The following is a 114,329-nucleotide window of genomic DNA, read 5'->3' on the forward strand; positions in this document are numbered from 1 at the left end:
AAGGCAATTTCGTCGAGTGAAATATAGTGCCTTCGGTTAGAGTAACCTGTTTACGGCAGATACGACATTGGAACACTTTGACTTTGCCACGCCTGTAGTTGCAATGGCATCGCCCCTTGCAGTTGGGACATACAAAACCTTCTGGCCAACGTGCAGATTCAATGGCAGCCTCACATTGATGCTCTTGGCCATACTTGGTGAGGAAAGCATTCAGACTTAAGCCCTGTTGAAACTGGAACCGGTTTTTCACGGCAGACTCCTTTAGTAAAGTTGCCGTGATTATGCCGACTGCATGTGACGGACAATGTCGCGCCACCGCACCAGCGGAAGATTGGCGCTAATCAGGTTAATTTATATCACAGCAGATGCGGGCTGTGCAACGGAGGAAACCCCTCTCGTAGCGGTGAACGCGGCGAGGCCGCCAATCCCATTAGATGTTGACGGGAAAGAACGCTCTGATTAAATATATTTAACTTGTTGCAGTAAAATTTGGCGCTGGGTATAATGTGAATAGATAACAGAGTTGCGGAGGATCATAGGATCCTCCTTCCCCTAGCCGACTTGCCCTCCTAGTCGCTAGGGTTTTTTTTGCCTGAATTTCCCCTCCATTTGTGCCAGTTGTTGCACACTTTTGCCGATTCCTATACAATCTCCGATGTACTCATTAAACAAGCTCCGCGCAAAAAAGAGGCCGAATGTATCCCATCGTCACCATCACCGACCATTGCCGCAAATGCTACTCCTGCGTCCGAAGCTGCCCGGTAAAGGCGATCAAGGTGGAGAAGAGCTACACCGAGATCATCGCCGAGCGCTGCATCGGCTGCGGCAACTGCATGAGCCACTGCCCCCAGCATGCCAAGGTGATCGCCGATAACGTTGCGGTAACCAACGCGCACCTTTCTTCGGGAGAGCCGGTTGTCGCGGTGCTGGGCTGCTCGTTCCCTTCCTTTTTCCACCACTGCTCCCCGGGCCAACTGTCGGCCGGACTCAGGCGGCTTGGATTCGTCGAGGTGCACGAGGGGGCGAGCGGTGTGGAACTCATCGCGGGCGAATACCGCGACGCCATCGACAATGCGAAGCTGCCGCTCATCTCCTCCCACTGCCCGGCCGTCGTCGACCTGGTCGAGCGGCATTACCCGCAGTTGATCGAGAACCTGGTGGGGGTGGTGACGCACATGGTGGCCATGGGGCGCTTCCTGAAACAGGTCTGGGAGGGGAAGGCCAAGGTCATCTACATCAGCTCGTGCATCGCCGGCAAGTTCGAGGTGCAGGCGGAGCAGACCAAGGGGGCAGTGGACGTCCTCCTCACCTACCGCGAGCTGGAGTCCATCTTCAAGGAGCGGGGGATCGATCTTGCCACGCTGGAGGAGGAGCCTTTAGACGGCAAGGAGCCGCACATGGGAAGGATTTTCCCCCTGTCGCAGGGTTCCTTCCAGGCCTTCGGCATAGAGGTGGACCCGCTCGACACCGAGGTGGTCACCGCCGAGGGTGAGGTCAACGTCATGGGGATCATCAAGGACCTCGCGGCGGGGAGGATCAGCCCGAAGCTCGTCGATCTCCGTTTCTGCTACGACGGTTGCATCGGAGGCCCGGGGCGGAACCAGGCGCTGACCGAATTCTCCCGGCGCAACCTGGTCATCTCCCACCACCGGAAGAGGATCCCCTATCGCACCTCGCAGGCCTATCTGGACGCAGCACCGGTGTCGCTTTCGCGCACCTTCGCCGACAAGTACGCCAAGCTCCCCACCCCCAAGGGGGGGGACGTGAAGAAGATCCTGCACGCCACCAACAAGTTCACCCAGAAGGACGAGCTGAACTGCCGCGCCTGCGGCTACCGGACCTGCCGCGAGTACGCCGTCGCGGTGTTCCAGGGGCTTGCCGACCTGGAGATGTGCCTGCCGCACAACCTGCAACAGCTGGAGGAGGAACGCGGGAGGCTGATCGAGAAGTACGAGCTGGCGAAAAGGGAGCTCGACCGCTACGGCGACGAGTTCATCGTGGGGAGCGACCGCAACACGCTGGAGGTGCTGGACCAGATCAAGCAGGTGGGACCGACGCCGACCACCGTCCTCGTTCGCGGCGAATCCGGGACCGGCAAGGAGCTTGCGGCGCGCGCCATTCACCGCTACTCCAAGAGAAATGACAAGCCGCTGGTCACGGTCAACTGCACCACCATCACCGACTCGCTCCTGGAGAGTGAACTCTTCGGCCACAAGAAGGGTTCGTTCACCGGTGCCATCATGGAAAAAAAGGGTCTCTTCGAGGCAGCGCACGGCGGCACCATCTTCCTCGACGAGATCGGGGACATCACGCCTAAGCTGCAGGCGGAGTTGTTGCGGGTGCTGGACTTGGGCGAGGTGAGGCCGGTCGGAGGGACTGCCGCGAAAAGGGTCGATGTCCGTCTTATAGCGGCAACTAATAAATCGCTGGAGGACGGGGTCCGCGAAGGTTGGTTCCGCGAGGACCTCTATTACCGTCTCAACGTCTTCTCCATCACCATGCCCCCCTTGCGGGAAAGGGTGGAGTCGATCCCGCAGCTGGCGCACTATTTCCTGGAAAAGGCGCGCAAGAAACTCAACAAGCACATCGACGGCATCGAGGAACGGGCGGTCAGTGCCATGGTGAAATACCCCTGGCCCGGCAACATCCGGGAGATGCAGAACGTGATTGAGCGCGCCGCCGTGCTCACCCACGACGAGATCATCAAGCTGGGGAACCTCCCGCTTGCCTTCGCCGAAAGCTACGCCGAGGAGGCCGAGGACGTCTTCGACCTGCGCTCCTTCAAAAAGGAGCGGGAACCCCATGTGCTGCGGGTAGAGAAGAAGCTGATCCAGCGCTATCTTGCCGATGCGGGGGGTAATGTGTCAAAAGCGGCACAACTTGCCAACATCCCGAGGCGCACTTTTTACCGCCTTTTGGCGAAACACGGGCTCAAAGGTCGCACCATAAGGGCGAGGGAGGAAGCCGAGGATTAGCTCGCTCATGTAAACATGGTCAAAATGATACAAATGAGCACATTTACCACGTTTGTGCCAAAAGTGGCGCACTTTGTATACACTGCTTTATAACCTATTTGAGGAGGGCTTTTTTCCGGTATACGTGAAAACAACCACTTATCCTCGATGGTTGATTAATTTCAAGATTGGCACGCATATAGCAATAGATAAGGCATGTGTCACCAATTTTGAACAACCATACAAAAGGAGAGCAGCAGATGGGCAGAATGAGAGAGAACCCCAGGTACAACGTAATTTCCATGAGGATCAGCGACGCAGAGCGTGAGACGCTCGAAGCAATAATGGACTCCACCAAGAAGAGCGTTTCCGACATCATGAGGGAAGCGATGGAACTCGTGAAAGCCAGGAGCACCGAACTTAGCCAGAAGGCGGCCTAAGGCCGCCTTGCAACACCAACCCAATAAAAAACGGCCGCGTTAAGCGGCCTTTTTTTATACCTGCATTCGAAAGGAAAGCCGTTTACTTCACCTTCCAGGTAGTACCCTGCGCGCTATCCAAAAGGACGATGTTCTTTTCCAGGAGCAGGTCTCTGATCTCGTCCCCCCGCTTGAAGTTCTTCGCCTTCCTCGCCTCGGCGCGCTCGGCTATCAGCGCCTCTATCTCCTCTGCCGACATCTCCATGTCGGAGGTCTTGCGATCCTTCATGCGCTGCAGGAACGCGGCGGGAACGGAGTCGCAGATCCCGAGCACGGCAGCCATCTTGGCCACCTCGGCCTTGGCCTGTTCCAGGAGCCCGGTCGATGCGGTGGGAAGCTCCCTGTTGATTACGCGCACCAGGTCGAAGAGATGCCCCAGAGCCAGCGCGGTGTTGAAGTCGTCGTCCATGGCGTCGCCGAAGCGCCCTGCAAACCCGGCGACCTTCTCGACGAACTCGGCGTTGTCCGCGTCCGCGGGGGTGTTCGCCCCGCTTGCCAGCCGCTCGTCTATGCCGGCCAGCGCCTTGTAGATCCGCTCCAGCCCGAGCTCGGCTTCTTTCAGGTTCTGGTCCGAGAAGTCGATCGGCGAGCGGTAGTGGGCCGAAAGGAGGAAGAAGCGGAGCACCTCCGCGTCGTAGCTCTCCAGGATCTCCTTGATGGTGAAGAAGTTCCCTAGGGACTTGGACATCTTCTCCGAGTTGATGTTGACGAAGCCATTGTGCAGCCAGTACTTGACGAAGGGTTTCCCGGACGCCGCCTCCGACTGCGCGATTTCGTTCTCGTGGTGCGGGAAGATCAGGTCCTTACCGCCGCCGTGGATGTCGAGGGTCTCGCCCAGGAACTTGGTGCTCATTGCGGAGCACTCGATGTGCCACCCCGGCCTTCCCTGGCCCCAGGGGGACTCCCAGTGCGGCTCGCCAGGCTTGGCCCCTTTCCAGAGGGCGAAGTCCATGGGGTGTTCCTTCCTTTCGTCCACGTCGATGCGGGCGCCCGCCTGCATGTCCTCCAGGTTCCGCTTGGAAAGCTTAAGGTATCCCTCGAAGCGGTCCACGCGGTAGAAGACGTCGGAGCCGGACTGGTAGGCGAACCCCTTGTCGATCAGTGTCTGCACCAGTGCGATGATCTCTGGGATGTGTTCCGTTGCCTTGGGCTGGAAGGTGGGGAGCTGCAGCATGAGCCGCGCCATGTCGTTGTCGAATTCCTTGATGAAGCGCTCGGAGATCTCGTTATAGGGGACGCCGTCGCGGTTGGCGCGGTTGATGATCTTGTCGTCGATGTCCGTGTAGTTCCTGACGTAGGTGACCTCCAGCCCCTTGGAGCGGAGGTGGCGGTAGATCATGTCGAACACCACGTTGGCGCGGGCGTGACCGATATGGCAGTGGTCGTAGACCGTTACGCCGCAGACGTACATGCCGACCTTGCCGGGGTTGATCGGTACGAATTCTTCCTTGCTGCCGGTAAGGGTGTTGTAGACGCGTAGGGGCATATCAGTTCCTCTTTTCCAAAGTGTTGAAGGTCTTGCGACCGATATCATCTGTTGCAGCCGAATTTTTGCCTGCTGCCTCTCCCTCACCCGGCCTGCGGCAACGCTCTCCCAGAGGTCGAGGGTAATCGAGCCTGTTCCCTGTCCATTCTCCCTCTTCTTACTTCTTCTGCTCGCTCCACGAGTCGCGCAGCGTGGCGGTGCGGTTGAAAACCATTGCGCCCGGTTTGGAGTCCTTGGAGTCGAGACAGAAGTAGCCGAGCCTCTCGAACTGGTAGCGGTTCTCCAGGGTGGCGCCGGCGAGCGAAGGCTCCAGCTTGCAGCCGGAGAGGACCTCGATCGATTTCGGGTTGATCGAGCTGCGGTAGTCCGGCTCGTTCTTCCCTCCAGGGTTCGGTGTGCTGAACAGGCGGTCGTACAGGCGTACCTCGGCGTCGACGGCGTGGTCGGCGCTCACCCAGTGGATGGTCCCCTTGATTTTCCTGCCGTCCGGGGCGCTCCCGCCGCGGGAACCGGCGTCGTAGCTGCAGCGGACCTCGACGATCTCCCCGTTTTCATCCTTAACCACCGACTCGCAGCGGATGATGTAGGCGTAGCGGAGCCGCACTTCGCGGCCGGGGGCCAGGCGGAAGAAACCCTTGGCGGGCTCCTCCTGGAAGTCGTCCCTTTCGATGTAGACGGTCTTGGAGAAGGGAACCTTGCGCGTTCCCATTTCCGGATCGTTGGGGTGGTTCGCCGCCTCGAATTCCTCGCTTTCCCCTTCCGGGTACCCCTCTATGACGAGCTTCAGCGGGCGCAGCACGGACATGGCGCGCGGGGCGCGGACGTTCAGGTCCTCGCGCACCGACTCTTCGAGGATGCTCATGTCGATGAAGCTGTCGCTCTTGCCCACGCCGATGGTCTCGCAGAAGTTGACGATGGACTGCGGAGTGAAGCCGCGTCTTCTCAGGCCGACCAGGGTCGGCATGCGCGGGTCGTCCCAGCCGTCGACCAGCTTCTCCTGCACCAACTCCAGAAGCTTTCTCTTGCTCATCACGGTGTAGCTTAGGTTCAGCCGCGCGAACTCGATCTGCTGAGGGTGGCAGGGGACCGGAAGCTGGTCCAGCACCCAGTCGTAGAGTGGGCGGTGGTCTTCGAACTCGAGGGTGCAGACGGAGTGGGTGATCCCCTCGATGGCGTCGGAGATGCAGTGCGCGTAGTCGTACATCGGGTAGATGCACCAGGCGTCGCCGGTTCGGTGGTGCTCCACCTTGCGGATGCGGTAGATGACCGGGTCGCGCAGGTTGATGTTGGGCGATGCCATGTCGATCTTCAGCCTGAGGACGTTGGACCCTTCTTCGAACTCGCCGGCGCGCATGCGGCTAAAGAGGTCGAGGTTCTCCTCAACGCTGCGGCTGCGGTACGGGCTTTCCTTGCCCGGCTCGTTCAGCGTGCCGCGCAGGGCGCGCATCTCGTCGGCTGAGAGGGAATCGACGTAGGCCAGCCCTTTCTCGATCAAGAGCACCGCATAGTTGTAGAACTGCTCGAAGTAGTTCGAGGCGTAGTACATGTGCCGGCCCCAGTCGAAGCCGAGCCACTTCACGTTCTCCTTGATGGAGTCCTCGTACTCGATGTCTTCTTTGGTGGGGTTGGTGTCGTCGAAGCGCAGGTGGCAGCGCCCGCCGAAATCCAGGGCCAGGCCGAAGTTGAGGCAGATCGACTTCGCGTGCCCTATATGCAGGTAACCGTTGGGCTCCGGCGGGAACCGGGTGACGATGCCGGTGTGCTTGCCGTTTTTGAGGTCGTCGGTGACGATGTTCCTGATGAAGTTGGCGGCCTTTTCGGGGGCCGAGGCTTCTGCTGTCTTGGTGTCGGTCATATCGGTTCCTTTGCGCCAAAATCGCGGCGCGAAGTGTATTGGTTTTTCATGATGCGCGCCCATGTCGCAGAGCGCTGCCTGGTCTCCACGCTCTCCTTCTCCCGCTACCGCTCCTTGCGCTCCAAAAGGGCCACTCCGTAGGCGGCGATCCCCTCGCCGCGGCCTGCGAAACCGAGCTCCTCGGTGGTGGTCGCCTTCACGTTGACCCGGTCGTCGTCGGTGGCAAGCGCCCGGGCGATGTTCTGCCGCATCTGTTGGATGAAAGGGGCCAGCTTCGGACGCTGGGCCACGACGGTGGCGTCGACGTTGCCGATACGGTACCCCTTGGCGTCGGCAAGCCCCATGACGTGCTGCAGGAGCTTGATGCTGTCGGCCCCCTTGTAGGCGGGATCGGTGTCCGGGAAGTGGCGGCCGATGTCCCCCTCGCCGATGGCGCCCAGGATGGCGTCAGAGATCGCGTGCAAAAGGACGTCCGCGTCGGAATGCCCGAGGAGCCCCTTGGCGTAAGGGACGTCGACCCCTCCGAGGATCAGCTTGCGCCCTTCCACCAGCCTGTGAACGTCGTAACCGTGCCCGATACGCATGTGACTCATCCCTTTCCTTTCAAAAACGCCTCGGCAAGGACCAGGTCCTCGGGCGTCGTGATCTTTATGTTGCGGTAGTCGCCTGTGACGATGCGCACCTCTCCCCCCTGATGCTCGACGAGGGACGCATCGTCGGTCCCCAGATACCCTTCCGCCTTTGCACGCGCGTGGGCATCGCGGATCAGGCCATAGCGGAAAGCCTGCGGCGTTTGCGCCAGCCAGAGCTCTTCGCGAGGCGGGGTTTCGGCGATGACGCCGCCTTTCACCACCTTTACCGTGTCCTTCACCGGGACCGCGACCACTGATGCGCCATGTGCCCTGGCGGCGTCAGCGGCGGCTTCCAGCATTTCTTGCGAAACGAAAGGGCGCACCCCGTCGTGGATCAGCACCAGGTCGTCGTCAGCAGCACCAGCCATGGCGTCCAGCCCGTTCCAGACCGAGTGCTGCCGCTCGGCCCCGCCGGGGACGATGGCGCGCACCTTGGAAAAACCGTATCGGTCGACCACCTCGCTGCGGCAAAACGGGATCTCCTGCTCCGGCGAAACGAGGTAGATCCCATCTATGAAGGGGGCCGCCTCGAAGGCTGCGACGGTGCGGGCGAGAATCGGCATGCCATCCAGCAGAAGGTACTGCTTGTTGGAGCCGGCACCCATTCTTTTGCCCATTCCGGCGGCGGGTATCAGCGCGTAAATCCTGCTCAAGAGTTACCTCGAAGGTTCGGTCGGCGGTTCCTGAAACCGCCGAATTATACAGATTGGGCACGAAAAAACCATATAAATCTGCCTGAATACGATCTTCAGCCAGGCAACCTAAGCTCCAGCTTTCCCCGGTGCGAAGCTGGAGCTTTGCGTCGCATTGGGTTCCCAAGCTGGAGCTTAGGAACCTGAAAAAACAGAAGAGTTCCTTCTAAATCAGCGTCTAGCCTGCCAGGGCGGAGATGGCCGCGGCCAGATCCGTAAGGTCGCTGTCCAAGAGGGTGCGGGGGTCGAGCAGGAAGGCGTTCTTGTTGATCCTGCCGATGACCGGGATCTCCGATTTCCTGAGGCGCGACTCGATGTCGTTGGGGGAGAGCCCCTCGACGGCGACTTCGATCAGCATGCTGGGGAGGTTCAACAGCGGCAGCGTCCCGCCTCCTGCTTGGGAAAACCCTTCGCTCAGCTTGAAGCCGATCCCCTGCGGCGTGCGGCGGCGCAAAAATGCGCTGATTTTTTTCGCCCGCGTCGTCAGGTCGGGGAGGGTGGCGGTCAGCATCCTCAGCGTCGGCACTTCCTTGAGCGCGACCATCTCGTCCCGGTACAGGGCGAGCGTCGCCTCCAGGCTCGCCAGGGTGAGCTTGTCCATCCTGAGCGCGCGCAGCAACTGGTGCTTCTTCATCGCTTCGATGAACGGTTTTTTTCCCACGATGATCCCGGCCTGCGGGCCTCCCAGGAGCTTGTCGCCGCTGAAGGTGATGACGTCGACCCCCGCGCGCACGAACTCCTGCACCGTCGGCTCCGGGACCGGCAAGCGTCCCGAGAGGTCGATCAGGTTGCCGCTTCCCATGTCTGCCAATACCGGGACCCCGGCTGCGGCCCCAAGCGCTACCAACTCCTGGGCGGTCACCTCTGCGGTGAAGCCAAGGACGGCGAAATTGCTGCAGTGCACCTTGAGAAACACGGCCGTCTGCTCGTTTACCGCGCCGCTGTAGTCCTTGGGATGTGTGCGGTTCGTGGTCCCCACCTCTCTCAGCGTCACGCCCGAAAGCCGCATCACCTCGGGAATGCGGAAAGAGCCGCCGATTTCCACCAACTCCCCGCGAGAAACCACCGCCTCGCGGCCGGCGGCCATAGAGCTCAGCGTGAGGAGCACGGCCGCGGCGTTGTTGTTGACCACGATGGCGGCCTCGGCCCCGGTCAGTTCGCAAAGGAGCGCCTCCACGTGGCTGTAGCGGCTGCCGCGCATCCCGGCTTCGAGGTCGAACTCAAGGTTCGAATAGGAGAAGGCTATGGTGTTGAGGGCGTCGCGGGCGGCTTCGGGGAGGATGGAGCGTCCCAAGTTTGTGTGTATCACGATGCCGGAGCCGTTGATCACCCTCTGGAGGCTCGGCTTGGAGAGCTGGGCTAGTTCGCGGGCCACTGCGGCGCAGACTGCGGGTTCCAGGAAAGCCGAATCGTCGAGACCGCCGGCACGGGCTCCGCTGCGCAGCCTCTCCAGCACGCTGCGGACGGCTCGCAGCACCAACTCCCTTGGGTAGGTGGCGACAAGCTTGCGCACCGCCTCCCACTCGAGGACCCGGTCAACCTTCGGGATCATTTTAAGCTGCTGCACGGGCACCCCCTCCTGCATCGAATGGCAAAGAGCTAATTTAGCTTAAAGTTGCGCCGGAGGCAAAGGAAAACAGGCAGAGGCGAATTGACAATTGACAATTGATAATTGACGATTGTCAACGAAAGGCAGAAGTAAGACACGGCGAGGGAAAATTGACCATTGATAATTGACAATGGACACTTGACAACGAAAAGCGGCGCGGTGGCAAATTGATACTAAAGATAAGCAATGGGAGATATAGACGCAGCGACAGGCAGAGACGTGACCGCGAGCTGTAGAGCAGGGGAGCAGCAGACAGTGAACAGGGGGACAGGCAATGACAGATGGAAGGGGAGCTATATACAGCGGGTGATGGGGTGATAGCCAAGGAGGAGGGAAAACAACGGGACAATTGTCAATTGTCAATTGTCAATTGTCCATTGGTGTTTAAAGGTCCAGCCCCTTGCTGTTCCAGAGCTCGGTGGCGCTTTCCTCTTCGATCAGGACCTTGCCGCCGTACTCGGCGTTCTTTTGGACCAGCATCTCGGCCAGGACCGCGTCCCTGTTACGGAAAGCCTCGATGATCTTTTCGTGTTCCTCTACGGAGAGCTGCATCCTGCCCGGCTTGCTGAGCGACGCCATGCGCAGGCGCTGGAACTTCTTGAGGAGCTGGGCGATCATGTCGTGCAGTTTTTCGTTGCCGGCTCCCCTGATGAAAAGATCATGAAAGCTGTTGTGCACTTTGAAGAAGTGGCGCACGTCCCCTTCCTCGGCGATTTCCCTGAGCTTTTCGTTGATCGCTTCCAGCTTGTTGATTTCGCGGGTGCTGAGCATGGCGCACGCCTTGCGGGCGGCATACCCTTCGAGGATGCTCTTGATGGCGTAGAACTCCTCGACGTCTTTCGGGGAGAAGCAGGCGACGAGCGCCCCCTTGCGCGGTACTACCGAGAGATACCCTTCCGATTCCAGCTGCCGGAACGCTTCGCGTATTGGGGTGCGGCTGATGCCGAAGCGGGAGGCGAGTTCCGGCTCTGCTACCTTCTCTCCGGGCTTAAGCGCACCCGACATGATCGCGTCCCGGATAGTCTCAAGTATCCGTTCCCTAAGGGTAAGGTGCTTCTCCACGCTCTTCTTCATACAGTCCCCCTCAATGATCGGCCGTATTGTATACAGTATCCAAAGATTGTCAAGAACTTCCCTTTAGATTTATAGGCTTTAAGGTGAAAATCCTTGAAATATGGAGACGGCATCTGTATCTTGCGACCCTGAGGGAGTATCAAGTATGGATCCGGTCCGGCACCTGAAAATCTCGATTGGAGTGTTGTTGCTCCTGCTGTCGTTCGGCACCTTCGGCTACATCGCCATCGAGGGGTGGGACACTCTCGACGCCTTGTACATGACGGTGATCACCCTGGGGACAGTGGGCTTCAGAGAGGTGCACAACCTCAGTTCGGCCGGCAAGATCTTCACCATGCTGCTGATATTTTTCGGTGTCGGCGTCATTGGTTACATCGTGGGCAGCCTGGCCCAGATCATGTTCGAGGGGCAGTTTCAGCGGATCATGGGGAGGAAGAAGGTGGAAAAGGCGATTGCTGCGCTGGAAGGGCACTACATCATCTGCGGGTTCGGGCGGATAGGGTCGTTGATCTGCAAGGAGTTCTCGGCCAAGCCGCTCCCCTTCGTGGTGGTGGAAAAGGACCCGGCCATGGTGGACATCATGGAGCAGGACGGACCGGGCTACCTGGTGTTACGCGGCGACGCGACCATAGACGACGTGCTCCTGAAGGCGGGGATCAAGAAAGCGCGGGGGCTCATTTCGGTGGTCACCTCGGACACCGAGAACGTCTACATAACCCTCACCGCCCGCGGGCTCAACCCGGACCTCTTCATCCTGGCGCGGGCCGGCGAGGAGGGGTCGGAAATAAAGCTGAAGCGGGCCGGCGCCAACAAGGTCGTCTCTCCCTATCTCATCGGCGGCTCCCGCATGGCCCAGGCGATACTGCGCCCGACGGTGGTCGACTTCATCGAGATCGCCACCGGCCACGAGCACATGGAACTGCAGATGGAGGAAATCCTGATTCCCCCCGGTTGCGGCTTCATCGGTGAGACGCTGGCCAGTTCCGGGTTCAGGAAGGAGACCGGGGTCATCATCGTCGGCGTCAAGAAGCAAAACGGCAAGATGGTGTTCAATCCGGAGTCCCACACGAAGCTGGAGGCGCACGACACGCTGATCGTTTTGGGGGAACCCGCTGCGATTCAGAAACTGGAGCAGTTGGTCGGCTGCGATACCTGCGCCGAGGAACTGATCAAAAAGCACAGGAAAAAAGATGACTAAACGCGTTTTCGTCCACGTCCCCTACCTGCAGATCGAGCAGCATCTCCCCTTCATACTGGAGCGCCGGCTCAACCCGGAGATCTTCTTTTCCGCCGACGCCTTGGACGCTTTGGCGCCGTCGCAACTTGCGGCCACGGCGGATGCTTTGCGCGGCGCGGGGCTCAGTTGCACCATCCACGCGCCGTTCATGGATCTGAACCCCGGTTCCTTCGAGAAGATGTTGAGGGCCGCCACGGTCAGCCGCTTCCAGCAGGTGCTCGACGCGGCGCAGACCCTGCGTCCCGAGGTGATGGTGTTCCATCCGGGATTCGACCGCTGGCGTTACGGCGAGGCGGCCGCGCAGTGGCTGGAGCTGAGCGTCGCGGTCTGGCGGGAGGTGCTGCTGCGGGCGGAGGCGATCGGCACTGTCATCGCGGTGGAGAACATCTTCGAGGAGGAGCCTTCAACCCTGAAGGCGCTGTTCGAAGCGGTGGAGCACCCGCGCTTCGGGCACTGCTTCGACGTCGGGCACTGGAACCTGTTCAAAAAGGTAGGGATGGCCGAGTGGTTCGAGGCGCTGGGGGGAAGGATTGCCGAGGTGCATATCCACGACAACGGCGGCACCCGCGACGATCATGCCCCGCCGGGCGAAGGCGGGATCGACTTCAAGCAGTTTTTCGACCTGATGGAGCGCTACGCCTCCGACGCGGCCTACACCATAGAGGCGCACAGCATGAAGGATTTGGAGAGGTCGCTGGAGGCGCTCAAGCCTTACCTGGGGTAGGGGCGTCCCTTGCGGCGCTTGAGCATCACGGCGAGGTAGCCTACGACGGCGATGTTGACGATGAAGACAGCTATGCGGGGCCAGACGGGCTTGCGCCAGATTTCGACGACCTCGACGGGAAGGTAGATACCCCCCGACAAAAAGCCCAGCCATTCCGCCCAGGGGCGCTCTTTCCACAGCCCGTAAGCCTCTGCCAGGCGTACCGCCGAGTAGGCAAGCGCCGACAGGGCGAGGAGCCAAAGTTGCGGTTCGGTGATGCGGTTCGCAGTGTCGATGAAGATGGAGGGGTAGTGCCTTGCCGGGTTCAGGTGCAGGACCTCGACCAGTTGCACGGCCATCTCGTGCAGGTCTTTGTGGATCAGCGTGAGCACGCCGCATCCAGCCGCCAGCACGGTGATCCCCTTCATCCCCTCCATGATGGAGACCAACCGCAGCCCTTTGTAGCTTGTCGTCATCGCGCCTCTCCGCCTGGTTGCCGTCAGACCTGCCGCAGCACCTTGAGTGACACTCCCTCCACCAGATCCTTCACCCTTTCCCGATACTCCAGCATGTGCGCCGACTCCAGATGCCGGTGCAGCGCCTCCATGTTTTGCCATTTTTCCATCACCGTCACGACCTGAGGGTCGAGCGCTTGCACCCCGATTCCGGAGTCGGCGTCGATGGCGGGAAAATATTCGACGCACCCTTCCTCGTTGCTGACCTTGGGGACGTTCCCGTGGAAGATCTCCAGGAACTCTTCACGCTTACCCTCTTTCACCGTTATCGAAGCTACTACGCTGATCATATCCAATCCTCCTGATTTTGATGGACTATCTGATACGCCACGACCGGCTCTGGGCGCTATCTTTCGCCCTCCCTGTCAGCCCCGGAATATGAAGAAGACTGCGCCCGCCATGCAGCAACCCGCCCAGAGGTAGTCGAGCTTGAGCGGTTGCCCCATGTAGAAGACGGCAAAGGGGGCGAAGACCGAAAGGGTGATAATTTCCTGCATTATTTTTAATTGCCCCAGGCTAAAGGTGCCGTATCCGGCGCGGTTCGCCGGGACCTGCAGCATGTACTCGAAAAGGGCAATGCCCCAACTGGCGAGGATCGCCACGTAGACCGGCGCGCTGCGCAGGTCCTTCAGGTGGGCGTACCAGGCGAAGGTCATGAACACGTTAGATAAGACAAGCAGGACAATGGTTCTCATGGCGGCCCTTCTTCGCAGCGGTTTCATCCTGAAGCAGAACCTGGGAACCAGGTGGGCTGCCGGGGATTATTCCGTGCTGTAAATACCCTGTTCGGGTTCCGGCGAGCCGGCAGCTGCGAAGCATAGCACGACAGCGGGCGCCGGTGCAAAACTTTGACGTTGGGGCCTGCCGGATCCACTTCGGAAGACGGTCATTTTATTTGTTCTGAATAATTAACAAAAACACTATTTAACTTCTGCCTAGAAGTAATAATTGTTTACAGCACGCAAATGCAGTAGGATGCTGGGGTTTACGCCGGATTAACTGCAATTTTTTTCTGTTGTTGAATAAAATTTGCCGAGGCTACACAAGCTCACTGGGAAACCTAGATACTGCCTCCATTTTCCTGAGACACAAAAAGTTTGCGCTGCACTTTAACTCAAAGAACAGGCGTTATTTTCTGAGAAGGGAACGAATCTATGATCATGAAGAAACAGGAAGCGTATTTGAAGGAGTGGCAGGGGCACGAGGAGCTCGCGGAACAGATGCTCCCCATCATCGGTCGCCTGTACCGTGACCACAACATCGTGACCACCGTGTACGGCAAGTCGCTGGTCAACATCCCGACCATCGACATCCTCAAGGCGCACCGGTTCGCCCGCCTGATCCTCGACGGCGAGCTGACCGTGCAGGAGACATTTCCCATTCTGGAAGCCATCGGCAAGATGGACCTCGCTCCGGCCCGCATCGACCTGGGCAGGCTGGCGGTCCGCTACCAGTCGCAGCAGGGGGGCTCGGTCACCGACTTCCTGAGCCGCGAACTTGCCTCCGTCAATACCGGCCGCACACCGCTTTTGGACGAGCCGCAGGACATCGTGCTGTACGGCTTCGGCCGCATCGGTCGCCTTGTGGCCCGCATCCTGGTCGAGAAGTCCGGCTCCGGCGAGAAGCTCAGGCTGCGCGCGGCCGTGGTCCGCAAGGGCGGCCCGGACGACCTGGTGAAAAGGGCAAGCCTTCTGCGCCGCGACTCGGTGCACGGACCCTTCAACGGGATCATCACCATCGACGAGGAAGAAAACGCGATCATCGCCAACGGCAACATGATCCGCATCATCTACGCCGACGCGCCGGAGAACGTAGACTACGCACAGTACGGCATTCATAATGCGATCGTGATCGACAACACCGGCAAGTGGCGCGACCGCGAAGGGCTGGGGCGTCATCTGAAGGCGTCGGGCGTCTCCCAGGTCGTGCTCACCGCACCGGGCAAAGGTGACATCCCCAACGTCGTCTTCGGCGTCAACAACGAACTGATCACCTCCACCGAGAGCATCTTCTCAGCGGCGAGCTGCACCACCAACGCCATCGTGCCGGTTCTCAAGGCAGTGAGCGACAACTTCGGGATCGTGAGTGGCCACGTGGAAACCTGCCACTCCTACACCAACGACCAAAACCTGATCGACAACTACCACAAGGCGGACCGCCGCGGGCGGAGCGCCCCCTTGAACATGGTCATCACCGAGACCGGCGCCGCCAAGGCCGTCGCCAAGGTGCTTCCGGAGCTGACCGGGAAGCTGACCGGCAACGCCATCCGCGTGCCGACCCCGAACGTCTCGCTGGCGATCCTGAACCTGCAGCTCAAGTCGGAAACCGACGTCGCGACGTTGAACGGCTACCTGCGCGCCATGTCGCTCGACTCGCCGCTGCAGAACCAGATCGACTACACCAATTCCCCGGACGTCGTTTCCAGCGACATGGTCGGTTCGCGCCACGCCGGCGTGGTCGACTCTCTGGCCACCATCGTCCAGGGCAACCGCTGCGTCCTCTACGTCTGGTACGACAACGAGTTCGGCTACAGCTGCCAGGTCGTGCGCATGGTGCAGAAGATGGCAGGCCTGGAACTTCCGGTGCTGCCGGCATAAGCAGGAACCTTTGAATAGCAAAAAACGAGGGGGCATCCGGGAGATCGGGTGCCTTCTTTTTTTACTCCCCCTTGACCCCCTCCCTTTTTGCCACTCCCGTTTTCCCTTGTAATAACGGCCATTCAGGGTACAGTTCTCGCTGCAAAGGAACCGAACCATGAGCGAACCCGAGAAGAAAGAGAAGGACCTCAAAAAAAACGCCACCATCGCCTCTCTCGTTGCTGCATCGGCATTGGGCCTCGTGCTGCTTTGCCTCGTCGCCTTCCGGATTTACCTCGCCACTTCGTACCCCGCTTCCCAGCTCTCCCGCCTGGTTACCGACCGGCTGCAGCAGGAATTCACCGTCAAGGAGATCGGCCTTTCCGGCAGGACACTCATCCTGAAGGGGGTGCGCCTGAAGAACCCAGCGGGGTTTGCTTCCGGTGAACTCTTCTCGGCGGACCGGGTGGTCATTGCCCCGCGGTGGATCCAGCTCTTGCGGGGGCGGCAGCGCTTCGAGCTGATCGACATCGAGGGGGGGAAGCTCGCACTGGAAAAAGGTGCCCGCGGCACCTGGAACTTCACCGGGATCCGGCGCCGGCTAGCGGCCCGGAGGCCCGCGGGGAAAGCCGCCCCGGAAACGGTGATCGGGAAGCTCTTGGTGAAAAACAGCAGCATCACCATCCAGGGGGAGGGGGTGCATGGAATCAACCTGCAGGTCTTCAACCTGGCTAGCGGCGGATCGCGCAGCGCACAAGTGGAACTCGCCTTCGAGGACGGCGCCCGTAACCGCTATCTGCTTACGGGGACGGCCCGCCCGGGTGCGGACGCCGCTGTCGACCTCTCCCTGAAGGCGCCCTCCATCTCCCTAAAAAACCTGGCGTCCCTCTTCAAACTCAAGGATCCCGAGCCTTTCCAGGATGCCCAAGGGGCGCTGCAGGCGAGTGCGGTCCTGGCGAAGGGCGAGCTGAAAAGCACCGGGAGCTTCTCCTTCCGCAAGGTCTTGATCCCCGCCGCCCGGGGCGACTATCCCATCGCCGGTCTGTTGCAGTTCAACGGCGTCTACAACCTCTCCGAGGACACCGCCCATCTGGACGAAGCGACGCTCACCATAGACAAGATGGCGCGGCTGCAGGCAGGGGGAACCGTCACCGGCGTGAAGAAGGAACGGGTGTTCGACCTCCTTGTTTCCATGGACGCCGTGGACCTCGCGCTGATAAACGTGCTGCTGCCGGAGGAATCGCGCCATGACCTCAACTTCGGCGGCAGGCTCCGCTGCGAGTCGTTGCGCCTGGAAGGAAACGGCAGGGCGGGTATCGAGAGCGTGGTGGGGAACCTGCAACTGCGGGACGGCTTGCTGGCTCGAGAAAACGACCTGATCGCGGCGGGGGTGGCCGGAGACCTCGCCCTCTCCCGACGCGGTGCGACCGTGTCCGCGCGCGGCAAATTCTCCCTCCCTCGTCCTGAGCCGAAGGCGCTGGTCCAGGCGCTGGAGCTCCCGGTGGAGCTCACCCTCTCCGCTGGGCTGAAGCCTCTTCGCGCCAGGAGCGAGGCGCTATCTGCGCGGGTCATGGGGGTAGCCGTGTCGGGGAGCGCTGCTTACGACGTGGGGAGCTCCGAGCCGCTACGGGCCGACCTCGCCTTTACGACCAGGGAGCCGGAGCGGCTCAACCCGTGGCTCTCCCGCTACGGCATGGAGGCCTTCTCCGGAACCGGCACCGGCAGCGTCCGGTTAGCTGCTAAGGGGGCGCAGGAGCTCAACGCCTCGGCCCGGGTCACAGTCGCCAACCTTAAGGGGAAGCAGGGGAAGGACAGCATCGGCGTGAAGGCTGGGACGGCGACGGCCACGGTGAAAAAGCGTGGAGAGAAACTGCAGGTCCACGGGGACGCCCGTCTCGCCGCATTCTCCTTCCAGGGGAAGAGCGGCGACGCGCTTTTCGCCTACCATGTGGCGGACCGCTACCTCTACTTGAACGGGCTACAGGCCTCCTGGGGGGAAACCCGCTTCTCCGCCACGAGCCTGAGCGGAGAACTCCCGGCCGCGGCAGTGACCGGGCAGCTTACCCGCCGTCCGCTGCGCCTCGACCTGGAAGGGGGGGCGCTTGGACAAGGCAACTTCCAGCTCTCCGGCATCGCAGGGAGGGTAAGGGGGAGCCTCGTCGGCGAAGGGAAGGAAAAATGGCTGGAAGGAAGCGCCGATCTTGCCTCCCGCGCACTCTCCTGGCGCAACGCGGCGATGGCCGCCCCCGTCCTGCATGCCACTTTTGCGAGACAGGGTGGAAGGGCCGAACTGCACGGGCAACTGCTGGGGGGGAAGGTGGCTGGAAAGGCGGCCTTTCGCCCCTTTGCACCGGGAGCGCCATCCAGCTTCAACGTCAGCATAACCGGCGCCGCCGCGAAGGAGATTTCGCGCCTTGCCGCCGGCGAAGCCGGCACCCGCCCCAGCGCCGGTAGCGTGGAGTTGAAACTGGAAGGGACCAATGCCTGGAAAAGCGGTCTCTCCTGTCGCTTCGACGCCAGGGGGCGGGACATCGCCCTCGTCAACGCCACGGGCAAGACCCTCGTGTCGGGTGCAGCCGCCTCGGTCAAGGGGCGCCTCTCCGGAGGAACCCTGACCATCGACGAGGGCACCGTCATGCCGGGTCGGGGCGTTACCCTCACCGCGCGGGGGGAGATAGCGGACGCGCTGTCGGACAAGCGGCGCGGGACCTTGCTGCTCGCCCTGCCGGAGACCTCGTTGAACGACCTGGTGGAATCGCTCATCAACCTCGCCCCCCCGCTGATCCAGGAAGCTACGGTGAAGGGGAGTGTGGCGGCGGAGGGGAGGATAGAGCTGCGTGAAGGACGCAAGGTTCTCAACTGCGGCGTGACGGTGAGAGGCGGAAGGGTGGAGGCGCCAGCCCAGAAATTCCTGGTGGCGGACCTGAACGGAAGGGTTCCACTATCTCTGGACTTCGGGGGGAAGGGGAGTGCCGCGCCGCGTGCCGCCGGAGAGTTCAGCCGGGAGAACTATCCCCGCGTCCTGGCGCAACTGCGCGCAACCCCGCCGGGGGGAGACCTGGTCACCGTGGAGAAGATCGGCTTCGGCTCCGTCCAGACCGGGAAGCTGAGCGCGCAGCTTCGTGCGCAAAACGGGCTCACGGAGATCACCTCCCTGCGTACTACCCTTTACGACGGGACTGTGTTGGGGAGAGGCCATCTTCTATTTGCCGGCGAGGCAACCTACCGCGGCGACCTCCTGGTCAACGGTCTCAGCATGAAGGCCCTGTGCAGGAGCCTCCCCAACCTGGAAGGGTACATCTCCGGACGCGTGGACGGCGTTATCAGCATGCACGGCATCGGGGGAGACCAAAAGCGCCTGACTGGTTTCGTCGACCTCTGGGCCCGCGAAGGGGGGGGCGAAAAGATGCTGGTGAGCAAGCAGTTTCTGCAGCGCCTGGCCAAGCAGAAGCTCTCAGGCTTCTTCCTGAGCAGCGACCGCGCCTACGACAAGGCGGAGATCAAGGCGACGCTGGAGCGGGGGGAGCTTACCTTCAACGCGCTGCAGATCCTGAACACCAACGCCCTCGGGATCAAGGACCTGAACGTCAACATCGCCCCGACGCAGAACCGGATCGCCCTGGACCACCTGCTGGAGTCGATAAAGGAGGCGGCGGTGCGCGGCGTGCCGGCCACCGGCGGAGAGGCCCCGGCGAAGAAGCCGCAGCAGGAACCGGCGCCCGAGTTCAAGTGGGAGGAGTGAGTAGTGAACGTAACCGGAAGTAAATAAAAAAACGGAGGTATCTCATGAAAGGCAGACTGCTTACATCGCTTTTGGCCCTGGCCTGTTTCCTTTTCAGCGCCTGCGCCGTGATCACCGTCAACGTCTATTTCCCAGAGAAGGCGGCCAAGGAGGCGTACAAGTCGCTGGACGACATGCTGTTGAAACCAGGCGAGAAACCGGCAGGAGAGAGCGCTCCGCCAACACCTGTGCCGCTGGAACAGCAAAAGCCTCAGAGCCGGCTCTTCGACCGGGTGCCATCCCTGTCGCTGGTAGCGCAGGCGTGGGCGGCCGATACGGATGCCGATGCCGATGCCCTTGCCGTGGAGCTCTCCAGCATGCCGGAAGTGTTGAAGGCCTATGACGAGATGAGCAGCAGGCTCCCCAGGCTTACCGCGCTTTTCAACAGTGGCGCCATAGGGATCTCGAAGCAGGGGCTGGTGGTCGCGCCGCCGTCGGCAAAGGCGAAGCTGGCGCCGCAGGACGAGAGCCTCCTGGCTGCGGAGAACCAGAGCCGGAAGACTGTGGTGATGAGCATGGCCAAGGCGATATTGAAGCTGCAAAAACAAAAGGAGACGAAGGAAGCGCTGAACCAGGTGCTGGGACGTGCCGCGGCCACCTTCGCCGAGACCAAGAGGGAGGCCGCCCACCCCGGGTGGTGGGTGCAGCTGCCGAACGACCGCTGGGTGCAGAAGTAGCTGTGCAAAATTTGAACTGCGTGTTGAATGGTTGAAACTGCCTGTTTCAACGCGACTTTTTCAGGGAATCTGCCCGGGTTTGTTAGCCAGCTGTTCATTCAAGGGTTTTGCTCGGCGTCGGGGAGTCAGGAAGGAGCTGCAGCTTTTTCGTATAGTTCCGGTATGTTAGACGAAAATGACGTCTCTGTCGAAGTTGGCACCGCTCTTGTAATAGTAAGGACAGCAGCACAAAACAAAACCTACTTTGCGCCGATGATGGAGCCCTCCTTTCGTCTCGGCGCTTTTTTTGTCCGCATTCTTTTTCCAGCCGGGCTTTTCACTCGATCATGTCTTTCACGTCTGAGATGAAGGTGGGGTAGGTCCAGAGCACCTGGCGCAATTCCCTGTTGCTGATCCCGAACTTGAGGGCCAGCGCGAAGATGTTTATGGTCTCGCCTGCGTTTTGCCCCAAAAGGTGCGCCCCCAGGATCTTTCCCGTCTCTTCCTCGATGAGCACCTTGTAAAAGCCCCCCTGCTGACCGATGCGGCGCGACGAGGGCCAGGAATCGGTGGAGCCCCTGTTGATCCGGAACTTCTTTCCCGACTGCCTCGCCTGTGCCTCGGTGAGGCCTACGAAGGAGAGGGGAGGCTGCGCCTGCGCCATGCTGGGGACCCCCTGGTAGTCGGGGCGCCGCCGGTTGCCGTTCAGGATGTTGTCCGCGGCGACTTCCGCCTCCATGTCCGCGACGGTCGACAGCAGATATGGGGAGTCGCAGGCGTCGCCTATGGCCCAGACGCGCGGGTTGCTGACGCTCTGCAGGAACTCGTTCACCGTCACCCCGCCTGCGCTCCTGGCCACAGCGCCCGCCTCCGGGTCAACCGGGTCGAGATCGGGTATGCGTCCCGATGTGTTGACGATGAGGTCGCTGGGAAAGGCCTCGGTGCATCCCCCCTTGCCGTAGGTCATGAAAGCCCCCTGGACCTTCTCGGCCATGGCGGCGGTTATTCCCGTCACTATGTTGATACCTCTGGCCCGGGCCGCCTTCGCCGCCAGTTGCGCCATTTCCAGGTCGAAATTCTTCAATACCCGCTCGCCGCGCTGCAGGATGGTGACGTCGGCCCCAGCCGCGCGCGCCACGTGACCGAAGCTGAGCGCGAGGCAGCCGCCGCCGATGAACAGGACGCGGCGCGGCAGGTTCTTCATCTCCATGAAATCGCTGGTTTCCACCACCAGGCCGGCACCGGGGAAGTCGAGGGGGGCGGGGCGGGCGCCGGTGGCGATGACGATGGTTTCGGCGCGGACGGTGGTCTCGCTGCCGATGGCGACCGTTTCGGGGGAGAGGAAGCGGGCGGTGCCGAAGTACATCTTGATCCCCGCCTGCTGGAAAGCCAGCTCGGTCCGCTCCGGCACGCCGTTGCTGAACGCGGATTTGGAACGGATGAGCGCGGGCCAGTCCATGGCGGCCGGAACGGTGATTCCCTGCCCCGACATCTGCCGTGTCAGATGCACCACCTGCGCCGCCTGCATCAGGTACTTCTCCGGTTCGCAGCCGTTCCTCCCGCAGGTGCCGCCGTAGGGCTTGTCGTCCACCACCGCGACCTGCCGGCCACCCTTGCGGCAGGCAAGCGCGAGGGTGAAACCCGCCGTCCCCGTCCCGATCACCAGCACATCCGCCGTTTCCTGCATGAGCGCCTCCTTTGTCGGACCCAGGACTTTTCAGGCCAGCAGAAGCCGCCCCAAGGAGGCGCGGGCCGCCGATCCCGAGATGTCCGGCATGATCTCCAACTCCAGCACCGTAACCCCTGCCAACTCCATCGTGAATTCCTCCTGCTCGACGGTGGTGCCGGGAGGGGAGAAGGTGAACTGCTGCCGCACGATCTCGCGGAAGCTTTTGCCGTCCGGGGACCAGCGGAGCACGAACTCCTGCGTTCTAGACAGCTGCTCCTCGTTGATCAGGAGGTAGATGCGGGAGAGACGCTGCGGCTGATCGAAAAGAATCCGGATCATCTGGGGGCCCGGTCCCGCCGCACGCCACCCCGGTGCCCCGACCGGCTTGAGCGCTGCGTCTATCGGCTGTGCCGGGTCCTCGGAGCTGATTTCAACGCTGGCTATGTTACCTAAGTCGAGCCACTTGGTGCCGCCCCTGGGTTCCTCCCGGGACTCGCGTGAGATGATGGTCTTGCGCATGTGAACCTCCTTTCAGGCTGTTTTGAGGAAATATACGACGAACCAGCAGACGATGAGCACCGCTTCCGCCGCGGCGTCGGCCAGGTAGATGGGGGAGATGACGCGTCTTGACGAGCCAAAGGTCGGTCTTCGGTCCGGTCACGGCCATGAAGGTGTCGATGCTGAAAAGCGGCCAGACCCCGGTGAGCAGGAAGTAAATCCCTTGGATTATGGCGAGGGTTTCGGCTGTCACAGCCGGCCGTGTTCCGCAAAGCTGTAGAACTCGTTTTCGCCGATGATGATGTGGTCCAGCACCCTGATCCCCAAGAGCTGTCCCGCCTCGCACAGGCGGCGGGTCACTTCCATGTCTTCGGGGCTTGGGGCCGGGTCTCCGGTGGGATGGTTGTGCAAGAGGATCATCGCGGCGGCTGAGTTGCGTACCGCGACGTTGAAGACTTCCCGGGGGTGGACGATGCTCTGGTTCAGCGACCCCTCAGAGATCTGGGCGCGGGAGATGATGCGGTTCTTGCCGTCCAGAAGCAGCGCCATGAACTGCTCCTTGTGCCTGTCTCTGAATTCCGGGTTCAGGTGCTCGAAGACTTGGGAAGCGGAGGTGAAGCGGGTGAGTGACTCGATGGGGCGGCGGTCTCTTTCCTTGATGCGCCGTGCGAGGTCGAGCGCCGCGAGGATGCAGGTGGCCTTGGCGGGGCCGATCCCTTTCACCTTCTGGAGCTCGCTGCAGGAGGCGTCGGCTAAAAGGCTCAGCGAGCCAAACTGGAGCATCAGCTCGCGCCCCAAATCGAGGGCGCTGCGTCTGCTGGCTGCGTCGCCGCTTTTCAGGATCAAGGCGAGGAGTTCCGCCTCGGAGAGAAACGACACTCCATGCTGCATGAGTTTCTCCCGAGGTCGCTCTTTCTCGGGCCAGCACTTGATTCCGCCGCTCATATGACCTCCCCCGCCGGGTGCCTGGCGGAAAAAACAAAGGTCAATCATAACCGAAGAGGGGGAGTTTGCCAGACGCAGCAAAAACTAGAAGATAGGGAAGAAGATCAGGGCGAGGGCGCCGCCGCCGGCGATGATGCGGTACCAGACGAAGGGGTAGAGGGAGTCGCGCTGCACCAGCTTCAGCAGGAAAGCGACGCTCAAAAAGCCGAACACGGCGGAGGTGGAGATGCCGATCAGAAGCGGGAGCTCTTCGCCGGCGGGGATTCCCGTCTGCACCAGGTGCCCCACCTTCAAAAGGGCGGCGCCGGCTACGATGGGAAGGGAGATGAGGAAGGAGAAGCGGGCCGCGGACTCGCGGTGAAAGCCCAGAAGCAGGGCAGCGGTGATGGTGATCCCGGAGCGGGAGACCCCCGGCAGCAGTGCCAGGCATTGGGCCAGCCCGATCACCAGGGCGCACTTCAGGGTGAGCCGGTCCACCCTCCAGCGCTTGGCGCCGGCGGTGTCGGCGAAAGCGAGCAGAAGGCCGAAAAAAACGAGGAGCGCCGCTATCGTCGCCGGGCTTTTGCGGAACATCTCGTCTATCGGCCCCTCCAGCATCTTTCCCGCTATGGCAGCGGGTATGGTGGCCGCAATGATGTAAAAAGGAAGCCGCCGCGCCGGGGTGTTGAGCCCGCTGCGGCAGGCAGCTACGAAGTTGCCGGTCAGCTCGAGAATGTCGCGCCAGAAGTAGAGGGCCAAGGCGAGGAAGGTTCCGATATGGAGCGCAACGTCGAAGGTGAGTCCCGACTCGGGCCAGTTCAGGAATTTCGGGATCAAGATGAGATGGGCCGAGCTGCTGATGGGGAGGACTTCGGTCAGTCCCTGCAGCGTTCCCAGTACTGCGGCATGTAGAGGGTTCATGCGTCTAACTCCCTGTCGATAAACGATCCGGCACGATAAGCGAAACCGGCGCAGAAATCAAGAGGTAAACGGAGATAAGTTAATTAGACGAGGTGCATTACATATTTCATTGTTTAACATTTGTTACAAATATGTTACATGTGCACAGTTTTGAACACAATCGGCTGCAGGCCGCTACTTGGAGGGACGAAATGTTTGGGTTGATACCGAAGGAAGAGAAGTTTTTCGCCATGTTCAGGGACATGTCTCACAACATCATCGAGGGTGCGCAACTCTTGAAGGACATGCTGGACAACTTCGACGACCCGGTGGCGAGCCAGCGCAAGATCAAAGAGATTGAGCACAAGGGCGACACCATCACCCACGACATCATCAAAAAGCTGAACAAGAGCTTCATCACCCCCTTCGACCGGGAAGACATCTACGCCCTCTCCTCGGCGCTGGACGACATCCTCGACCTGATCGACGCCTCGGCGCAGCGCTTCGTCATGTACAACGTGGAGAAGCCGACCCCCGAATCCAAGGAACTCGCCTTCCTCATCCTCAAGTCCTGCCAGACCATCGACAAGACGGTGGCGCTCCTGGGCGGGAAGCTGGAGCCGATCAGCGCCTACTGCATCGAGGTCAACGCCTTGGAGAACGAAGCGGACCGCGTCTGCCGCGAGGCGATCAGCCGCCTCTTCGCCCAGGAGAAGGACCCGATCCAGCTCATCAAGTGGAAAGAGATCTACGAGACCCTGGAAACCGCGACGGACAAATGCGAGGACGCAGCCAACATCCTGGAAAGCGTGGTGGTAAAAAATGCCTGAGGTCACATTAGTCTTGCTGGTTGCGGTAATAGCCGCGGCGCTTTTGTTCGACTACATAAACGGCTTCCACGATACGGCCAACGCCATCGCCACCTGCGTTTCCACCCGCGCCCTCACGGTCAGGACCGCCATCTTCATGGCTGCCGGCCTCAACTTCGTCGGGGCCATGATCTCGACCAAGGTGGCCGCGACCATAGGGAAGGGGATCGTGGACGCCAACAATATCACCCAGGTGGTGGTGCTGGCCGGGATCCTGGGGGCGATCATCTGGAACCTGATCACCTGGTACTACGGTCTTCCCTCCTCCTCCTCGCACGCCATCATCGGCGGGCTGGCGGGTTCGGTCGTGGCGCATGCCGGCACCTCCGCGCTGCACTGGGCGGGGTTGAAGAAGATCATCACCGTGCTGATTCTCTCCCCGGTCGTCGGCGCCTTCTTCGGTTTTCTCTTCATGGTCATCATGATGTGGACCTTCAGGAACAAGGCACCCTACACGCTCAACAAGGTGTTCCGCAAGCTGCAGATCCTCTCCGCGGCCGTAATGGCCTTCTCCCACGGCACTGCCGACGCGCAGAAGTCCATGGGGGTCATTACCATGGCGCTGGTCAGCTACGGCAGCCTCGCGACCTTCGAGGTTCCCAATTGGGTGAAGCTTTCCTGTGCCGTTGCCATGGGGCTTGGCACCGCGGCGGGCGGCTGGAGGATCATCAAGACGGTGGGGCACGATTTCGTCAAGCTGCAGCCGGTGCACGGCTTCTGCGTCGAGACCGCTTCGGCGGGGGTTATCCTGGGCGCTTCCGCCATGGGGCTTCCCACCTCGACCACCCACGTGATCACCTCGTCCATCCTGGGGGTGGGGCTCTCCAAGAGGCTCTCCGCCGTCAACTGGGGTGTCGCCTCCCGCATCGTCACGGCCTGGGTCATCACCATACCAGCCTCGGCAAGCGTCGGCTTTGTAAGCTACATGATATTCTCGCCGTTTCTTGGGAAGTAAAAGGGAAACAGATAACGAAGTGACTTCGGGAGCGGTTGAGAAACCGCTCCCGATTTTTTTTACGCGGGATTAATCCAGTTCTTCCCCGACCTCCGCCATCTCCTTGGCGATCTCGACCTGGGCCGCGTCCTTTGAGCGGAAGCGGAGCACCAGGTAATAGCAAAGGAAGTAAGCGATGACGGCGCATATGAAGCCGATCAGGGAAGAGCCCAGGATGAGGGATTTGGCGTAACGCTCCAGGTTGTGCCATTCCAGCCCTGAGATCTTGAACTCGGTGCTGCGAGCGCCGGTCAGGAACGCGCCGAGCTTGTAGCTCACGCCTAGTATCGGGACGATGGTGATCGGGGTGTTGACCCAGGCGCCGGTGACGCAGGTGAGTTTGTTGAGCCTGAAGATGAAGGCGGCCGCGATGGCCAGGGGAGTGTGCAGACCGAAGAAGGGGGTAAAGCTGATGAATACGCCGACTGCAAAGCCGGCTGCAATGTGCCCCGGATGGCTGTCCAGCGAGAGTATGCTGTAAATCCTTTTTTTCCAGAGCTCTTTGTTAAACAACAGGTCACCTCAAAATTTCGGCACAGTCTAAGGGCCCACCCTCTCTTTGTCAATTGATTTGAGCTATGACAGCAAGGTCAACTGAATTGCCATGGTCAAGGAATCATGTTAGTATCCCTTTCTTTTATTAAACCAACTAGATGGTGTTCTGATGCGCAAGGAACTGCTTAAAAAGGTAAAACGGGTCGTGGTGAAGATCGGATCCGGCGTCCTGACCGGCGAAAACGGCGGGGTCGACCCGCGCTTTCTGGACGGGCTCGCGGCGCAGGTTGCGGAGTTGAGCGGGCAGGGGACCGAGGTGGTGATCGTCTCCTCCGGGGCCGTGGCGGCAGGGCGCCAGGCGCTGGGGCTCCCGGACCGCCCGAGGACCCTTCCCCAGAAGCAGGCCGCCGCCGCGGTGGGGCAGTCCCGGTTGATGCGGGCGTACGAGGAGGCCTTCTCTTCCTACGAGCTCAAGGTGGCCCAGATACTTTTGACGCGCGACGACCTGGCCAACAGGCGCCGCTTCCAGAACGCCCGCGGGACCCTGGACACCCTTTTAGCCTGCGGCATCATCCCGGTCATCAACGAAAACGACACCGTCGTGGTCGACGAGCTAAAGTTCGGCGACAACGACAACCTTTCGGCGCTGGTGACCAACCTGGTCGAGGCGCAGCTCCTTTTGATCATGACCGACATCGACGGCCTCTACACCGCCGACCCGCGCACCGACCCGAACGCCACCCTGATCCACCAGGTGGGCGCGGTAACCCGGGAGCTTGAGCGCGGCGCCGGCGGCAGCGGCACAAACGTCGGCACCGGCGGCATGGCCACGAAGCTCGCCGCGGCCAAGAAGGTGGTCAAGTCCGGGGTGGCGGCCATCATCTTCGCCGGGCGTGGGGAGCGTACGCTCTCGCGCGTGATGAAGGGGGAGCTCCTTGGCACCCTGTTCCTGCCGGCCGGCGAGTCGCTGAATAGGCGCAAACACTGGATCGCATTCACCATCAAGCCCGCCGGCTCCATCGTCGTCGACGCGGGGGCGCGCGACGTCCTCTCCCGGCACGGCAGGAGCCTCCTTCCTTCCGGCATCGCCCAGGTCGAGGGGCGCTTCGACCGCGGCGCCTGCGTCCGAGTGCTCGACCCCGAGGGAGTAGAGTTCGCGCGCGGCATCACCGATTATTCGAGCCAGGAGGTGGAAAAGATCCGCGGCCACCAAAGCAGCGAGATCGAGGGGATCCTCGGTTTCCGCTACGGCGACGACGTCATCCACCGGGACAATCTCGTCCTTTTGTAATTGATCCCTCCCCCTCCCTTCACGGGAGGGGGGACGCAGTGTGCTCCTGCAGGAGAATAAGGAGGAACTACATAATGTCAGTCGCCGAACAGATCCGCAGCATCGCCGCCGAGGCCCGGCAGGCGTCCTTCGCCATGGCGAAGCTTTCCTCTGCCGCCAAGGATCAACTGCTCCTGGATATGGCGCTCGCGCTCATCAACGACGCGCCGCACATCATAGAGGAAAACAAGAAGGACCTGGAGGCCGGGCAGGAGCGGGGGCTCTCCGCCGCGATGCTGGACCGCCTGATGCTGAACGAGGCGCGGGTGAAGGGAATGGCGGACGCGATCCGCGAGGTGGCGCAGCTCCCCGACCCGGTGGGGGAGGTGACGGGGATGTGGAAGCGCCCCAACGACCTGATGGTCGGAAAGATGCGCATCCCGCTCGGCGTCATCGGCATCATCTACGAGTCGCGCCCGAACGTCACCTCCGACGCCGCCGCCCTTTGCCTTAAAAGCGGCAACGCCGTGGTCCTGCGCGGCGGCTCCGAGGCGATCCACTCCAACCTCGCCATCGCCACCATACTGAAGGCGCAGCTCGCCAAGCACGGCATCCCGGCCGCCGCCCTCTCGCTGATCCCGTTCGTGGAGCGCGAAGGGGTGACCGAGATGCTCAAGCAGGAGGAGTTCATCGACGTCATCATCCCCCGCGGCGGCGAGAGCCTGATCCGCTTCGTGGTGGAAAACTCCAAGATCCCGGTGATCAAGCACTACAAGGGGGTCTGCCACATCTTCGTCGACGCCACGGCCGACTTCGAGATGGCGCGCGAGATCATCGTCAACGCCAAGACCCAGCGCCCCGGCGTCTGCAACGCGCTGGAAACACTCCTGATCCACAAGGACATAGCGGAGACCTTCGTCCCCTTCATCTACGAGGCCCTTTCCTCCCTCAAGGTGGAGCTTCGCGGGGATAAGACCTTCCGGCAGTTCGCCCCCAAGGCGGCGAAGGCGACCGAGGAGGACTGGTACGCCGAGTACCTGGAGCTGATCCTGGCGGCGGCGGTCGTCGACGGCCTGGACGCGGCCATCGACCACATCAACCGCTACAGCTCGCTGCACACCGAGTCCATCATCACCGGCGACTACGCGAACTCCCAGCGCTTCATCCGCGAGGTGAACTCCGGGGTAGTCATGGTCAACGCCTCCACCCGCTTCTCGGACGGAAACCAGCTGGGCCTGGGTGCGGAGATCGGCATCTCCACCACGAAGCTGCACTCGTTCGGGCCGATGGGGCTCACCGACCTGACCACCACCAAGTTCATCGTCTACGGCTCCGGGCAAGTGCGCCCCTGACCAAAGGAAACGCCAGATGAGACTGGGGATTCTGGGGGGGACCTTCAACCCCATCCATAACGCCCACCTGCGCATCGCGGAGGAGGCGCGCGACCTCTACCAGTTGGACCGGGTCGTCTTCATCCCGGCTGCGACCCCGCCGCACAAGCCGCTGGTGGGGGAGCTCTCCTTCGCGAGCCGCCTGGAGATGGTGCGCCTGGCGGTGGCCGACAACCCGGGCTTCATGGTCTCCGACATGGAGGGGGTGCGCGGCGGGCGCTCCTACTCCATCGACACGCTGCGCGAGCTGAAGGGGCGGTACCCCGACGACGACCTCTTCTTCATCGTCGGGGCCGACTCCTTCAACGACATCTCCACCTGGAGGGAATACGGAGCGATATTCGGCCTGTGCAACGTGATCAGCGTGCAGCGCCCGGGTTCCACCATCACCAGCCTCGCCGAGGCCCTCCCTGTTGCCATAGCTGGCGAGTTCTGCTATGATCCGGCCGCTAAACGGCTGAATCACTGCTCTGGCCACGCAGTTTACGCGCTGGACGGGGTCCTTTTGGACATCTCTTCCAGCCACATCCGCCTGTCGGTCCAAGGCGGCCGCTCGATCAGGTATCTGCTTCCGGATGCCGTCGAGCACTACATAAAGGAACAGAGGTTATACGTTGATGCAAGATAAGGAAATTTTGACGGCCGAAGAGCGTGCCATCAAGTGTGCGGCATTCGCTCTCGATAAGAAGGCGCTCGACGTCAAGGTGCTGGAAATCAAGAAGATCTCCAGCATCGCCGACTACCTGGTGCTTGCCACCGGGCGCTCGGACCGTCAGGTGATGGCGATGGCCGACTCGGTCAAGCAGGGGATGAAGCCCTTCGACCGGCCGATAGACATGGAAGGTTACGAGCAGGGACGCTGGGTGGTCATCGACTACGGCGACGTCATCGTGCATCTCTTCCTGGAAGAGGTCCGCAAGATCTACAACCTGGACGAACTCTGGCAAAGGGCTCCCCAGATCGAGATCCCCGAGGAGTACCTTTGGGAGAATAAAGGGGCATGAGGCTGAAGCTCCTTTGGGTCGGCAAGACCCAGGAGAGCTGGGTCAGGAGCGGTATCGAGGAGTACGCCGGAAGGATCAGGCGCTACCTACCACTAGAGATCCTGGAGGCCCGGGAGGAAAAAGGGGCGCAGGCCGCCGCGATGCGGGAGCGCGAATGCGAGCGCCTAGCGAAGCTGATCCCCAAAGGGGGAAGGCTGGTGCTCCTGGACGAGCGGGGGGAGGCGATGACCTCCCCGGAGCTAGCCTCCTTCCTCTCCAAAAACCGCGACCAGGGAACGCAGGATCTGGTCTTCGCCATCGGAGGGGCCTATGGCTTCACCGACCAGTTCCGCAGCCAGGCCTTCAAGTCGATATCGCTTTCCCGCATGACCCTCACCCACCAGATGGTAAGGGTCTTCCTGCTGGAACAGATCTACCGCGGCTTCACCATCATTAACGGCGAGCCGTATCATCATGAGTAGCTAACGTGTTGTTATGTAAAAAGGGTGGAGGTCAACTTCACCTTTTTTAATTGGTCTCACAAAATCTAATGAGGGAGAAAAGCCATGCCTAAGAAGCCTCTGCTCTTGATGATCCTCGATGGCTGGGGGATCAATTCCGACACCGAGTCCAACGCCATCGCGCAGGCGAAGACCCCGAACATGACCCGGCTTACCGCCGAATACCCCAGCGGCACCATCGACGGCTCCGGCATGTCGGTCGGCCTTCCTGCCGGCCAGATGGGGAACTCCGAGGTGGGGCACACCAACATCGGCGCGGGGCGCGTGGTGTACCAGGACCTGACCCGGATCAGCAAGTCCATCGACGACGGGGACTTTTTCCGGAACCCTGTCCTTCTGGACTGCATGAAAAAGGCGGTGCAGGGAAGCGGCAGGCTGCACCTGGCCGGGCTTCTCTCCGATGGCGGCGTGCACTCCCACGACACCCACCTCTATGCGCTGATCGACATGGCGAAGCGAACCGGGGTGCGCGAGGTCTTCGTCCACTGCCTTTTGGATGGCCGCGACACCCCTCCTCAGAGCGGCATCGATTACCTTAAGCGGCTTGAGGCGGAGATGGCGCGCCTTTCCTTCGGCAAGATCGCCACCGTGATCGGGCGCTACTACGCCATGGACCGCGACAACCGCTGGGACCGCGTGGAGCAGGCATATCGCGCCATGGTGTCGGGGGTGGGGAAACCGTACCCGTCAGCCGCCGCGGCCATAGAGCAAAGCTACCAAGACGGGGTCAACGACGAGTTCGTGCTTCCCAGCGTCATCATGCAAGGAGGAGCACCGGTAGGGAGGCTCGGCGACGGGGACGGCTTCATCTTCTTCAACTTCCGCTCCGACCGCGCCCGCGAAATCACCCGCGCCTTCACCGATCCCGGCTTCGACGGGTTCAAAAGGGAGGAATGGCCCAATCTCGCCAGCTATGTCTGCATGACCAGCTACGACGAGACCTTCGGCCTTCCGGTCGCCTTCGGAAACGAGGAACTGGTCAACATCTTCCCCGAGGTGATCAGCAACGCCGGTCTCACCCAGTTGAGGATCGCCGAGACCGAGAAGTACGCGCACGTGACCTTCTTCTTCAACGGCGGCAGGGAGAACCCCTTCCCCGGCGAGGACCGCGCCCTGATTCCCTCGCCCAAGGAAGTCGCCACCTACGACCAGAAGCCCGAGATGAGCGCCTATCTCGTGACCGAAGAGCTCTTGAAGCGGCTCGACGAAGACAAGTACGACGTGGTCATCCTCAACTTCGCCAACGCGGACATGGTAGGGCACACCGGCATCCTCCCTGCGGCGGTGAAGGCGGTCGAGGCGGTCGACGAATGCGTCGGGAAGCTGGTGGCGAAGGTGCGGGAAAAGGGTGGCATCGCCCTCATCACCGCAGACCACGGCAACGCCGAAATGATGAAGGACGAGCAGGGCGGACCGCACACGGCGCACACCTGCGAGATGGCCCCGGTGGTGCTGGTGGACGATTCCCGCAAGGGGGCAAAGCTAAGGCGAGGGGTGCTGGCGGACCTGGCACCGACCATGTTGGAACTGCTCGGTCTCCAGCAGCCCCAGGAGATGGGCGGCAAGAGCCTACTGGCAGACTAAAGACAAAAACGGAGAAAACGCATGAAGATCCTGGCAATCAACGGTAGCCCCAGGGGCATGAACGGCACCACGGGGCGTCTTTTGGAAGAGGTAATGGCGGGAGCCGTCCAGGCGGGCGCGGACATCGAGATCGTGACGCTGGCACAGACGCCGGTGAAACCGTGCGTCGCCTGCGACGTCTGCCACAAGGTCGGCACCTGCCCGGTGAAGGACGAATTCGAGGAGATCAAGCAGAAGCTAATCGCCGCCGACGCCTTCATCCTGGCCACCCCGAATTATCTCCTCAGCATCACCGCGCAGTTGAAGGCGTTTCTGGATCGCTGCAACGGGCTCATCCACCTGACCGCTCTGGAAGGAAAGTACGGGGCTCTGGTGGAGACCTCCGGCGGGGGGGGCGACGAAGAAGTGCTGGAGTACATGCAGAAGATCGTCAACGCCATGGGGGCGCAGAATGTCGGGAGCATCGGTTCCCCCGGCGCGGGCCACCGCGTCTTTCCGGATCAGGACGCCCTGTTCCAGAAGGCACGTGCCCTGGGGAAGGAGCTTTGCGACAGCGTTCGCGAGAAGCGGCACTTCCCCGAGCAGGATGAGTGGCGTCTCGGTTTCAAGGCGCGCATGGAGCAGCTGATCGGATACGTTGGGGAAGTCTGGCCCTACGAGCAGCAGATAGTGGCGAAGCGGTAGAGAACTGCCCCCACCCTGTCCCTCCCCCTCCTGGGGAGGGGACGCTGGGAGCACCGGATGTGGCGGTGCCTTGTTCCTCCCCCCGGAGGGGGAGGTCGGGAGGGGGGATTCCCCCGATTTTCTGTATCAAAGACGAGATAAATGGAGGTAGACGATGAGCAACACCGAAGAATTGAACGATTGGAGCTACGGCCATAAATGCAACAAAGCGGTGGAAAACCTGAAGAAGAACGGTTTTGAAGCCCTTTACTGCCATGACAGCCAGGAAGTGTTCCACTACATCCTTAACGAGGCGCAAGCTGCGCAGAGCGTCGGGTTCGGCGGATCGCTGTCGGTAGCCGACCTGAAGTTGGCGGACAAGCTGAAGGGAATGGGGAAGGAGATCCTGAATCACGCAGCCCCCGACCTCGCGCCGGAGGAAAGGCTGGCCATCACCAAGAGGCAGCTGACCTGCGACCTCTTTCTCACCGGTAGCAACGCCGTGACCCTTTCCGGGATACTGGTGAACGTCGACGGCAACGGCAACAGGGCCGCCGCCATGTTCTACGGCCCGCAGAAGGTGATCGTGGTCGTAGGGCGGAACAAGCTGGTGGACGGCGGCGTGGAAGACGCGATGCAAAGGATCAAGACCTTTGCCGCCCCGCCCAACGCCAAGCGCCTGAACCTTTCCACCCCCTGCGCCAGCACCGGCTTCTGCTCCGACTGCAACTCGCCGCAGCGGATCTGCCGGGTGACCACCATCATCGAGAAGAAGCCGCGCAACACCGACATCCGGGTGCTCGTAGTGAACGAGGACATGGGGCTGTAAAAACCTGAAACCATTGGCAAGGAGAAAATCTGAGGACATCCCCGTTTTTCTCAGAAGTTCTCAGATTTTCTCCGTGGCCAACGGTTTTGTCTTTCCGGTAGTTTCTCTGGTTCAAAGGGAGGAAGCATGTTCTTTCGCCCGCTGCTGGATCTCTTTTTTCCTCCCCTTTGCCATGTCTGCCGGGCGTTCATCCCCGAGGCCGGCGAACTCTTCATCTGCGCCGACTGCCTCGACAAAGTCACTTTCCTGACAACCCCGCTCTGCACCATATGCGGCGCCCCCTTCGCCACCGATAAGGGCTCCGACCACACCTGCGGCGCCTGCCTGCTCCACCCCCCTTTTCACACCTGCCGTTCCGCGCTCCTTCTGGAGGGAGCGGTCCAGCAGCTGATCCACCGGTTCAAGTACGGCGGCCGCGTGCAGCTGGCGCTTCCTTTGGGGCTTCTCGCCGCATCGGCTTTGTCGGAGTTCTGCGCCGAGGCTGCGCCGGACCTGATCATCCCCGTGCCGCTGCACAAAAAAAGGTTGAGGCAGCGGGGTTACAACCAGTCCCAGCTGATAGCGCAGGTGTTGGCGAAGAAACTGAAGCTGCCGGTAGAGGTGGGGAATCTGCGACGTATGCGCTGGACCGAGCCGCAGACTACGCTTGACGCAACGAAGAGGGTGGCGAACGTGAAAGGGGCTTTTGCGGTGCGGGACGAGAAGCGTCTGGAAGGAAAGCGGGTCTTGCTGGTGGATGACGTTCTCACCACCGGGAGCACCATGCGCGCCTGCGTCGAAGCGCTACGGCGGGCGGAAGTCTCGGCCGTAGCCGCCGTGACCGTCGCGCGGGGAGTACAACCATAATCGGAAACCTGAACGGCGGAACACAGAGGTCGCTGAGGTTCACGGAGGTCACAGAGGTTTTTACGGGAAAAGCAAAGGCACTCACCACGGAGGGTACACAGAGGAAGCACTGAGGAAGGCAAAACACAAAAGCCTTTGTTTTGCCCAAAAAAGTTTTGCTTTTCCTCGGTGTCCTCCGTGAACCTCCGGGACCTCTGTGTTCCGCCTTTAAGATTTTCCGAAGAACCCTTCCAGCTTTTCACACAGTATCGCCTCTTCCCCCCGCACCACTTCCACTCCGTGCAGTGCGGTCAGGAAGATCTTCCCGTAGTTCTTGGTCAAGACCCGCGAGTCGAGGATCAGCACGGCGCCCCGGTCCTCTTTGCTCCTGATCAGCCTCCCGAACCCCTGCTTGAACTTGATCACCGCCTGGGGGACCGTGTAGCTCATGAAGGGATCTCCCCCCAGCGCCGCGATGTGCTCGCTCCTAGCCTCCAGGATCGGCTCGGTCGGAACCCGGAAGGGAAGCCGGGTGATGACCACCAGCTCCAGCCCCCGCCCTTGCACGTCCACCCCCTCCCAGAAGGAATCGGTGCCGAAGAGGACCGGGTTGACCGCGCTGCGGTAATTGGACAGGAGCATGTGGCGGTTGGTCTCTCCCTGGCGCATCGGTGTGAGCCCCGCAGCCTTGAGCGGCTTCGCCAGCCGGTTGAAGACCCGGATCAACAGATCATAGGAGGTGAAGAGGACGAAGGCGCGCCCCTGTGAAATCTTCAGCGCCTTCAAAAGGAGCTCGCAGAGCCTCCCTTCGAAAAGGGGCGAGGTCGGCTCCGGCATGTCCGAGGGGGCGCCGACCAGCGCCTGCCGGGCGTAGTCGAAGGGAGAGGGGAGAAGCAGCGTGCTGACCCGCTCCTTGGGGAGGAGCTCTATCCCCGTCCTGCGCTTCAGGAAGTCGAACTTTTCCCCTACGGCGAGCGTTGCCGAGGTGAGCACCACCGTCTTGAAGCGGTCCAGGATCGCTTTCTTGATCGACTCGGCCACTTCCAGCGGCGAGCAGCAGAGCTTTACCAGGGGGCCTTTCCTCAGCTCGAACCAGCGGCAGTGCTCTTCTTCGCGCGCCGTGAAGAAGCGGAGCGCGTCGACCGTGCATTCCACCCGCCCCTTCACCCCCCGAAGGTCGGTCAGCGGCCCGGCGAGCTTCTCCAGCACCTTGTCGGAGAGCTTCTCGCACCGCTTCAGGAAGGTCTGCATGGCGAGCGCGTACTCGGAGAGCGCCTGGCACATGATCTCGACCTGCTCGGTCACCTCCTGCCAAAGCGGCGTCCCGTACAAGGCAGGGGTCACCCGCAGCTTTTGTTCGCCCGCCTCCTTCTTGAGCTTTTGGAACAGGGAGTCGCCGATTACGTCCATCCCCCGGGTCACCGCGTCGAGTACGGACACCCTCCTCGGGATCAGCCGGTCCTCGAGGACCTCGGCGATCTCCAGGTAGATGTCGTCCTGGTCATCCGGGATGGCGGACGATAGGAGGGAAGAGAGCTGCGGCAGGATGCCGCGGTGCGCCTTTTTAGGGTGCTGCAGTTTCCCCAGGAGCTTCACGAGCCCCAGGCGCGAGACCTGGCTGGAGAGGAAATTGGTGGCGACATCCTCAAGGTGGTGTCCCTCGTCGAAGATGAGCCTATGGAACGGGGGGAGGATGGCTGTCGCGTCGTAGCCGGTTTCCTGACGCACGGAGAGGTCGGCCAAAAGCAGCGCGTGGTTCACCACCAGGAGGTCGGCGCCGGCAGCCTCGCGCCTGGCCTTGTAGAAAAAGCAGCGGGCGTAGTCGGGGCAGCGCACCCGGCCGCACTGGTCCGACTCGCAGCAAAGCTCCTCCCAGACCTCGTCCTTCGGTATGAAGGCCAGGTCCGAGCGGCAGCCGTCGTCGGTCTTCTTGCTCCAGGAGACGATGGCGTCAAGCTCGTGCGCGGTCTCGTCCTTGAAGAGGGAGGCGTCGGCGGCGTTCACGTGGAGTTTTCTGAGGCAGAGGTAGTTGCCGCGCCCTTTCACCAGGACGGCGCGGAACTTGATCTGGGCATGCTGCTGCAGGAAGGGGATGTCCTTCTGGATCAGCTGCTCCTGGAGGTTGATGGTGTTGGTGGATACCACCACCCGCTCCTTGTTGCGCACCGACCAAAGCGCCGCCGGAAGGAGATAGGCGAGCGACTTCCCGGTGCCGGTCCCCGCCTCGACCACGGCGACCTTCTCGTCGTTGAACGCCTCGGAGAGGTTCAGCGCCATCCGGGTTTGCTCGGGGCGGTGCTCGTAGCCGGGGAGCGCCTGCGACAGCACCCCGTCCGGCGCGTAGAAACGCTCGATCTCTGGGTAGGAGAGCGATTCCACCACCTTGCGGGAGAAGGGGGCGACGACCTGGTTGCAGCGGTCGGCCGAGTTGTTGACGATGTAGAATCCGACCCCCTGGTTTCCCAAAAGGGACGCGATCTCGATGTCGGGCTGGGAGGGGGTGAGGTTGCCGGAGGGGTGGTTGTGGATCACCACGTCGCCGAAGGAGCAGGCGATCATGATGGCGGGTACCGCGTCGCGGTTGCCGCGCGCAAGTGGCTCGACCTCAACGACGATGCGTGCCTCGTCGGTCCGCCCAAGGAAGAAGACTTCGTTGCCGTTTGCATCGTCGATTGCGCTGCGGAGCTGCTGGATGGCCTGATCGGAAAAAGACTTTTGCATGACCGGTCGAAGATACAGGCTTTGCCCTGGGGAGGCAACCCCTTTCCCTATACCCTGCAGATATGTTAGAAGAGACACCGAGGAGATTTCATGTCGCGCTACAACGCATTTTCCGATGAGCTGAAAAGGGTATTCGGCTGCAAGGTGCAGAGGCTGTCGGTCGACGCCGGGTTCACCTGCCCCAACCGCGACGGGAAGGTCGGGACGCAGGGGTGCATCTTCTGCGGCGGCAAGGGGTCGGGTTCCTACGGCATCCTGCAGGAGGCGGGCGTCGCCCAGCAGCTCGAACACGCCAAGGAGGTGATGGTCCGCAAGTACAAGGCGGCCCGCTTCATCGCCTACTTCCAGTCCTACTCGAACACCTACGCGCCGGTGGAGCGGCTGAAGGCGCTTTACGACGAGGCTTTGAGCGTCCCGGACGTTGTCGGGCTCATCGTCGGCACCCGCCCCGACTGCCTCCCTGAAGCGACCCTCGACCTCCTCGCCTCTTACGCACGGCGCACCTACTTCTGGTTGGAGCTGGGGCTGCAGTCCCACCTGGACCGCACCCTCGCCGCCATAGGGCGCGGGCACGACCGCGCCTCCTTCGAGAGCGCGCTAGAAGGGTGCCGGGAGCGCGGCATTCGGGTCTGCGCCCACGTCATCCTGGGGTTGCCGGGGGAGAGCCGGGAGGAGATGCTCTCCTGCGCCGACTACCTGAACCGGCAAGGGGTGGACGGCGTCAAGGTCCACCTGCTGCACGTCATGCGCGGCACCCGCCTAGCCGAGCAGTACGAGGGTGGGGAGGTCACGCTTTTGGATCGGGACAGCTACGTGGGGCTCGTGTGCGACTTCCTGGAGCGGCTCGACCCGCGCATCGTGGTGCAGCGCCTGACCGGCGACGGCAACCGGCGTGACCTGATCGCCCCCCTTTGGTCCTTGGCCAAGTTCGAGGTGCTGAACTGCATCGACAACGAGCTCAAGAGAAGGGGGACCCGGCAGGGGGCCAGGCTAAGCGAAAACCTCCCTCACCCGGCCTGCGGCCACCCTCTCCCATAGGGCGAGGGGATGGACTAGCCCCTAGCTCTTTCAAGTTAAATATGATTAACTCTTCCCTGCGTTTGCCGTCGACTTCACCTTTGCCACCAGGGGAGCCATGGAAATTTCAGGCGAAATCAGATCCTTCGAGGAGTTCCGCAGGCTGATCAAAAAGACCAACCCCGGCTCCTGGAACTTCTTCAGGGGGGAAAGCCGGGACTTCTATTCCCTCATCCCGAAGATCGGGCGCCTGACCAAGGAGCCCCCGGCCCGCGGCGGCAAGAGCGACCGGCGCATGCCCGCGGACATCTACGGGGAGTACGAGGCGCTGCAGGAATTCAAGAAATCGGGACGGCACATGGTGGAGGTGCAGCCGGCGACGGAATGGGAATGGCTGGCCTTAGCCCAGCACCACGGCCTCCCCACCCGGCTCCTCGACTGGTCGGTGAACCCACTCATCGCCCTGTACTTCGCCGTCGCCGACCCTTACGCCGATCTCGACCTCAAGAAAGACCAGCTCTCCCACCCGGAATATTGCGGCGGTGCCGCCTTCTACATTGCCCACACCATGTACGGCCTCTCCGAGATAGACGAGAAGACGAGCCCGTTCGAAGCCGGAACCTGCTTCTTCTCGGCGCCGGTCATCGCCTCCCGCATCAAGGCCCAAAGCGGCGTCTTCTCCGTGTTGAAGGATCCCTGGAAATCGCTGGAGCTGCAGCTCTCGGAAAAGGAGCATATCCGCAAGTACCGGATCCCCTTCCAAAACCGCACCTTCCTCGCCCAGGAGCTGAAGCTCTTGGGGATGAACCACGCTTTTGTATTCGCCGACCTGGACGGGCTGGCCCGCTACATCCAGGAGAAGGTTTCGGACAAGACCGACCCGCAGCACTCTCTGGCCGCCCGCCACGTCTAACCTCGCGCCCCCTCGCAAAAAAAACTCCGGTCAAAAAGTTGACTGCCGCCCGTAGCCAAAAATGACGGCGGTACATGGCGGACCGCTTCAAGGAAAAAGGCGGCCCCGGGCCTTCAAGTGCCGTATTTATTGGATATTTCCCAATTCGGCACTCTTGTCTCCGCATTTCCCGCCTATGGCATACCGGTTGCACAGTGTCCCTTGCCCGGAGGTACCCCTCCACAGAACAGGCAAAGGATGCAACGAATGGCAAACGGCGCGACCGACGTCCTGGCGCTACCAGGACCCAAGAAAAATTCGGACATCTACATGGCGGTGGCCCTGATCGGGATACTGTCCCTGATGATCATCCCGGTACCGGCATTCATGCTGGACATCTTCCTCGCGGCCAACATCACCATCGCTCTCGTCATCCTGCTGGTCTGCCTCTACACGATCCAACCGCTCGACTTCTCTGTGTTTCCGTCCATCCTGCTGGTCACCACGCTCTTCCGGCTGGCCCTGAACATCGCCTCCACCCGGCTCATCCTTTTGCACGGCAGCGAAGGGGTCGAGGCGGCGGGGGGGGTCATCAAGGCCTTCGGGCAGTTCGTGGTCGGCGGCAACTACGTGGTCGGCGCCGTCATCTTCCTGATCCTCGTCATCATCAACTTCGTGGTCATCACCAAGGGCGCCGGGCGCGTCGCCGAGGTCGCCGCCAGGTTCACCCTGGACGCCATGCCCGGCAAGCAGATGGCCATCGACGCCGACCTCTCCAACGGCCTTCTGACCGACAAGGAGGCGAAGGAGCGGCGCAAGAAGATCGCGCGCGAGGCGGACTTCTACGGCTCCATGGACGGTGCCAGCAAGTTCGTGCGCGGGGACGCCGTAGCCGGCATCATGATCGTCTTCGTCAACATCATCGGCGGCTTCATCATCGGCGTCTGGCAGAAGGGGATGGCGCTGGACCAGGCGCTCACCAACTACACGCTCCTCACCATCGGCGAGGGGCTCGTGGCCCAGGTCCCGGCGCTGATCATCTCCACCGCGGCCGGCGTCATCGTTACCCGCTCGGCCGACGAGAACAACTTCGGCCACGAGATCGCGGGACAGCTCCTCAACTACCCGAAGGCGTTCCAGGTGGCCTCCGGGGTTCTTTTCGTCTTCGCCCTGATCCCGGGGCTGCCGCATTTCGCCTTCTTCCTGCTCTCCGGCGTCGCCTACCTGGTGAGCAAGATGGCGGTGGAGAAGAAGGCGGAGATCGAGGATGTCGTCGAGACCCAGGCAGGCGCCGAGGATCTGGACCAGATCAGCTCCATCAGGCCTTTGGACATGCTGGAGTTGGAGGTCGGCTACGGCCTGGTCCCCATGGTGGACGCAAGCCAGCAGGGGGAGCTTTTGGACCGGATCCGCTCCATCAGGAAGCAGGTGGCGGACCGCATGGGGTTCATCGTTCCCCCCATCCATATCCACGACAACCTGCAGCTGAAGCCGTACGAGTACAACCTCCTGATCAACGGCGCCAAGGTGGGAGGGGGGGAACTTTCCGGGCAGTACCTTGCCATGGACTCCGGCGGCGCTACCGGCCAGCTCGAAGGGATCAAGACCACCGAGCCGGTATTCGGGCTTCCCGCCGTGTGGATCAAGGGGAAGGAGCGGGAGAGGGCTCAGGTCTCCGGCTACACGGTCGTGGACAACACCACCATCCTCGCCACCCACATCAGCGAGACCATCAAGAAGCACGCCCACGAACTGGTGGGGCGCCAGGAGCTGCAGCAGCTTCTGGACAGCATCGCCGCCACGCTCCCGAAGGTGGTGGAGGAACTGGTGCCGTCGCTCCTCTCCCTGGGAACGGTGCTGCGCGTGGTCAAAAACCTCTTGAAGGAAAACGTCTCCATCAGGGACCTGCGCTCCATCCTGGAGACGCTGGCCGACTTCGGCGGCGTGACCAAGGACCCGGACATGCTCACCGAGTTCGTGCGCCAGAGCCTGGGGCGCTACATCGTGGAGCAGTACAAGCGGGAGGACGACACGCTCTGCGTCCTCACCATGGACCGCGAGGTGGAGGAGATCATAGCCGACGCGGTGCAGCTTTCGGAGCAAGGGAGCTACCTGGCCATAGAGCCGGGGGTGGCGCAGCGCATCCTGGCCGCCATCCGGAGAAACGCCGAGCAGTTTGACGCCACCGGCGTCCTGCCGGTGCTGATGGCGTCCCCCAGCATACGGCGCCACGTGAAGAAGCTTACCGAACGTTACATGCCCAACCTGGCGGTCATCTCGCACAACGAGATCCCGCCGAACATAAAAATCCAATCTTTAGGCGTGGTGGTGCTCAATGCTAGTTAAAACCTTTCAGGCAGGCGAGATGTCGGAGGCTTTACGGATGGTGAAGGCGGAGATGGGGCTGGACGCCATGATCCTCTCTTCGAAGAAGGAGCGGAAAAAGGGGTTCCTTGGCTTTTTCTCCAAGCCGTACTACGAGGTGACCGCGGCGCTGGAGCCGAGACAGCCCCAGCCGCGTCACAACCCATACCGCGAGGAGGCTCCCCCGGCGCCGCCCGAGCGCGAACTCTCCACCCGCGAGGAGTTCCAGAACTCCATGCTGGGACCGCTGGCGCGGGAGGTGCGCGAGCTGAAGCAGCGCCTCGAAGCGCTTTCGAAAAAAGAGGCCGCGGCGCCGCGAGAGCCGTTGCAGCCGATGCAGCCGGCAACCGAGCAGGGTGCCGAAACCCCGGCCCCCAGGACCTTCGCCAAGGAGGAGCTCGAGGAGATCAAGAAGCTCCTGTACAGCGCCGTCTCGGGTAAGGAAAAAGAACCGAGGCTGGTGAGCTTCCCCCTCGCCGGGGGCGGGAGCGCCTCTGAAACCACCCAAGCGAAGAGCATGGCGGCCCAGTTGCAGCAGCAGCTCGAGGTGCTGAGCGTCCCGTCCCTGCCGCCGGTAAAGGAGACCACGCTGGTAGAGGAGGTCCGGGAGGCGAAGCAGAGCGTGCGTGCCAGCCAGGGTGAGCTCCTCCTCGACGCGCTTGCCGCCGAGCTGCAGGGGGAGGACGTAGGCCCCGCGGCGATCGAGCTCCTCATGGAGGCGATCAGGCCCGCCGCGCGCGGAGGCGCCGGCATCGGCGAGCTGAGAAACCTCATGGCGGACGCTTTGGCCGGGATGATCAAGTGCTCCGGATCGCTGCGCATCAAGAAGACCGGCCCGCGCATAGTCGCGGTAGTAGGCCCCACCGGGGTGGGGAAGACCACCACCATCGCCAAGATCGCCGCCCTCTACGCGCTGAACCGCCGGGTCTCGGTCGCCATGGTGACCATGGACAACTTCAGGGTGGGTGCGGTGGAGCAGCTCAAGACCTACGCGAAGATCATGGACCTGCCGCTGGAGGTGGCCGGGAACTCCCAGGAGCTCGGCAAGGCGCTCGCCAGGCACTCCGACAAGGACCTGATCATGATCGACACCGCCGGCAGGAGCCCCAAGGATACCGAACGGCTGGACGAGCTTAAGGGTTACCTGGAGGCACACAACGGCATCGACGTCTACCTCTGCCTCTCCGCCACCACCAGGACCCGCGAGATCGACGAGATCATAGCGACCTTCGGGACGCTGCCGATTACGAAGCTTCTCTTCACCAAGCTGGACGAGAGCAGGAGCCTTGGCTGCATCGTCGACACCTATTTGAAGCACAAGGTTCCCCTTTCCTATTTCAGCACCGGCCAGAAGGTGCCCGAGGACATCGAGGTGGCAAGCTCTCGCAAACTCGCCGCGCTGGTGGTGCAGGAGTCAACAAGATGACAGTTTCATGTCTGGCAACAGATCAGGCCGAATCTTTGAGGCGGCTGGCCGGCCGCAGCAGAAGCGAGGTTCCCACTCCTGACCTCCTGCAGGTGCGCGAAGGGCTGCGGGTGATCTCGGTCACCAGCGGCAAGGGCGGGGTCGGCAACAGCTCCGTGGTGGTCAATCTCGCCGCCTCGCTCGCCGCTTCCGGACAAAGGGTGCTGATCGTCGATTCCAACCCTGGGGTAGGCGACATCTGCCTGCGGCTGGGCAGACAGACCCCCTACCGGATGAGCCAGGTCCTTTCTGGCGAGATCGCGCTGGAGGAGACCGTGGTCGACGTCGGCGGCGGCGTGAGCGTGCTGCCGGCGGGGATGGAGATGCAGCAGTACTCGTCGCTCTCCCCGAGGGAGCGGGTGGCGCTGGTGCAGGGGATGCTCCGCCTGGAGGACCGCTTCGACTACTTCCTGATCGACACCGGCGCGGGTATCGCGGCGAACCTCACCAGCTTCGCCTCCATCGCCCGGGAGATCATGCTGGTGGTGACCCCGGAGCCGACCTCGATCACCGACGCCTACGCCCTGATCAAGGCGCTTTCCGGCCGCGACAGCTCCTTCAAGTTCCGGCTCCTGGTCAACATGTGCCGCGACAATCAGGAGGGGGTGACACTCTTTTCCAAACTTTCTGCAATAACGGGACGCTTTTTGCAAGTCTCGTTTGAGCACGCAGGCTGCATCCTGCACGACGAACTCCTGGTGGAATCGGTGAAGAGGAGGGGGGCGCTCTGCCGCCTCTATCCCGACGCCAAGGCCTCGGCGGGTTTCAAACATCTGGCCCGGAAAATAAATGCGGAGCGGACGGCGGACATGGTGCCCATGCCGGTCGCCCCGATGGCATCTAGCAAGCTGTGGAGGAACCATGAACTGTCTTCTTAAGGCGTACGAGAACGAGGCGCAACGCGGGGTGCCGATGAGCAGGGACGAACTGGTGGTCACCCACCTCCCCTTGGTGAAGTTCATCGTGGACCGGATCGCCTCCTCGCTTCCCCCGCACCTGGACCGCGACGACTTAAGGAGCGCTGCGGTAATCGGGCTCATATCCGCGGCCGAGCGCTTCGACCCCGCCCGCGGGGTGCAGTTCAAGACCTTCGCCGAGCAGCGCATCCGCGGCACCATAATGGACGAGCTGAGGGCGCAGGACTGGCTCACCAGAAGCCTCAGGGACAAGTTCAAGAAACTGGAGCGCGAGTTCTCGCAGCTGGAGCAGCGCCTGGGGAGGAACCCCTCCAGCGACGAGGTGGCGCTCGCCATGGGGCTGGAGCTGAAGGACTACTTCCGGCTCCTGGAGGAGATCCACCTCCTCTCCTTCGTCTCGCTGGACGACGCCTGGCACGACGAGGACGGCGCTCCCTTCGGGCTTCTGGACGTCCTGGAGGACAAGGGGACCGAGAGCCCGCAGAGCCAGCTGATCGCGCGCCAGACCGTGGAGCGCCTGGCCGAGGCGATCGACGCCCTGCCGGAGAAGGAGCGCATCGTGGTCACGCTCTACTACTACGAAGAGCTGAACCTAAAAGAGATCGGCGCGGTCCTGGACCTCACCGAGTCAAGAATCTCGCAGCTGCACAGCCAGGCCATCATCAGGCTGCGCGGCAAGATGAAGCGCCTGGGCTAGGGGGGAGCATGAACAGCGGCATATATGCGGCCCTTTCCGGGAACCTGTCGGCGCAGCGGCGCCTGGACGTGATCTCCAACAACCTGGCCAACTCCAACACCTCCGGTTTCAAGGCGGACCAGATCCAGTTCGAAAGCGTGCTGGCTAATGTCAAAAACCCGACACAGCAGGCGCCAGTTTTCAGTAACGACCGCTACTCCACCGACTACTCCCCCGGCGCCCTGCAAAGGACGGAGAACGCGCTCGACCTGGCGCTGGACGGTGACGGCTTCTTCGTGGTCAACACCCCGCAGGGCCCGGCCTACACCAGGCAGGGGAGCTTCTTCCGCAGCCAGGCCGGCCGCCTCGTGAACGCCGACGGCTTCGAGGTGCAGGGAAGCGGCGGCTCCATCGCCATCGGCGGCGGGAAGGTGGAGGTCTCCGGCAACGGCGAGGTAGTGGTGAACGGCGCGACCGTGGGGACCCTCTCCAAGGTGGATTTCCCCAAGCCCTACCAGCTGACCAAGATCGGCGGGGGGCTCTTCGTGCCGGCGAACCCGCAGGCGGCGCCGGCCCCGACTCAAGCCTCGGTTAAGCAGGGGTACCTGGAAAGCTCAAACGTCAAGGTGGTGGTCGAGATGGCGCGCATGATCGAGGCGAGCCGCTACTTCGAGACCTGCGCCAAGGCGGTGAAAAGCTACGACGACATGACCGCCAGGGCGGCGAACGACCTGGGCAAGGTGTAGGGCCTGAGAGCGGCCCGATGTTGATTTAAAGCGACAGGAACGGAAACGCCGACCGAAACCGGTTCCGGCGTTAAGGAGAAAAAAATGATCAGGGCCCTTTGGACCGCAGCATCCGGGATGCAGGCACAGCAGCTCAACATAGACGTGGTAGCGCACAACCTGGCCAACGCCGCGACCACCGGCTTCAAGAAAAGCCGCGCGGACTTCCAGGATCTCATGTACCAGACCGAGAAGACCACCGGCGCGCCCGCCACCAACGCCACCACCATCCCGACCGGGATCCAGGTGGGCCTGGGTGTCAGGCCGGGTGCGGTGACCAAGGTCTTCACCACGGGTAACATCATCGCCACGGGGAACGAGCTCGATCTCGCCATCCAGGGGGACGGCTTCCTGCAGGTGCAGCAGTCCGACGGCTCGACCGCCTACACCCGCGCCGGCGCCCTGAAGCGCGACGGGCAGGGGAGGGTGGTCACCTCGGACGGACAGCCGGTGATCCCGGAGGTGCTCATCCCCAGCAACGCCACCCGCGTCACCGTCGGGACCGACGGTACCGTATCGGTGCAGCAGGCGGGGCAGACGGCGGCGACCACGGTAGGGACGCTGCAACTCGCCTCCTTCTCTAACCCCGCAGGCCTTAACGCCATCGGCAAGAACCTCTTCCTCCCGACCGACTCCTCCGGGGCCGCCACCACCGGGACCGCCGGGCAAAACGGCCTGGGGACCATCGAGCAGGGGTTCCTCGAGAACAGCAACGTGAGCATCATGGAAGAGATGGTCAGCATGATCGTCGGGCAAAGGGCCTACGAGATCAACTCCAAGGCGATCCAGGCCTCCGACGAAATGCTGCAGCAGGCAGCGGGCCTGAAGAGGTAATTTTGATGCGTCTTTTGAAAGCCATGCGGCTTTTGGCCGCGGCCGCCTCCCTTTCCCTTTGCGCCACCGCGTTCGCGGCGACCGCTCCGGCCCCCCAGGCCGCGCAAAACCTGGTCACCGAGGCTACGGTGCGCGCGGCTATCTCCGATTACCTGATGCAGAAAGCGGCCCCTCTGGCCGCCCGGGTTTCCGTGAAGAAGATCGGGTTCAACGGCGATCTCAAGCTTCCCGCAGGAAAGGTGAGCTTCGAGGTGGTGGCTCCCGAGCGCTGGGAAGGGTACGGCAACGCGTCGGTCGCCCTGGTGGTGCGGGTGGACGACCAGGTGAAGCGCAACCAGACGGTACAGGTCGAGGTCGAGGCGCTCGCCGATATGGTGGTGGCGGCAAGGACCCTGGAGCGGGGCGAGGTGCTCTTAGCTTCCGATCTCTCGGTCGCCAAAAGGGACTTGAGCCTTGCGCGCGGCGGCTACCTGAAGGAGCCGGACGAGGCGGTAGGGCTCAGGGTGAAGTCGACCATGCGGGCCAACACCCCGGTCAGAAAGGACAATCTGGAAAAAGTGCCGGTGGTGAAGAGCGGGCAGATGGTCACCATCCTGGCGGAGAACGACGTGGTCAGGGTAACGGCGAGCGGCCGGGCCAAGGGGGCGGGAGCCCCGGGCGACGTCATCACGGTGCAGAACCTCTCCTCGCAAAAGGAGATCGCGGCGCGGGTGGTAGACGCGGCCACGGTAAAGGTGGACTTTTAGATGTGGAAGAAAAATAAAGCGCAAATAAAGGCGGCGGCCCTGGGGCTGCCGCTATTGCTGCTTGCGGCGTGCGCGCACCAGAGCGCGGAGGTGCAGACCCCGACCTTCGACCAGCAGATACCGGCGCCCCAGGTAAGCTACGCCTCGGGCTCTTTGTGGCAGGCCTCCTCGACGGGGCTCGCCGAGGACATGAAGGCGCGCCGGCGCGGCGACATCATCACCGTGGTCATCTCCGAGAACGCGAGCGCCAGCAAGAAGGCCTCCACCGGGACCAGCCGCGGCTCCTCGATCAGCGCGGGCATCCCCAAGCTTCTGGGGCTGGAAACCACCGCGATCAAGAACTGGGCCGACCTCTCGGACCTCTTGAACGCAAGCTTCAGCTCCAAGTTCGACGGCAGCGGTTCCACCTCGCGGCAGGAGACGCTGCAGGCGACCATCTCGGCCAAGGTGGTCGACGTGATCCCCAACGGCAACCTCCTCATCGAGGGGAGGCGCAACGTCAAGGTGAACAACGAGGACCAGATCATCATTTTGACCGGTACGGTGCGCGGGCGCGACGTCAGCGCCGACAACACCATCAGCTCGGCTCTCATCGCCGACGCGAAGATCGCCTACTCCGGCAAGGGGATCATCAGCGACAGGCAAAAGCCGGGGTGGCTTCTTAACGCGTTGGACAAGATATGGCCGTTCTAGAGCGGGATTATTTGCGGGGTGAGGTCGCGGACGTTGTCAAGAAATCGACACAGGCGCCGAAGAGTGTTCAGGTGGAACCAGTGAAAGTCAATCTCCGATGGAAAATGTTACTGCTGCTGGTCCTTTTGCTGCTGCCGCAGGTAGTCTTCGGCGCGCGCATCAAGGACATTGCGGCGTTCGACGGCGTCAGGGAAAACCAGCTGATCGGCTACGGCCTCGTGGTCGGCCTGAACGGTTCCGGCGACTCGGACCAGACCAAGTTCCCGGTGCAGTCGCTGGTCGGCGCACTGGAGCGGATGGGGATCACCGTGAACCGCAACGACATCACGGTGAAGAACATCGCGGCGGTCATGGTCACGGCCCAGCTCCCCCCCTTCGCCAAGCAGGGTAACCGGCTGGACGTCCTGGTCTCCTCCATGGGGGACGCCAAGAGCTTGGCCGGCGGCACCCTGATGATGGCCCCCTTGAAGGGTGCGGACAACCAGGTCTACGCCGTGGCGCAGGGGGCGGTACTGACCAACTCCTTCTCCTACGGCGGGCAGGCGGCCAGCGCCATGAAGAACCACCCGACGGCGGGGACGGTCCCGGGGGGGGCGCTCATCGAGCGCGAGATCCCGAACGTTTTGGCCAACCGCCGCGAATTGAAGCTCAACCTGCACCAGTCCGACTTCACCACCGCATCCCGGGTGGCGAGCGCCATCAACGAGCGCTTTCAGGGACCGGTGGCGAGCCTCACCGACCCGGGGAGCGTGCAGATCGCGGTACCGTCCGAGTACCAGGACCGGGTGGTCGAATTCGTCGCCAACCTGGAGCGGCTCGAAGTGAACCCCGACGTCCTGGCGCGGGTGGTGATGAACGAGCGGACCGGCACCATCGTCATGGGTGAGAACGTCCGCATCTCGACCGTGGCGGTATCGCACGGCAACCTGACCGTCGTGGTCAAGGAGACCCCCAAGGTCTCCCAGCCCAGGGCGCTGGCCCAGGGGACCACCACGGTGGTGCCGAGGACGGACCTGAGGGTGGCCGAGGAGAAGGTGAACCTCTCCATGGTCAGGGAGGGGGCCAACCTGGGAGAGGTGGTGCGCGCCCTGAACACCCTGGGGGTAACGCCTAGGGACCTGCTCGGCATCATGCAGGCGATCAAGGCCGCAGGCGCCCTGAACGCCGAGCTGAGCGTGATGTAGCCCGGTGCAAAGGAGCTGACATGGAGATCACGGCTATTCCTCAGCATGCCCTCCCGGTCGAGGACCCCAGGGGGAGGCGCCCCGAAAAAACGGGAAACGGCGGGGGAGAGACCCCGGCCCAGGTCAAGAAGGTGGCCCGCGAGTTCGAGGCGATGTTCGTCTCGATGATGCTCAAGTCGATGCGGGAGACCGTCGGCAAGGACTCACTCACCGGCGGCGGGCGCGGCGAGGAGACCTTCCGCTCCCTTTTGGACCAGGAGTACGCGAGCGCCGCGGTCGCAGGCGGCGGCATCGGCCTGGCGCAGACCCTGGAGAGGGAACTCTCCCGCACCACGCAGGGATCGAAACCGGTTCCCGTGAAGGGGGTGCCCGATGCGGATTGAAGGAAGCGCGTACGTAGTCGACATCTCCCGGTCGCAGGCGCTCAAAAAGAACGAAGCCGCGCCCCAGCTGGTGCAGGGGGCGCGCCCGGCGGCGCGGGTGCTCAGCTTCGACCGCGTGGAACTCTCTCCGCAGGTGCGGGAGATGCAGAAGCTAAAGGGTGAGTTGGAATCGCTTCCCGAGGTCAGGCTGGACCGGGTGGCGCTCGCGAAGCAGCAGCTGCAAAACGGCGGCTACCGCGCGGAGCCGACGCTTTTGGCGCAAAAGATGATGGACGCGTACAAGACGCGTTAAGGGGGATAGACGATGGAGCCAAGGATAGCCGAACTGATTGCCGCCCTTTGCGAGAAGGGGGTACTCATGGACCAGTTGCAGGGGTTGTTGCGGGAGGAGCAGGAGTGCATGTCCTCGCTCGACCTGGCCAGGATGGAGGAAAACCAGCAGGAGATCGCCGCGGGGATGCAGCGCATGGCGAGGCTCTCCACGCAGTGCCAGGAGATGATCGCCACCATCGGCACGGAGCTCGGGATCCCCGGCAACAAGACCCTCACCCCGATCATCGAGAAGCTGGCGGAACCCGAAAAGCTCGCGCTGAAGGACGCGCAGCAGTCGATTCTCTCCAACGCCCAGGCCTTCAACGGCGCCCTGGCGCTGCACCAAAGGCTGATCGAGGACTCGCTGAACCTGGTGGGGCGCTCGGTCAACTTCTTCAACCGCCTCTTCAATCCCGGGAACACCTACGGCATGGCGGGGGCCCTGGTGAACGGCCGCGGTTCCAGCGGCTTCGTAAGCAAGGAGATCTAGCATGGGCATCGGCACACTCTTCGACATAGCCTCCTCCGGCGTCACCGCGCAGCGGCTCGCCATCGAGGTGACCGGCGAGAATATCGCCAACGTGAACACCGAGGGGTACTCGCGGCAGCAGGTGATCATGGAGACCAAGCCGGTCACCACCGCCAACGGCTTCCCCCTGGGGACCGGCGTGCAGATAGCCGCCGTGCAGCGGACCTACGACAACATGCTGCAGCTGCAGATGGTGAACGGCAACAGCAGCTATCAGGAAAACCTCGCCAAGCAGACGGCGCTGGAGCAGATCCAGCCCTCCTTCAACGAGGTGACCTCGGACGGCCTTGGGAAGGCGCTGGCGAACTTCTTCGGCGCCTGGCAGGACCTGACCACCAACGCTTCCGGCTCCGCCGAGCGGCAGGCGCTCATCACCAGGTCGCAGATCCTCGTGGACTCCTTCCACCAGATGGATTTCACCCTGAGCAAGGTGGCGAGCACCGCGGACAGCAACCTGGTCGGGATCACCGCCGAGGCGACCGACAACGCGAGAAACCTCGCCCTGGTCAACACCCAGATCCTCGCCACCGCCTCGGTGGGAGGCAACGCCAATGAGCTTTTGGACCAGCGCGACCTCCTCTTAAGAAAACTCTCCCAGCAGGTCGCCATCACCTCCACCATCAACGCCGACGGCACCGCCTCGGTGACGCTGGCCGGGGGTGCCCAGATAGTGGACAGCACCAGGTACGCCACCCTCTACACCAACGCCACCGGCGTCCCGGCCGCAAACGACATCATGCTTTCCGGACTGGGTAACCCTCCCCCCGCCAACGTCCCCGCCACCGACACCCTGGTCGCCACCGTCGGCGACGGAGCCACCGTGGGCGGGAAGCTCGGGGGGACCATGCAGGTGCGGGACGGCATCGTCCCCGGCTACCTGGCCCGGCTGAACGAGATGGCGGACCAGCTGGTGACCCGGGTCAACGCGCTGCATTCGACCGGTTACGCGCTGGACGGCACCACCGGGAACGACTTCTTCGCCGCGGCCGGCTTGAGCGCGGGGACGATCGCGCTCGACGCGGGGCTCACCGGGACCAAGGTGGCCGCGGCCTTCCCGACCGCCACCGACCCGATACCGACCAGCAGCGGGAACAACGTGAACGCGCTCAAGCTCGCCGCTCTCGGCAACCAGAGCGTCCCCTTCATCTCCGGTAAGGCGAGCTTCGTCAACAACTACAACTCGCTGGTGTCGCAGGTGGGGGTGGATACCGAGGGGACGCAGAACGTAGCCGGGCAGGGGGCGAGCTTCCTGAAGCAGTTGAACGCGCTAAGGGCCTCCAACTCCGAGGTGTCGCTGGACGAGGAGCTCACCAATCTGACCAAGTACCAGCGGGCCTTCCAGGGCTCCGCCAAGGTGATCAGCGCCGCCACGGACATGCTGGATATCGTCCTCGGCATGGTGCGATAGGAGACAGCGATGAGAGTAACCCCGGGTATGACCGCCGAAAACGCACTCTACAACCTGCAGAAAGGGCGCTCCAGTATCGATACGCTCCAGGAGCAGGTCTCCTCCGGCTTCAACATCAACAGGCCGAGCGACGACCCTCTCTCCGCGCGCCAGCTTCTCGACCTGCAGGAGCAGATAGCCGCCGGGGAGCAATACAGCTCCAACATCACCAAGGCGGACCTCTTGCTCGATGTCACCAGCACGGCGCTGACCAGCATGTCGGGCCTTTTGCAGCAGGTGAAGAAGATCGCCGGCGACATGGTGAGCGGCACGCAGGATCCCACCACCGTAAGCGGCGCGGTAACGAACCTCACCCAGCTCAAAAGCCAGCTGATCGACATGGGGAACACCCGCTTAGGCGACCAGTACGTCTTCGCCGGCTTCAAGAACACCCCCCCCTTCGATACCCTGGGCAACTTCAGCGGCACCGACGACGTGGTGAATGTGGAGATCGCGCCGGGGAGCAACGTGCCGACCGGCGTTTCCGGGGGGAAACTGCTTTTGGGGGGGACGCCGCCGGCGGCGGTGGGCAGCGGCGCCACCGCGGGGACGAGCCCGGTGAACATCCTGGGGACCATTGACGCCCTGATCACCGCCATTGGCGCCAACGACAAGGCGGGGATCGCCGACGGCGTGAAGAACGCAGCTGCCGCCGCGCAGCAGGTCTCCACCGCGATCAGCGACGTGGCCGGGCGCCAGGTGCGACTGGACAACATGAAGACCATGATCGCCAACAACCAGAACACGCTGAAGAACATCTACGGCGACATCCAGAACGTCGACTACGCGAAGATCGGGGTGCTCCTCTCCCAGAAGACCACCGCCTTCAACGCGGCGCTCTCGGCGACGGCGAAGCTTTCCCAGCTCTCGCTTTTGGACTACATGAGGTAGCCGTCGCGTTTTTTCACGGTGAAAAAGGGCCGAGCGACCTGGCCAAAGGCTCGCCCGGCCTTTTTAAATGGCCGTCGCTTCACCAACCGCGAGGGATTCGCGGGTCGGGCAGATAGAGCTAAAGCTTTTCCGGCGGCGTCCGAAACGAAAAACATGGGCTGCAAGACAGCAACCTAGCATGGGGGGACGCATGATCAAGGTGACTACGCGCGACGGCAGCGAGATGTACCTGAACCCGGACCTGATCGAGATCATCATGGAGACTCCGGACACCCACATCACGCTCTCCAACGGGAACCGGTACCTGGTCCTGGAGCCGGCGAAGGTGGTGATCGGGCGCATCGCCAATTTCAAGGCGCACCTTCTCCGCCGGGCCGCGTCGAGCGTCGCCAAGGGGTACCTGCGCCGCAGGGACGCGGAACGGTATCATCCGAGCTGCACCCTGTAGTCTTCTGACACCACACACCTTCCCTGCGGGAGCGCGAAAGCGCTTTCACAAAACGGCCGCTCCGGATTCGCGGGTGTGCCGGAGACCGGGGGAGCGCAAGCCGGGAAAACATCCATGGATTTATCGACCATAATCGGAATATTACTGGGGATCGGGGCCGTCTTCGGCGGAGCCGCCCTGGAAGGGCTGCACATGTCGGCCCTGCTGCAGCCCACCGCCGCCATCATCGTCCTTGGGGGCACCGCTGCGGCCACCCTCGTCAGCTACCCGTTACCGACGCTGCTCACCGCGCTGAAGGACCTGAAGAAGGCCTTCATACCCCCCAACGAGGATCCGGAGGGGGTGATCAAGAACATCATCAACTACGCGGCCAAGGCGCGCAGAAACGGCCTCATCTCGCTGGAGCAGGAGGCCCAGACCGTGAAGGACTCCTTCACCAAGAAAGGGATCTCCCTGGTCGTCGACGGCATCGACCCGCAGAAGCTGCGCGAGACCATGGAGATAGAACTCGGATCCTTCGAGGCGCACGCCAAGGGGAGCGCCGAGGTCTTCGAATCCGCCGGCGGCTTCGCCCCCACCATCGGCATCATCGGCGCGGTACTCGGCCTGATCCACGTCATGAGCAACCTTTCCGACCCCTCCAAGCTGGGGGGAGGGATCGCGGTCGCCTTCGTCGCCACCATCTACGGCCTGATGACCGCCAACATCTTCTGCATCCCCTTCGGCACCAAGCTGAAGCACCGCCTGAAGGAGGAGCTTTTGCAGAAGGAGATGGTGATCGAGGGGCTGATAGCCATCCAAAACGGCGAGAACCCCCATTTCATAGAGCAGAAGCTGCGGGCCTACCTGCACGACGGCGGCGAGAAGAAGGGGAAGTAAATGGCCAGGAAGAAGGAGCACGAAAAAGAACCGAATCACGAGCGCTGGCTGGTTTCCTATGGCGACTTCATCACCCTATTGTTTGCCGTCTTCGTCACGCTCTACGCCATGAGCCAGACCGACAAGAAGAAGGCGGAAGAGGTGCTGCAGTCGATGCGGGAATCGTTCGGCTACAGCAGCACCTCCGCCGGGGCGAAGCCGACCGTGATCGACGCCGGTTCCATGAGCGTCATACCCTCGATGCACCGTTTGACCCAGGCCCCGCAGCGCGGGAAGAGCAGGGGAGGGGAGAAGGATTTCCGCGCCACCAAGACCGCCATAGAGGCATATCTTCTGAAGGTGGGGGCGCAGGCGAAGGTAAGCGTTTCCGTCACCCCGCGCGGGTTGGTGGTGAGCCTCAAGGAGGCGGGTTTCTTCGATTCCGGCAGCGCCACGCTCAAGCAGGACTCCTACGCCTTGTTGAAGGACGTGGTCAGTTCGCTCTCCAGCTATTCCAACGGGATTCGGGTCGAGGGGCATACCGACAACATGCCGATCAGTTCCGCCTCCTTCCCTTCCAACTGGGAGCTCTCCACCGCGCGCGCCACCAACGTGCTGCAGTACCTGACCAAGCAGGCCGACTTCGATCCCTACAGGATATCCGCGGCCGGTTACGGCGAATACCGACCGGTAGCCGACAACAGCGATGCCGAAGGGCGCGGCAGGAACCGCCGGGTAGACATCGTGCTTCTCTCCGAGCAGAGCGAGCGCAGCGAGCCGTAAAGGGCGCGCCGCGACAGCCAGCCTGTTGAACCCCTCCGACCTGTCTGACCAGTCCGATGACACTCTTCGTCAAAAAAGTGACCCTAGGGCGCTCTTTACCACTCCAAAGCCGCGATTTCAGCAGCTTGGACCCACTTGCCGTCTGTGGTACGGTAGTTGCTGGCATGGTGTGGGTTTTTTCCATCATCACTGCGAGGTTCAGCCAATGAAAGTATCGATGCCTGCCGGGGCGATGCACGGGTGGGGGATCGCCGGCAGCTACCTGGAGCGCGAGATCTCCAAACTCCCCGGCATCGAGGGGGTGACGCTGCACTGCATGACCAACACCCTGGCGCCGCTGCGCCCGGAGAACTGGGACTCAATCAACATCGGCTACTGCTTCTTCGAGGACAGCATCGAGATCCTCAACTTCACCCGGAACGCCGCGAGCAAATGGGATTTCATCGTGGCGGGCTCCAAGTGGTGCGAGTACCAGCTGAGGATCGGCGGGGTGAAAAACACCTGCACCATCCTTCAGGGTATCGACCCCGCCAACTTCCACCCGGTCCCCTACCCGGCCGACGACCGCTTCGTGGTCTTCTCGGGGGGGAAATTCGAACTCCGCAAGGGGCAGGACCTGGTGATCGCCGCCATGAAGGTGATGATGCAGCGGCACCGCGACGTCTTCCTCTCCTGCAGTTGGACCAACCAGTGGCCCTTTTCGCTCGCCACCATGAAGTCATCCCCCTACATAACCTACCAGCATGACGAGGAGAACTTCCTCGACCTCCCGGGTAGATGCGTACTCGACAACGGGCTGGACCCGGCCCGGGTGGCGGTGCATCCCCTGGTGAACAACACACTCATGCGGGAAATCTTCGCCGGGAGCCACGTCGGCCTCTTCCCCAACCGCTGCGAGGGGGGGAACAACATGGTGATGTGCGAATACATGGCCTGCGGCAGGAGCGTCATCGCCTCGGATACCAGCGGCCACGCCGACGTGATCAACTCCGACATCGCCTACCCCCTAACCCGCTACCGCCCCATGGTGGTGGCGACCCAGGGGGTGCAGACCGGGGTTTGGGAGGAGCCGCAGGTGGAAGAAATCATAGAGCTCCTGGAACTCGCCTACCGAAACCGCGGCGAGCTTCCCGCCAAGGGGGCGCTGGCGGCCAGGGAGATGGAGAAGCTCAGCTGGAGCGCGGCGGCCCGTCAGTTCCACTACGTCGCTACCAGACTCGCCAACCAGGCGGAGCTCTCCAGGATGCAGCAGGATGCCTGCTGATTCCCGCGCGGATAGCCCGGCCGAGACGTTCGCCGCGGCCCTCGATCTGCAGAAAAGCGGTCACAAGGACGAGGCCGAGCGGCTCTACCGCGCCCTGGCGGCATCGGGGGGGGAGTTCGCCACCGACGCCTGCATAAACCTGGGGGCGCTCCTAGACGAGAGCGGGCGCGCCGAGGAGGCGCTGGGAAAGTACCGCGAGGCGCTTGCCCTGCGGGAGGGGGACCCGCTCGCCCTCAACAACGCCGGCTCCACACTGTTCAAGCTGGGGCGCTTTCATGAGGCGGCGGAGCAGTTCCGCCATGCCCTGGAGCGGGCCCCGGATTCCCTGGAGGCACAGGTGGCGCTCGGCGCAGCGCTGCAAAGGGAAGGGGATCTCCCCGCGGCGCTCGCCGTTTTCCGCGATCTGGTGGCGCGGCGTCCGGATTGCGCCGAAGCGCACTGGAACCTGGCGCTGGCGCTCCTGCTGGCGGGGGAATTCCGCGAGGGGTGGGCCGAGTACCAGTGGCGCTGGCGCAGGGAATCCTTCACCTCCCCCCGGCGCGAGTTTGTCGCGCCCGCCTGGGACGGCACGCCTCTTGAGGGGCGCCGCATCCTGGTGCACGGCGAACAGGGGTTGGGGGACACCATCCAGTTCGCCCGCTACCTCCCCATGGTCGCCGCTACGGGGGGCGTGGTGGTGGCGGAATGCCAGTCCCCCTCCCTGGTGCCGCTTTTATCCGGCATCCCCGGCGTCGCCGAGACCTGCGTCATGGGGGAGGCGCTTCCCCACTTCGACCTCGAGGCGGCGCTTTTGTCGCTCCCCCACCTGTTCGACACCACGCTGGAGAGCGTCCCGAGCGGGGTCCCCTACCTGGCGCCCCCGGAGGAACGGATGGCGCCCTGGCGGGAGAAGGTGGCGGCGGACCTGGGGTTCAAGGTGGGGCTGGTCTGGGCCGGGAAGCCGGTTCCCGACCCGTTTCGCTCCTGTCCGCTCGCGGCGCTGGCGTCCTTGTTCGACATCCCGGGCGTGAGCTTCTATTCGCTCCAGGTAGGGGAGGAGGCCACGCAGGCCAAGGAGTTTCCCTCCCTCATCGATTTCACCCCCTCCATCGCGGACTTCGGCGACACCTCCGCTCTCATCGCGCAGCTCGACCTGGTCGTCTCCATCGACACCTCCGTGGCCCACTTGGCCGGTGCGCTGGCGAAGCCGGTCTGGCTGCTCCTCCCCAAGGCGGGCGACTACCGCTGGCTCACCCAGCGCGAAGATTCCCCCTGGTACCCGACCATGCGCCTTTTCCGGCAGAAGCTGCAGGGAGAGTGGGGGGAGGTGATCGAGCGCGTGAAGGGGGAACTGGGAGAGGCTGCCTGGGGCTTTTTGGAAAAAGCTGCCCTGGCGCAGCCGTTCAACGGCCGCAGACACTACCTCTGCGGGCTCTTCCTCTCCTATAAAAAAAGAGAGCGCGAGGCGACGGTAAGGTACAGCAAGGCGGCGCAGTTGATGCCCGGAAGCTGGGAGCCGCACTACGCGCTCGCCTGCTCGCTGCAGCAGCTGACGCGCCTTGCCGAGGCGAAGGAGAGCCTTCTGGCGGCACTCGCCCTGGAGCCGCGGCTTTCCCTCTTGCACGAGGCGCTCGGCATCCTGTGCCAGATGCAGGACGACCCCGAAGGGGCGGCGCGCGCCTACCGGGAGGCGCTGGCGCTCGACCCGGACGCGGTGAAGGCACGCTACAACCTGGCCACGCTCTGCAAGGAGCAAGGGCTTGCAGCCCAGGCGCTGGAAGGTTTCCGCGAGGTGGTGCGGCGTGCGCCGGAGCATGCCGACGCGCATTGGAACCTGGCGGTGATGCTCCTCATGACCGGGGAGTTCGCCGAAGGTTGGCGGGAGTTTCCCTGGCGCTTCAAAAAGAGCCTCCTTCCCCCGGCGCGCCGCTGGGAGGAGCAGCCGCGCTGGGACGGCTCCCCGCTTCTCGGGGCGACCATCCTGCTCTACGGGGAGCAGGGGGGCGGCGACACGCTGCAGTTCGTGCGCTACGCCCCGCTGGTGGCGGAGCGCGGCGGGCGGGTGCTTGTCGAGGTGCAGTCGCGGGGGCTCATCGACGTGGTGGCGACAGTAGATGGCGTCAGCGGCGTCTTTGCGTGCGGCGACCCGATCCCCGCGTTCCAGTGCCAAGCCTCGCTGATGGATCTTCCCGGCATCTTCGGGACTGAGGCCGCCACTATCCCGGCCGCCATTCCCTATCTCGGGATCGACCCCGGGCGCAGCGACTCGTTGCGGGATCTCTTCGCAGGGGAAGGGTTGAAGGTCGCGCTGGCGTGGCGCGGCAACCCGGCCCACGGCAACGACGCCAATCGCTCGATACCGCTTGCCAAACTCGCCCCGCTGGCGGAAGTCCCCGGCGTGAGCTTCTATTCCCTGCAAGTGGGGGAGGCCGCGCGGGAGGAGCTTCCCGGCCCCTTTCCGATCGTCGACCTGGCACCTAAGATCAAGGATTTCGCCGACACGGCCGCCCTTGCCGGAGAGCTCGACCTGGTCATCTGCGTCGACACCTCGGTGGCGCATCTGTGCGGCGCGCTCGGAGTGACGGTATGGCTCCTGGTCCCCCTGGTGCCGGACTGGCGCTGGGGGCTTGGCCGCGACGACTCCCCCTGGTACCCGACCCTGCGACTTTTCCGGCAAAAGCAGCAGGGAGATTGGGAGGAGGTGGTGGCGCGGGTCAAGGAGGCGCTGGCCCGAAAGGCGTCCCCCGCTTACGTTTCCCCGCGGGCGCTCCCAGCAGAATCCCGGGCGCAGGCCGAGATCTGGAACAATCGGGGGTGCGCCGAGGATGGCGAGGGCTGCCATCTGGAAGCGGTGGAGAGCTACCGGAAGGCAATCGCCCTCTCCCCCGATTTCATGCCCGCCCACTACAACCTCGGCAACAGCCTCTTCGCCCTGGGTAGAAGCGGCGAGGCGGCGGAGAGCTACCGCTGGGCCCTCGCCCTCGATCCCGCCCTGCCGCAGGGGTGGCACAACTTAGCGCTTGCCCTCAAGGCGCAGGGGGCCGTCGACGAGGCGTTGCATGCGCTGAGAAGGGCGGTGCGGGTAGCACCCGATTACCTGGAGGCGCGGCATACCCTGGGCCAGCTGCACCATGAGCGGGGCGAACTGGACGAGGCAGTGGCCTCTTTCCGCGAGAACCTCTCCCGCGATCCCGGCTACCTCCCCTCCTGGAACGCGCTCGGCATCTCGCTGCAGGTGCTGGGGCTCCTGGAGGAGGCGGTCGATTGCTACCAAAAAGCGCTCGCCCTGAAGCCGGACTACCTGCACGCCCTGAACAACCTGGGTACGGCGAGCAGGTCGCTCGGGCTTTTGGCGCAGGCGAAGAGCTGCTATGAGAAGGTGCTGGAGCTCGACCCGGAGTACGCCGACGCCCGCTGGAACCTGGCCCTGGTGCAGCTGCAACTGGGAGAGTACCGGGAGGGGTGGCAGGGATACGAGTGTCGTTTTTCCAAGGTGGATCCCATCCCCAAGCTGGAATTCGCCCGGCCGCTTTGGGACGGCGGGAGCCTCGAAGGGCGCACCATACTTCTCACCAGCGAGCAGGGGTTCGGCGACACCTTCCAGTTCGTGCGTTACGCCAAGCTCCTGGCGCAGGGGGGCGCGACTGTGCTGGTGCAGGCGCAGAGCGAGGCGATCGCGCCGGTGATCGCCACGGTCCCGGGTGTGGCCCGCGTGCTGGTCCGGGGGGAGCCTCTCCCCGAGTTCGACTGCCACGCCCCCCTGATGAGCCTGCCGCATCTTTGCGGGACGGAGCTTGCGAGCATTCCCGCCGAGATACCCTACCTTTTCGCCGATCCGGCGCTGGTTAAGAAGTGGAGCCCGCTCCTCACCGGTGAGAGGCTCCGGGTGGGGCTGGTCTGGGCGGGGAGGAAGAGCTACAAGGACGACCTGAAGCGCTCGCTGTCGCTGCCGCTTTTCGCGCCGCTCTCGAACGTATCCGGGGCCGATTTCTTCGCCCTCCAGGTCGGGGACGGGGCGGAGCAGGCGGCCTCGCCGCCGCCGGGGGTTACGCTCACCGACCTCGGGCGCAACATCAGGAACTTCGCCGATACCGCCGCGGTGCTTACCCAGCTCGATCTCGTCATCACGGCGGACACCGCGGTGGCCCATCTGGCGGGAGGGCTCGGGGTGCCGGCCTGGGTCCTGCTCCCGGTGGGATGCGACTGGCGCTGGCTCACCGAAAGGGAAGATTCCCCCTGGTACCCGGGCGCGCGGCTTTTCCGGCAGACGCGCCGCTGCGACTGGAACGAGGTGCTGCAGCGCGTCGCCGACTGTCTGGCTGCGGTGGTCTCGAAGGGGCGGCAAGGGAACGGGGAGAGATGATGGACCGATACGCGCAACTGAACCAGGCGCTGAGCGAGAACCGGGCGGAGCTGGCACAAGATATTTGCCACGACCTTTTGCGCGCGGAGCCGGAGAACGTGGAGCTCTTGACGCTGGTGGGCCTTCTGGCCTACCGGCGGGGAGATCTGGAGGAGGCGCTGCAGGCGTTTTCCCGAGCCGCCTTCCTGCAACCGGAGAGCGCCGAGCTGCGCAACAACGTAGGAGTCGCCTACCAGGATCTCAACTGCCACGACAGCGCGGCGCTCCACTTCCGGGAGGCACTCTCGCTCAGGGAAGAGTACCCCGAGGCCCGCTGCAACCTGGCGACCGCCCTTTTGCACCTGGGGGAGGCGGAGGAGGCGATCCGCAACTACTGCGACGCCATCGCCGCCGCCCCCGGTTATGCGGACGCCTACCACCTGCTGGGGAACGCGCTGCGCCGCCAGGGGGAATGGGAAGGGGCGGTGCAGTGTTACCAAAAGGCGCTCGAGCTCGATCCCGGAAACCTGAAGACGCTGGTCAACCTGGGGGGCTCCCTCTTCACCCTGAACCGGTTCGAGGAGGCGATCGCGGCCCAGCGCCGGGCGCTTTTGATCGACCCGGACCACGTCGACGCGCACTGGAACCTGGCCTTGCTGCTCCTGACCACCGGCAATTACCGGGAGGGGTTTCGCGAGTACCAGTGGCGCCTAAAGGACCCCGCCGCCGGTTTCCCGGAGAGCTGCGCCGGGAAGAAGCCGTGGGACGGCTCCGCGCTTTGCGGCCGTACGCTTCTTTTGCGCTGCGAGCAGGGGTTCGGCGACACCATCCAGTTCTTCCGCTACGCCCAGTGGCTTTCGCGCCGGGGGGAGCGGGTGGCGCTTGAGTGCCGCCGAGAGCTCCTGCCGCTTTTAGCAATCCAGGAGCCGGCGCTAACCTGCTTCGCCGCCGGCGACCCTCCCCCTCCTTTTGACTGCTTCGCCTACCTGATGAGCTTGCCGCACCTCTTGGGGACCTGCGTCGAGACCATACCGCCGCAAGAACCGCCGCTTCGTGCCGACCCCGAGCGGGCCGCTTGCTGGCGCGACTGGATCCCAGGGGGGAGCACGAAGGTGGGGGTGGTCTGGGCCGGGAGCGCCGGTTACCGAAACGACCGCTACCGCTCGCTGCCGGCGCGGGCGCTGGCATCCCTCGCCGGCCTCCCCGGGGTCAGGCTCTACAACCTGCAGCTTCCCGCAGCCGCGGACGACCTGGCCGCCATCGGGGAGATCTGCGACCTGACCGGCCGCATCAGGGATTTCTCCGACACCGCCGCGCTCATCGAAGAGCTGGACCTGGTGGTCTCGGTGGATACCGCCGTGGCGCACCTGGCCGCGGCCATGGGAAAGCCGGTGTGGCTGCTGCTCCCCTTCTCCTGCGAATGGCGCTGGCTTTCCGGGCGCAGCGACTCTCCCTGGTATCCCTCGGTTGCCATCTACCGCCAGCCGTCCTTCGGGGACTGGGAGGGGGTTATCGCGGCGGTGGCTGCCGACCTCGCGGCCTGGCCCGCGCGCGCTCAAGCCGAAGCGCCCCGCTCCCCCGCACCGGCCCCGCTCAAGGCGGCGCCCGGGGGGGAAGACCCGAACCTGGAGTTCCGCCGGGCCAACGCCCTGCGCGCCGAAGGCGACCTTGCCGGCGCAGTCGCGCTCTACCGGTGCCTGCTGGAGCGGCTCCCCGCATGCGCCGAAATCCACAACAACCTGGGGCTCGCGCTGCAGGACCAGGGGCTCGACCCTGAAGCGGAACGGAGCTTCCGGCGGGCCCTGGAACTGAAACCGGAGCTGGCCGACGCCCAAAACAACCTGGGGACCCTCCTGGTCGCGCGGGGCGAGCATGACGAGGCGCTCCCCTTTTTCGAGAGGGCGCTTAAGTTGCGCGGGGACTACCTCCCCGCCCACGTGAACCTCGGTTCCTGCCTGCAGGTGCTGGAAGAGCCGGAGCGCGCCGTCGAGCTCTACCGCCGCGCCATCGCGCTCGAACCCGGCTTTTTCGAGGCGCGCATCAACCTCGGCACCGCCTACCAGGACCTGATGCAGCCCGAAAAGGCGATCGAGACGTACCGGGAGCTCCTGGAGCTTGCCCCGGAGCACCCGGAGGCCCACTGGAACCTCGCCTTGAGCCTTTTGTCGGTAGGCGATTTCAAGCGGGGGTGGGAGGAGTACGAGTGGCGCCTGGCTAGCGGGGAATCCACCCTCTCCCCGCTTCCCTACTGGCGGGGGGAGGAGCTCTCCGGCCGGAGCATCCTGGTCGAGTGCGAGCAGGGGCTGGGAGACACGCTGCAGTTCGTCCGCTACCTCCCCCTGCTCGCCGAGCGCGGCGCTGAGGTGCTGCTCAAGTGCCAGCACGCGGGGCTCAAACCGCTGCTGGAGCGGGTCCCCGGGGTGGCGACTGTCGTGGTTCCCGGCGAGGAGCCGCCCCGCTGCTCTTTCCGGGTAAAGCTCTTGAGCCTGCCGCACCTTTTCGGCACCACCTTGGAGGCCATGCCTGAATGGCACCCTTACCTCCTTGCCGACCCGCGCCGCGGGGCCCTTTGGGAGCTGTTGCTCGACCAGGGAAGCGACCTCAAGGTGGGGCTCGTCTGGCGGGGAGGGCCGCTTCCTAGAAACCGCGCCTGCCCCTTCGGCGAATTCGCCCCCTTGGGCGACCTGCAGGGGGTCGGCTGGTTTTCGCTGCAGTTGGGCGAGGCGCCCGACTGCAGCGTCCTGGAGGCGGCAGACCTGGCGCCGCAGATACAGGATTTCGGGGATTCTGCGGCAATCCTCTCCGGGCTGGACCTGCTGCTGACGGTGGACACGGCGGCAGCGCACCTGGCGGGAGGGATGGGGGTGCCGGTGTGGCTTTTACTCCCCTTCTCCTGCGACTGGCGCTGGATGTCCGGGCGGGAGAACTCCCCCTGGTACCCGACGCTGCGCATCTTCAGGCAGGGGCGCCCGGGCGACTGGCCGGGGGTGATGGGGCGGGTCCGCGAGGCGCTGGAGGAGATGCTGAGGCGTCGATAATTTGACAAAAATAATCGTATGTGGTCGATTTTCCGCTAAAGTTCTGGGGCCGCGGTGTCGATATTCTTTACAAAAGCGCAGAACGCGCTCGGCGACGAAGCTCATTTGCCAGTCGTCGTAGAGGAATGTAGAAGACACCGTCGCAGTTAACCAACCGGCAAGAATGCCGGAAACAACCCAGAAAAGGAGAATTACCATGGCAACCAACGAAATTTCGCTCACCGCAGGCATGAGGACCAACCTTCTCAACCTCCAGAACACCAGCAACCTTCTGAACAGGACCCAGCAGAGGCTGTCGTCCGGCAAGCAGGTCAACAGCGCGCTCGACAACCCGACCAACTACTTCGCAGCGCAGAACGCTAACCAGCGCGCCAGCGACCTCGCAGACCGCAAGGACGGCATGTCCGAGGGCGTTCAGACGGTTTCGGCGGCCAACGCAGGTATCACCGCGATCACCGGCCTGATCAACGCAGCGAAAGGTATCGCACAGTCGGCACTTTCCACCAGCGACACCCTCACCAGGTCCAAGCTGGCGACCCAGTACGACACCATTCGCAGCCAGATCGACAACATCTCGTCCGACTCCGGCTACCGCGGCCTGAACCTGTTGAGCGCCACCAACACCCTGACCGTCAACTTCAACGAGAACGCGAGCTCCAGCCTCAACGTCGTCGGCTTCCTGGCCACCTCGTCCGGTCTTAGCATGGGCGCGAACAGCGGCTCGTGGGCCACTGCCTCGGACATCACCACCGACACCGCGAAGATGGATACCGCAATCTCGACCCTGAGGTCCAACACCCAGACCCTGGCAGCTAACCTGAACATCATCACCACGCGTCAGAACTTCACCGACTCTATGATCAACACCCTGCAGACCGGTGCGGATAACCTGACCCTGGCCGACATGAACCAGGAAGGCGCCAACATGCTGATGCTGCAGACGCGTCAGAGCTTGGGCACCACCTCGCTCTCCATGTCTTCGCAGGCAGCACAGGCCGTCCTCAGGCTGTTCTAACGTGAGCTTCGCGGAGCGGGGTGACCCGCTCCGCACCTCCTTACAGGGGGTGACAAATGTTAGTGGATCGATTGCAACCCGAAGACGTTTCTCTTCAGACGACGCCTTCTCTCCCCGACTCTCCCTCGAGTACCGCCCAGAGCCTTCCCAAAACCCCCCGACCCGGCGCAGACCCCGTATTCGCAGACCAGGTGCAGGTTCCCAACGGCAAAGACGCCAAGCTGGGTGAAATAGCCTTGCAAAAGGAGCTTCGCAACCAAACGGCTGCCGCCATTCGAGCTACCGACCAGGCGGCCGAGGTTCTGGGCCAAAAAATTGACGCCGCGAAGAAGCCGCTCCAGACGATCGTGAAGAACTTCCCCCCGTTCTCCGAGGAAGACAAGGAAAGGATGGAGCTTTTGAGGAGCTACACCGGGATCCGCAAGGAGATCGACCAGCTCACCATCCCTGCACCTCCCTCCGTCGTCGAGGCCCGCAAAGAGCTCCCCCTCCCCGAACCACTCGGCCTGAATCCGGACGACAGTCAAATTGCTGACCACGTAGCCAAACTTGACGCGGCTTACGAGGCGATTTCCGGCTTGAGAAGCGGCCTCGCCGCCGAAACCGGCGCTATTTTGCGCGACGGGCGCTTCGCCGACATCTTTTCGCAGCCAAAAGGGGGCTCCTGGGGCGATATCGGGGCCGGTTTGACCGAATCGGCGGCGGCTGAAAAAAGTGCCGAAGTTGGCCAGCAATTTGCAGAATCGGTTAGGCAGGGGGTGACAGCACAGTACCCTCAATTCCTGAAAGGGTTGAGCTAACCGACATGTCCCTGAAAATCACCTTGAAGAACAACGAGCGGCTCGTTATCGGCGGCGCTGTCGTCAGAAATGGCGGCAAGGGATGCGTTCTCTTCATCGAGAACACGGTTCCCATCCTGCGCGAGAAGGACATCCTGGGCGAGAAGGACGCCACCACGGCGTGCAAGCGGGTCTACTTCACGATCCAGCTCATGTACATCGACGAGCCGAACGTGCCCCAGTATGTGAAGGCCTATTCCGAGCTCGCTACGGAGATCCTGAACGCGGCCCCGAGCACCAGGACCTTAATCGAGCAATTGAACGAACGGATCGAGGGCGGGAACTACTACCAGGCTCTCAAAATTGCGAAGAATCTCATCGAGTACGAAGAGGAGCTACTGAAAAATGCAAACTAACAACGCGATCAAGGAGTACGTAGGTATCCAGAAGGAAAGCATGTCGGGGAGGGAGCTGGAGGCATCGGTCCTGACCAAGGCTGGGCTCATGCTGAAAGCCGTCCAGGATAACTGGGATGCCCCCGACCGCGAAGCGAAGATGCTCGAGGCTATCAAGTACAACCAGAAAGTCTGGAGCTTCTTCCAGGCCGAACTCTCCGAGCCCGGACATCCCATGCCCAAGAAGCTGCGCGAGGACCTCCTCAACCTGAGCCTCTTCGTCGACAAGAGGTTCTTCGAGGTGATGGCCTTCCCGTCCGCGGAGAAGCTCGGCATCGTCGTCGACATCAACTTCAACATCGCCGCCGGCCTCAGGACCAACCCGGATCCCGAGCTCTGATCGCAAGCCATGGGCAGGGGATGCCTCCATCCCCTGCGTCCGCTTCACCCGCCCCCCCCGCAGGCGTCCGAGCTCCGCACAGCCCGCTACAGACGAAAGCGCCGAAACAAGGCCTTGAACCTGACCCGCTAACGCACACCGCGCTCCTTGAGGATCCCCTCCAGCGCCGCTTCCAACTCCCGCGTCACCCCCGCAGCGTCCAGAAGCGGCGATGCCGAGAGCCTTTCCCGCGCCCCCATCCTCAACTCCAAAAGCCTTTCCCGATCCGCCGCCATCCGCCGGGAGATCTCCAGGTATTCCTCCTCGTTCTCGGCCACCAGCTCGTCTAGCCCGCAGTTGGCGAGGATGCTCGCCCCGGTCCGCGCCGCGTGCCTCGTACCCGCCAGGGTCACCACCGGGACGCCCATCCAGAGCGCCTCGCAGGTGGTAGTGGTGCCGTTGTAGGGGAAGCTGTCGAGGGCGATGTCGACCCGCCCGTACTGCGCCAGGTGCGCCGAGCTCTCCGGCTCTCCCGGGTGCAGCTCGACCCTTTCACCCCCTATCCCTCCCGTGGAGAACTGTGAGGCGATCCTCTCCCGCACCGCGCTGTCCTCGAACGGCCTCCCCTTCAAGAGCAGGCGCGATCCTGGGACGGCATGGAGCACCCGGCACCAGAGGAGAATCACCTCGGGGGTGACCTTGGCCAGGTTGTTGAACGAGCCGAAGGTGACGGCGCCTGTGGCAAGACACGGGGGAGGAGCCACTTCGGGGGCGTCTGCCGGCGGGAGGAAGCAGCTGAAGCTGCGCGGGAGCCGGAGCAGTGTTTCGGTGTGGTAGCGCTCGCTTTTCCCGGGGGGGTCGGCATGGCGGTCGGTGATCCGGTAGTCCATCTGCTTGAGACCCGTGGTGTCGGGGTAGCCGATCCAGGTGATCTGCAGGGGAGCGGGCCTGCGGGCGAAAAGCGGGAGCCGGTTCCCCGCGGTGTGGCCGGCGAGATCGATCAGGACGTCGAGGGCGTCGGCGGCGATCATCAGCGCCGCGATCTGGTCCGGGATGTTGTACAGGTCGCGCCAGTGCTCGCACAACCCCTTTATCCTCTCGGTGACCCGGTCCGGGCGGGGAAGGTTCGCGTAGCAGAAGATCTCGAAGCGTTCCCGGTCGTGTTTCTTCAAGACCGGCTCGATGAAGGAGGCGACGGCGTGGCTGCGGAAGTCGGGGGAGAGGTAGCCAATCCTGATGCGCCCGCCTCGGCGCGGGACGGAAGGGGAAGGGGGGGGGCGGAAGGGGGCGCTTCTCGCGGCGCGCAGGTGCTCGGCGAAGATCTGCCGGTCGGAGAACTGCGGAGAGTAGTGCAGCGCGAACAGTAGGTTCTGCCGCGCGTCCAGGTGCTGCGGGTCCAGGCGGAGCACCTGCCGATAGGCGCCGGTCGCCTCCAGGCTTCTCCCCTGGTAATGGAGCACGTTGGCGTAGTTGTAACGAAGCCGCACCGATTCGGGCTCCAGCGCGATCCCCTGGGACAGAAGCGCCTCAGCCTCGGCAAGCCTCATCCCTTCCTTGAGGAGCAGGGCGAGGTTCACCCGCGCCTCCTGGAACCGGGGATCGATGCGGAGCGCATCGCCGTAGCATGCCGCGCCCTGTTCCCGATCCCCCATCTGCTGCAGGGCCACCCCGAGGGCGTTCAGCGCCTTGACGTCCTCCGGTTCGGCCCTAAGCGCCTGCCTCAGGAGCTTCGCCGCCTGATCCGGGTACCCCTGCTCCCCGACCAGCACGGCAAGGAGGTACCAGCCGCGCGCGCAGCCCGGATCTTCCTGTACCAACTGCTGCAGTTGGGTGCGCGCTTCCTCCTGCATCCCCTTCTTGAGCAGCAGCTCCACGTACTTGAGCCGCGCTAGGCTCTCTGTGCTTTCCTGGTAACCCACGCTCAGCTCCTGTAGAGGGTCATCTGCCGGACCCGGTCCAGCCGGGCGCCGAAAAGGACGCAGCTCCCCGGCTCCCACTGCTTCATCTGGGCCACCGCCAGGGAGACGTTGGAAAAGCCGTTGCCGAGGAAAAGGTGGCAGCGCGAGGCAATCAGCGCGTCGACCAGCACTTCCTCGCCCAGCGCCCTGCGGTCCGCCTGCTCCTGGTAATGCACCCCGAGGCTGGAGCCGGTGCGGGTCGAGACGGTGTGGGAGAGCCGGTCCCCGTAGCGCTCCCTGTAGGAGGAGAGGAGCTTCTCGTCGTCGGTGAGAAGGAAAAGGCGCCCCTCCCGCTCCTCGCTAAGGAAGCGCTCGATCCGCGGGTGGTAGAGGGCGTTCAGCCGGTGAAGGCCTGGATCTTCTCCCCCCTTGTCCCCGCCGCGGACGTGGAGCGCCAGCACGGGGCGGCCTGAGAACTCCCGGTTGAAGAACGCCTCGGCGCGCTGCTCCAGCTCAGGCTTAGGCCTTAGGTAGCGCCGGTAAAGCTGCAGGCAGAGCGCGTCCGGGTCGAGCCCGTAAAAAGGGTGCCCCGGCGGGATCCAGGGGATGAGATCGTTGACGCCGTAATGGAAATCCCCTACCACCACCTCCTCGCCGCGCTCCAGGGCGTAGAGGGAGGAAAAGCGGGACCAGGGCCCCTCCTCCTTGTTGAGCTCGTCCAAAAGGAGGTTCTCCCGGTTCCACTTGGGGGGATAGAAGCTCCGCGCGCGGGCGGCGAGCTCGCCGACGCCGGTGCCGTTGAAGGGGAGGAAGAAGCTCAGAAAGGCGTTTTTCCCGGGATCGTCGGAGAAAAGGGAGTTCCCCCCCCAGTGCACCACCGGGACCCGCCCGGTGATCTCCGCCAAGAGGCACTGCCCCAAAAGCATGCTCACGTCGCTCCAGAAACCGTACCCCCAGGCCTTGATGAGAAGAAAACGCTCCCCTCTCTCCGGAGGGGAGGCGAGCCGCTCCGCCTCCTGCGCCTTCACCAGCTTGATGCGGGTGGCGCGGGAGCGGTCCCCTGCAGCCTGGGCGCGTTCGAATTCGCGTACCGCGACTTCAGGCTTCCCAATGGCGAGCGCCACCTCGGCCAGGGTGCGGTTCACCCGGGGGCTCAGGCAGCCGCGGTCGCCCAGGTAGCGGCAGATGAGCTCTGCCGGCGTCACGAAGCCGGCGGCAACCAGGAGTTCGGCCGTCTCGGCCAGGGTCTCGCTGCCTAAATGCTCCGGCTCCTCCTCCCGGAAGGCCAGCGGGTCGTCCAAGGCGAGCGCGCGTGACTGGTCCGCCGCCAGCTGCAGGCGAAGCGTCTCCTGAATACCCCCGAGGGTGATTCTCTCCCCGCCGCGCAAAGGTATCAGGAACTGCGAGAGCGCCCGGCCGAGCCTGCCGTGCTGCAGGTACTGCGCCCCCTGGACCGCGGGATCCGGCGCCTGGGCCGGGTGGCTGCGGCACCACCTCCCCCAGATGTCGCGCCAGGCCTTTTCCAGATGGCGGGTGAAGGAGGCGCCGTCGGTGAGGGGGGAGGCGGCCATGGTCTGCCGGAGCGTGGTCCGCAGGCCGGAGAGCCTCTCCCGGTCGCCGGCCAAGGCCTGGGCGAGTACCACGAACTTGCGCGCCTCGTGCGCCACCAGCCCCTCAAGCCCCAGCGCCTGCAAGATGCTGGCACCGACGCGCGAGCGGTGGGCGGAGCCCGCCAGCGTCACCACCGGGACCCCCATCCAGAGCGCCTCGCAGGTGGTGGTGGTGCCGTTGTAGGGGTAGCTGTCGAGAGCGATGTCGACCCGGTGGTAGAGTGCCAGGTGATCATGGTAGGAGGGGGTGTTCCCCAGAAGTTCCAGCCGTTCGCGTTCGATGCCGTGCCCGGCGAAGGCCTCCTCCAGGCGCAGCCTCGTCTCGGCGCAGGCAAGCGAATACCCCTTCAAGAGGAGTTGGGACCCCGGGACCGCGCGCAGCACCCCGGACCAAAGGAGCACCGTCTCGGGGGTGATCTTAGCGGGGTTGTTGAAGGAGCCGAAGGTGACCCTGCCGCTGGTGATACAGCTCGACGGCCCCGGCGGGGGCGCATCATCGGGGGGGAGAAAGCAGGAGAAGGTCCCGGGTAGCCGCAAGAGCTCCTCGCTGTGGTAGCGCTCGGTTTCGCCCGGGGGGTCGCACACCGCGTCGGTGATGCGGTAGTCGATGGCCTCGAGCCCGGTGCTGAAGGGGTAGCCGAGCCAGGTGACCTGCACCGGCGCGGGCCTCCTGGCGAAGACGGGGAGGCGGTTTCCCGCGCTGTGCCCGGAGAGGTCCACCAGGATGTCGATCCCGTCCGCGCGCACCAGCTCCTCGACCTTTTGGTCCGTCATCCCGGCGATGTTCCGGAAGCAGTCGGCCATGGAGGCGAGCTTCTCGCTTCTTTGGTCCGGCACCGGGACGTTCGAGTAGCAATAGACCTGGAACAGGGACCGGTCGTGGCGGGCCAAGACCGGTTCGATGAAGCGGGCCACGGCATGCTCCCGGAAGTCGGCGGAGAGATAGCCGAGCTTCAGAGGGCGCTCGGGGTCCGGGTCGTTCAGGTGCCTGGGCACTGCGAAGCGGCAGCGGGCCCCGAAGGCTGCGTGCTCGGCGAAGAGCTCCTCCTCGGGGGTGTGCGCGGGGTAAAGAAGCGCGAAGAGCAGCGAGCTTTCCGCCTCAGGGTAGTCGGGGCGAAGCCTCAGCGCCTCACGGAAGTGGGCGATCGCCTCCTGGTGCCGCCCCTGCGACTTGAGGGCGTTGGCGAGGTTCAGGTGCGCCTCGGGGAATTCCGGCTTGAGCCGGAGCGCCTCAAGGGCCGCCGCAATGGCGTGCGCGCTCTCCCCGAAACGCTCGAAGAGGATGGAGAGGTTGTTGTGGGGCTCGGCGTAGAGCGGGTCGAGGCGGATCGCCTCCTCGAAGGCAACCTTTGCCTCCTTGCCGCGGGAAAGCGCCGAGAGGGCGAGCCCCAAGTTGTTCGAGAGCCCGGGGTCGCCGGGGTCGAGCCGGACGGCTGCGGCCAATTCCGAGGCTGCCTCCCCCATGCGCCCGAGACGGGCCAGGGCGAAACCCAGGCTGCCGCGGGCCCGGCTCCACTCAGGCGAGAGCTCGGCGGCGCGGGCTAAGTGGTGCAGCGCCTCGGCGGGGCCGGACAGGCGGTCCAGGGTGCACCCCAGGTTGAAGCACGCCTCGGCGTAGCCGGGATCGAGCTGCTGGGCGCGCCGGTAGCACTCCGACGCGCCCGGGAGGTCCCCCGCGCCGAAAAGAGCGTTCCCTGCCAGGAAAAGCTCGCGTGCGCTCTCGGGCGCCGTCACGGGGCGGCCCCGCCGGAGATGTCGCGGGCAAGCTCCATGAGCGGGAGGGCGAGATCTGCATGCTCCCCCTTCTGAAGCCCGGCCGCGTACTCTTCCAGGAAATCCGCGCAGTCAAAACGCATGGCGGCGAGCCTTTGCAAAAGTTTTTCCGCCTGGGCCTTCTCCCCCTGCAGCAGGAGGCAGACGCAGGAAAGCGACAGCGCCGGGGGGTAATCCGGCCATTTCTCCAGCATCTCGCGGCAGCTCTCGCGCGCCTTTTCCGTGTCCCCCAAAAAGAGCTCGCACTTGGCCAGGTTGAAGGCGGCCTCCTTCATCCCGGGTGCCAACTGGGCCCCCTTGAGCGCGCTTTCCCGCGCCTTCGGGTACTCCCCGGCGCTAAGCTGCAGGTATCCCAGGTTTAAGTAGGCCTCCGCGTTTTCCGGGTGCACCTGCAAAAGCCGGTGCCAGAGCCTTTGCGCCTCCTCGCCCCGGTTCAGCTCGGTCGCCTGGCGCGCCAGCTCGATGAGCGCCTCCACCGACCCCCCGTCCTCTTCCAGCTTCTTCAGCCCCAGGAGGTAGTACGCCTCCTGCTTCTTAGCGCAGCGCTCGGCGTCGAGCTTTCCGTAGTGGTGCACCGGGACGTCGCAGGCGTGGATGGGGAGGCCGAGATGGAGCAGCGACGGCTCCACCAGCTCGTGCACCGCCCCCTCGAAGCGAAGCGCCGGGTCGTTGGGGAAGAGCCTCACCTTGTCGCTCGGGGTCCAGCCGCGCCCCTCTTCCTCTGCGGGGTATTCGCCGGCATTGGCGTTCCAGTTGCGGCGGGTCACCTCGTGGGTGTAATTCCTCGTGGTGAAGGAGAAGGCGGTGGGGCGGGCTGTCCTTTGCGCCAGCTCCTTGAGCGGCGCCACGTCTTCGGCCGCTATCACCTCGTCCGCGTCGAGCACCAGGATCCACTCCCCCAGCGCCTGGGAGAGCGAGAAGTTGCGGGCGTCGGCGAAGCTGCCGTTCCAGGGGAAGCTGAAGAGCCTGGCCCCGAAGATCCGGGCGATGTCGCAGCTGCGGTCGCTGGAGCCGGTGTCGACCACTATCAGCTCGTCGGCCAACCCCCGCACCGAGTCGAGGACGGCGGGGAGGTGCCTCGCCTCGTCCTTGACGATCATGCAAAGCGAAACGCTCCCCTTGCCGCTGGCGCAGGGAAGGGGAGGCCCGGCCAGTTTCCTTATCTGCAGCGCGGCGTCGATGCTCCCGTCGTCGAGCCCGAAGCGGGCGGCGCCGCGCTCGATCTCCGTCATCGCCTCGCCGTAGCGGCCGCTGCGGATCAGGAGCTCGATGAGGCCGTAAGAGAGCCCCTTGTGGTCCCGGTGGATCTCTAAGGCTTCCCGCAACAGCTCCTCCTCGCGGGGAAGCTGGCCGCAGGCGGTGGCGAATTCGTGGTAGCGCGCGAGCGCCGAAAGCTCCAGGGGGGCCAGCACGAAGGCTAGTTCGGCGAGCCTCACCCCCTGCTCGCGCTCGCCTCGCTCCCAGGCGGTTTGGGCCAGGGCGCCGTAGGGGAGGGCGAACCCGGGGTCGAGGGCGATGGCGCGCCGCAAGAGTTCCTCCCCCTTCTTAGCTTCCCCCTGGGAGAGCGCCAGCACCCCATTGAGATGGAGCGTTCCCGGGGCCTCCGGGTCGATCCCCTCGGCCTGCCTGGCGGCTTCGACAGCCTGCGCCGGTTCCCCCGATTCCTTGAAGGCGCGTCCCCGTATCAGTGCCGCGTCCAGCTCGCAGCCGGCCGGGACCTGTTCCAAGACCTCCAGGGCCTCGCGCCAGTTCCCCGCCTCGCAAAGGATCCAGGCGAGCGCCAGGTAGGGGGCGGGGGAGGCGGGGGAGAAGCGGATACCCTCCTGCAGCATCAGTTCCACCGCGTCGTTCAGTTTCCCGCGGCGGGCGAGCCTCGCCCCCCTCAGCATCGCGTTGTGGGTCACCACCCGCGCCGCCGTTTCCTGCTCCAGAGCTGCCAGGTCCCACTTGGCGTCGAAGGCCTTGCGGTTCTTCCACATGGCGGCCGCGTAGTCCACCCGGTTGCCGGCGAAGGAGCGGCTGCCGTAGTGGTGGATGAAGACGTCGCCGGCGATGAGGCAGCGGTACCCGGCAAGCGCCGCACGCAGGCAGAAGTCGTCGTCCTCGAAGTTGCCGGAGCCGAAGCGCTCGTCCAACTCTCCCACCGTCTCCAGCAGCTCGCGGGTGAAGAGCATGCAGAACCCCACCACGCGGTCGACCTCGATGCGGCGCCCGTAGTGGTCGCTTCTGAAGCGCTCCGCGAAGGCCTGCAGCTCTTCCATGCCGCGGTAGGGGACTTTCGCGAGCTTCTGCGGTCCCGCGATCTCGTTGGTCATGGGGCCGACGATACCCGCCTTCGGGTCGCGCTGAAGCGCCTCGATCATGCCGGAAAGCCAGCCGCGGGTCAGCACCGTGTCGTTGTTGAGAAGCAGGATGCGCCCACCCCGGGCTGCGCGCATGCCGATGTTGCACCCCGCGGCGAAGCCGAGGTTCTTGCCGTTCTCGATGAGGCGGTAGTTCACTTTTCCCGCGCAGAACTCGCGCAGGAAGGGGATGGTCCCGTCGCTGGAGCCGTTGTCCACCAGGATCACCTCGTGCGGCTCGGGGGTGTACCTCTGTATGCTCTCCAGGCACTCGCGGGTGCAGGAGAGCTCGTTCCAGGTGAGGATGACGATGGAGGTGAGCCGGGAGGCCTTGGGGACCAGCCGGAACAGGTACTGGTAGGCGGCGCTCTCCTCCGCGAGGGTCGATTCCAGCACACCCCCATCGGCTAGCGCCTTTAAGAGCGCCTTCGGCATCCCCTCGTCGCCGGAAAGGGCTATCGGCTCCACGCTCTCCGCGGCGTACCCCGCCGCTTCGAAGAGGGCGACGGCGCTTTTCCGGGTGAAGAACCTGAGGTGGGTCCGGTCCAGGATCCCCGCGTCGGCGTACTCCCATGAGCCGTCCAAAAGCCCCTGCACCACGCTCCAGTGCCTGACGTTCGGGAGCGTCGCCACCACCTCGCCCGAGCCGGAAAGCTTCGATAGCAGCCTCCTCAAGACCTGCTCCGGCTCCGCCAGGTGCTCAAGCACGTCCGCCAGGAGCACGCCGTCGAAGTGGCGGTCGGGAAGGGCGCTCAAAGCCCCTTCCACCGGCGCCTGGATCACCCGGTCCAGCACCTTCCGGGCCGCGGCGGCTGCCTCGGCTGCCGGCTCCACCCCCCAGACCTCGGCCCCCTGCCGCCTCTTGATGGCCTGCCCCAAACACCCCGCGGCGCAACCCACGTCCAGCACGTGCCGGGCGCGCCGGGAGACCGCCCGCTGCACCTCGGGGCGGCTGAAGCGGTGGTAGCCGGAAGGCTGTGCCGCAGCGCCTTCACTCATCTTTTCCAGAAAGGCCAGGTTCTCCCTTGCCACGGCGCTTGCCGGGGCGAGCGCCAGGGCGCGGCGGTAGTGTTCGCGCGCTGGTTCGAAGCGCTCCAGGAGCATCAGGATCATCCCGGTGGAAAGCTGCGTTTCCGCCTCTTCGGGCTCGGCGCAGACGAGCCCCTTGTGGTGCTGCAGCGACTGGTACAGCTCCAGCTTCAGGAACCCCTCCAGCGACTCGGTGAACTCGCGGGAGTCGGGGGCCAAGAGGACCGCCTTCTCGAAGTGCTTCCTGGCGCGGCCGATGTCCCCCACCTTGAAACAGAGCTGCGCCAGCTGGTGGTGCCCCGGGGCGAACTCGGGGTGGGCCGTGGTGAAATCCTCCAGCTGCGCCAGGGAAGGTGGGGGCTCCTGCCGGATAAGCCGCGCGAAAGCCTCCTCGACGAAGGGTGGGTGCGGCTGCGGCTTAACGATCAGGTGGGCGAATTTCTGCCGGTAGAGCTTCTGGATGTAGAGGTATTCCAGCGTGGGGAGGTCGCCGTTTCTGGAGACGGTCTGCTCGTTCAGCCAGTAAAGCCCCAGGAACTGCGACACGTGGATGAACTGGTGCCGTTCCGAGGCCCTGAGCCAAAATTCGTAGTCCGCGATGCACTGGTAGCGCTCGTCGAAATAGCCGATTTCGTCGTGCAGCGACCTTCTCCAGAGCGGGAAGGGGCCGACGCAGCAAAGCTCCAGAAGCGAGGTCCGGTCGTAGGGGGGCCAGCTCTTGAAGCCGTAGGGGGTGTGGTTGGCGAAGCTCCCGTTTTCCTTTTGCGTGATGCGCATGTCCGGGTAGGCGAGCACGCATTCCGGGTGCTCCCTGAGCGTACGCACCAAGACCTCGTAGGCGTCGTCTCTCAGGCGGTCGTCCGTGTTGGCGTTGGTGACGAACTCCCCGGTCGCCATGCGGATGCCGCGGTTCCAGGCCTGGTACACCGTCTCGCGCTCTTTTGTCCTAAGATACCGGATGTTGTCGTAGCGCTTCTGGAACTCCTCCACGATGGCGCGCTCGTTTTGGGGCGAACCGGAGTCGATGACGACGATCTCCAGCTCCTCCGCCATGGTTTGCGCCTCCAGGTCCTCCAGCTTTCCGCGCAGGAAGCGCTCCGCCTTGTAGGTGGAGACGATGGCGGAGACCAGGTACTTTTTCCCGGAGCCCTTCACAGGATCACCTTGTCCCCGTCCAGGAGGATGGGGAGCGGCGCGGGGGGGGAATAGGGACGAGCCTCGCGCGCGAAGAGCGCCCTCTCCCGCGCCAGCACCCGGTTCGCCTCGGCCGTGTAGCCCGCCTTGTCCTTCGATTTCTGCAGCGGGTGGTCGCGGAAACCGGCGATGAGCGCATCGACCGAGAAGAGCCGGGCGCTTCTGAAGAAGCGGGCCCAAAGCTCCAGGTCGGCCGCCAGCGGCAGCTCGCGGTCGATGAAGGCCCCGCTTCTTTGCCAGAGCGCGCGGCGCCAGAAGACCCCTTCCTGCTGGATGAACTCCTCGTCGGAGAGGTACTTGGCGCGCGAGTTGAGCGGAAGGTAGCTGTGCACGTGCTTTTGTCTCCCCGCCTCGTCGAAGCTGTTGGGGCGCCCCATGAGCCACTCCACTTCGGCGTGTTGCGAGAAGATCCTCGCCACCTTTTCGAAGGCGCCGGGGTGGAACTTGTCGTCCGCGTTGAGCCAGGTCATGATCTCGCCGCTTCCCCGGTTCAACCCTTCCTCGATGGCGCTGTACTGCCCTGCGTCCGGGGCGCTTCTCCAGAAGGAGAGGTGCTTCTCGTACTTTTTGATGATCTCGACCGTGTTGTCCGTCGAGCCGCCGTCGAGGATCAGGAGCTCCAGGTTCGGGTAGTTCTGGGAGAGGATCGAGTCGAGGCACGCCTCCAGGTAGCAGCCGTAGTTGAAGGACGGCGTCACAACGGTGATGCGCGGTAGCTCCCCGTCTCGGAGCACCTGGCGAACGCGGTCCGCTTGGGGGTGTGGCATATCGGGTCCCTTGTCAGGCTGAAGGCTTGGTGGTCTCGAATCGGGAGTCGTAGTAGTTGGCCTTTTGAATCAGGTCGAAAGCAACGTCTATCTCGGAGCGCGAGTAATGGATCTTGGCGAGGTTGCGGTAGGCCGGGGCGTAGTCGATGCATTCCGCCATGACCTTTTGCAGCAGCCCGTGGGCTGCATCATGCTCCTTGCGATCAATGGCCTCCTCAGCGGCCTTGTTGGCTGCCACCACGTCACTGTAGCAGTGAGCCACTTTCTGGCAGGAGTCGACCAGCGCTTGATCCGTGCAGATGCCAAGGAGGGTCATGATGGCGTGGAACTCCCTGTTGTGCGCGTAGCGCTCGATCCATTGCATGATCTCGGGCGTGTACCTGAGCGTGAAGTGCGAGTTCCAGCAGCGGCGGATGGACCAGAAGTCGTCTATCACCGCGAAAACCCTCTGTACGTACTTCTCGGCACTCCTTTGTTCCGCGACCGCGTGTCCTCGGGCCACCAGCGCCTTTCTGAGCGCTTGGTCCTGCAGCAGCCGCACCACCTGAGCGGCGAATTCCTCTTCGTGGCGCGGGTCGACAAGGATGGCGGCTTCGCCAAGCTGTTCCTCGGCGCCGCTCACCTTGGCCGCTATCACCGGACAGCCGGCGGCGAACGCCTCCAGCGGCGGTATGTTGTCCGGTCCGAAGAAGCTAGGGTAGGTCAGCGCGAAGGCGTTCTGATAGAGCCAAAGGATGGAGTCGTCGGAGACGAAACCGAGCACCAGGACGTCTCTTTCAAGCCCCATCTCCGCGATACGGGTCCGCACGTGCTTGAGGTTGCCATGGTCGGAGCCGGTGAACACCAGCTTGAACTGCCGGTTGTGGCGCTCCTTGAGGATTTTCAACGCCTCCAGGAGTACCACGTGGTTTTTGTGCGGCCAGAACTGGGCCGGGTAGAAGAGGAAGCCGTTTTGCTCCAGCCCAAGCGGCTTCAGCTCCTCAGGCTTTTCGACCGGCTCCGTCCCCATGCGCTGGGGAAGCGGCATCGGGTTCACCAAGACCCGCTCCTCCGGGATCTTGTAGAAGAAGGAGATCTCTTTTTTGCCGGCCTCGGTCCCCGTCAGGACGTAAGTGGCCCTAGGGAGCGCGCGCCGGTAACCCTTGTCTCTGGCCAGGTACTCGCCGCCGGAACTCACCTCCGGGAAGAAGGTCTGCAGGCAGTGCTGCAGGTCCCATACCGGGAGGATGTGCGGGACGTCGACGTCGACGCTGGAGATGGAGAGGAACCAGACGAGGTCCACCTGGTGCCTCATGGCTGCCTCGTTCAACCCCCCGGCGTACCAGCTGGTGTTCACGAATTCGCCGGGTTGGTTTTCGATCAGGTCGTTGTCGTGCTGATAGAAGAAGATGATCCTGTGGTTGGCGTAGACCGTCCGCTGCTTCTCAACGATGTCCTCGAAGAGGCACTTCTGATAGACGTGCCCCCCTCCGACCAGCTTGTTCTCGTAGGTGAGGTAGATCCCTATGACCATGCCAATCCTCTTGTGTCTGGGCGATTCAATACGGTTTTCGTGCCGTAACTACTGCATTCCAGCTGGTGTAGCCAAGCTGGGCGGAACTCAGCCACTCCTTGAAGCACAGGGGCTCGAATCCGGTGGCGGTGAGCTGGTCCCGGAGCCCGGGGGTGAACAGGTAGCGCATCAGGTGCTTCTCTCTTAACTCACTGATGCTGCCGTCGGCGAGATTCTTGATGAAGACCAGGAAATCGACCTCGACGAGATCCCGGTCGGCGTGCATGGCGGGAACGGCGATCCGGGTCACGCGGATCGAGTCGTCCTCCAGTTCCTTCACCCTTACCGACGGCCTGTCCGTGAGGACCCCCGGACCGTACCAGCAGTCGAAGATGAAGACCCCTCCCGGCTTCAGGTGCAGCAGGGCGGTGGACATGGCGGCCAGCAGATCCTCATTGGTCACCTGGTAGCTCATTACGTGGAAGAGCGAAACGACGACGTCGAAACTTTCCTCCAGGTGCAGGGAGCGGACGTCCCCCTGACTGTACCGGAGCCGGTCGTCCCCGGCCGCCCCCTCCCGCGCCGCGGCGAGCATCTCGGCCGATATGTCTACGCCGGTCACGCGGTACCCCAGGTCGACGAGGTGCCGGTCGTGGCGTCCCGAGCCGCAGCCCAAGTTCAGGACGCTCTGCGCCTTCGGTGCCGCCTCCTGGATCAGGGCATGGACGTAGTCGGACTCGCCGCGGTAATCCTTGTCCCGGTAGAGCAGGTCGTAATAGCGCGCGTACTGGTTGAAGATGCTCACCTGATGCCCTCCCGGACCGCCTGAGCCACCTGGTGGATCTCCTGGTCGGTGATAGTGAGGCCGGTCGGCACGTAGAGCCCCTGGCGCGCCAGCCGCTCTGCCACCGGATAGTTCTCCCCGGCGAATAACCCCATCTTCCCGAACACCGGCTGCTCGTGCATCCCCAGGAAGAAGGGGCGGGTTTCTATCCCTTTTTCCCTGAGCCGCCCGGCGAGCGCCGCGGCGTCCAGTCCGGTTGCCTGGTCCAGGACCAGGCCGAAAACCCAGTAGACGTTCCTGGCCCAGGGCTCCTCGATCGGCAGTGAGATCCCCTCCGTCCCCCGGAGTAGCTCGAGGTAGAGTGCAGCGATCGCCCTCTTGCGCTCAACGATCTGCTCCATCCGCTCGATCTGGGCCACTCCGAGCGCCGCCTGGAGGTTGGTGAGCCGGAAGTTGTAGCCTAGCTCCTCGTGCAGGAAGCGCTGCTTCTTCTGGAAGCAGAGGTTTCTTAAGGAACGTGCCCGCTCTGCCAGCTCGGCGGTCCGCACCAGCACCATCCCCCCCTCGCCGGTGGTCACCAGCTTGTTGGCGTAGAAGCTGAAGGTGCTGATGTCCGCGAGCCCACCGCAGGTCCTGCCGCGGTACTTGGCGCCGTGTACTTCCGCCGCGTCCTCGATGACCTTGAGCCCGTGCTTTCGGGCCAGCGCCAGCACCGGGTCCATGTCCGCCGGGTGCCCGTAGATGTGGACCACCAGGATGGCCCTGGTGCGCGGGGTGAGCTTCGCCTCGATCTGCGACACGTCCATCTGCCAGTTGCCGGGGTCGCTGTCCACGAGCACCGGGATCCCGCCGGCCCTTACCACCGATTGCGCGGGGGAGATGATGGTGAAGCTGGGCATGATCACCTCGTCGCCCGCCTCCAGGCCCAAAAGCTCCACAGCTATGTCCAGAGCCACGGAGCCGTTGCTGACGGCGATGCCGTGGGGCATGCCGCAGTAGGCGGCCCAGCGCTCCTCAAACTGGTCCAGGAACTTTCCGGCGGAGGAGATCCACCCGGTGGCGAGCGCCTCGTTGACCAACTCGATGTCGTGCTCGGTGACCAGCGGTTCGGCGACCGGTATCATCAGAAACGCTCCTTTTCCACCAGACCGGTGTAGGGGCCCTGTTTGATCTCCAGGAAGACCGTGTCCTCCAGGCACCTGAAACAGTGTCCCCCGGAGACCAGCTGGATGATGTCCCCTTCATGGAGGATCCAGGTCCCCAACGGGCTCTTGTCCAGCGCGTACAGCTCGACCTCGGCCTTTCCCTTGCGGATCATCAGAGTCTCCGGGGTTCCGATGAGGTGCCGCTGCAACGGCAGGTGCGAGTGCCTGGGCACTACCCCGTCGGCGGGATAGACCACGAAGCCGAGTTGCTGGTAGTAGCTGTCCGGCGAGATGAAGGTGGTCGTTTCCGGCATGTAGTCGCGCCGGATGATGGAGGCTATGTGCTGGCCGTTCCAGGTGATCTGCTCGAGGCTGCCGGTTTGTTGTTGACTCATGCCCTGGTTCCTTGTGCTAGGTGCGGTTGCGGGGAAGGGGCGTGGGCCGGAAAGAGGGTCCCGAGCGCCACCCTGGGGAACACGTCCAGCATCCCCCCCTCGGTGGAGTTGTAGATGGCCACCCCCTTTGCCGCCGCCAGGCGCCTCAGCACTTTGTACTGCTGCCACAGATTGATGTAGGAGCGGCACTCGACCTCGACGTCGTTGTCTTTCCACTCGATGTCCTTTCCGCTCACCCTGGTGAAGGCGTGCTTCTCCTCGTCGTAGAAGTGCCTGGTTTCGTACATGTGGAGCAGCCAGTCGTGGTCGCATCCCAGCAGGTAGATCTCCGAGAACCCCATGTAAAGGGCCGCCTGCAGTGCGATGATGGAAACCGACTGCGCCTGGAAGACCGGCTCGGCGAGGTCCAGTCCGTGATCCAGGACCTCCTGCAGGGATGCGTTGTTGTCGAGGAAGTAGACCTGCTTTCCGCTGAAGCGGTCGTTCTGCATGTTGCGCACCACGTCGCTTATGCTGAAAATCAGGTTGACCTCGGGGAGGTCCGCCACGTGGCGGGAGAGGTCGTCCATCCAGCTCTGCATCGCATCCTCGGACAGCGGATGGTGGAACGGGGCGATGCAGTGGTAGCGCGGCCTGAGCACCGGGTAGAGCGGATGGACGAAGAAGTTGCTGACCGCGATGCAGGTCTCCCCTTCGAGGGGCGAGAGGTCCTGGTGCTTGATGGAGGGGCCGGTGGCGAGGATGAAGCACCTCTGTCCCTTGTGGCGGTCGGCGAGTTCCCTGTTGCGCTCGACGATCAGCTGTTTCCAGCGCTGGGTATCGATATTGGTCATGGCTGTTCCTTGCCTGATAGTGCTGCCTTCAATGGCGCTTCTCGAAGCGGATGTTAACCCAGGTCCACGAACTGTTTCTGGCGTCGGACCTCCCAGAGCTTTTCGTCCAGGAGGTGCTCGGAAAAGAGCTGCGCGCTGTTCCCCTTGCCGAAGTGGAGCGACTGCGGGAAACGCGAGGAGACCTTTGCCAGCGACTCCTCCACTTCCTTCGCGCTCTCCTCTATGTTCACGATGGAGGGGGCGCAGAAGCGCTGCGCCTGGCGCGACCCGATGTTGATGGTGGGGACGCCGTACACCGGCGCCTCCCGGATCCCCGCGCTGGAGTTCCCTACGATGGCGCGGGCGTTTTGCAGCAGCGTCAGGAAGTTCTCGAACCTGATAGAGGGAAAGACCCTGAAGCAGGGATGTTCCTTCAAGGGGCTCAGCGCCTCGAGGATGGTGTCTGATCCCGCGTCATTGTTGGGGTAGATCACCACGAATTTTTTCCCCGAGGCGGTCAAACCTTTGACTACCTCGTTGATCCTTCCGCGCAGCCCGTGCAGCTCCGTGGTGACCGGGTGGTACATGAAGATGAAATACTCGTCGAAGGGGATGCCATAATGCCTCTTCACCTCCTCGATCCTCGGGAGGTGCTCCGAAAGCATGATGTCGACGTCGGGGGAGCCGATGACGTGCACCGAGCCGTCCTCCTCGCCCATCTGGATCAGGCGCCGCCTCGCCTCCTCGTTGGCTACGAAGTGTAGGTGCGACAGCTTGGTGACTGAGTGGCGGATCAGGTCGTCGATGGTGCCGGAGCGTTCCCCCCCCTCGATGTGGGCGACCAGGATGTTGTTCAGCGAGCCGACGATGGCCCCCGCCAGGGCTTCGACCCGGTCGCCGTGCACGACGATCATGTCGGGGGCCAGTTCCCGCACGTAAAGGCTTAGCCCCTGGATGGTGTTGGCGAGCACCAGGTCCATCTGGTGGCTGGTGGCGCCGGTCTGGTTGAAGTGAGGGAAGATGTTCTGGAACCCGGCCTTGCGCACCTCGTGAATGGTGGAGCCGTAGAGCGCGAGCATGTGCATCCCGGTCGCGAAGATGTGGACTTCAAAACCTTCGTGCCGCTCGATCTCACCGATGAGCGGCTTGATTTTGCCGAAATCGGCGCGGGTCCCGCTGATGAAAACGATCTTTCTTGCTGCCATTGATAATCCTCGGCTACGCCTTCACCATGTAGGAGATCGCGTGTGAATAAGGGAGCTTCAGGATACGGACGTCGCTGCCGGCGAAGAAGTCGTCGATCGCCTTGTTGGCCCCGGCGAACGCCCCGTAGTCGTCGAAGATGATGATGCCGCCGCGCACCACATGCGGGAAAAAGGTCTCCAGCGCGACTCGCGTCGGTTCGTAGATGTCGACGTCGATGTGGAGCAGGGAGAGCTTCAGGTGCGGGTTGGCGTTTGTGTAGGCTGGGACTGTTTCCAGGATGTCCCCCGCCACCAGGTCGATGTTCTCGTACAGGCGCAGCTTGGTCAGCGTTTCCACCAGCTCCTCCTTGCCGATGCTCTGGTTCCCGGCCTCCTGGATGAACTGCTCCCTCTTTTTCTTGTCCTGCTCGAAGGAGGTCTCGGGGAACTCCCCGAAGGTGTCGAAGGCGATGATCTTCTTGCTGAAGGAGTTGCCGAACAGGGAGCGGAACTTGATCCAGCGGCTTAGGGAGGTCCCCTTGAAGACGCCGCACTCCACGATGTCGCCGGAAAGGTGAGCGACCTGCCTGAAAAGCTCCAGGTGCGTGGCGAACTTGCTGATCCGGTTGACGGGTGCGGTCAGGTAGAAGCCGTTTTCGTATTCGAAGTTCTTTGCCAGGTCGTAGCCCATGATCCTTTGCTCCAGTTCTTTGTTTTTTCGGCAGCGGCGCTGCGGATGGTTTCGTTACTTGTGGGGTTCGACGTCTTGCCACTTGATCTGCGCATCGCGGGGGATGGCGGTGGCGGCGCGGCGGCCTATGAGCTTTTGGAAATCGACCGCCTTGATTTCCCCGGTTCCGGGGCGTTTCACCCAGATGTTGTCGTAGCTGAAGCTTTCGCCGGCTGCGACGTCGCGGATGGTCACCACGCAGGCGTAGGCGAAGTCGATGGTCGGCTGCTCCTCGGCCAGGATGGTCTTCCCCCCGCCGAGGGCCGCATGAATGGCGCGGCTTCCCTCTATGAGCTCCCGCAGCTCCCGGGGATCTATGGAGATGGGTACGTCGGGGCCGGGCCAGGACTTGTCCGAAGTGAAGTGCTTTTCGAGGATGGATGCCCCGAGCGCCGCCGCTGCGAAGCAGGTGTAATTACTGATCGAGTGGTCGCTGAGACCCAGCACCGCGTCCGGAAAAGCAGCCCCGAGTTCCTTGAGTGCTCCCAGGCGGACCTTGTCGTAGGGGGTGGGGTACATCGAGGTGCAGTGCATCAGGGCGTAGGGGACGCCGGCCCCGCGCAGGATCTCTACCGCCGGGGCGATGGAGCAAAGGTCGTTCATCCCGGTGCTGAGGATCACCGGCTTGCCGTAGGAGGCGATCTCGGCTATGAGCGGGTAGTTGTTGCACTCCCCGGAGCCGATCTTGTAGGCCGGGACCCCCATCCCTTCCAGGCGCCTGGCGGCTGCCCGGGAGAAGGGGGTGGAGAGGAAGATCATCCCCTTTTGCTCGACGTAGCGCTTGACCCTGATCTCCTCCGCCTCGGAGAAGGCGCAGCGGGACATGATGTCCCAGATGCTCTCCTTGGCGTTGCCAGGTATCACGTCGTTGGGGATCATCTCGTCCTCAATGACGTGGGACTGGAACTTGGCGCACTCGCATCCGGCAGCGGCCGCGTCGTCAATCATTTGAACGGCCTTGTCAATATCCCCCTCGTGGTTGATGCCGATCTCGGCGATGACGAAGGGGGGGGAATCGGGGCCGATGCGGCGCGAGCCGATTTCGAGCACCGGCATTACAGCACCTCTCCTGCGTTAAGGATTTTCTTTAAAGATGTAACCGTCTTTGCCGTCATGAGAGCCTCCCCGCGGATTTTCCCGCCGCCGCAGCAGCAGGAATTCGACCAGGTCAAAATCCAGTCTGGTGTCGATTTGCAAGGAGCGTTCCATTGGCATTGCGTAGCCGAAGCCGTTAGGGGGGTAGAAGGTTCGTTCTTCAAGCAGAGAGCAAACGCGGTTGACGAAACCGGCCCCGTTGACGAAGTAGGCGGGCGGGAGGTCCTGACGCCGCAGGTAGGGGATGGGCGCCTCCATGAAAGGGGAGAGCAGCCCGTCCATGTCCATCTTCCGAACCAGATACGGGTGGTCGTGCGCCTCGCTGACCGCTATCACGGCGTCGGCTCTCTTTTCGTAGGCAAGCAACACCATCTGGTCCAGGTCGGCCGGGGTGCGCAGCGGAGAGGTGGGCTGGATGGTGCAGACGTACTCCGGGCGATAACCCTCGGAGTCGGCTAGGAAAAGGAGGGCGTGCTCGATCACGTCGATGTGCGGTGTGGCGTCCCGGGCCAGTTCTGCCGGCCGCAGGAAGGGGACCTCCGCCCCGAGGGCGCGCGCCACGGCTGCGATCTCCTCGTCGTCCGTGGAGACTATCACCCGCTCCAGCAGGGCCGCCTGTCGCGCCTGCTCGATGGACCAGGCGATGAGCGGTTTCCCCGCCAGGGGAAGGACGTTCTTCCTAGGGAGCCCCTTGGAACCTCCCCGGGCGGTGATGATCCCGATGCAGCGGGGTTGGCAATCGTTTTTCTTATGCATGCGCCATCACCACCTTCTCCTGCCGACTTGCGTAGCAGGATTTCAGCATGGCGATTTCCCTGCTGCGTAAGGAGACGGTCATCGCTTGCAGCAGCTCGGCCATGGCCGGGTCCTGGGGCGCCATCAACGAGGCGGTGCCGGCCGCGTCGAGGGCCGTATTCAAGTCGCCCATGCTGTACGCCACCTCGGCCAGTGCCTTGTGCAGGGGGGCGAAGTCGTGGAACATCTCGATCAGGCTGTGGATCTCGAAGAAGGCCGCCTCCGGCTTCCCTTCGGCCATGGCAGCGTTGGCCTCGCTGAATTTCTCCTGCATGTAGGAGACGATCTGCTGCTCGTCCTTCAGGTCGATGTTGTCCGGGAAGAACTCGCTGACGTCCAGCAGCGAGACCCCCAGTTCTTGGAGGCGGGACAGTTCTCGAGCCGCGGCGGGCGCCGGTTTCGAGGTCAAGATGACGATGTCGACCCCCTTCTCGACCAGCCCGATCCTATTAAAGAGCTGGATCACCTGCGCACCCTCTTTATGCAGCGGCAGCCTGCTGAAGTCGTCCTCGATCAGGAAGCGGGTGCGCTCCTTGATGTTGATGCTGTTTTGCAGCAGGAATTCCGCCTTGTCGTCGGACTTGAAGATAGCCACCGTGGCAGCCTTGTCCTTCGCGTGCAGCGTGTCGAGAATCTTCTCTTCTAGCTCGAAAGGGAAGATGTCGTAGCGCTGGCCGCATTCCCGGCATCCCAGCCGTACCCTGAGCATCGACTTTGCCCACGGGTTCGTCTTTACGTGCATGTTGTTTGCGGTATAGCTGCGGTCACAGCGGGGGCACGTTATGGTGAGGGAATAAATAGGACCCCTGGTCGGGGATACCCCACTCTTTCGTGCCGCCAGGACGCGTGCCGGGATCCTGCCGATGGTTCTGGTGTAGAGTCCGGTCAGGTAGTCGATGTAGTCCGATTCCTTCTCCGTCATGCTTGAGAGGTTGATGCTGTGCAGGTGGCGGCATTCGTCTTTGAGGGCGGCGATCTTGTCGGGGACCAGGCCGGTCGAGCAGGCATGGTTGAACAGTTCCGACCCCGGGTACGGGATGACCCGCGCCAGGTTGATCTGATACTGCTTGTGGTTGATCCACCAGTTCATGGTTTCCAGGGCGGTATCCAGGGTTTCCCCCTTGTCTCCGAAGATGAAGTTCCCCTGCACCTGAAGCCCTGCCTCGTAACTCGCCTTCAGGCCTGTTTCCATTACCGGGACGGTGAGCTTTTTCTGCATGCTCTGCAGTACAGGCTCGCTGGCGCTTTCAAGGCCGTAGCTGAGCAGCATGCAGCCGGAGCGCTTCATGAGGGCCAGCAGGTCCGGGTCGATGTTGCTTAAGTGAAGCTGGCAGGCCCAGCGTATCCCGTAACTCGCGATTCTCTCGCTGAACTCCACCAAACGCTGCTTATTTGCCCCCAGCAATTCGTCCCACAGGTTGACCATGTTTATCCGGTAGTTGGCGATGAGATAATCGATCTCGGAGAATACCGAGTCCAGCGTCCGCTGGCGGTATTTCTGGCCTGCGGGGTGGTAGCAGAAGGTGCATCTGTGGACGCAGGATCTGCTGGCGACGATGGGGACGCACCTGGGGTTGTCGTACGGGTACCAGAAGTGGTGGTCTGTCGGCATCTGCGAGCAGAGATGCCCTTCGAGGTCGAACCCCTCGTAGTCCGGGAACGGCATGGTGTTGAGATCGTTGCAGGAAATGCGGGGCTTGTTGACCACAGCCTTGCCGGACCGGTCCAAGTGGACGAGTCCGGCGACGGAAGCCGGATAGGTTTCCCCCTGCTGCAGTGCATGCAGCAGTTCGATAATGGTCTCCTCGCCCTCGCCTACGATGCCGAAATCCGCCCCGAGCGGTTCCAATACGCAGTCCGGCAGGCTGCTGATCAGCCCCCCTCCCACCACGGTGACCAGCGCCGGGTCTAGCGCCTTGGCAGCTGCCACTATCGCCTGGACATGGTCGAAGTCCGGTGAGAGCCCTCCGGTGCAGACGACGTCGTACTCCTTTTTTCTGATGGCCCTTTCCATAAGCATCCTGACCGGCGCCCAGTCCCGGTCTTGGATGTAGCCGTAGTAGCTGTTTAGGTTCAGTACGTCCACGTCGTGCCCGTTGTGCTTCAACGTGGAGGAGATGTAGGCCAACCCGAGCGGGAAGCAGTAATAGGGATCGAGAAAGGATCGCTCGTACTTAGGAACCACCATCAGGATGTCCATGTTTGCCGCCTTCTTTTAAATGGTGATTTAAAGGTGCTAAAGGGCTACCAACTCGGGCTCCCACCCCCAACTCCGCACCTCAGGCCAGCGGTGCCCGAAAAACCACGGGTTGAGCCTCGCGTACTCGCAGCTAATCTGCGCATGGCACCGGGAGAAAGGATACATCGGGGTATAGGGTATGCTGTCCTCGCTTACCGTGTGCTGGCGCAAAATGTCGCACTGATTTTCCAGGTTGCGGCGCAGCCTGTTGGCCCGCTCCGCCTCCGGCAGGTAGGGGTACTCCCCAGCCAGGCGCTGCTGCATTTCTACCGTCGCAGCCAGGATCTCCTTGGCCGTGTTATTCACCAAGGAGATCCCGGACTCGCTGAAAAGGCGGTCCCGGAAATAGTGCAATGACGGCGACATCAGCACCTCGCCATAGCTCAGCGCGCGTCCCAGATGCTCCGAATAGTACTTTTTGAATACGAAAAGGTCTCGGTCGTACCCCCAGATGGCGCTCTGTATCGGCGCGTCGGTGACCAGCGCCGGCACATTGAACCCATGGGCTATGTCCAGCGGACCCGAAGGCGTCCCGAGGAAGAAGCTGCTGCTGGCAATGAAGTACGGTTCCACCAGCGGCGAATAGGCCGGATGGTGCGGGGCATCGTGCAGCTGAGGGTGGGTGATGGGGAGCGGCGCCATGGTGGAGTCGCCGAGCCGGACCACGTGGAACCCCGAATCCATCAGGTGGGAGATGGCCGGGAGGTAATTGATAATGTGGGCATTGCGGTAGCTGTCGTTGCCGCCGGCTCCGAAGCATGCGCCGTCGCGCACGTGGAAGGTGATCACTTTGGCCTGCAGCGGAATGCCGAACGAGTGACGCAATGCAGCACCTGCCTCCACCTCGGCGTCACTCAGCGAAAAATGGTAGAGCGGGGTGCGCAAGGTGAACTCCTGGTAGTATCGGTGGCGGAGCTGCCCGCAGCTTAGCAGGACCATGATATCGCCCTGCTCCGATTTGATGATGTCGTTGGCGTTCTGGTCGTTGTAACAGCTCCAGAGCAGGCCCTCGTCGACGGTGGTGCGGACTTCGAGCCCGCGGGTCGCCACCTGAAAGAGGGCTAAGTTGGTCTTCGGCTTGGCTTGCGGGGAGAAGGTTATGATGACGAGGTTGTTATCCTGCTCCGGGAACAGGTTCCTCAGCACGAACATCTGGTTCGCCAGTTCGCCGATCCTGTCGATGTGGGGGAGGATGTAGAAAACGTTCTGTTTCGGCATAAGGTCTTGCCCCTCTCCCTAGCCCCTGCCGGTTTTCACCAGCGAGACATACTGCTGCCCGCGCCCGAAAGCATGAGCGAAGGCCGGGTACTTGGTCGAGACGCCTTGAACGGAGAATTCCCGGTTCCTGATCAGGGTCGCGATATCCCGCAGCGGTCTGGCGAAGCCTTCCCCCAGGTCGGACACGTTTTCCAAGATCCCCTCCAAAGCGGCAATGAGCGGCTGGTCCTGCCGATCTGCATCATCCTTGAGACTTTGTTGCACCAGCTGCATGACCGCGCGGCAGAGTTCCAGCAACTCCTCGTTGCGCGCGGCAGGCCTGGCGGGAGCAACCTCGGTATACAGCATCAGGTTGTGCTTGATACGGTCGAACTGCTCGATGTAGAGCTCGTTGAAAGGTTGGTGGCCGGTGGGAACCGCCTTGTACCAGGTGTACTCGGTGAAGAGGTCGGGTGAGCAGTGGTAGTAGTGGTATCCGAGTCCGGAGAAGAAGGAGATACAGTTCTTGATGGAAAAATCGTAGTTGAAGTGCGCCCCCCCGAAAAGGGAGTCGGAGCACCAATCCCCGATAAGACGGCCGAAGCCGGGGATGCTCTTCAGGTGGGGCTCGAAGACTGTCGACAGCAGCGAGATCTTCTCCGGGAAGCTCGACAGGTGCCGGGATAGCCTGTGTGCGAAGAAAATGCGCACGATCTCGTAGAACATCGAGATTTCGTCGGCGCAGGTGACGACAACTACGCCATTGAGGTTCAGCAGCCGGTCCAGGTGGGACAACAGTTCCATCTTGTTGCCTAGCCCGGGTATCAGCCCCTCGCACAGGATCAGGTCGAATCCCTGATCCGACTGGTACTGCTCGAGCAGGGAGTTGACCAGCTCTATCCGGGAAAGGTCGAGGCCGTGGCTTGCGAAGGTCTCCATAATGTCCTGGCAGCCGGTCTCGTTCGGCTCAACGAGGACGTAGCGAGAGGGGGCGAGCCTCGCGGTAACAAGCGCGTTGTGCCCGCTTCCCGGACCGACCTCGATCACCCGGCGACCGGTCACCAGCGGCGGCAGTATCCCCAGTTGGCGGTAGAGCCCAAGCCTTCGACCGAAGTGCCTGTCGAGGTCGTCGAGGTTCTGGCGTACCGGCGAGATCTTGTGCTGGCGGTAGTGTGCGAGGAAAGCGTTATCCATGTGAGGCTCCTATCGGATCAGGTACCTGCTGGGTGAAAGGACGGAGAAAAAACTGCCGCCTTGGTCGAGGAACGTTTTGTTGCGGCGGATTACCGCCTCCTCGTTTTCCGCGTTCACGGCAAGCAGGCAGACCTTGATGCCGCTTTTGACCAGCGAGTCTGAAGGGTGCACCCTCTTGCCCGATTGCGGCAGGAAGCGCCCCTGTTTCTCTGGCTGGTCGTCCACCACCAGGCCGACCAAGTCGCCTAGGAAACGGTTCAGCAGGATGACGGCGCGGTTTCCGGCTCCGTAGATGGCGACCTCCCTCGGGCTGTAGCCTTGCTGCTGTAAAAAGGCGGCTACGACCGCTGCCGACTGCGCCGCCCGCTGGGCGAACATGGTGTTCGAAGCGAACTCCCTGGGGGGAGTTGGTGGGGTTGTCGGGCGGTAACCCTTGCGGGCAATGATGGTGAGTGCCCCGCCGGAGAAGTCGTACCTGCAGGTGTGGACGGGGGTGAAGCCATGCTTGAGCAGGAGAAAGCGGAGGCTCTCCTCGGTGAAGTAGTTGACATGCTCCTCCCAGATCGCGCTGACATCACCGTACTGCAAGGGGACGTTGAAATCCGGGACCTCCAACATCAGATGCCCCCCTTCTTTGAGCACCGCACGGATGGCGAGCATGAAATCGTCCAAGTAGGCCACATGCTCGAGCACCTGCCGGCAGATCAAGAGGTCGCACAGGCCGTGGCCTGAGACCACCGCTTCGGCCCGCTCGGTGTTGAAGAAGTCGTTGATCACGTCGAAGCCACGGGATTTCGCAATGGCCGCGACGTCCGAGGAGGGCTCGACCCCCAGCACCTTGACCATCCCCTGTTCCCGAAGCGACAGCAAAGCGCTACCGTCGTTGCACCCTATCTCCATGATGAAGTCTGCCGGGGCAAGCGCTGCGAACTCTTTCAGCTTGGCGATCTCGTCCAGAAAGTGCGGCTGCGGCTTCCAGGTGCTCTGCAGGGCGTATTCGGAGTACAACTCCCGTTCCGGTACCGTGTCGAGTATCTGCACGAAGCCGCAGGTGTGACAGATGTCCAGCTTTATGTGGTGGGTGAACTCCCCACTGGCGTCCGGGGTGGGGAGCAGGCGCTTGGTGATCGGGCGCGGGCCGAAGTCCATCAATACGCCGCACTCAGTGCCGCCGCAAATCCTGCATCTGTTTGTTTCGAGGTCGCTCATGGTCTCTATTGCCCCTGTTGAGGTTGAGCGGCGGTAAGCCGCAGTGAAAGAGACTCCTGCCACTGCAGGGAAAGCCCCCCGTCTACGATCAGGGTCTGGCCGGTGAGGAAAGAGGAGTTAGGGCCGGTCAGGAATTCGATGACGTCCGACACTTCGGAGGCCGTTCCCATGCGTCGCAGCGGGGTCATCTCCCGGTACAGCTGCTGCAGCGAGGGGTTTTCCAGGAAGTGATGCCGGGATTCGGGTTTAAGCACCGTCCCCGGCGCCACACCGTTCACCCGGATTCCCAGCGGTCCGAGTCGCACCGCATAGTAGCGTATCATCTGATCCACGGCGGCCTTGGCGGTGTGGTAGCTGAGCGGCTGCGTTTCCACCACGTGGCTGGCCGCGATGGAGTTGGCCAGGACGACGCTGTTCTTCCCGTTCGCGGTGCAATTCCCGGCGAAGAAGTCGAGCAGTACCTTGTTGGAAGTTACCGAGACTGCGAACTCGCCGCTCCAGTCGTCCCCTTGTTCCCGGTAGCGCTGCAGGCAGACCATGTGGTCCGGTTTCCCTGCCGAGCTGACCAGTTCGGCACAGCGTCCGGGGAGCTCGTCCGGCACAGCGAGGTCCGCTCGGAAATAGAAAACGCCCTCAACGGGCTTGTTCCCCCCCGGTTTCCTGGTCAGGACCGTGACGGTGTCTCCTCGCTGCACCAGCCTCTCGACCAGCACCTTTCCGATTCCCCTGGTGCCGCCGACCACCATAAAGTGCTCTGCCCCGCCCATGGACACCTCAGTTCGCACTGCCGGACCCGGCAGCGGCCGAATCGATGATGCGCATTCGGGGGATAGGCACCAAAAAGCGCCCACCGCCGTCCAGATAGGCCTTATGTTTCGCGATGATCGGCTCGCAGTAGCGCCAGGCGAGCACCACCGTGCAGTCCGGCTTCCTGTTGTAAAGCTCAGCGGAGGGAAGCACCGGGATGTGGTAACCCGGGCTGTAGGTGTGCTGTTTCGCGGGGTTGTCGTCGACGATGTACTCGAGGAACGGGGCCAGCCCGAAATGGTAGATGAGCGTGGTCGAGGTTGCCGAGCCGCCGTAGGCCGCGATCGACTTCCCTTCGGACTTCAGGCGCTGCAGCAGCTCTATCAGCTCCTTTTTGCAGTCGTCGATCCGCTCCCGGAACTTCAGGTAAAGCTCCTCTCCGTAGAGCCCGAGCCGCTCTTCGTAGCCGAGCAGCTCCGCCACGGCCGACGAGACCTCCCTTTTGCCCCCCGCCTTCCTGACGTAGTAGCGCATCGACCCCCCCTTGGTGCCGACCCGCTCGACGTCGAAGACCTCCAGCCCGAAACGACGGAAGAAAGAGACCAGCGGCTTCAGCGAGAAGTAGGAGAGGTGCTCGTGGTAGGCGAAGTCAAAGACCATGTTTTGGATCATGTCGGCAAGGTACGAGGACTCGATGACCAGCACTCCCTCCGGCGCCAGAAGCTCCGAGACGCCGCGGGTCACCTCCTGCAGGTCGTCGATGTTGGCAAAGAGGTTGTTGATGGTGATGAGCGACGCCTTGCCGTGCTCCCGCGCCATCTTGACGGCGAGCGGGGTGTCGAAGAATTCCGGTAGGGTCAGTACCCCCCTGTCGGTTGCGCTTTTGGCGATCTCGCGGGCCGGCTCGACCCCCAGCACCTGCATCCCCAGCTTCTTGAAGGCCTGCAAAAGCGTGCCGTCGTTGCTCCCGATGTCGACGGCGAGGTCGCCGGCGGCAAGTTTGAGCCTGCCGTGCACATGCGCCGCGTACTTCCCGAAGTGGTCGGCTAGCCCCATGGAGCTCGTGGAGACGTAGATGTAGTCGCGGTAGATCACCTCGGGGTCCACCACGTAGGGGAGAAAGACGTAGCCGCATTCCCGGCACATGAAGAGCTCGAGCGGGAAAAGCTCCTGCGTCTCGTGGAGATGCTCCTTGGTGATGTAGGCGTCGCAGAGCGCGGAGGGGGAGAGCGGGAGCACCCGCATGAGGTCCTTGCCCGAGCAGAGCCGGCAGGTGTCGCGTCGGTAGAAGTTGGAGGTCATCGGTCAAAACCGCCTTGGTTGGATTTTTGCTGCCCTAGCTGGATCCGCTCCAGAAACCGGGCCACCTCGCCCGGGGTGGAGCCGTCCGGGGACCAGGGGGCGAACTTGGTGTCTTGCGGCCGGAACGGGCCCTGGGTCACCTCGTGGAACACCATTACCGGCGAGCGGATCAGGAGCATGTGGTAGACGGGGTCCGCGATGCGGCAGTAAAAGGGTTTGCCGGAGGCGTACTCCCCCATCTCGGTCCACTGCCTGATGCTCCCGTCCTCCGAGAAGAGGATGAGCGCCGCCTCCCCCTTCATGATGTAGAGGGACTCCGGCTTGTTCTTGTGCAGGTGGGGCCGCACGTAAGTCTCCTGGGTGTGGACGATCAGCATCTCGTGGAGCGGATCCTGTTCGTCCTTGTGGGTGCAGAGCCTGGCGCGCTTGCGGGGAGTGGCAAGGGCACGCGCCACGAGGGTCTCGATGTCCCGCGAGGCGACCCGGGTGACCGGGTCGGCGGAGTAGAGCACCTCGTCGTTCACCACCCTCAGTTTCAACTCAATCATCCTTCCTCCGTTACGCCTGCCGGGGTGAATTTTCCGGTCCCCTCCGTTCCCATTGCTGTTACACGAACCCCAGGTGCTCCCTGTCCGCCTCAAGATACTCCAAAAGCATCTTGTTCTTGTGGTTGGAGACGCAGTGATGGTTGCAGACTTGCGAAGGATTGACGCAGAAGAACTTCTCCTTGTCGGTGAACCAGAAATCCTTGAAGCGCCGCGACTCGATGCTGCCGATGAGCCCCTCGGCAAGGTTGTAGGCCTTGTCCTGGCATGAGTACACCTTCTGGTCCGCGCCTATCACGGTGAGAACCTGCAGGTAGGGGCACCATTGGTACTCCTTGGCGAACTTCTCGTCGAGGGCGTGGTAGGAATCGAATACCTCGAATCCCTCGCCGGCCAGCGTGCTCAGCGCTTCCTGCGCCTGCTCCTTCACCGAGTCGAATATGGTCCCGTGGTAGGCGTCGTTCTCGCTGCCGAGGTTGCTGACCACGCAGGGAGAGATCTTGACGCTGTCCACGCCGATATCCTTCATGCAGCTGATGGTGTCGTAAACGTGCGCCGCGTTCTTGCGGTCCACGATGAGAGAGACCCCGAGATAGCAGTGGTTCGACATCTTCTTGAAGCTGCGCATGTTCTCGACGATCCTGCTGAATTCGCCGTCGGGGCAGCGGCGGTACTCCATGTAGCTCTTGTCGTCCCAGCCGTCCATGGAGACCCTGAGCCAGGTTGCGTGATGGGCGAAAACTTCCGCCACCTCTCCGGTGAGCCTGGCCCCGTTGGTCAGGGAGGCGAACTTGACCGGGCTTGCGGCGAGCTTCTTGACGCAGTCGAGCAGGTGCGGATAGCAGAAAGGCTCCCCGCCGCCGCTGAAGGTGACCGCCTTCACCCCCATTTCGATGACGTCGTCCAGGATCTCCATCATCTTTTCCCGCGGGATGGAATCCCTTACGTCCATGTCCTTGCCCAGTTGGAGGTCGTCGGAGCGGTAGGCGCAGTAGGAGCAGTTGTGGTTGCAGGCGTTGGTCGGCTTGATCCGGATGTGCAAGGGGGGAAGTATCCGGCCCGTTTCCCGCGGCAGCGAATCGATTTTGTCCGTGTAGTGGAAGATTTTTTTATCGGTGTAGAGAAGTCCCATGTCGGTCCCTGGTTTACTCGAAGTAGATGAACTCGTAATCCCCGCGGTACCCGAACTCTTCGAAGAGCCAGACCCATGCTTTGGGGGTGTAGAAGGAGGCGCAGGTGAGCGCCCAGCACTGAAGGTTGAAGAGTTCCTGTTCGTTCCGGTACCCTTCCACGGTGATGTAGGCCCGCTTTGACACCCGCTCGATCTCTGCCAGCGCCGGCTTCAGGTCGAAGAGCTCCAGGTTATGCAGCGTGGTGAGCGAGATGGTGAGGTCGAACTCCTTGTCGCCGTACGGGTAAGGCTCCTGCGCCCGATGCTGGAACAAGTTTCCGCGGACTTCTTCCTTGGCGTTCTCCAGCGCGTAGGGGGAGCAGTCGAAGCCGGCGACGGTGGCGCCGGGCAAAAGCCGCTTCAGTTCGTGGAGCAGGAACCCTTTGCCGCAGCCGACGTCCAGGATCTTCGCCTTCTCGGTGAGGCCGTAGCTGTCGATCAGCTGTCTCGCCACGGCTTCCCAGCGGCCGTCGTAGCGGTAACCACCGTAGCCGTACCTGCGGTCGCCGTCCCAGAACCTTGCGCCGTACTCCTTGGCGACCTGCATGCAGGCAACCTTGTCGTCGAGCATCCGCTCCACGTAGTTGCGGGAGGTCTTCCGGTGCAGGGGGGTGAAGAAGTTCCTGAGTTCTCCCATGGCTACTCTCCCCGGTGCCGCCGCACCGCCTCCGCTATCGCCCCGGCCGAAATACCGAACTCCTTCCTCATCCCCTGGGTATCGCGCACCTCGTGGATGAAGTGGGGGGGGATCCCTAGCCGCTTCAGTTTCCAGCCGGGCTCATGCTCCGCCTTCAGCTCGGCGAGGATGTTCCCCAGCCCGCAGCTTGCGTAGTGTTCCTCCACGCAGACGACGCGCTTTACCGGGGCGAGGAGCCGGAGCAGCGCCTCCTGGTCCAGGGGCTGCAGCATGGGGAGCGAGACGACCATCGGCCTCACCCCCTCACGCTCCAGCTCCTCCCGGGCCCGGAGCACCTCGTCGATGATCGACCCGTGGCAGATGAGCGCGACCTCGGACCCCTCCGCCAGAAGCTGCGGCTTGGTGAGGTCGGCAAGCTCCTGCCGGTGCACGTCTGGCTCGCCCCGCTTGGCCAGGCGGACGTACACCGGGGCCTTGGCGTCGAGCGCGAAGCGGGCCGCGGCGCGCGCCTCCACCGGGTCGATGGGGGAGATGACGGTCAGGTTGGGCAGCGTCCTCGCTATGCCGATATCCTCGACGGAGTAGTGGGTCATCCCCATGGGGGCGTAGGTCACGCCGCTGCCGATCCCGGTGAGCACCAGCGGGAGGTCCTGGTAGCAGATGTCGTTGCGGACCTGCTCGAAGCAGCGGTACAGGACGAAGGGGATGATGTTGTAGAGGACCACCTTGTACCCGGTGATGGAGAGCCCGGCGGCGAAGCTGATCATGTTCTGCTCCGCGACCCCCAGGTTCAGGAAGCGGTCCGGGTACTCCTCCTTGAACTGGTCGAAGACCCCCAGCCCCGCGTCCCCGCTGATGATGAAGATGTCGTCGCGCGAGCCGCACGCCTCGATTATGGTGTTTATGAAGTTATTTCTCATGCCAGCTCTTCCATTGCGGTCTTCAGGTGTTCGTCGGTGACGATGAAATAGTGCCAAACGAGTTGGTCTTCCATGAAGGAAACCCCTTTCCCCTTGAAGGTGTTGGCGATGATCACCTTGGGCCTGCCGTGGCTCTCCCGCGCCAGCGCGAACTTGAGGGCGTCGTGGTCGTGGCCGTTCACCTCGCAGGCGTTCCAGCCGAAGGCCTCCCACTTCTCACGCATCGGCTCGCAGGAGCAGATCTCGGTCGGCCTGCCGTAACCCTGCAGGTTGTTTCTGTCGATGATGACGGTGAAGTTGTCCAGGCCGAGCTTGGGGGCGAAGAGGGCCCCCTCCCAGATCGATCCTTCCTGGGATTCCCCGTCCCCGACGACGGCGAAGACGCGGCGGCCGCTTTGCTGCTTCTTGAAGCCGTAGGCTATGCCGAGCCCCATGTTGAAGCCGTGCCCCAGAGACCCGGAAGAGACCTCGACCCCTTTTCCCTTGCAGCGGTCCAAGTGTGCCGGGAGCGTGCCGCCGTTTTGGTAGTAGCCGAGGATGTCCTTGTCGGTGAGGATCCCGCGGGCGGCGAGAGTGCTGTAGAGCGCCATGGCGGCGTGCCCCTTGCTCAGGATGCAGATGTCCCGTTCTTCCCAGGGGTCTAGCCGCAGTTCGTTGAAGTAGAGGGTGGCGAGGATGTCGGCGCAGGAAAGGCAGGAGCCGACATGGGGGCTTTTGGTCCGGTTCGCCATCTCGACGATGGTCCTGCGGATCTGGGTGGCTTTCTCGGCAATAGGGTGCATCCTAGCTCTCCTGGGAGGACGGCAAGAGCTCTCTGGCCGCTTTTTCGATGCTGTCGCAGGTGATGTGGGTCATGCAATACTGGCCGCTCTGGCACTTAGGGGCGCCGCACGGCATCTGTTCGCAGCCGACCGGGGACCGGATCACCCTGCAGCCGTTGTAGAAGTAGACCTCGTTGGGGTCGGTGGGGCCGAACACCCCGAGCACCTTCTTGCGGAAAGCGAAGGCGAGGTGGAGCCCGAGGCTGTCGTTGGAGATGATCGTCCGGCAGGAGTGGATCCAGTCCATGTATTGGTAGAGGTTCTTGTTACCCTGCTGCCAGGAGACGGAGTAGCCCGCCGCCACCAGGCGCTGTTCCAGCTCCTTCCAGGTTTCCATCGGGAGCGCCTTGTACGGCCATTTCGAGCCCACCTCGTAATTGAAGCCGAAATCGTAGGCGATCTCGGACTTCGGCGTGTAGCCGACCATGTACTCCTGCTCGTTCCAGGGGACGCCGAGCATCTGGATCAGCACCTGCTGCCAATACCCCTTGTTCTTGTCCGACTTCTTTCCCTCGATGTAGCTGATGAAGTCGAGCCCCTTTTCGTAACCGTGGTAGCACCCCGTGTTGCTGTCGAAGCGGAAGCCGTACTTAACCCAGGCGTCGATCATGTCGGAAAGGGCGCAGACGCCGGCGATCTTCTCCAGGTTGATCAGTACGTCGAATTTTTCTTTCATGAGCTGGAAGGGGACGAAGCCGTCCCAGACCATGATCCTGTCGATCAGGCTGTTTCCGAGCAGCAGCTGTTCGGCGTGCTCCGTCACCAGCCAGGTGATGTGGGAGTCGGGGTATTTTTCCTTCAGAGCCCTGAGGATCGGCGTGGTCCTTAGCACGTCGCCCAGGCTCGGCACCCTCCCGATCTCCGGGTCGAGGGTTTCGGAATAGCCTAGTTTGACGATGAGAATCTTGGTGCACATATGCTGCTCCCGGCTTAAATGAAGTTGATATGTTCCGGCTTGTCGTCCAGGAACTCGAGGAACTCGTTGATGCGTGCCATGCGGCAGTTGACGCGGCACTCGTGGTCGATCTCAAGCTCCTTCTCGGCGAAGTCGATCGATTCCCCGCGCTTGTCCCCGAAGAGAATCTCCGACATCCGGGTCTGATAGATGTTGCCGACGCTGAAACGTTCGTCGTTGATGTAGACGCTGCAGCTGTAGAAGTCCCCCCGTGAGGAGATGTAACCCCAGAAAGGTAGCGCGCGGCAGTGGCTGAACTTTTGGGCGCTCTCGGCATAGGCGTCGGTGGCCGCCTTCCTGAAGATGATCCTGGTGGGGCCGCTCGTGCCGAAACGCTCGATCTTCAGGGCGATGTCGTCGATCATCTCCCTGGTGTAGGTGAAGCCGCTCTTGTTCAGCATCTGAGGGTGCTCGGAGTACGGTTTGAAACTCAGGTAGTCGACCCCGATGCCGGAGTAAAGGGAAAGCGCCGGCTCGATGTCCTGCAGATTCTGCCTGATCATCAGGAACTGCACCCCTACCGTGACCGGGAGCTTCTGCCTCTGTTTGGCGAGCATCGCCTCCTTGAGGGAGGCAATGGTGCGCTGGAAGGCGCCCGGCTTCACGCCGTGCACCACCTGGTAGGTCTCGCTGGTGGCCGCGTCGATGCTGAAGCGGATCCAGGTGAGGGAAGGGAGTAGCTTCTCCCATAGCTCAGTTGTGCCGGACATCCCGTTGGTGGTGACGGAGACATCGATCCCCGCCTCTTTGGCCCGGGCGGCTATGAGCGGGAGGTCCGGGTGCAGCAGCGGCTCCCCCTCACCGGCGAACATGACGCTTTTGACCCCCAGGGCCGCCATCTCTTCGATCCGGCGCAGCAGCACCTCGGTCTCCAGGATCACGCGCTCGCCGCGGATGAAGTCCAGGCCGCAGAAGATGCATTGGTGATTGCAGTAGGAAAGAGGGCTGATTTCGACGTAGATGGGGGGCACCAGGCGGTCCTTCTGCCAGGCGGCGACCCGGTCCAGGTGCCAGAAGAGTTTATGCCCGTCCAGGGCGAAGCAGTCCGCGGCCATCAGTTCTTCCCGTTTATGTTGCGTATTTCCACGCTGGTGTGCCCGAAGATTTGGAACCTGTTGGTCTTCACTTTGACGTCGCAGGGGTTGCAATCTCCGTACCACGCACAGGGGCGGAATTCGTCCAGCCACTCCTCGTTGAAGGCGTCGTCGAGGATGTGGGCGATCGGCTCCCTGCCCCGGTAGAGGTCGGAGTGGCAGCGATAGACGTAACCGGTGGGGTCCACTATGACCTCGGTGGTGCGGCATTCGCACTCTTTCATCTCGGACCCGGAGACGCAGCCGTCGTACCTGAAGGTTCCGTGCATCTCCCCTTGGTGCTCTCCCAGGAACTCCTTGGTCCTGAAGTCCAGTCCCAGCGCCAGGCACTTCGCCTGGACCTCCTTGATATGGCCCTGAATCCCGGGGTCCGGGTGCTCGATCCCGTAGAGCCCTATCCTGAAACCGGCTTCCTGGAGCTTCAGCGTCTTCCCAATCAGGTCCTCTATCTGGTTTTGGCCGGGGTGGTAGCTGACGCGGATGGCGGCGTAGGGGGCTTCCCTGGTGAAGCGCCAGATGGGGACCTCCCTGATGAACCGGTCCACGTCGAACATCATGTTGGTCATCAGGTCCATCTTGAGTTCCGGCTTCACCTCGTTGACGAAGCGGTAAAACCCGGGGTAGAGGGTCGGCTCCCCTCCCTGCAGCGTGAGCGGCAGGTCGGGGCGGAGCACCAGTCGGTCGGCTGCTGCCACCCAGTCTGCGGCCGACATCTGCCTGCGTCCCGCCTGCTTGGCCCGGGAGCCCCGGTCGTGCAGGTTGATGCAGTAGCTGCAGCTAAGGTTGCAGGCGAAGCTAAGGAAAAAAGCGACGTAGTTGTGGTCCGGCTTAGGCGTGATAGGGGGGTGCATTTCCATCTAGTGACCTCTCAAGGTGCGGTGCGCTGCAGCCTTTGCATGAAATCTCGAACTCCCTTGCGGGACTACGCACATCTACTCCTGACGGCTGCAGCCTGCGCAGGGCTGCCCCGGCGGACACGGACAGCGCGGGGCCAGGTGGGGGCCGGTTGTTGGGAAGGGCGCCCTGACCTCGCAACCGCGGCAGGCGCTCCAAGTGAGGCTTCTGGGGGGATTTGGTAGCACGTTCCGAAGTATCTGGTGCCGGCAAAGGCTTCTGTTTGGCAGATATCGGGACATCCATCGATCTCTGTTACTGGCAGATGTCTTATGACTGAAGTGTTCAAGCAGTAGCTTCCTTCGTAGAGCCGCGAAATTGGTAGTAATTAATTATTACGGCTGGGGGGATTGTCTCGGTGTAGAGAGCAAGCATCGTGCCGACACTCATAACATGCTGGAAAGCAGTCGTATAAGGTTCAGTGTCTGCGAGGAGTCAACTTTTTGAAACTCAGTAACTGCCTGCTGGCAACTTTGACAGTACCTTCACGACCCTATAGTTGCGCGGCAGTTTCCGCGCCATCAACCTGAGGGTCACCGGTTGTTCCCCGCATGCGACCTCTTCTTCCTGGGCGAACATGGGGAATCGGTCCACCCGGGTCGCTAGCGAGAACCCAGCCTGCTGCAGGTAGTGGCGCAGGGATTCCTCGTTCAGCCCGACCCCGCCAGCTGCCAGTTTTCGCAGCACCGAAAGCCGATCCTCAAAGGGAAGCTCTTCCTTGTCCAGCAGGTGCCGCGCCAGCAGGTCCAGATCCGTCACGCTCAGGTACAGCGTGCCGAAGTTTCTCAGTACCCGGTACAGTTCTTCGACCACCAGAAGCGGGTCCGTTTCGGCGGCAAGGCGGTCCAGCAGCCGGCAGGCGTAGATCTCGGCGATGGAGCGGTCCGCCAACCCCGACAGCTGCGAGAGGACCCCTGGGGTGCAGCAGATCTTCTCCCACCCAAAAGCCGCGGTTCCCTCCCCCAGATGCAGCCTGCGCGGGTGGGGGAAGGAGGGGGAGGGCGCCTGAGCGACCGTCTCGGCCGACGCCGATGCAGAGCCGTTGCGCCAAAAGACCTGGTAGGAGAACCTGATCCCTTCCGTCACGCTCCCGACCGCCAGGGTGGACGGGTCCAGGGAGACCTGCTCGAAAGGTACAAAAGTGGTGCCGGCGGGAACCCCGGTGCAGAAGCCGTCCAGCAACGGGCTCTTGCAGTAAGTCCCGTGGTTGTACAGGACCTCGAAGCAGTGGAGGGACCATGCTTCCTCCTTGAGCGTCCCTGTCAGGTTGCGGCAGCTCCTTTCCAGGGACGGCTCCGGCGTGACCGGCTCCGCCGCGGTGATGCCGATGGCCAGATCGAAGTAGCGCTCCGGTAGCTCGAGGCCCGCCGAGTCGATTTCGCCTGCCACCAGGCGGCAGCGGCTTTGCTGCAACCGGGAGGAGAAGGCTTGGGGGAGGCAAAGCTGCCAGAATTCGTAATCGCGATGGGCCGCGTCAATAATCGCCTCGCACCCCTCGCCCAGCACCAGTATCCGTGCCCGTTTGGGGAGGTTCTGCCGAAGGAAGGCGTAGAGGAGCAGCGCCTGGTACTCCGGGATGTCGCAACGGGCCGGGTCGATCCGGCGGCCGAAGAGTTCCTGGTCGTACTCCTGGAAAAAGGGGAAGTGGGTACGGCGGGAATAGATGAAGAAGCCGAACCGCTCAGGCTGCAGGCGGCTTCCGGCGCGCGCGACGACTTGGGCGACCTGCAGCGGCTCGGGGGGGGCAAGGAGCTTTTCCTCGGGCAGCCCTGCGAAATATGCCCGCTCCCTTGCCACGATGCGCTCCGCTTCTTGGGCGTATTGTTCGCTGGCTGCCTCCGACCTCTGCCCCTCTCCCGGATGGCTGCGGAACCCCCCCAGGGAGGCGTTCAGCGTGTGCAGCCGGGCGTGGCGGAAGAAGTGGGCCCAAAGTTCCATGTCTGCTGCCAGCGGGAAGGAGGGGTCCAGTGTTCCACCTGCTTCGTCCCAAAGCGTTCTGCGCCAGAAGGTCGATTCCTGCTGGATGTACGGTAGGTTCACTTCTCCCTTGAGGTACTTTTCGCGGCTGTAAACGGGGGGGGCGGCGGCAAAGGCGGAGATCTTGCCATCCTTGTCCCAGAGGGTCGGGCTCCCCGTGACCCAGCGCAGCTCCGGAAAGGCCCCGAAAGCGTCGGCCACCAGCCAGAGCGCGCCCGGGTGGTACTTGTCGTCCGAGTTGAGCCAGGCCATGATCTCTCCGGTGGAGATCCAGAAGCCCATCTGCACCGCATGGTACTGCCCGAAGTCCCGCCTGCTGTGCCAGTAGTTCAGGTGTTTGGAATACTTGGCGATGATCTCCGCTGAGCCGTCCGTGCTCCCGCCGTCCATGACGATGTATTCAAGGTTGGGGTAGTTCTGGGAGAGAACCGAGTCGATGCACTCTTCGAGGTATTGCTTCTGGTTGAACGAGGGGGTGACGATGGAAATTTTGGGAAGCTCACTTTGGGTGAGGATGTCGAAACGGGCGGGCTTTTGCCGGAGCGGATAATCGATCAGCGGCGGGGGGGTGCTCCGGTGTGGTGCGGGGGGGAGGTTCAGAGCGATTTCCCGGTCGATGGCCTGGCAGCACTGAGCAACGTATTCGTCGCGGTTTTTGTTGCAGCGCTGCTCCATGCTGTAGCAGCGGAAGCCGCCGGTAAGCGCGTTCACCGTGTGTAGCGCCGCGTGCCGGCTCATGCGCAGCCAGAGCTCGAAGTCCGCGGCGAGACTCAAGGAGGTGTCCAGGCTGCCTCCCGCCTTTTCCCAGAGCGACCTGCGCCAGAAGGTCGCCTCCTGCATGACGAAAAGGGTCTCCTTGCGGATCCGGTCCTTGTCGAGCAAAAGGTCGTGGCACCAGGTTTCGTCGATGTGGCCGAAGGAGGCGATGTCTCCTTTGAGGTCGAACCCGACCCGCTTTCCGGTCAGGAACTCCACTTCCGTAAAAGAGGAGAAGAGCTCGCCCACCACGGCGAGACCGCCTCTGTGCAGCATGTCGTCAGCGTTCAGCCACCCCATGACCGGGTTTGCCGATCTGCTGAACCCTTCGTTTATCGCCTGGTACTGTCCGCCGTCCGGCCTGCTTTGCCAGTAGGTCAGATGCCTTTGATACTTCTTGATGATGTCGACGGAGCCGTCGGTGCTCCCGCCGTCCATGATGATGTACTCGAGGTCGGGGTAGTCCTGGCTCAGGATGGAATCGATGCACTGCTCTAGGAAAGGCGCCTGGTTGAACGAAGGGGTGACTATGGTGATCCCGAGCATGGTGCTCCTTTTTCAGGTCTGCGTGCCGTGGCGGCGTCCTTGGGAAGTGCTGGTTAAGTAAAGGGATTAAGCAGAAATCATGCCATATAGGGGGGCACGGCGCGGCGCCGGCTCCCCGAACGCGCGGTGCCGGCGTGCGGTCCCGCGTTCGAAGGAGCCGAGGGGATACTTGTGCGCCCAGGGAGCCTGGGGGAAAGGGTCAGAAAGGCCCCTCTGCCGCGCCGTCGAACTCGTCGGCCGTAGGGTCCATGACCTTGCCCCTGGCGTCGGTGCCGGAGAACTTGAAGACCATGTGGGAAGGGTCGATGGTGGCGTTGCCGGTGTCGTTCTGGCTCAAAAGGAAGGTCACAACCGCCGTCCTCTGCTCAGGGTCGTAGGTGACGCTGGTAGGGTTTTGCGGGATGTAGGCCTCGGTTGGGACCACCGGCTGCAGGTTGTTGTAGTAGCCTGCCGCGCCCCCCGTCGCCTTGCTGATGGTCCAGTTGCTGGTGTCCTGCACGGAATCGGCGTCCATGGCGGAGTCGAAATAGAAGGTGAGGCTGAATTGCTTGGACTGGTTGGGCAACGTTGTCGTTGCGTCAATGCCTAACATCCCCAAAAGGGCGGTGCCGGCGCCCAGGGCGGCACTGAAGGTGTCGGTCTCTCCACCTCCTGCGGAAACGAGCTTCGGCTGGGCGATGGTCAGCTTGAGCAGGGCCCCTTGGGTCGAGTTCAACCTGGTGAGGGTGTCGACCTCTTTCTGCGCGTTGGTGGTGTCGCCCAAGGCGGCATAGGCGACGCCGAGCTCGAAATGCGCGGCTTCCATCTTGGGGCGCAGTTTCACGGCCTGGGTAAGCTGCTTCACCGCGTCGGCGTACTTCCCTTCTTTGTTGTAGAGCGCGCCCAGGGAATAGTAGGGGTTGGGGTCGGTGGGGGCCATCCTGGAGACCTTCTTGAACTGGGTCTCCGCCTCGCCGTAGCGCTCGGTCTGCACGTAGAGCTGCCCGAGCGTATAGGGGGCGAGGGTGTCGGTGGGGTTCAGCTTGGCGGCGTCCTTGAACTCCCTCTCGGCCAGGTTGTACTTCTTCTGCTGCAGGTAGATGTTTCCTAGGCTCGTGTGTATGGCGTCCTGGGTCGGGTCGAGCGCCAGCGAGTTCTTGTAGGTCTTGATCGCCTCGTCGGTCTTCCCCTGGGCCTGGTAGGCGCTGGCCAGGAACTTGTACGCCTGCGTGTTGGTGGGGTCCATGGAGATGGCGCGCTTCAGCTCGCCGGTGGCGCGGGCGTAATCCTTCTTCTGGTAAAAGGCGAGGCCCGAGCTCAAGGCTCCGTTGGCCAGCTGCGCCCGCTGTGAGTCCTGCGAGGCGAGGGTGCTGAACATGTCGTCCATGTAGTCCCATGCCGTTCTCTGCGTTGCCATAACTACCTCCGCGAAAGGCTCTTGAGCCGAATCACTTATCGGCATCCCAGGGGGAAAACTTTAGTGAAAAAGCACCCCGGGGAGCCGGCCGTGACGACGCCATCAGCCGTTCGCCACCTCCTTCAGGCTGTTGAGGCAGTCGCGGGCATCGCGGTTCCACGGCTCCAGGTTGATCACCTTGCCGTAGAAGCTCTGCGCCTCTGCCGGGCGGTCCAGCATGGTGCAGATCTTTCCGAGCCCCATCAGCGTCTCGATGTTCTTGGGCTCCCTGCGGAGCTGTTCCAGGTAGATGGCGATGGCCCCGTCGACGTCGTACCCTTCGACGAAGTAGAAGTCGGCCAGGTTCTTCTGGAAGGTGCTGTTTCCTGGCGCCAGTTCCGCCGCCTTCTCGTAGTGGGTGCGCGCCTTTTCCTTGTCCCCCTGCTGGTAGGCCAAGACGGCCAGGTCGTTGTGGGCTGGAGCGAAGTCGGGGTAAGAGGAGAGGATCAGCTTCAGTTCCTGGAACGCCCCGTCCAGGTCCCCCTGGGAGACCAGTTCCTGGGACCTCTGGTAGCGCTCCTCGGCGGAAAGATCGTCGACTTCTGCAGCCGTGGGCTGCGGCTCTTCCGTCCTCTGGCGCAGCGCGGTCAGTTGCTGCCGTGCGGCCTGGTTCCAGGGCTCGATCTCCAGCGCCCTCTGATAGAAGGAATCGGCCTCGGCGGGCTGCCCCACGCTCTCGCAGATGATCCCCAGGTTCAGCAGGGTCTCGACGTCGCGCGGCGACTGCTCCAGGAGCTTCAGGTAGATCGCTATCGCCTCGTCGGCCTCTCCCGCCTCGACGAAGAGGATGTCGGCCAGGTTCTTCAGATAGACGCTCTCTTTGGGATCGAGCCAGACCGCCTCGCGGTAATGCTTGAGCGACTGCTCTTTCTCTCCTAGCTGATAGCTGACGGCTGCCAGGTCGTTGTGGGCCACGGCATGTTTGGGGAAGCGCGCCAGGTGCTCACGGAGCGCCGCTGCGGCACGCTGCGGGTCTTCTCCGGTGATGAGGGGGCGCAGTTCCTGGTACGCCTGGTCCGCCCCTTTCAGTTCCGAGTTCGCCGTTTTCTGCTGCCCGGCGGTTTGGGTCGAGGCAGCCGCCGCGTTCTGGCTGTAAACCGGCGCGTCCGGCGCGGGTTGGGGGCGCGCCTGTGGTTGGGCCGCCTGGACCGGCGCCTGGTTCGCGGTGATCAGCTTGAGGCCGGTGAACTCCTCCAGGTGCAGGATGCGGAAGCGCTCCACTACCTTGAGCATGAACTCGCGGGTCCCGTGGTTCGGGTACCCCTGCGGCAGGAAGCCTACGCTGTCGTGCAGTTCTCTGCGCCATACCGGGTGCGGGGCCACCTCGGAGAGCTGGGCCAGCTGCTGGGAGGTGTAGTCGGGCCAGATCACCTTGCCGTAGCTAGTATGGCTGGCGAAGCTCTCGTGGGGGATGGCGGTGAAGCAGGTGTCGCCGTAGGCGAGCATGGCGGTGGGGTTTCCCTCCAGGGCCGCCGTCAAGAGCTCATAGGCGTCTCGCTTGAGGCGGTCGGTTGCCTCCAGGAGTGTCGCGTATTTGCCCGAGGCGATCCTGAGCGCCATTTCGACCCCCTTGCCGCCTGCGGCCGCCGGAAGCTTCAGGGAGATCAGGTTCGGGTGGATCTTCTGCAGGTCGGCCACCACGGCCCATTCGCACTGCTCCGACCCCTGGTCGACCACGATCACCTCCATGCGGTTGGAGATGCTTTGCTGCATCAGTTCGCTAAGGCATTCCCTCAGGTGCGACTCCCTGTTGCTGGTGATCAGGATGGCGGAAAGAAGCGGCCCGTCTTGCAGGACCGCGACCGCGCCGCTGGGGCGGGTTACTAGCTGGCTCATGAGTATCTCCATTATGGTGGAATCGATCCCTGTTAGCTTGCCGCGCCAATTTTTGCAAGACGCGCGCAATAGGTACTCGGAAAGCAACTGCTATGCCAGTTGTGGAGCGGCCGGAGCGGGAAGGGCGCGCCCTGCTCGCGACACGAAGGGGACTGTTGCCGTCGGTTGCGCGCGGCAGAAGGGCTCGCGGGGTGGCAGGCTCCACTTGGGAGTCAGGTTCAAAGCGTTCCGCCGCCGCCCCGGTCAATAATTTGAATATTCGCGCCCATAGCCGGTGTCAATTAGCCGACAGCCAGCACGGGCACGCCCGGCTACCTCTGCGAGAGCTCCCTTTCCAGAGTCATTCCAAGTATCTGGCCGTGCACCTCGATGTCCATGACGTGCTGGTACCCTGTGTACATACAAGGGCTGGTGATCTGATAGTACCGGTGCCTGAGGTAGTCGCAGTGAAGGAGCACGCAGGGGTTGATGTAGGTCGGAGCGAAGAATTCGACTACCAGCGACTGTTCCTGCATGAAACCGCAGTGGGTGACGCCGGCCCCATGGGGCGCGACGATGGCCTCGGCGTTGCAGCTGTAGGCCAGCTGCTCCGACAGCGGCATTTCCTCAAGGCGCAGCATGGTGAAGCCGTATTTGCCCAGCATGGCGAGCAGGGCGTCCTCGTGCAGCACCTTGCGCAGGTTGTCGGGATGGCCGTTGCGGCTTAGGTACAGCCGGTGCCGCGGCGCCTCCTGGGCGAAGAGGGACCTGAAAACCTCGCGCACCTTCATTCTTGCGGGCATCCCCTCGGGATTGCCCCCCCGCTGCTTGGGGACCAAGCACATGCACTCCAGGTGGTAGTCGCACTCCTTGGCCACCACGATGCGGTCGGGCGGCACGCCGATAAGCCGCAGGGATTCCGCGGCAAAGGGGACGGGAGGGACCAGGTACCTGCCGTTGAAACCCTCCAGGTGGGCGGTCAGCGCCATAGTGAGCGTCTCGTTGCACCAGTGCCAGAAGTTGCAGCTCCAGTCGCCGTAAAGTGGCATCACCACCCCGTCGAGCCCCTCCAGTTCCCGGTTTTCGTGGTGCAAGAGCCAGATCAGTAGCTGGTCGTCCGCGAAGTTGGCGAAGCGGTTCACCACACATTTCCCCTGCAGGGGTATACCCTCTGGCCCGAAAAGGAAAACGTCCTTCAGAAACAATGGATTGGGTTCGCTGAAGCTGCGGCCGTTCATCACCTGGTACATCAAAACCCCCTTACGGTCCTTTTTCCCACCGGCAGGTTCAGCAAAAACCGTTCCGGCGCCCTCCTCGGATTCACCCCCCGACGACGATGAGGCAGACCCCGGCCAGCATGATGACGGTGGCGAGGAGCCCCCCTCGTTCCTGAAAGAGGTAGCGGCCGTAGATGACGCCGAACAAAAGGCTCAGCCTCTTGACGGCGATCATGTAGGCGACGTTGGTGAGGTTGATGGCGAAGACGTGGGTGAGCGCCTGCAGCGCGTAGAAGAGCGCAGGGAGAAGCGAAGCGCGGACGGTGCCGTTACGGACGATTTCCCGCAGCTCCCCCCTTCCCTTGTAGAGGGCGAACGGGGTGATGAAAAGCGCCAGGAGCGGCAGATAGATCGCGGCGAAGACCAGCGGGGAGGAAAGGTCGATGGCGCGCTTGCCGAGGGTGGAGGTGAAGCTGTAGATGGTGGCGACCCCCAGCATGCAAAGCGCCCCCTTTTCCTTCGCCAGCGCCTTGAGCGGAGCCAGCACCCCGTCCTGTCCGCGCCTGGCCTTGAGCAGGTACCCCCCGAGCGCTATCAGCAAAACGCCGGCGCTCCCGGCCGGGGAGATGCGCTCCCCGAGGAGCAGGAAGGGGACCACCAGCAACAAAAGCGGCGTAAGCGACAAAAACGGAAGGGTGAGCGAGAGCGGGGAGAGCTTCAAGGCCTTCGTGTACAGGAAGATGGCCACCGCCTCCAGGGGTAGCCCGGTGAGTATGCAGAGCCAGAATTCCCGCGACAAGTGCGGGATCTCCAGAAAGGGGAGAGGGATGAGGAACAGCGGCAGGGTGGGGAGGATCCGGGCCAGTGTGACCAGGTACTCGTTGTGGCCGTCAACCGCCTTCTTGGTGAGCGCGTCGCTGCTGGCCAGAAAGAATGCGGATAGGAGTGTGAGCGTGAACCATAGCGGCATGGTGGGAATGATAACGGAAAAACCTCCCCTTGCAGCGGCAGCCGGATCTTTTTCATTGGAAAAAAAGGGGGGCGGAGGTTGACTGGGGCGCGAAAAGCGGCCTAATTAGCGTAGCGGTCACAGCTATTTAACCTGTCAAGGAGGGTGCCATGGCCAAGAGCGTTTTGATCCCCGCCATCGAACAGAGGTTGCGCGGACTGATCGAGGTGAGCCGCAGGAACATAAGGGAGCACGGCTTCGTGGAGAGGGAGAGGCCGACGGTGACCTTGACCCGGGAATTCGGCTGTGAGGGGTATCCGGTGGCGGAGAAGCTGCAGCGTCTGCTGGAGCAAAGAAGCGGGGCGCCCTGGGTGGTGATGGACCGGGCGCTTTTGGATGCCGTCGCCAAGGACCACAACCTCTCGGAGGAGGTGCTTCAGAAGCTGGGGAGCAAGAACCGCTTTTTGGACGACATGCTTTCCACCTTTTCGCCGCGCTGGAAAAGCGACAAGGATTATTACCGGCTTTTGTCCCGGCAGATCATGGCTCTAGCCCAGGAGGGAAACGTGATATTGGTGGGAAGGGGGGCCGCCATACTCACCCAGGGGGTGGGCAACTGCTACCACTTCAGGATCGTGGCCCCGATGAGCTATAAGGTGAAGTCGGTGGCGGACCGGATGAATATCTCGGCCGAAAAGGCGCAGGACCTGGTCCGGGAACGGCAGGGTCAGCGAGACGCTTTCCTGAAGGACTTCCTGGGGCGGGACATTGCGGAGCCGACCCTGTACCATCTGCTCTTCAACAACGCGAGGCTTCCGGCAGGGCGCATGGCGGAGCTTATGGCCGAGGTGGTCCTCCCGGCCCAGGGTGGTCAGGCGACCCCGTAGTTTGTCCCCGGCCCCGCTTCCCGAAGCGGCACCAGGGTCGCCAGCACCACTTCCGGCCTGATGTTGACGCGTAGCGGAATCCAGCTTTCTCCGAGCCCCCCATTGACGATGAGGGAGGTAGTCCCCGAGCTGTAAAGGCCGTAGTCGTATTGGGGAAAGAGCCCCATGTCCGGGACGTAGGCGGCGCCGATAAGCGGGAGGCGGATCTGCCCACCGTGGGTGTGCCCGGCGAGCATCAGGTCGACCCCCTGGAGCGCCGCCTCAGGGAAGGGGTGCGGCGCGTGGGAGAGCAAAACACGTGGCGAGCTCGCGTCGGCCTTTATCAGCGCCTGGTCCAGCCGGGCCCTGCGGGTCACCGGGTCGTCCACCCCCGCCACCCAGAGCCGCGCCTTCCCGAAATTGAGCGGCACCGCTTTGTTACTCAGCACCTGGGCCCCGGCCCGGGAAAGTTTGTCGTTGTATTCCCCTATGCGGGAGAGGGCATATTCGTGATTGCCGGGGACCGAATAGACCGGCGCATTGGAAAAGCGGCGCATCCCCGCCAAGAGATCGAGCGCAGGTTTGAGGCTTGGGTTCTCCCCGACCACCAGGTCCCCAGTCAGCGCCACCAGGTCGAAGCGCAGGCGGCGCAGCAGTTCGAGAAGCCCCTCGTTCCCCTCCCCGAACTCCTTGTCGTGCAGGTCGGTCAGGTGCAGGATGGTGAACCCGGCAAGAGCATCGGGAAGATTTCTCACCGGCACCCGGTACCTGCGCACCGCCACCGACGACCTTTCCAGGTAGAGGTAGGGGAAAAGGGAAAATCCCCCCAGGAGAAACAGGCGCCTGCTGATCGCTGCCATAGCTACACGTCCTCCTCGGTAAAAAACCGAGCCAGAGTATATCAGTTTGCCGTTGCAGCGCCAGAAATCGTGAGTCGCGGCGAACCGGACGGGGGGGCGAAGCGGTGAGTCGCCAAAGAGTGGACGAGCTTTGACTTCCCGCTGCGCGGACGCTATGATGTCGCCTTTGACGGGGGGAGAGATGACCGAATTCGCGGTGAGCGAAGAGAAAAACCGCTGGCTTAAGGCGAAGATGGAAGAGCTGGGGGTGAGCGAGCAGCAGATCGAGGAGCGTTTCGTCCACGCCTCCGGGCGGGGCGGGCAGCACGTCAACAAGAGCTCCTCCTGCGTCTACCTCAAACATCTTCCCACCGGGGTGGAGGTGAAATGCATGGAGTCGCGAAGCCAGTCCCTGAACCGGTTCCTCGCCCGGCGTCTCCTGCTGGAGAAGATAGCTGGGGCGGGAGGGGGGCTGACCAAGAAGGAGCTGGCGGCGGAAAAACTGAAAAGACAGAAAGCCCGCAGAAAAAGGCGCTCCGGCGCGAAGTATGGCACGGCTTCTGCTACAGAAACACTGCCGGAGCCTGTAGAGGGAGAATAAAGGCGGTTTCCGGGCGGGGTGAGACAATATTTTGACCCGCCACCCCTTCGGCGCAACTGTCAGCAGCTCTACTGTGCGCCGTAGTTGCGGCGGTTCACACTCTCTTAGCAGCGGCAAAATGCCGGAAAAATAAAGTTGACAAGGTTATGCGCTGAAGGGTATAAATTCGCATTATCCTCAATCAGACCTTTGCAGATACCTTAATACCTCAAATATTTCTCATACCAATCGGTACCGATCACCTCAAAAGACTAAGCCAAGGTAATAATCAGATCCTTTACAGATAGCTCTTCGCCAACACCCCCGCATGCAATGCGTCATGCCCCCTTGGTGATACATTCCCGCATTCCCTATTAAGGCTTTTGCCGATAGCTCTATATTTGCGTCAACTCAGGAGAACAGATGAACCTACAGGAACTTAAAGAAAAGAAGATCAACGATCTCACTGCGATCGCCAAAGGGCTCAACATCGAGGGGGCTTCCAGTCTCAGGAAGCAGGACCTGATCTTTGCCATTCTCAATGCCCAGACTGAGAAGAACGGGATGATCTTCGGCGAGGGCGTTCTGGAGACGCTCCCTGACGGTTTCGGCTTTCTGAGGGCGCCGGACTACAACTACCTGCCGGGGCCGGACGACATCTACGTCTCGCCGTCGCAGATCCGCCGCTTCAACCTGCACACCGGCGACACGGTGGCGGGCCAGATCAGGCCTCCCAAGGAAGGGGAGCGCTACTTCGCCCTGCTGAAGGTCGAGACGGTGAACCACGAGTCCCCTGAGGTTGCGCGCGACAAGATCCTGTTCGACAACCTGACTCCGCTCTACCCGCAGGAAAAGCTGAAGCTTGAGACCACCCACGACAACATGTCGACCCGGGTCATGGAGCTCATCGCGCCGATCGGCAAGGGGCAGAGGGGGCTCATCGTGGCGCCCCCCAGGACCGGCAAGACGATGCTGATCCAGAATATCGCCAACTCCATCGCCATGAACCACCCCGAGGTGTTCCTGATCGTCCTTCTGATCGACGAAAGGCCCGAGGAGGTGACCGACATGCAGCGCTCGGTGAAGGGCGAGGTGATCTCCTCCACCTTCGACGAGCCGGCCTCGCGCCACATCCAGGTGGCCGAGATGGTCATCGAGAAGGCCAAGCGGCTGGTCGAGCACAAGCGCGACGTCGTCATTCTGCTCGACTCCATCACCCGCCTGGCCCGCGCCTACAACACCGTGATCCCGCCCTCCGGCAAGATCCTCTCCGGCGGCGTCGACTCCAACGCCCTGCATAAGCCCAAGCGCTTCTTCGGCGCGGCCAGGAACATCGAGGAAGGAGGCTCGCTCACCATCATCGCCACCGCACTCGTCGACACCGGCTCCAAGATGGACGAGGTCATCTTCGAAGAATTCAAGGGCACCGGCAACATGGAGCTCCACCTGGACCGGAAGCTGGTCGAGAAGAGGACCTTCCCCGCCATCGACATCAACAAGTCCGGCACCAGGAAGGAGGAACTCCTGATCGACAAGGCGTCCCTGAACCGGATCTGGATCCTCAGGAAGGTGCTGCACCCCATGAACGTGGTCGACTCCATGGAGTTCCTGATCTCCAAATTGCAGGGGACCAAGAGCAACCAGGACTTCCTCGATTCCATGAGCAAGTAAAAAAGTGTTGAAAGTTTCTGGGGAAGGTGCTATTTATGGCTACTTTCCGGCTTGACAATTAAGAGAGATAACGGGGTGCGCCCCGCGAGGAGGAAGATATGAAAGAAGGGATCCACCCCAAATACAACGAAATCACCGTGAAGTGCCTGTGCGGCAACAGCTTCGAGAGCCGTTCCACCAAAGCTGAGATCTCCACCGAGGTCTGCTCGCAGTGCCATCCGTTTTACACCGGCAAACAGAAGCTGATGGACACCGCCGGCCGCGTCGAGCGTTTCCGCAAGCGGTACAACATTGCGGCGGCGACCGAAGAAAGCTAGAGGCTTTCGCGTTTGCGAATCCGTACGAGGGGATTTTGTCGAAATGGCGAAATCCCCTTATTTCGTTTTCTCATACCCGCAAGCTTTTGAAGGATCTTCATGAAGGTTGCCCTTCTGCAACACACCCCCGAGCCCGAACGGAGCATCGCGCTGGCCGCGAGGCTTTGTTATTCGCAGGTCGACATCGAGGCGCTCAAGGAGAAGCTTTCCGGCGCCGACGTGAAAAAATTCCTGGACAAGATCATGTCGCTCGGGCACCAGTCGGTGCTGGAGCACGCATCGTTCACCTTCGGGGTGGACGGGATCTCGCGCGTCACCAGCCATCAGCTGGTGCGGCACCGGGTCGCTTCCTTTTCCCAGCAGTCCCAGCGCTACGTTTCCCACAAGGAACGCTTCGCGGTGGTCACCCCCCCGACTATTTCCGAAAATCCCGAGCACGCCCGGCTCTTCGAGGCGCAGGTGGCGGCTTTGCACGCGGCCTACGGGGCCCTGGTCGAGGCGGGTGTCCCGGCCGAGGACGCGCGCTACCTGCTGCCCAACGCCACCGAGACCAAGATCATCATCACCATGAACGCCCGTGAGCTCTTGCACTTCTTTGCCGTGCGCTGCTGCGAGCGCGCCCAGTGGGAGATCAGGGCCATGGCGGTGGAGATGCTCAGGCAGGTTCGGCCGATAGCCCCCACCGTTTTCGCTAAGGCCGGCCCCGGCTGCCTTGCTGGCCCCTGCCCGGAAGGCGCCATGTGCTGCGGCAAGATGGCGCAGGTGAGGGAATTCTTCGGGGAGATGTGAGACATCCCCCTCCCACCGAGTCACCCTTTCACAAACACGAGGTTACAGTGTCAAAGATAAACATAGGCGGACAGGCGGTACTTGAAGGAGTTATGATGCGGGCTCCCCGCTCGCTGGCCATCGCGGTGAGAAGGCCCGACGGCGACATCTCGGTCAAGAGCGAGACGGTCATTCCCCTTTCCGAGCGGTATCCCATCACCAAGCTCCCGATAGTCCGCGGCGCGGTGGCGCTCTTCTCCTCGCTGATCATCGGCATCAAGGCGCTCAACTTCTCCGCCAACGAGGCCATGGCCGAAGGGGAAGAGAAGGAGGAGGTCAACAACTGGGCCATCGCCGGGACTATGGCGGCAGCTTTCGGGTTCGGCATCCTCTTGTTCTTCATCATGCCGCTTTACCTCACCAAGCTGCTGATCCCCATCATCGGAGACTCCAACATCGTCTTCAACCTGGTGGACGGTCTGATCCGGGTGGTCGTGTTCCTCCTCTACATCCTCGGTATCTCCCGGATGGGAGACATCAAGCGGGTCTTCCAGTACCACGGCGCCGAGCACAAGTGCATCTTCACCTTCGAGGCGGGGGAGGAGTTGACGGTCGACAACGTCCGCAAGTACAGCTGCCTGCACCCGCGCTGCGGCACGAGCTTCCTGTTGATCGTGATGCTGGTGAGCATCCTGGTGTTCTCGCTGATACCGAAGCTTTGGCCCTTCTACCTGAAGGCGGGATCCAGGGTGGTGCTGCTTCCGGTCATCGCCGGCCTCTCCTACGAGGTCCTCAAATGGACGGCGAAGCACGACAATCACGC

99 protein-coding genes (1 of these 99 running past the window's edge) are annotated in these 114,329 nt (G+C 62.8%); 50 read left to right on the forward strand and 49 right to left on the reverse strand.

Annotated features, from left to right (window positions below):
• Positions 1–316: transposase (locus tag K419_RS23070; protein ID WP_404813196.1), on the reverse strand; the 316-nt coding region annotated here is incomplete at its 3' end.
• Positions 317–695: 379 nt separating this feature from the next.
• On the opposite strand from K419_RS23070, the gene K419_RS0107890 reads away from it, so the two are divergent.
• Complete coding sequence (locus K419_RS0107890) at positions 696–2,975, forward strand: sigma 54-interacting transcriptional regulator (protein ID WP_026841112.1); 2,280 nt, start codon at positions 696–698, stop codon at positions 2,973–2,975.
• 239 nt (positions 2,976–3,214) lie between these two features.
• Positions 3,215–3,394, forward strand: coding sequence for a hypothetical protein (locus K419_RS0107895; RefSeq protein WP_012532229.1), 180 nt, complete (start codon positions 3,215–3,217; stop codon positions 3,392–3,394).
• An 82-nt stretch (positions 3,395–3,476) separates the two neighbouring features.
• On the opposite strand, the gene cysS is transcribed toward K419_RS0107895, so the two are convergent.
• From cysS to K419_RS0107925, 6 genes are all read right to left on the reverse strand, one after another.
• Positions 3,477–4,919 (reverse strand): cysteine--tRNA ligase, encoded by a 1,443-nt coding sequence (cysS, locus tag K419_RS0107900; RefSeq protein WP_026841113.1) that lies wholly within the window; start codon positions 4,917–4,919, stop codon positions 3,477–3,479.
• 157 nt (positions 4,920–5,076) lie between these two features.
• Positions 5,077–6,774 carry a glutamine--tRNA ligase/YqeY domain fusion protein gene (locus K419_RS0107905; RefSeq protein WP_026841114.1) on the reverse strand — a complete coding sequence of 566 codons (1,698 nt, stop codon included), beginning with the start codon at positions 6,772–6,774 and terminating at the stop codon, positions 5,077–5,079.
• Positions 6,775–6,878: 104 nt separating this feature from the next.
• Complete coding sequence (ispF, locus tag K419_RS0107910) at positions 6,879–7,358, reverse strand: 2-C-methyl-D-erythritol 2,4-cyclodiphosphate synthase (protein WP_026841115.1); 480 nt, start codon at positions 7,356–7,358, stop codon at positions 6,879–6,881.
• A gap of 5 nt (positions 7,359–7,363) precedes the next feature.
• Positions 7,364–8,059 carry a 2-C-methyl-D-erythritol 4-phosphate cytidylyltransferase gene (ispD, locus tag K419_RS0107915; protein ID WP_026841116.1) on the reverse strand — a complete coding sequence of 232 codons (696 nt, stop codon included), beginning with the start codon at positions 8,057–8,059 and terminating at the stop codon, positions 7,364–7,366.
• Between the two features lie 217 nt (positions 8,060–8,276).
• The gene (selA, locus tag K419_RS0107920) at positions 8,277–9,683 is read right to left on the reverse strand and encodes an L-seryl-tRNA(Sec) selenium transferase (protein WP_084154153.1); all 1,407 of its coding nucleotides are present in this window, start codon (positions 9,681–9,683) and stop codon (positions 8,277–8,279) included.
• A 408-nt stretch (positions 9,684–10,091) separates the two neighbouring features.
• Positions 10,092–10,781 (reverse strand): GntR family transcriptional regulator, encoded by a 690-nt coding sequence (locus K419_RS0107925; RefSeq protein WP_026841118.1) that lies wholly within the window; start codon positions 10,779–10,781, stop codon positions 10,092–10,094.
• Between the two features lie 145 nt (positions 10,782–10,926).
• Between K419_RS0107925 and K419_RS0107930 the strand changes: the two genes are divergently transcribed.
• Both K419_RS0107930 and K419_RS0107935 read left to right on the forward strand, forming a co-directional pair.
• Positions 10,927–11,979, forward strand: a complete 1,053-nt coding sequence (locus K419_RS0107930; protein WP_026841119.1) for a potassium channel family protein — start codon at positions 10,927–10,929, stop codon at positions 11,977–11,979.
• Positions 11,972–12,742, forward strand: coding sequence for a sugar phosphate isomerase/epimerase family protein (locus tag K419_RS0107935; RefSeq protein WP_026841120.1), 771 nt, complete (start codon positions 11,972–11,974; stop codon positions 12,740–12,742). Before K419_RS0107930 ends, K419_RS0107935 begins: the two co-directional genes overlap by 8 nt.
• On the opposite strand, the gene K419_RS0107940 is transcribed toward K419_RS0107935, so the two are convergent.
• The 3 genes from K419_RS0107940 to K419_RS0107950 all read right to left on the reverse strand — a co-directional run bounded on the left by K419_RS0107940 (position 12,730) and on the right by K419_RS0107950 (position 13,931).
• Positions 12,730–13,197 carry a DUF2127 domain-containing protein gene (locus K419_RS0107940; protein WP_026841121.1) on the reverse strand — a complete coding sequence of 156 codons (468 nt, stop codon included), beginning with the start codon at positions 13,195–13,197 and terminating at the stop codon, positions 12,730–12,732. The two genes, K419_RS0107935 and K419_RS0107940, sit on opposite strands and share 13 nt — an antisense overlap.
• Before the next feature lie 23 nt (positions 13,198–13,220).
• Positions 13,221–13,526: a putative quinol monooxygenase gene (locus K419_RS0107945; protein ID WP_026841122.1), complete on the reverse strand. Its 306-nt coding sequence runs from the start codon at positions 13,524–13,526 to the stop codon at positions 13,221–13,223.
• Positions 13,527–13,601: 75 nt separating this feature from the next.
• A complete protein-coding gene (locus K419_RS0107950; protein ID WP_026841123.1) occupies positions 13,602–13,931 on the reverse strand; it encodes a DMT family protein in 330 nt (109 codons plus the stop codon).
• A gap of 459 nt (positions 13,932–14,390) precedes the next feature.
• On the opposite strand from K419_RS0107950, the gene K419_RS0107960 reads away from it, so the two are divergent.
• The 3 genes from K419_RS0107960 to K419_RS0107970 all read left to right on the forward strand — a co-directional run bounded on the left by K419_RS0107960 (position 14,391) and on the right by K419_RS0107970 (position 20,270).
• A complete protein-coding gene (locus tag K419_RS0107960; protein ID WP_026841124.1) occupies positions 14,391–15,833 on the forward strand; it encodes a glyceraldehyde-3-phosphate dehydrogenase in 1,443 nt (480 codons plus the stop codon).
• Positions 15,834–15,990: 157 nt separating this feature from the next.
• Positions 15,991–19,554, forward strand: a complete 3,564-nt coding sequence (locus tag K419_RS0107965) for an AsmA family protein (RefSeq protein WP_026841125.1) — start codon at positions 15,991–15,993, stop codon at positions 19,552–19,554.
• A 44-nt stretch (positions 19,555–19,598) separates the two neighbouring features.
• The gene (locus K419_RS0107970; RefSeq protein WP_026841126.1) at positions 19,599–20,270 is read left to right on the forward strand and encodes a DUF1318 domain-containing protein; all 672 of its coding nucleotides are present in this window, start codon (positions 19,599–19,601) and stop codon (positions 20,268–20,270) included.
• Between the two features lie 316 nt (positions 20,271–20,586).
• On the opposite strand, the gene K419_RS0107975 is transcribed toward K419_RS0107970, so the two are convergent.
• From K419_RS0107975 to uppP, 4 genes are all read right to left on the reverse strand, one after another.
• A complete protein-coding gene (locus K419_RS0107975; RefSeq protein ID WP_026841127.1) occupies positions 20,587–21,936 on the reverse strand; it encodes a dihydrolipoyl dehydrogenase family protein in 1,350 nt (449 codons plus the stop codon).
• Positions 21,937–21,966: 30 nt separating this feature from the next.
• Positions 21,967–22,437, reverse strand: a complete 471-nt coding sequence (locus K419_RS0107980) for a hypothetical protein (protein WP_026841128.1) — start codon at positions 22,435–22,437, stop codon at positions 21,967–21,969.
• 228 nt (positions 22,438–22,665) lie between these two features.
• Complete coding sequence (gene radC / locus K419_RS0107985; RefSeq protein WP_026841129.1) at positions 22,666–23,361, reverse strand: RadC family protein; 696 nt, start codon at positions 23,359–23,361, stop codon at positions 22,666–22,668.
• A gap of 84 nt (positions 23,362–23,445) precedes the next feature.
• Positions 23,446–24,261, reverse strand: coding sequence for an undecaprenyl-diphosphatase UppP (uppP, locus tag K419_RS0107990; RefSeq protein WP_026841130.1), 816 nt, complete (start codon positions 24,259–24,261; stop codon positions 23,446–23,448).
• Positions 24,262–24,452: 191 nt separating this feature from the next.
• On the opposite strand from uppP, the gene K419_RS0107995 reads away from it, so the two are divergent.
• Both K419_RS0107995 and K419_RS0108000 read left to right on the forward strand, forming a co-directional pair.
• Complete coding sequence (locus tag K419_RS0107995; protein ID WP_012532210.1) at positions 24,453–25,070, forward strand: DUF47 domain-containing protein; 618 nt, start codon at positions 24,453–24,455, stop codon at positions 25,068–25,070.
• On the forward strand, positions 25,063–26,064 hold the full coding sequence (locus tag K419_RS0108000) for an inorganic phosphate transporter (RefSeq protein ID WP_026841131.1): 1,002 nt from the start codon (positions 25,063–25,065) through the stop codon (positions 26,062–26,064). Before K419_RS0107995 ends, K419_RS0108000 begins: the two co-directional genes overlap by 8 nt.
• Before the next feature lie 69 nt (positions 26,065–26,133).
• Here the strand turns inward: K419_RS0108000 and K419_RS0108005 are convergent, their stop codons facing one another.
• A complete protein-coding gene (locus K419_RS0108005) occupies positions 26,134–26,616 on the reverse strand; it encodes a DUF2062 domain-containing protein (protein ID WP_026841132.1) in 483 nt (160 codons plus the stop codon).
• Positions 26,617–26,767: 151 nt separating this feature from the next.
• Between K419_RS0108005 and proB the strand changes: the two genes are divergently transcribed.
• The 9 genes from proB (at position 26,768) to K419_RS0108050 (ending at position 34,685) form a co-directional block, all read left to right on the forward strand.
• Positions 26,768–27,889 carry a glutamate 5-kinase gene (proB, locus tag K419_RS0108010; protein WP_026841133.1) on the forward strand — a complete coding sequence of 374 codons (1,122 nt, stop codon included), beginning with the start codon at positions 26,768–26,770 and terminating at the stop codon, positions 27,887–27,889.
• Positions 27,890–27,963: 74 nt separating this feature from the next.
• Positions 27,964–29,220: a glutamate-5-semialdehyde dehydrogenase gene (locus K419_RS0108015; protein WP_026841134.1), complete on the forward strand. Its 1,257-nt coding sequence runs from the start codon at positions 27,964–27,966 to the stop codon at positions 29,218–29,220.
• A 16-nt stretch (positions 29,221–29,236) separates the two neighbouring features.
• Positions 29,237–29,887, forward strand: coding sequence for a nicotinate-nucleotide adenylyltransferase (gene nadD / locus K419_RS0108020; protein WP_026841135.1), 651 nt, complete (start codon positions 29,237–29,239; stop codon positions 29,885–29,887).
• Positions 29,877–30,263: a ribosome silencing factor gene (rsfS, locus tag K419_RS0108025; protein ID WP_026841136.1), complete on the forward strand. Its 387-nt coding sequence runs from the start codon at positions 29,877–29,879 to the stop codon at positions 30,261–30,263. The genes nadD and rsfS overlap by 11 nt, the downstream gene beginning before the upstream one ends.
• On the forward strand, positions 30,260–30,724 hold the full coding sequence (locus K419_RS0108030) for a 23S rRNA (pseudouridine(1915)-N(3))-methyltransferase RlmH (RefSeq protein ID WP_026841137.1): 465 nt from the start codon (positions 30,260–30,262) through the stop codon (positions 30,722–30,724). The genes rsfS and K419_RS0108030 overlap by 4 nt, the downstream gene beginning before the upstream one ends.
• A gap of 84 nt (positions 30,725–30,808) precedes the next feature.
• On the forward strand, positions 30,809–32,347 hold the full coding sequence (gene gpmI / locus K419_RS0108035) for a 2,3-bisphosphoglycerate-independent phosphoglycerate mutase (RefSeq protein ID WP_026841138.1): 1,539 nt from the start codon (positions 30,809–30,811) through the stop codon (positions 32,345–32,347).
• Positions 32,348–32,368: 21 nt separating this feature from the next.
• Positions 32,369–33,031: a flavodoxin family protein gene (locus tag K419_RS0108040; RefSeq protein ID WP_026841139.1), complete on the forward strand. Its 663-nt coding sequence runs from the start codon at positions 32,369–32,371 to the stop codon at positions 33,029–33,031.
• A gap of 154 nt (positions 33,032–33,185) precedes the next feature.
• The gene (locus tag K419_RS0108045; protein WP_026841140.1) at positions 33,186–33,839 is read left to right on the forward strand and encodes a lactate utilization protein; all 654 of its coding nucleotides are present in this window, start codon (positions 33,186–33,188) and stop codon (positions 33,837–33,839) included.
• 126 nt (positions 33,840–33,965) lie between these two features.
• Positions 33,966–34,685 carry a ComF family protein gene (locus K419_RS0108050; RefSeq protein ID WP_026841141.1) on the forward strand — a complete coding sequence of 240 codons (720 nt, stop codon included), beginning with the start codon at positions 33,966–33,968 and terminating at the stop codon, positions 34,683–34,685.
• 207 nt (positions 34,686–34,892) lie between these two features.
• Here K419_RS0108050 and K419_RS0108055 read toward each other — a convergent pair whose 3' ends face one another.
• Positions 34,893–37,385 carry a helicase C-terminal domain-containing protein gene (locus K419_RS0108055; protein WP_026841142.1) on the reverse strand — a complete coding sequence of 831 codons (2,493 nt, stop codon included), beginning with the start codon at positions 37,383–37,385 and terminating at the stop codon, positions 34,893–34,895.
• Positions 37,386–37,475: 90 nt separating this feature from the next.
• Here K419_RS0108055 and K419_RS21760 point away from each other — a divergent pair, with 90 nt between their 5' ends.
• The 26 genes from K419_RS21760 to flaF all read left to right on the forward strand — a co-directional run bounded on the left by K419_RS21760 (position 37,476) and on the right by flaF (position 65,821).
• The gene (locus tag K419_RS21760; protein WP_051292921.1) at positions 37,476–38,423 is read left to right on the forward strand and encodes a TIGR01212 family radical SAM protein; all 948 of its coding nucleotides are present in this window, start codon (positions 37,476–37,478) and stop codon (positions 38,421–38,423) included.
• Between the two features lie 97 nt (positions 38,424–38,520).
• Positions 38,521–39,315 (forward strand): FRG domain-containing protein, encoded by a 795-nt coding sequence (locus K419_RS0108065; protein ID WP_026841143.1) that lies wholly within the window; start codon positions 38,521–38,523, stop codon positions 39,313–39,315.
• Between the two features lie 246 nt (positions 39,316–39,561).
• The gene (gene flhA / locus K419_RS0108070) at positions 39,562–41,640 is read left to right on the forward strand and encodes a flagellar biosynthesis protein FlhA (RefSeq protein ID WP_026841144.1); all 2,079 of its coding nucleotides are present in this window, start codon (positions 39,562–39,564) and stop codon (positions 41,638–41,640) included.
• The gene (gene flhF, locus K419_RS0108075; protein ID WP_026841145.1) at positions 41,630–43,084 is read left to right on the forward strand and encodes a flagellar biosynthesis protein FlhF; all 1,455 of its coding nucleotides are present in this window, start codon (positions 41,630–41,632) and stop codon (positions 43,082–43,084) included. Before flhA ends, flhF begins: the two co-directional genes overlap by 11 nt.
• Positions 43,081–44,001 carry an AAA family ATPase gene (locus tag K419_RS0108080; RefSeq protein ID WP_026841146.1) on the forward strand — a complete coding sequence of 307 codons (921 nt, stop codon included), beginning with the start codon at positions 43,081–43,083 and terminating at the stop codon, positions 43,999–44,001. The genes flhF and K419_RS0108080 overlap by 4 nt, the downstream gene beginning before the upstream one ends.
• Positions 43,985–44,737, forward strand: a complete 753-nt coding sequence (locus tag K419_RS0108085) for a FliA/WhiG family RNA polymerase sigma factor (protein WP_012532192.1) — start codon at positions 43,985–43,987, stop codon at positions 44,735–44,737. Before K419_RS0108080 ends, K419_RS0108085 begins: the two co-directional genes overlap by 17 nt.
• A gap of 8 nt (positions 44,738–44,745) precedes the next feature.
• Entirely contained in the window at positions 44,746–45,462 is a 717-nt protein-coding gene (gene flgF / locus K419_RS0108090) for a flagellar basal-body rod protein FlgF (RefSeq protein ID WP_026841147.1), read from the forward strand.
• A gap of 84 nt (positions 45,463–45,546) precedes the next feature.
• Positions 45,547–46,335 (forward strand): flagellar basal-body rod protein FlgG, encoded by a 789-nt coding sequence (gene flgG / locus K419_RS0108095; protein ID WP_015839044.1) that lies wholly within the window; start codon positions 45,547–45,549, stop codon positions 46,333–46,335.
• A gap of 5 nt (positions 46,336–46,340) precedes the next feature.
• Positions 46,341–47,081, forward strand: a complete 741-nt coding sequence (gene flgA / locus K419_RS0108100; RefSeq protein WP_026841148.1) for a flagellar basal body P-ring formation chaperone FlgA — start codon at positions 46,341–46,343, stop codon at positions 47,079–47,081.
• Positions 47,082–47,774 carry a flagellar basal body L-ring protein FlgH gene (locus K419_RS0108105; protein ID WP_012532188.1) on the forward strand — a complete coding sequence of 231 codons (693 nt, stop codon included), beginning with the start codon at positions 47,082–47,084 and terminating at the stop codon, positions 47,772–47,774.
• Between the two features lie 104 nt (positions 47,775–47,878).
• Entirely contained in the window at positions 47,879–48,958 is a 1,080-nt protein-coding gene (locus tag K419_RS0108110; RefSeq protein ID WP_035497025.1) for a flagellar basal body P-ring protein FlgI, read from the forward strand.
• Between the two features lie 20 nt (positions 48,959–48,978).
• Positions 48,979–49,341: a rod-binding protein gene (locus tag K419_RS0108115; RefSeq protein WP_026841151.1), complete on the forward strand. Its 363-nt coding sequence runs from the start codon at positions 48,979–48,981 to the stop codon at positions 49,339–49,341.
• Positions 49,331–49,633: a flagellar biosynthesis anti-sigma factor FlgM gene (flgM, locus tag K419_RS0108120; protein ID WP_026841152.1), complete on the forward strand. Its 303-nt coding sequence runs from the start codon at positions 49,331–49,333 to the stop codon at positions 49,631–49,633. Before K419_RS0108115 ends, flgM begins: the two co-directional genes overlap by 11 nt.
• Before the next feature lie 12 nt (positions 49,634–49,645).
• Positions 49,646–50,143 carry a flagellar protein FlgN gene (locus K419_RS0108125; protein WP_026841153.1) on the forward strand — a complete coding sequence of 166 codons (498 nt, stop codon included), beginning with the start codon at positions 49,646–49,648 and terminating at the stop codon, positions 50,141–50,143.
• A gap of 1 nt (position 50,144) precedes the next feature.
• On the forward strand, positions 50,145–51,590 hold the full coding sequence (flgK, locus tag K419_RS0108130) for a flagellar hook-associated protein FlgK (protein WP_026841154.1): 1,446 nt from the start codon (positions 50,145–50,147) through the stop codon (positions 51,588–51,590).
• Between the two features lie 9 nt (positions 51,591–51,599).
• Positions 51,600–52,520, forward strand: coding sequence for a flagellar hook-associated protein FlgL (flgL, locus tag K419_RS0108135; RefSeq protein WP_026841155.1), 921 nt, complete (start codon positions 51,600–51,602; stop codon positions 52,518–52,520).
• Positions 52,521–52,710: 190 nt separating this feature from the next.
• The gene (locus K419_RS0108140) at positions 52,711–52,968 is read left to right on the forward strand and encodes a flagellar FlbD family protein (protein ID WP_035497027.1); all 258 of its coding nucleotides are present in this window, start codon (positions 52,711–52,713) and stop codon (positions 52,966–52,968) included.
• Between the two features lie 114 nt (positions 52,969–53,082).
• Positions 53,083–53,847 (forward strand): flagellar motor protein, encoded by a 765-nt coding sequence (locus tag K419_RS0108145; protein WP_026841157.1) that lies wholly within the window; start codon positions 53,083–53,085, stop codon positions 53,845–53,847.
• Complete coding sequence (locus tag K419_RS0108150) at positions 53,848–54,609, forward strand: flagellar motor protein MotB (RefSeq protein ID WP_026841158.1); 762 nt, start codon at positions 53,848–53,850, stop codon at positions 54,607–54,609. It begins immediately after the preceding gene.
• 205 nt (positions 54,610–54,814) lie between these two features.
• The gene (locus K419_RS0108155; protein ID WP_026841159.1) at positions 54,815–55,873 is read left to right on the forward strand and encodes a glycosyltransferase family 4 protein; all 1,059 of its coding nucleotides are present in this window, start codon (positions 54,815–54,817) and stop codon (positions 55,871–55,873) included.
• Positions 55,863–60,215: a tetratricopeptide repeat protein gene (locus K419_RS0108160; RefSeq protein ID WP_026841160.1), complete on the forward strand. Its 4,353-nt coding sequence runs from the start codon at positions 55,863–55,865 to the stop codon at positions 60,213–60,215. The genes K419_RS0108155 and K419_RS0108160 overlap by 11 nt, the downstream gene beginning before the upstream one ends.
• A complete protein-coding gene (locus tag K419_RS0108165; protein ID WP_226377653.1) occupies positions 60,212–63,232 on the forward strand; it encodes a tetratricopeptide repeat protein in 3,021 nt (1,006 codons plus the stop codon). Before K419_RS0108160 ends, K419_RS0108165 begins: the two co-directional genes overlap by 4 nt.
• Before the next feature lie 196 nt (positions 63,233–63,428).
• Complete coding sequence (locus K419_RS0108170) at positions 63,429–64,247, forward strand: flagellin N-terminal helical domain-containing protein (protein ID WP_026841162.1); 819 nt, start codon at positions 63,429–63,431, stop codon at positions 64,245–64,247.
• A 56-nt stretch (positions 64,248–64,303) separates the two neighbouring features.
• Positions 64,304–65,047: a hypothetical protein gene (locus K419_RS0108175; RefSeq protein ID WP_026841163.1), complete on the forward strand. Its 744-nt coding sequence runs from the start codon at positions 64,304–64,306 to the stop codon at positions 65,045–65,047.
• 5 nt (positions 65,048–65,052) lie between these two features.
• Positions 65,053–65,442, forward strand: a complete 390-nt coding sequence (locus K419_RS0108180) for a flagellar biosynthesis repressor FlbT (protein WP_012532173.1) — start codon at positions 65,053–65,055, stop codon at positions 65,440–65,442.
• Positions 65,432–65,821: a flagellar biosynthesis regulator FlaF gene (gene flaF, locus K419_RS0108185; protein WP_012532172.1), complete on the forward strand. Its 390-nt coding sequence runs from the start codon at positions 65,432–65,434 to the stop codon at positions 65,819–65,821. Before K419_RS0108180 ends, flaF begins: the two co-directional genes overlap by 11 nt.
• Before the next feature lie 128 nt (positions 65,822–65,949).
• Here flaF and K419_RS0108190 read toward each other — a convergent pair whose 3' ends face one another.
• From K419_RS0108190 to K419_RS0108355, 32 genes are all read right to left on the reverse strand, one after another.
• Positions 65,950–67,719: an O-linked N-acetylglucosamine transferase, SPINDLY family protein gene (locus K419_RS0108190; protein ID WP_026841164.1), complete on the reverse strand. Its 1,770-nt coding sequence runs from the start codon at positions 67,717–67,719 to the stop codon at positions 65,950–65,952.
• 2 nt (positions 67,720–67,721) lie between these two features.
• Complete coding sequence (locus tag K419_RS0108195) at positions 67,722–71,042, reverse strand: O-linked N-acetylglucosamine transferase family protein (protein ID WP_026841165.1); 3,321 nt, start codon at positions 71,040–71,042, stop codon at positions 67,722–67,724.
• On the reverse strand, positions 71,039–75,607 hold the full coding sequence (locus K419_RS22770; protein WP_026841166.1) for a glycosyltransferase: 4,569 nt from the start codon (positions 75,605–75,607) through the stop codon (positions 71,039–71,041). Before K419_RS22770 ends, K419_RS0108195 begins: the two co-directional genes overlap by 4 nt.
• Positions 75,604–76,413, reverse strand: a complete 810-nt coding sequence (locus K419_RS21770) for a glycosyltransferase family 2 protein (protein WP_051292922.1) — start codon at positions 76,411–76,413, stop codon at positions 75,604–75,606. The genes K419_RS22770 and K419_RS21770 overlap by 4 nt, the downstream gene beginning before the upstream one ends.
• 13 nt (positions 76,414–76,426) lie before the next feature.
• Positions 76,427–77,926: a glycosyltransferase family 4 protein gene (locus K419_RS22775; RefSeq protein ID WP_051292924.1), complete on the reverse strand. Its 1,500-nt coding sequence runs from the start codon at positions 77,924–77,926 to the stop codon at positions 76,427–76,429.
• Between the two features lie 25 nt (positions 77,927–77,951).
• Positions 77,952–78,710, reverse strand: coding sequence for a class I SAM-dependent DNA methyltransferase (locus tag K419_RS0108215; RefSeq protein WP_026841167.1), 759 nt, complete (start codon positions 78,708–78,710; stop codon positions 77,952–77,954).
• On the reverse strand, positions 78,707–79,813 hold the full coding sequence (locus tag K419_RS0108220; RefSeq protein ID WP_026841168.1) for a DegT/DnrJ/EryC1/StrS family aminotransferase: 1,107 nt from the start codon (positions 79,811–79,813) through the stop codon (positions 78,707–78,709). The genes K419_RS0108215 and K419_RS0108220 overlap by 4 nt, the downstream gene beginning before the upstream one ends.
• A complete protein-coding gene (locus K419_RS0108225; protein ID WP_026841169.1) occupies positions 79,813–80,229 on the reverse strand; it encodes a cupin domain-containing protein in 417 nt (138 codons plus the stop codon). Before K419_RS0108225 ends, K419_RS0108220 begins: the two co-directional genes overlap by 1 nt.
• Entirely contained in the window at positions 80,226–81,062 is an 837-nt protein-coding gene (locus tag K419_RS0108230) for a motility associated factor glycosyltransferase family protein (RefSeq protein ID WP_026841170.1), read from the reverse strand. Before K419_RS0108230 ends, K419_RS0108225 begins: the two co-directional genes overlap by 4 nt.
• A 53-nt stretch (positions 81,063–81,115) precedes the next feature.
• On the reverse strand, positions 81,116–82,246 hold the full coding sequence (gene neuC / locus K419_RS0108235; protein ID WP_026841171.1) for a UDP-N-acetylglucosamine 2-epimerase: 1,131 nt from the start codon (positions 82,244–82,246) through the stop codon (positions 81,116–81,118).
• A 13-nt stretch (positions 82,247–82,259) separates the two neighbouring features.
• Complete coding sequence (locus tag K419_RS0108240; protein WP_035497030.1) at positions 82,260–82,916, reverse strand: TylF/MycF/NovP-related O-methyltransferase; 657 nt, start codon at positions 82,914–82,916, stop codon at positions 82,260–82,262.
• Positions 82,917–82,970: 54 nt separating this feature from the next.
• Positions 82,971–84,011: an N-acetylneuraminate synthase family protein gene (locus K419_RS0108245; protein ID WP_026841173.1), complete on the reverse strand. Its 1,041-nt coding sequence runs from the start codon at positions 84,009–84,011 to the stop codon at positions 82,971–82,973.
• An 18-nt stretch (positions 84,012–84,029) separates the two neighbouring features.
• Positions 84,030–84,806, reverse strand: a complete 777-nt coding sequence (locus K419_RS21780; protein WP_084154156.1) for an acylneuraminate cytidylyltransferase family protein — start codon at positions 84,804–84,806, stop codon at positions 84,030–84,032.
• Positions 84,799–87,045 (reverse strand): B12-binding domain-containing radical SAM protein, encoded by a 2,247-nt coding sequence (locus tag K419_RS0108255; protein WP_026841174.1) that lies wholly within the window; start codon positions 87,043–87,045, stop codon positions 84,799–84,801. The genes K419_RS21780 and K419_RS0108255 overlap by 8 nt, the downstream gene beginning before the upstream one ends.
• 36 nt (positions 87,046–87,081) lie before the next feature.
• A complete protein-coding gene (locus tag K419_RS0108260; RefSeq protein WP_026841175.1) occupies positions 87,082–88,302 on the reverse strand; it encodes a TIGR04372 family glycosyltransferase in 1,221 nt (406 codons plus the stop codon).
• Positions 88,303–88,320: 18 nt separating this feature from the next.
• Positions 88,321–89,475, reverse strand: a complete 1,155-nt coding sequence (locus K419_RS0108265; RefSeq protein WP_026841176.1) for a class I SAM-dependent methyltransferase — start codon at positions 89,473–89,475, stop codon at positions 88,321–88,323.
• Positions 89,476–89,484: 9 nt separating this feature from the next.
• Positions 89,485–90,684, reverse strand: coding sequence for a class I SAM-dependent methyltransferase (locus K419_RS21785; protein ID WP_084154158.1), 1,200 nt, complete (start codon positions 90,682–90,684; stop codon positions 89,485–89,487).
• A 5-nt stretch (positions 90,685–90,689) separates the two neighbouring features.
• Complete coding sequence (locus K419_RS21790) at positions 90,690–91,451, reverse strand: SDR family NAD(P)-dependent oxidoreductase (protein ID WP_051292927.1); 762 nt, start codon at positions 91,449–91,451, stop codon at positions 90,690–90,692.
• A gap of 7 nt (positions 91,452–91,458) precedes the next feature.
• Positions 91,459–92,733 (reverse strand): class I SAM-dependent methyltransferase, encoded by a 1,275-nt coding sequence (locus tag K419_RS0108280; RefSeq protein ID WP_026841177.1) that lies wholly within the window; start codon positions 92,731–92,733, stop codon positions 91,459–91,461.
• Positions 92,730–93,281 (reverse strand): WbuC family cupin fold metalloprotein, encoded by a 552-nt coding sequence (locus tag K419_RS0108285; protein WP_035497031.1) that lies wholly within the window; start codon positions 93,279–93,281, stop codon positions 92,730–92,732. The genes K419_RS0108280 and K419_RS0108285 overlap by 4 nt, the downstream gene beginning before the upstream one ends.
• Before the next feature lie 58 nt (positions 93,282–93,339).
• A complete protein-coding gene (locus tag K419_RS0108290; RefSeq protein WP_026841179.1) occupies positions 93,340–94,410 on the reverse strand; it encodes a radical SAM protein in 1,071 nt (356 codons plus the stop codon).
• 13 nt (positions 94,411–94,423) lie between these two features.
• Complete coding sequence (locus K419_RS0108295) at positions 94,424–95,086, reverse strand: class I SAM-dependent methyltransferase (RefSeq protein ID WP_026841180.1); 663 nt, start codon at positions 95,084–95,086, stop codon at positions 94,424–94,426.
• 2 nt (positions 95,087–95,088) lie between these two features.
• A complete protein-coding gene (locus K419_RS0108300) occupies positions 95,089–96,006 on the reverse strand; it encodes a transketolase family protein (RefSeq protein ID WP_026841181.1) in 918 nt (305 codons plus the stop codon).
• Entirely contained in the window at positions 96,003–96,788 is a 786-nt protein-coding gene (locus tag K419_RS0108305) for a transketolase (RefSeq protein WP_035497033.1), read from the reverse strand. Before K419_RS0108305 ends, K419_RS0108300 begins: the two co-directional genes overlap by 4 nt.
• A 1-nt stretch (position 96,789) precedes the next feature.
• Positions 96,790–97,743, reverse strand: coding sequence for a glycosyltransferase family 9 protein (locus K419_RS0108310; RefSeq protein ID WP_026841183.1), 954 nt, complete (start codon positions 97,741–97,743; stop codon positions 96,790–96,792).
• Between the two features lie 14 nt (positions 97,744–97,757).
• Complete coding sequence (locus K419_RS0108315; protein WP_026841184.1) at positions 97,758–98,837, reverse strand: radical SAM protein; 1,080 nt, start codon at positions 98,835–98,837, stop codon at positions 97,758–97,760.
• Positions 98,837–99,733, reverse strand: coding sequence for a radical SAM protein (locus K419_RS21795; RefSeq protein ID WP_198013098.1), 897 nt, complete (start codon positions 99,731–99,733; stop codon positions 98,837–98,839). The genes K419_RS0108315 and K419_RS21795 overlap by 1 nt, the downstream gene beginning before the upstream one ends.
• A 487-nt stretch (positions 99,734–100,220) precedes the next feature.
• Positions 100,221–103,049 carry a glycosyltransferase family 2 protein gene (locus K419_RS22780; protein WP_051292929.1) on the reverse strand — a complete coding sequence of 943 codons (2,829 nt, stop codon included), beginning with the start codon at positions 103,047–103,049 and terminating at the stop codon, positions 100,221–100,223.
• Positions 103,050–103,248: 199 nt separating this feature from the next.
• Positions 103,249–104,445, reverse strand: coding sequence for a tetratricopeptide repeat protein (locus tag K419_RS0108340; RefSeq protein WP_026841185.1), 1,197 nt, complete (start codon positions 104,443–104,445; stop codon positions 103,249–103,251).
• Positions 104,446–104,547: 102 nt separating this feature from the next.
• A complete protein-coding gene (locus K419_RS0108345; RefSeq protein WP_026841186.1) occupies positions 104,548–106,320 on the reverse strand; it encodes a tetratricopeptide repeat protein in 1,773 nt (590 codons plus the stop codon).
• Positions 106,321–106,631: 311 nt separating this feature from the next.
• Positions 106,632–107,549: a glycosyltransferase family 61 protein gene (locus K419_RS21810; protein ID WP_035497035.1), complete on the reverse strand. Its 918-nt coding sequence runs from the start codon at positions 107,547–107,549 to the stop codon at positions 106,632–106,634.
• Between the two features lie 70 nt (positions 107,550–107,619).
• On the reverse strand, positions 107,620–108,486 hold the full coding sequence (locus tag K419_RS0108355) for an EamA family transporter (RefSeq protein ID WP_026841187.1): 867 nt from the start codon (positions 108,484–108,486) through the stop codon (positions 107,620–107,622).
• Between the two features lie 149 nt (positions 108,487–108,635).
• On the opposite strand from K419_RS0108355, the gene K419_RS0108360 reads away from it, so the two are divergent.
• Entirely contained in the window at positions 108,636–109,352 is a 717-nt protein-coding gene (locus tag K419_RS0108360) for a cytidylate kinase-like family protein (protein ID WP_026841188.1), read from the forward strand.
• On the opposite strand, the gene K419_RS0108365 is transcribed toward K419_RS0108360, so the two are convergent.
• Positions 109,337–110,191 (reverse strand): metallophosphoesterase, encoded by an 855-nt coding sequence (locus tag K419_RS0108365; protein ID WP_026841189.1) that lies wholly within the window; start codon positions 110,189–110,191, stop codon positions 109,337–109,339. The two genes, K419_RS0108360 and K419_RS0108365, sit on opposite strands and share 16 nt — an antisense overlap.
• Positions 110,192–110,372: 181 nt before the next feature.
• Between K419_RS0108365 and K419_RS0108370 the strand changes: the two genes are divergently transcribed.
• The 5 genes from K419_RS0108370 to K419_RS0108390 form a co-directional block, all read left to right on the forward strand.
• The gene (locus tag K419_RS0108370; protein WP_012532143.1) at positions 110,373–110,771 is read left to right on the forward strand and encodes a peptide chain release factor family protein; all 399 of its coding nucleotides are present in this window, start codon (positions 110,373–110,375) and stop codon (positions 110,769–110,771) included.
• A 402-nt stretch (positions 110,772–111,173) separates the two neighbouring features.
• A complete protein-coding gene (gene rho / locus K419_RS0108375) occupies positions 111,174–112,421 on the forward strand; it encodes a transcription termination factor Rho (protein WP_012532142.1) in 1,248 nt (415 codons plus the stop codon).
• Between the two features lie 98 nt (positions 112,422–112,519).
• Complete coding sequence (rpmE, locus tag K419_RS0108380) at positions 112,520–112,738, forward strand: 50S ribosomal protein L31 (protein WP_026841190.1); 219 nt, start codon at positions 112,520–112,522, stop codon at positions 112,736–112,738.
• Positions 112,739–112,837: 99 nt separating this feature from the next.
• On the forward strand, positions 112,838–113,527 hold the full coding sequence (gene thyX, locus K419_RS0108385; protein WP_012532140.1) for an FAD-dependent thymidylate synthase: 690 nt from the start codon (positions 112,838–112,840) through the stop codon (positions 113,525–113,527).
• Positions 113,528–113,574: 47 nt separating this feature from the next.
• A protein-coding gene (locus K419_RS0108390; RefSeq protein WP_026841191.1) for a DUF1385 domain-containing protein crosses the window boundary here: on the forward strand, positions 113,575–114,329 show its 5' portion. The gene runs 151 nt beyond the window's last position; the window shows 755 of its 906 coding nt (coding positions 1–755); its start codon is at positions 113,575–113,577; its stop codon lies off the right edge, out of view.

The organism is Citrifermentans bremense R1 (assembly GCF_000426865.1).
Taxonomy (GTDB): domain Bacteria; phylum Desulfobacterota; class Desulfuromonadia; order Geobacterales; family Geobacteraceae; genus Geomonas; species Geomonas bremensis.

Bases quoted from the DNA above. Each gene is read 5' to 3' on its own strand.
- K419_RS0107890 (WP_026841112.1), top strand. From the start codon at position 696: ATGTATCCCATCGTCACCATCACCGACCATTGCCGCAAATGCTACTCC.
- K419_RS0107895 (WP_012532229.1), top strand. From the start codon at position 3,215: ATGGGCAGAATGAGAGAGAACCCCAGGTACAACGTAATTTCCATGAGG.
- cysS (WP_026841113.1), bottom strand. From the start codon at position 4,919: ATGCCCCTACGCGTCTACAACACCCTTACCGGCAGCAAGGAAGAATTC.
- K419_RS0107905 (WP_026841114.1), bottom strand. From the start codon at position 6,774: ATGACCGACACCAAGACAGCAGAAGCCTCGGCCCCCGAAAAGGCCGCC.
- ispF (WP_026841115.1), bottom strand. From the start codon at position 7,358: ATGCGTATCGGGCACGGTTACGACGTTCACAGGCTGGTGGAAGGGCGC.
- selA (WP_084154153.1), bottom strand. From the start codon at position 9,683: ATGCAGGAGGGGGTGCCCGTGCAGCAGCTTAAAATGATCCCGAAGGTT.
- K419_RS0107925 (WP_026841118.1), bottom strand. From the start codon at position 10,781: ATGAAGAAGAGCGTGGAGAAGCACCTTACCCTTAGGGAACGGATACTT.
- K419_RS0107930 (WP_026841119.1), top strand. From the start codon at position 10,927: ATGGATCCGGTCCGGCACCTGAAAATCTCGATTGGAGTGTTGTTGCTC.
- K419_RS0107935 (WP_026841120.1), top strand. From the start codon at position 11,972: ATGACTAAACGCGTTTTCGTCCACGTCCCCTACCTGCAGATCGAGCAG.
- K419_RS0107940 (WP_026841121.1), bottom strand. From the start codon at position 13,197: ATGACGACAAGCTACAAAGGGCTGCGGTTGGTCTCCATCATGGAGGGG.
- K419_RS0107945 (WP_026841122.1), bottom strand. From the start codon at position 13,526: ATGATCAGCGTAGTAGCTTCGATAACGGTGAAAGAGGGTAAGCGTGAA.
- K419_RS0107950 (WP_026841123.1), bottom strand. From the start codon at position 13,931: ATGAGAACCATTGTCCTGCTTGTCTTATCTAACGTGTTCATGACCTTC.
- K419_RS0107960 (WP_026841124.1), top strand. From the start codon at position 14,391: ATGATCATGAAGAAACAGGAAGCGTATTTGAAGGAGTGGCAGGGGCAC.
- K419_RS0107965 (WP_026841125.1), top strand. From the start codon at position 15,991: ATGAGCGAACCCGAGAAGAAAGAGAAGGACCTCAAAAAAAACGCCACC.
- K419_RS0107970 (WP_026841126.1), top strand. From the start codon at position 19,599: ATGAAAGGCAGACTGCTTACATCGCTTTTGGCCCTGGCCTGTTTCCTT.
- K419_RS0107975 (WP_026841127.1), bottom strand. From the start codon at position 21,936: ATGCAGGAAACGGCGGATGTGCTGGTGATCGGGACGGGGACGGCGGGT.
- K419_RS0107980 (WP_026841128.1), bottom strand. From the start codon at position 22,437: ATGCGCAAGACCATCATCTCACGCGAGTCCCGGGAGGAACCCAGGGGC.
- radC (WP_026841129.1), bottom strand. From the start codon at position 23,361: ATGAGCGGCGGAATCAAGTGCTGGCCCGAGAAAGAGCGACCTCGGGAG.
- uppP (WP_026841130.1), bottom strand. From the start codon at position 24,261: ATGAACCCTCTACATGCCGCAGTACTGGGAACGCTGCAGGGACTGACC.
- K419_RS0107995 (WP_012532210.1), top strand. From the start codon at position 24,453: ATGTTTGGGTTGATACCGAAGGAAGAGAAGTTTTTCGCCATGTTCAGG.
- K419_RS0108000 (WP_026841131.1), top strand. From the start codon at position 25,063: ATGCCTGAGGTCACATTAGTCTTGCTGGTTGCGGTAATAGCCGCGGCG.
- proB (WP_026841133.1), top strand. From the start codon at position 26,768: ATGCGCAAGGAACTGCTTAAAAAGGTAAAACGGGTCGTGGTGAAGATC.
- K419_RS0108015 (WP_026841134.1), top strand. From the start codon at position 27,964: ATGTCAGTCGCCGAACAGATCCGCAGCATCGCCGCCGAGGCCCGGCAG.
- nadD (WP_026841135.1), top strand. From the start codon at position 29,237: ATGAGACTGGGGATTCTGGGGGGGACCTTCAACCCCATCCATAACGCC.
- rsfS (WP_026841136.1), top strand. From the start codon at position 29,877: ATGCAAGATAAGGAAATTTTGACGGCCGAAGAGCGTGCCATCAAGTGT.
- K419_RS0108030 (WP_026841137.1), top strand. From the start codon at position 30,260: ATGAGGCTGAAGCTCCTTTGGGTCGGCAAGACCCAGGAGAGCTGGGTC.
- gpmI (WP_026841138.1), top strand. From the start codon at position 30,809: ATGCCTAAGAAGCCTCTGCTCTTGATGATCCTCGATGGCTGGGGGATC.
- K419_RS0108040 (WP_026841139.1), top strand. From the start codon at position 32,369: ATGAAGATCCTGGCAATCAACGGTAGCCCCAGGGGCATGAACGGCACC.
- K419_RS0108045 (WP_026841140.1), top strand. From the start codon at position 33,186: ATGAGCAACACCGAAGAATTGAACGATTGGAGCTACGGCCATAAATGC.
- K419_RS0108050 (WP_026841141.1), top strand. From the start codon at position 33,966: ATGTTCTTTCGCCCGCTGCTGGATCTCTTTTTTCCTCCCCTTTGCCAT.
- K419_RS0108055 (WP_026841142.1), bottom strand. From the start codon at position 37,385: ATGCAAAAGTCTTTTTCCGATCAGGCCATCCAGCAGCTCCGCAGCGCA.
- K419_RS21760 (WP_051292921.1), top strand. From the start codon at position 37,476: ATGTCGCGCTACAACGCATTTTCCGATGAGCTGAAAAGGGTATTCGGC.
- K419_RS0108065 (WP_026841143.1), top strand. From the start codon at position 38,521: ATGGAAATTTCAGGCGAAATCAGATCCTTCGAGGAGTTCCGCAGGCTG.
- flhA (WP_026841144.1), top strand. From the start codon at position 39,562: ATGGCAAACGGCGCGACCGACGTCCTGGCGCTACCAGGACCCAAGAAA.
- flhF (WP_026841145.1), top strand. From the start codon at position 41,630: ATGCTAGTTAAAACCTTTCAGGCAGGCGAGATGTCGGAGGCTTTACGG.
- K419_RS0108080 (WP_026841146.1), top strand. From the start codon at position 43,081: ATGACAGTTTCATGTCTGGCAACAGATCAGGCCGAATCTTTGAGGCGG.
- K419_RS0108085 (WP_012532192.1), top strand. From the start codon at position 43,985: ATGAACTGTCTTCTTAAGGCGTACGAGAACGAGGCGCAACGCGGGGTG.
- flgF (WP_026841147.1), top strand. From the start codon at position 44,746: ATGAACAGCGGCATATATGCGGCCCTTTCCGGGAACCTGTCGGCGCAG.
- flgG (WP_015839044.1), top strand. From the start codon at position 45,547: ATGATCAGGGCCCTTTGGACCGCAGCATCCGGGATGCAGGCACAGCAG.
- flgA (WP_026841148.1), top strand. From the start codon at position 46,341: ATGCGTCTTTTGAAAGCCATGCGGCTTTTGGCCGCGGCCGCCTCCCTT.
- K419_RS0108105 (WP_012532188.1), top strand. From the start codon at position 47,082: ATGTGGAAGAAAAATAAAGCGCAAATAAAGGCGGCGGCCCTGGGGCTG.
- K419_RS0108110 (WP_035497025.1), top strand. From the start codon at position 47,879: ATGTTACTGCTGCTGGTCCTTTTGCTGCTGCCGCAGGTAGTCTTCGGC.
- K419_RS0108115 (WP_026841151.1), top strand. From the start codon at position 48,979: ATGGAGATCACGGCTATTCCTCAGCATGCCCTCCCGGTCGAGGACCCC.
- flgM (WP_026841152.1), top strand. From the start codon at position 49,331: ATGCGGATTGAAGGAAGCGCGTACGTAGTCGACATCTCCCGGTCGCAG.
- K419_RS0108125 (WP_026841153.1), top strand. From the start codon at position 49,646: ATGGAGCCAAGGATAGCCGAACTGATTGCCGCCCTTTGCGAGAAGGGG.
- flgK (WP_026841154.1), top strand. From the start codon at position 50,145: ATGGGCATCGGCACACTCTTCGACATAGCCTCCTCCGGCGTCACCGCG.
- flgL (WP_026841155.1), top strand. From the start codon at position 51,600: ATGAGAGTAACCCCGGGTATGACCGCCGAAAACGCACTCTACAACCTG.
- K419_RS0108140 (WP_035497027.1), top strand. From the start codon at position 52,711: ATGATCAAGGTGACTACGCGCGACGGCAGCGAGATGTACCTGAACCCG.
- K419_RS0108145 (WP_026841157.1), top strand. From the start codon at position 53,083: ATGGATTTATCGACCATAATCGGAATATTACTGGGGATCGGGGCCGTC.
- K419_RS0108150 (WP_026841158.1), top strand. From the start codon at position 53,848: ATGGCCAGGAAGAAGGAGCACGAAAAAGAACCGAATCACGAGCGCTGG.
- K419_RS0108155 (WP_026841159.1), top strand. From the start codon at position 54,815: ATGAAAGTATCGATGCCTGCCGGGGCGATGCACGGGTGGGGGATCGCC.
- K419_RS0108160 (WP_026841160.1), top strand. From the start codon at position 55,863: ATGCCTGCTGATTCCCGCGCGGATAGCCCGGCCGAGACGTTCGCCGCG.
- K419_RS0108165 (WP_226377653.1), top strand. From the start codon at position 60,212: ATGATGGACCGATACGCGCAACTGAACCAGGCGCTGAGCGAGAACCGG.
- K419_RS0108170 (WP_026841162.1), top strand. From the start codon at position 63,429: ATGGCAACCAACGAAATTTCGCTCACCGCAGGCATGAGGACCAACCTT.
- K419_RS0108175 (WP_026841163.1), top strand. From the start codon at position 64,304: ATGTTAGTGGATCGATTGCAACCCGAAGACGTTTCTCTTCAGACGACG.
- K419_RS0108180 (WP_012532173.1), top strand. From the start codon at position 65,053: ATGTCCCTGAAAATCACCTTGAAGAACAACGAGCGGCTCGTTATCGGC.
- flaF (WP_012532172.1), top strand. From the start codon at position 65,432: ATGCAAACTAACAACGCGATCAAGGAGTACGTAGGTATCCAGAAGGAA.
- K419_RS21770 (WP_051292922.1), bottom strand. From the start codon at position 76,413: ATGCCACACCCCCAAGCGGACCGCGTTCGCCAGGTGCTCCGAGACGGG.
- K419_RS22775 (WP_051292924.1), bottom strand. From the start codon at position 77,926: ATGGTCATAGGGATCTACCTCACCTACGAGAACAAGCTGGTCGGAGGG.
- K419_RS0108220 (WP_026841168.1), bottom strand. From the start codon at position 79,813: ATGATACCGGTCGCCGAACCGCTGGTCACCGAGCACGACATCGAGTTG.
- K419_RS0108225 (WP_026841169.1), bottom strand. From the start codon at position 80,229: ATGAGTCAACAACAAACCGGCAGCCTCGAGCAGATCACCTGGAACGGC.
- K419_RS0108230 (WP_026841170.1), bottom strand. From the start codon at position 81,062: ATGACCAATATCGATACCCAGCGCTGGAAACAGCTGATCGTCGAGCGC.
- neuC (WP_026841171.1), bottom strand. From the start codon at position 82,246: ATGGCAGCAAGAAAGATCGTTTTCATCAGCGGGACCCGCGCCGATTTC.
- K419_RS0108240 (WP_035497030.1), bottom strand. From the start codon at position 82,916: ATGGGCTACGACCTGGCAAAGAACTTCGAATACGAAAACGGCTTCTAC.
- K419_RS0108245 (WP_026841173.1), bottom strand. From the start codon at position 84,011: ATGCCGGTGCTCGAAATCGGCTCGCGCCGCATCGGCCCCGATTCCCCC.
- K419_RS21780 (WP_084154156.1), bottom strand. From the start codon at position 84,806: ATGCATAAGAAAAACGATTGCCAACCCCGCTGCATCGGGATCATCACC.
- K419_RS0108255 (WP_026841174.1), bottom strand. From the start codon at position 87,045: ATGGACATCCTGATGGTGGTTCCTAAGTACGAGCGATCCTTTCTCGAT.
- K419_RS0108260 (WP_026841175.1), bottom strand. From the start codon at position 88,302: ATGCCGAAACAGAACGTTTTCTACATCCTCCCCCACATCGACAGGATC.
- K419_RS0108265 (WP_026841176.1), bottom strand. From the start codon at position 89,475: ATGGATAACGCTTTCCTCGCACACTACCGCCAGCACAAGATCTCGCCG.
- K419_RS21785 (WP_084154158.1), bottom strand. From the start codon at position 90,684: ATGAGCGACCTCGAAACAAACAGATGCAGGATTTGCGGCGGCACTGAG.
- K419_RS21790 (WP_051292927.1), bottom strand. From the start codon at position 91,451: ATGGGCGGGGCAGAGCACTTTATGGTGGTCGGCGGCACCAGGGGAATC.
- K419_RS0108280 (WP_026841177.1), bottom strand. From the start codon at position 92,733: ATGACCTCCAACTTCTACCGACGCGACACCTGCCGGCTCTGCTCGGGC.
- K419_RS0108285 (WP_035497031.1), bottom strand. From the start codon at position 93,281: ATGATTGAGTTGAAACTGAGGGTGGTGAACGACGAGGTGCTCTACTCC.
- K419_RS0108290 (WP_026841179.1), bottom strand. From the start codon at position 94,410: ATGGGACTTCTCTACACCGATAAAAAAATCTTCCACTACACGGACAAA.
- K419_RS0108295 (WP_026841180.1), bottom strand. From the start codon at position 95,086: ATGGGAGAACTCAGGAACTTCTTCACCCCCCTGCACCGGAAGACCTCC.
- K419_RS0108300 (WP_026841181.1), bottom strand. From the start codon at position 96,006: ATGAGAAATAACTTCATAAACACCATAATCGAGGCGTGCGGCTCGCGC.
- K419_RS0108305 (WP_035497033.1), bottom strand. From the start codon at position 96,788: ATGCACCCTATTGCCGAGAAAGCCACCCAGATCCGCAGGACCATCGTC.
- K419_RS0108310 (WP_026841183.1), bottom strand. From the start codon at position 97,743: ATGTGCACCAAGATTCTCATCGTCAAACTAGGCTATTCCGAAACCCTC.
- K419_RS0108315 (WP_026841184.1), bottom strand. From the start codon at position 98,837: ATGGCCGCGGACTGCTTCGCCCTGGACGGGCATAAACTCTTCTGGCAC.
- K419_RS21795 (WP_198013098.1), bottom strand. From the start codon at position 99,733: ATGGAAATGCACCCCCCTATCACGCCTAAGCCGGACCACAACTACGTC.
- K419_RS22780 (WP_051292929.1), bottom strand. From the start codon at position 103,049: ATGCTCGGGATCACCATAGTCACCCCTTCGTTCAACCAGGCGCCTTTC.
- K419_RS0108340 (WP_026841185.1), bottom strand. From the start codon at position 104,445: ATGGCAACGCAGAGAACGGCATGGGACTACATGGACGACATGTTCAGC.
- K419_RS0108345 (WP_026841186.1), bottom strand. From the start codon at position 106,320: ATGAGCCAGCTAGTAACCCGCCCCAGCGGCGCGGTCGCGGTCCTGCAA.
- K419_RS21810 (WP_035497035.1), bottom strand. From the start codon at position 107,549: ATGTACCAGGTGATGAACGGCCGCAGCTTCAGCGAACCCAATCCATTG.
- K419_RS0108355 (WP_026841187.1), bottom strand. From the start codon at position 108,486: ATGCCGCTATGGTTCACGCTCACACTCCTATCCGCATTCTTTCTGGCC.
- K419_RS0108360 (WP_026841188.1), top strand. From the start codon at position 108,636: ATGGCCAAGAGCGTTTTGATCCCCGCCATCGAACAGAGGTTGCGCGGA.
- K419_RS0108365 (WP_026841189.1), bottom strand. From the start codon at position 110,191: ATGGCAGCGATCAGCAGGCGCCTGTTTCTCCTGGGGGGATTTTCCCTT.
- K419_RS0108370 (WP_012532143.1), top strand. From the start codon at position 110,373: ATGACCGAATTCGCGGTGAGCGAAGAGAAAAACCGCTGGCTTAAGGCG.
- rho (WP_012532142.1), top strand. From the start codon at position 111,174: ATGAACCTACAGGAACTTAAAGAAAAGAAGATCAACGATCTCACTGCG.
- rpmE (WP_026841190.1), top strand. From the start codon at position 112,520: ATGAAAGAAGGGATCCACCCCAAATACAACGAAATCACCGTGAAGTGC.
- thyX (WP_012532140.1), top strand. From the start codon at position 112,838: ATGAAGGTTGCCCTTCTGCAACACACCCCCGAGCCCGAACGGAGCATC.